We start from the raw sequence: 111,601 nt of genomic DNA, 5'->3' as shown, positions 1-111,601 counted from the left end.
GTCGCAAACCGACTTTGACTTCGTGCGCACCCTGATTGAAGACAACCACATCCCCGAGGACACCACCATTCAGGTGCTGACCCAGGGCCGTGAAGACTTGATCGCGCGCACCTTCGAATCCCTGCGCGGCGCCAAAAAAGCCATCGTGCACCTGTACAACGCCACGTCGCCGTCGTTTCGCCGCATCGTGTTCAATCAGGACAAGGACGGCATCAAGGCTATCGCGGTCAACGCAGCCAAGCTGTTCGTCAAATACGCCGCTCAGCAACCAGAAACCCAGTGGACCTTCGAATACTCCCCGGAGACGTTCAGCGCCACTGAGCTGGAGTTCGCCAAGGAAGTGTGTGACGCGGTGATCGAGGTGTGGAACCCGTCGCCTTCGCACAAGATGATCCTCAACCTGCCGGCCACTGTTGAGTGCGCTACACCGAACATCTACGCCGACCAGATTGAGTGGTTCGGTCGTCATATCAACCGCCGTGACAGCGTGATCATCAGCCTGCACACCCACAACGACCGTGGCACTGGCGTGGCCGCTACCGAGCTGGGCCTGATGGCCGGCGCCGACCGTGTCGAAGGCTGCCTGTTCGGCAACGGCGAGCGCACCGGCAACGTCGACCTGGTCACCGTGGCACTCAACATGTACACCCAGGGCCTCGATCCGCAGCTGGACTTCTCCGACATCGACGGCGTGCGCAAAGTCGTCGAGGAGTGCAACCAGATTCAGGTGCACCCACGTCACCCGTACGTCGGCGACCTGGTGCACACCGCGTTCTCTGGCTCCCACCAGGACGCGATCCGCAAGGGTTTCTCTCAGCAGAAGGACGACACCCTGTGGGAAGTGCCGTACTTGCCGATCGACCCGGCCGACATCGGCCGCAGCTACGAGGCGGTGATTCGAGTGAACAGCCAGTCGGGCAAAGGCGGCATCGCCTACCTGCTGGAGCAGGAATACGACATCAGCTTGCCGCGCCGCATGCAGATCGAGTTCAGCCAAGTGGTGCAGGCCGAAACCGACCGCGTCGGCCTGGAAATGACCGCACCGCAGATTTACGCCTTGTTGCAGCGTGAATACTTGCAAGCCAACACCCCGTACGCGCTGGTCAGCCATCGCCTGCAGGAAGAAAACGGTAACAGTTTTGTAGAAGTGGAAGTCTCGGGCAAAGGCCAGGGCGAAACCAACCTGCACTGGAAAGGCAAAGGCAACGGCGCCCTCGAAGCGCTGGTGGCTGGCCTGCCGATTGGTGTGGAGATCATGGACTACAACGAGCACGCGATTGGTGCAGGTACGAATGCCAAGGCGGCGGCGTACATTGAGCTGCGCGTGAACGGCGAGCGTCCGGTGCATGGTGTGGGCATTGATGAAAACATCACCACGGCCAGCTTCAAGGCACTGTTCAGTGCGCTGAACCGTTCGTTGAGCCAGCTGGAAGCAAAAGCGGCGTAACTGACTGCTGAAGTGCAGAAGGCCCCTGGGTGAGAACTCAGGGGCCTTTTTGTTTATTTCAGAGGTGTGTTGTTTGTGTGGGCCTCATCGCGGGCAAGCCCGGCTTCCACAGTTGGAGTGCACTCCCCTGTGGGAGCGGGCTTGCCCGCGATGGCGGCCTATCAGACAAACTGAAAACTATCGGCATCCAGGTTCGCAGGGAACCGCGTGCGATACGCCGCCAATTCCGCCGCATTCAGGCTCACTTGAAACACACCATCCGCCTCCCCCGCACTCAGCAAAGTCTCGCCCTGGAAATCCAGTACCTGGCTATCGCCGGTGTAGGCAAAGCCTTTGCCGTCCGTCCCTACCCGATTCACCGCCGCCACGTAACACAGGTTTTCGATGGCCCGCGCTGGCAACAAGCGGTTCCAATGCAGACGCCGCGCACCTGGCCAATTGGCGGTGTACAGCAGCAGGTCTGTGTCTTGTGCATCGCGGCTCCACACCGGGAAGCGCAGGTCGTAGCAAATCAGTGGACGAATGCGCCAGCCTTTCAACTCAAACTGCACCTGGCGCTCGCCGGGGGTGTAGTGATCGTGCTCGCCCGCCATGCGGAACAGGTGGCGTTTGTCGTAATGCCATACCTCGCCGTCCGGCCGCGCCCACAGCAGGCGGTTACGGTGGCTGCCGTCGGCGGCCCGGATGATCACGCTGCCGGTGATCACCGCGTCGTACTGTACCGCCTGAGCCTGAAGCCAATGATAGGTCGGGCCACGCTCCGGCTCGGCGAGGGTCTCAGAATCCATCGAGAAGCCGGTGGTGAACATCTCCGGCAACACGATCAGGTCGGCGCCTTTGGCCTGCTCCAGCAGCAGTTCGAAATGCTCAAGATTGGCCTGACGGTCATGCCACGCCAGGCTGGTCTGGACCAGGGCGATGTTGAGGTCGGGCAGTTGACTCAGATCACGCATAGTTTCTCCGCCGCGTGTTGCAGCGTCTCCTCGCGTTTGGCAAAGCACAGGCGCACCAGGCGCTGGCCTTGGGGTGGGTGCTGATAGAACACCGAGACCGGAATGGTCGCCACGCCGTGCTCGCGGGTCATCCATAGCGACATGGCGACGTCATCCAGGTCCGGGCGAATCTGTGAGTAATCCACCAGCTGGAAATAAGTGCCGGTCACGCGGGTAAAGCTGAAACGCGACGGCGCCAACAGGTCGCAGAACAGGTCGCGCTTGGCCTGATAGAAGGCTGGCAGTTGCTCGACGTGTTCCGGGTGGTCGGCCATGAAGTCGGCCAATGCGAACTGCAACGGGGTCACGCCGCAGAAGTTAACGTACTGATGCACTTTGCGCAGCTCGGCGGTCAGGGCTGGTGGCGCGACCACGTAGCCGGGTTTCCAGCCGGTGACGTGGTAAGTCTTGCCAAACGAGCTGACCACGAATGCGCGCTGATACAGCTCTTCGTGGGCCAGCACGCTGACGTGGGGCACTGCGTCGAACACCAAGTGTTCGTAGACCTCGTCGCTGACCAGGTAGATATCACGGTCGCGGATCAGTTCGGCCAACCCGTCCAGCTCGGCGCGGCTGATCAGCGCGCCGGTGGGGTTATGCGGGGTGTTGAGGATGATCATGCGCGTGCGTGGCGACAGCGCGGCCTTGATCTGCTCAAAGTCCAGCGCGAAGCCATTCAAGCTCAGTTGCACATGCACGCAACGACCACCGGCCAGTTCGACGGAGGGCTCATAGCTGTCGTAGCAGGGGTCGAACACGATGACTTCATCGCCGTTACGAATCACCGCCTGAATCGCGCAGAAGATCGCGGCGGTGGCACCCGGGGTGATCGTCACTTCGCTGTCGGGATTCACCGTGGCGCTGTAGCTGCGGGCGATCTTGGCCGCCACTTGCTGACGCAACGCCGGCAGGCCGGTCATCGGCGAATATTGGTTGTGCCCGCTGGCCACATGTTTGCCGACCGCATCGAGCAGGCCTTGGGGGCCATTGAAATCCGGAAAGCCCTGAGACAGGTTAAGCGCTCCCGTTTCAGCGGCGAGTTGCGACATGGTAGTGAAAATGGTCGTGCCGACATTCGGCAGCTTGCTGGTGATCATCGGTGGCCCCTGCAAATGAGCCCCAAGTTTTAAGCTGCCCGCTGCATCGGGTCAAGGCACAAACTGACGCGCACAAAAAAGGGCTCGTAAAGAGCCCTTTTTTGCGGCGTCGAAATCAGCGCTTGTCGCGGCGCTTTTTGTCGGCTTTCTTGTGGTGCGTCATCATCCGGCGCTTTTTGTTTACCTGGCGGTCGGTGAGGCTGTTCTTGTTACCTTCGTACGGGTTCTCGCCACCTTTGAACTCGATGCGGATCGGCGTACCGACCAGCTTCAAGACACGGCGGTAAGTGTTTTCCAGGTAACGCACGTAAGACTTTGGCACCTTCTCGATCTGGTTACCGTGGATCACGATAATCGGCGGGTTGGCACCACCCAAGTGGGCGTAACGCAGCTTGATCCGGCGGTTGTTGACCATCGGCGGTGCGTGATCGCCAACTGCGTCTTCCAGGATTTGGGTCAGACGGTTGGTCGGCCAGCGGGTGACCGCAGACTTGAACGAGTTCTGTACGGACGCGTAGAGGTTGCCCACGCCGGTACCGTGCAGTGCCGAGATGAAGTGGATATCGGCAAACTCAACAAAGAACAGGCGACGCTGCAGCTCGATCTTGACGAAATCGCGCTCGCTCGGCGTCATGCCGTCCCACTTGTTGATCGCGATAACCAATGCACGACCGGCTTCCAGGGCAAAGCCCAGCAGGTTGAGGTCGTGGTCGACCACGCCTTCGCGGGCGTCCATCACAAAGATCACCACGTTGGCGTCTTTGATCGCTTGCAGGGTTTTGACCACCGAGAACTTTTCAACTTCCTCGTGGATCTTGCCGCGCTTGCGCACACCGGCGGTGTCGATCAGCGTGTACTTTTCCTCGTTACGTTCGAACGGGATGTAAATGCTGTCGCGGGTAGTGCCGGGCTCGTCGTACACGATGACCCGGTCTTCACCGAGCATGCGGTTAACCAGCGTCGACTTGCCGACGTTCGGGCGGCCGATGATAGCGATCTTGATACCGTCTTTTTCACTCGGGCCAGGAATGCGCTTGGCTTCCTCACCTTCAGCAACGATCTCTTCTTCGCCGTCTTCCGGCTCTTCTTCATCCTTAGGGAAATCGCTCAGGGCGATTTCCAGCATCTGGGTGATACCACGGCCGTGAGCACCGGCGATTGGAATCGCGTGCCCCATGCCCAACGGCGCGAATTCGGCGCGGGCCATTTCCGGGTCGATGTTATCGACCTTGTTGGCGACTACGTAGGAGCGCTTGTTACGCTTGCGCAAGTGCTCCGCGATCATCTGGTCAGCCGCAGTGAAACCGGCTTTGGCGTCTACCAGGAACAGAACCACATCGGCTTCTTCAATGGCCAGCAGCGACTGCTCGGCCATTTTTTCGTCCATGCCATGTTCGTCACCGGAAATACCACCGGTGTCGACCAGAATATAGGAGCGCCCTTGCCACTTTGCCTCACCGTATTGGCGATCACGGGTCAGACCGGACAAGTCGCCGACGATGGCGTCGCGAGTCCTGGTCAGGCGGTTGAACAAGGTGGACTTGCCGACGTTAGGTCGGCCCACCAGGGCGATTACGGGAACCATGCGGCTCTCCACTTCGTTATTTCAGAAAATACAAAAGCCGCTGCAAGGCAGCGGCTGGTGCTCGGGGCAGCATAATAAATGCCGCATGCCCCGCCGAAGCGGGGCCGCCTGGGTGTTACCCCAAGCATAGTGCTTACTTGATGGTCAGGGCTTCCAGCTTGCCGCTGTTGCCAAACACATAAAGCATGTTACCCACGACCAGCGGACGAGTACGCAGGCCGTCGCTGTCGATACGCTCGCGACCCACGAAGCGACCGTCTACCTGGCTCAGCAGGTGCAGGTAACCTTCGAAGTCACCTACCGCTACATAGCTGGAGAACACTTCCGGGGCCGACAGTTGACGACGGGCCAGGGAGTCGTTGCTCCACAGTGCAGTGGTGGAACGCTCGTCGACACTTTCAACGGTGCCGGAAGCGAGGCTTACGTAGACGCTGCCAAACCCTTGGGCGACACCGGCATAGCTGGAAGCATCACGCTGCCAGTTAATGCGGCCGGTTTGCAGGTCCAGCGCGGCAACGCGGCCCTGATAGGTGGCGACGTAGATGGTTTCACCCGACAGCAGCAAGCCGCCGTCGATGTCCACTACGCGGTCCAGTTCGGAACGACCTTGCGGGATGGCCACACGGGTTTCCCAGGCCGGCACGCCGTTCTGGGTGTCCAGGGCGACTACTTTACCGGTCGACAGACCTGCAACGGCCAGATTATTGGTCACAATCGGACCACTGGTGCCGCGCAAGGTCAGTACCGCAGGGGTGCTGTCATACAACCAGCGCTGGTTGCCGGTAGCGGCATCCAGAGCGATCACACGGTCATCCTGGGTCTGAACCACAACGATGTCGCCATTGGTGGCAGGCGCTGCGAGTACTTCACTGGTCACGCGAGCGCGCCATTTCTCTTCACCGGTGGCCGAATCCAGAGCGACCACGTCGCCTTTCAACGTACCGACCAGCACCATGCCGTAGCCGACACCCACACCGCCGGACACCGGCAGGTCGAGGTCTTTCTTCCACTTCACGTCGCCGTTCATGCGATCCATGGCCATAACGACGCCAGTGGAGTCAGTGGCCACGATGTTGTCGCCGTCGATTGCCGGCTGCAACAGGTTGTAGAGATCGCCCTGGCCGTCACCGACGGAGCGGCTCCATTGCTTTTGCAGGACCACTTCTTCCTTGAAAGCGGTCAGCTCGGCCGGAGGCAGTTCTTTTTTGCTGTTGCTGCTGCAACCCGCGGCCAAAACGGCCAGAGCCAGCAATGCTGCATGTTTCCAACGGATCACGTCACGCATCCCCTTTGGCCAAGTCGTCGAGCTTGATTTGTAAGCCACCGACCGCCGCTTCATCAGACAGCGCCGCCTTGGCTTTTTGGTACGCAGCATGGGCTTCATCGGTACGACCCAATTGGACCAACAGGTCGCCCTTGAGCTCTTCACGAGTGGCCACAAATGCCTTGTCAGCATCGCCGTCGAGCAGTTTGAGTGCTTCGTCAGCCTTGTTCTGTGCCGCCAATACCTGCGCCAGGCGCTGACGTGCGATTTCACCCAGGGTCGGGTTGGTCGGCTTGTCGGCGATGGCCTTCAGCTCGGTGGCTGCGTCATCCAGCTTGCCGGTGTCGACCGCGACTTTCGCGACGAACAGGCTGCCGTACTGGGCGTAGGTGCTACCGCCGAATTCATTTTTCAGCTTGCCCGCCAGGTCTGCAACCTGAGCAGGGTCAGGCTTGCCATCGGGCGTCAGCGTGGTTTCCAGCAATTGCTGATAGAGGATCGAGGCGCCCTGAGACTGGTTGGCCTGATACTTGTGCCAGGCTTGCCAGCCGAACACCACCACTAAAGCCAGCAGACCGCCAGTAACCAGAGGCTTGCCGTTACGCTGCCACCAGTCCTTGAACTCGGCCAGTTGATCATCATCAGTACTCGACACCCCAATACTCCTTAATCGCTAAATTCGGCTGTTCGACAGCTTCAACCCTGCACGACGCAGGTGGCCAAGTGCGCGGCGAGCGCATCAAAGGCAATGTTCTGTTGCTCGCCCTGGCCACGCAGGGGTTTGAAACCTATCACTTGCTGGGCCAACTCGTCATCGCCGAGGATCAGCGCATACAGCGCACCGCTCTTGTCGGCCTTCTTGAACTGGCTCTTGAAGCTGCCGGCGCCGGCATTGACTTGCAGGCGCAGGTTTGGCAGTTGGTCGCGCACCTGTTCGCTCAAGGCCAGGGCAGCCAATTCGGCGGCCTCGCCAAAGGCGCACAGGTAAACATCCACCTGACGGGAAATTTCTTCGGGGACTTTCTCCAGGGTCTCGAGCAGCAAAATAAGGCGCTCGATGCCCATGGCAAAGCCCACGCCCGTGGTCGGCTTGCCGCCCATTTGCTCAACCAGGCCGTCGTACCGGCCACCGGCGCACACGGTGCCCTGGGCGCCGAGTTTGTCGGTGACCCACTCGAACACGGTCTTGCTGTAGTAGTCGAGGCCGCGCACCAGCTTCGTGTTGATCACGAACGGAATACCCGCTGCTTCCAGGCGAGCCTTGAGGCCCTCGAAGTGCGTGCGGGATTCGTCGTCCAGGTAGTCGGCCATTTTCGGCGCGTCGACCAGTACGGCTTGGGTGTCGGCGTTCTTGGTGTCCAGCACGCGCAACGGGTTGGTTTTCAGACGGCGCTGGCTGTCTTCGTCCAGCTTGTCGAGGTGGGCAGACAGATACTCGACCAGTGCCACCTTGTAGCGGCCACGGGATTCGCTGGTGCCCAGGCTGTTGAGTTCGAGCTTGACGGCGTCGCGGATGCCCAGCAGGCCCCACAGGCGCCAGGTCAGCACGATCAGCTCGGCGTCAATGTCCGGCCCTTCGATGTTGAAGACTTCCAGGCCGATCTGGTGGAACTGACGATAACGGCCTTTCTGTGGGCGCTCGTGGCGGAACATCGGGCCGATGTACCACAGCTTCTGTGGCTGGCCAGCACCGGTGAGGCCATGCTCAAGCACAGCGCGCACGCATGCAGCAGTACCCTCCGGACGCAGGGTCAGGGAGTCGCCGTTGCGGTCTTCAAAGGTGTACATCTCTTTTTCGACGATGTCGGTCACTTCACCGATGGAGCGCTTGAACAGCTCGGTAAACTCGACAATCGGCATGCGAATCTGCTTGTAACCGTAGTTATCCAGCAGGCGCGCGACCGTGTTCTCGAAGTAGCGCCACAGTGGCGTCTGCTCCGGCAGGATGTCGTTCATGCCACGAATGGCTTGCAGAGACTTGCTCACATCTAATCCTTAAATTCGTTCAATCAGCCGCGCGCGATCAGCGCTGCGTCAGCTGCGACCTTTTCGGCCGCTTTCTGGCGAATCAGCCTTTCGAGCTCATCCACCAGATTCTCATTCGTTAACTTCTGCGCTGGCTTGCCGTCGATGTAAATCAGGTTCGGTGTACCGCCGGTCAGGCCTACATGGGCCTCTTTGGCTTCACCCGGCCCGTTGACCACGCAACCAATCACCGCAACATCCAGCGGCACCAGCAGGTCTTCGAGGCGCAATTCCAGATCGTTCATGGTTTTCACCACGTCGAAGTTCTGCCGCGAGCAGCTCGGGCAGGCAATGAAATTGATGCCACGGGAACGCAAACGCAGGGATTTGAGAATGTCGTAACCGACCTTCACTTCCTCTACGGGGTCTGCCGCCAGGGAGATACGGATAGTATCGCCAATCCCTTCGGCGAGCAGCATACCGAGACCCACCGCAGATTTCACTGTGCCTGAGCGCAAACCGCCCGCTTCAGTGATACCCAGGTGCAACGGTTGCACGATTTCCTTGGCCAACAGGCGGTAGGCTTCTACCGCCATGAACACGTCGGAGGCCTTTACGCTGACCTTGAAGTCCTGGAAATTCAGGCGTTCAAGGTGTTCAACGTGGCGCAGCGCCGATTCAACCAGCGCCGCCGGGGTCGGCTCGCCGTACTTCTTTTGCAGGTCTTTTTCCAGGGAACCGGCGTTAACGCCGATGCGGATGGGGATGCCACGGTCACGGGCCGCGTCAACCACAGCGCGCACGCGGTCTTCGCGACCGATATTGCCCGGGTTGATACGCAGGCAATCCACGCCGAGTTCGGCTACACGCAGCGCGATCTTGTAATCGAAGTGAATGTCGGCAACCAACGGCACCTTGACCAGTTGCTTGATGCGCCCGAAGGCTTCGGCAGCGTCCATGTCTGGCACGGAGACGCGCACGATGTCCACACCGGCAGCTTCCAGACGGTTGATCTGGGCTACGGTGGCGGCCACGTCATTGGTGTCGCTGTTGGTCATACTTTGTACAGCGATGGGGGCGTCGCCACCCACCGGCACCGAGCCGACCCAAATTTTGCGCGATACGCGACGTTTGATTGGAGATTCGCCGTGCATGACTATTGTCCCAACTTCAGGCGAGCGGTCTCGCCACTGGTGAACGGCGCCACGTCCACAGGCTGGCCGTTGTAGGCCACTTGCGCGCCTCGGGCATAGCCCAGACGCAGCGTCAAAGGAGGCTTGCCGCCCTGGTCAAGCGTATCTCCCTTACGCTTGAGACCGCTAAACAGCACTTTGCCGTTGCCGTCGCTGACTTGCGTCCAGCAGTCGGCAACGAAGGTAATCTGAAGGTGCCCGTCACCTGCGATCAATGCAGGCGTGGTAGGCGGCGACATCGCTGGCGCTGCCGGGGCAGCCGGCGCGGCAGTCACAGGAGACACTGGCGTATGGGCCGGGGCCACGGGCGTAGTCGGGGTGGCAGCGACGGCCGGGGCCGGAACCACGGCAGTCGCAGCAGGCGCAGTGCCCTCTGGCGTTGCTGGCTGCTCGGCGGTGACTGGCGCTTGGGGCGCCGCCTGCCCTTCGACAACAGCCTGGTCTTCCGGCTCATCCAGTGGATGAATCTGGGTGGTGCCGTCGGCGCTTTCGACTTCGACGTGCTCCATGGCGTTGCTGGTCAAGTCCTTGCTGCGCTGGGACGCCTGGTCTTGCCACCAGACGAAACCGCCGCCAATCACGGCAATCAGCAGCAACAGGCTTACAATTCGCAAAATCGTGTGGGAAACCCGCACAGGCTCTTCGATACGACCCAGGCCGTGCACATTGCTGCCCTGGGAGTCGGTGCCGGTGAACTGGTCAAATTGCTGAACCAGTACAGCCTGATCGATGCCCAGCAATTTGGCGTAGGCGCGGATATACCCGCGGGCAAAGGTATGCCCAGGCAGCTTATCGAACGCGCCGGTTTCCAAATTGCCCAGGGACGTCGTGGTCAAATTGAGCTTGAGGGCCACTTCTGCCAGCGACCAACCATTGCTTTCGCGGGCCTGACGCAAGGTCTCGCCTGGGTTTACGCGATTAGCTGCTACAACTTCCGGGTGCGCCGCTTTCATCATTGCTCCGACAGGTATTGCTGATATTCCGGCGTACCGGGATAGAGTCGTTCGAGTTGCTGGCCAAAACGTGCGGCCGTGTCGCGTTCTTCATGAACCGTGGCCAGGCGCACGCCGAGCAATAGACTACGTGCATTTTGCCCGCTGAGCAGGCTAAAACGCTCGTAATAGTCACGTGCCGGCACATAATGCCTGTCTTCGTAAGACATCTCAGCCATTTCGAGCAATGCCCGAGGCTGACGACCATTCAAATGCAGGGCTTTTTCCAGTTGCTGGCGAGCGCTGTCGCGCTGGCCGAGGCGCATCGAGGTGACCCCAAGGTTCTCGAACACCCGCGACCGCTCCGGGTAGAGGGTATCGCTGGAGGCTTGCTGGAAATAAGCGGCGGCCTGGTCATAACGTTTCTGCGAGAACAGGAAGCTGCCGTAGTTGTTCAGCAGCCGCGGGTCGGCAGGACGTGAAGCCAGGGCCTTCAGAAAATAGTGTTCGGCGAGTTCAGGCTCGGCCTGGGCCTGGAACACCAGGGCCAGCGCGGCATTGGCGTCAGCATCGTCGCCGTCCAGCGCCAGGGCCTTTTTCAGCGGCACCTTGGCCTGTTCGCTCAGGCCTTGTCGCAGGTAGCCCAACCCCAGTTGCACATAGGCACCTCGCGCCTCGTCACGGCCTTTATCGGTGTGCAAAGGGCTGTCATAACCCGATGAAACACAACCGGCCACGAGGCCGGTAACCAGTAAAAGCAGCGCAAGGCGCAAGGGCATAGAGATCCTCTCTCAGATTCGATTCACAGCAATTTGCGGCAAATCTTCAGCAGCGTTAAGTTCGCGCACGGCGATATAACGTTCGCTGCGGCGGGTGCGGTCCATCACCTGCCCTACCAATTGGCCACAAGCGGCGTCGATGTCTTCACCACGAGTGGTGCGCACGGTCACGTTGTAGCCAGCCTGGTGCAGTTGATCCTGGAAACGGCGAATGGCGTTGTTGCTCGGCCGCTCGTAGCCAGAATGGGGAAACGGGTTAAACGGGATCAGGTTGATCTTGCACGGGGTGTTCTTGAGCAGCTCGATCATCTCGACCGCGTGCTCGACCTTGTCGTTGATGTCCTTGAGCATGGTGTACTCAATGGTCAGCACACGTTTCTCGCCCAAGGTCGCCATGTAACGCTGGCAAGATTCGAGCAGCATCTTAAGCGGATACTTCTTGTTGATTGGCACCAATTGGTTACGCAATGCGTCATTTGGTGCGTGCAGCGACAACGCCAGGGAGACGTCGATGTGCTTGGCGAGCTCATCGATCATCGGCACCACGCCGGAGGTCGACAGGGTCACACGGCGCTTGGAAATGCCGTAGCCCAGGTCGTCCATCATCAGGTGCATGGCTGCGATGACGTTATCGAAGTTCAGCAGCGGCTCACCCATGCCCATCATCACCACGTTGGTGATGGCACGGTCGACGGTTGCCGGGACGCTGCCAAAGGATTTGTTGGCAATCCACACCTGGCCGATCACTTCGGCGGCGGTGAGGTTGCTGTTGAAGCCTTGCTTGCCGGTGGAGCAGAAACTGCAATCCAGGGCACAGCCTGCCTGGGACGAAACGCACAATGTGCCGCGTTTGCCCTGGGGAATGTACACGGTCTCGACGCAACTGCCGGACGCCACGCGCATCACCCACTTGCGGGTGCCGTCGGTGGAGATGTCCTCGCTGACAACTTCGGGACCACGGACCTCAGCAATAACCTTGAGCTTGTCGCGCAAGGCTTTGCTGACGTTCGTCATGGCGTCGAAATCGTCGACGCCAAAGTGGTGAATCCACTTCATTACCTGACCGGCACGGAAACGCTTCTCCCCGATTGAGTCGAAGAATTTCTCCATTTCCGGCTGAGTCAGACCCAGCAGGTTGGTTTTAACAGTCGATGTAGTCATGGATTCACCCTCACTCTTTAAGCCAATGCTTAGCGAGCGGTTACTTCAGTAGCAGCGAAAAAGTACGAAATTTCGCGAGCAGCAGCGGCTTCGGAATCCGAACCGTGTACAGCGTTGGCGTCGATGGATTCAGCGAAGTCAGCACGGATGGTGCCGGCAGCAGCTTCTTTAGGGTTGGTAGCGCCCATCAGCTCACGGTTCAGAGCGATAGCGTTTTCGCCTTCCAGAACCTGAACAACAACAGGGCCGGAGATCATGAAGGAGACCAGGTCGCCGAAGAAACCACGAGCGCTGTGCTCAGCGTAGAAGCCTTCAGCTTCAGCTTTGGACAGTTGCTTGAGTTTCGAAGCTACAACCTTCAGGCCGGCTTTTTCGAAACGAGTGGTGATCTCGCCGATGACGTTTTTTGCAACAGCGTCAGGCTTGATGATGGAGAAAGTACGTTGAACAGCCATGGTGTAACTCCAGAAACGGTAATTTACGAAAAATTAAACCCGCGAATTATACGCGGGTTATTGGGTATTGCCTAACTGCGTAAAAGGCGGCTCAGTCTGCTTCTTCGATCCACAGGCCCTGAATCGCCTCCAGAACCTTTTCGCCACCCCGGTCAGGGATGTCGTCAAAGTCCGGCAGCGCCATTACCAGGTTGCGCAGCTTGACGAAGTTCACAGTCAGAGGATTGACCTCAGGGTGAGCTTGCGCAAGTTGTATAGCGATTTCTTGTACATCAACCCATTTCAGGCTCATGACATTTCCTTGAATCAATGCGGCGCTTCGGCCGCATGGTTGAGCGAATATTTCGGAATTTCGACGGTGATGTCTTCGGTCCCAACCTTGGCCTGACAGCTTAGACGCGATTGCGCCTCAAGGCCCCACGCGCGGTCCAGAAAGTCCTCCTCCAGCTCATCGGCTTCTTCCAGAGAGTTGAAACCCTCGCGGATGATGCAGTGGCAGGTGGTGCAGGCGCAGACACCGCCGCAGGCACTTTCAATTTCGATGTGGTGGTCATGGGCAACTTCGAGGATGGACTTGCCGGTCTCAGCCTCCACAACCATACCGTCCGGGCAATGCTCGGCGTGTGGCAGAAAAATGACCTGCGGCATTAATTATTCCTCGATTTCATTCAGGTTGCGTCCCGCCAGGGCGGCTTTTACCGACTGGTCCATACGACGGGCGGCAAAAGCATCGGTCACTTGCGACAGACGTTTGGTCTGCTGCTCGATGGCATAACCATCGGTGCCTTTCATCAATTCGGCCAGTTCCTGCATTTGCAGGTCGATGACCATGCGTTCTTCGGCGTCCAGCAGGCGCTCGCCATCGGCGTCAAGGGCACCCTGCACGGCTTCGAGCAGGCGCTGGGCGTCGACTTGCTGTTCACGCAGCACGCGAGCGACTTTGTCATCACCGGCGTATTGGAACGAGTCCTTTAGCATCTTGGCGATTTCGCCGTCGGTCAGGCCGTAAGACGGCTTGACCTGAATGCTCGCTTCAACGCCCGACGCCAACTCACGTGCGGCCACGCTGAGCAGGCCGTCGGCATCCACCTGGTACGTCACGCGAATTTTTGCTGCACCCGCGACCATGGCCGGGATACCGCGCAATTCAAACCGCGCCAGGGAGCGGCAGTCGCTGATCAGCTCCCGCTCGCCTTGCAGCACATGAATCATCATGGCTGTCTGACCATCTTTGTACGTGGTGAAGTCCTGAGCGCGGGCGACGGGGATGGTGGTGTTGCGTGGAATCACCTTCTCCATCAGGCCGCCCATGGTTTCGAGCCCCAGGGACAACGGAATCACGTCGAGCAGAAGCAGTTCACCACCATCGCGCTTGTTGCCCGCAAGGGTGTCGGCCTGGATCGCAGCGCCAATGGCGACCACTTGGTCCGGGTCGATTTCAGTCAGCGGCTGGCGACCGAAGGCTTCGGCCACGGCGTCACGCACACGTGGCACGCGGGTGGAACCGCCGACCATGACCACAGCCGCAACATCTTCCAGCTCGATGCCGGAGTCGCGTACGGCGCGGCGGCAGGCCTTGAGGCTGCGGGCGACCATCGGCTCGATCAACGAATCGAAGGCTTCGCGGGTCAGCTGGGCCGACCAGGAACCGTAGGAAACTTCAACACTTGCGGCGTCAGTCAGCGCTTCTTTAGCGGCGCAGGCGGTTTGCAGCAGGCTGCGCTGCTCGCCCGGGTCGAGGTCGGCAGACAAGCCGGCGCCGCTGATGATCCAGCCAGCAATGGCGTGATCGAAGTCATCGCCGCCAAGGGCTGTATCACCACCGGTGGCCAGTACTTCAAAAACACCGCCAGTCAGGCGCAGAATCGAAATATCAAAAGTGCCGCCGCCCAAGTCGTAAATGGCGACCAAGCCTTCAGCATGCTGATCCAGACCATAGGCCACGGCCGCCGCGGTCGGCTCGTTGAGCAGGCGCAACACGTTCAAACCGGCGAGTTTTGCCGCGTCTTTGGTGGCTTGCCGCTGAGCGTCATCGAAATATGCCGGAACCGTGATCACCGCGCCGACCAGTTCGCCGCCCAAGGTGGTTTCCGCACGCTGGCGCAGCACCTTGAGAATGTCCGCAGACACTTCCACCGGGCTTTTCGGGCCTTGAACGGTGTCGATGAACGGCATATGGGATTCGCCGCCGACAAAGCGGTACGGCAGCTGGTCGCCCAATTGCTTGACGTCGGACAGACCACGGCCCATCAAGCGTTTGACCGACAGCACAGTATTCAACGGATCGGTAGACGCGGCCAGCTTGGCCGACTCGCCAACTTCGGTGCGATCGGCGTGATAGCGCACGGCGGACGGCAGGATGACCTGGCCATCGGCGTCGGGCAGCGGCTCGGACAGGCCGCTGCGCAAGGCAGCAACCAGGGAATTGGTGGTGCCCAGGTCAATCCCGACCGCCAAGCGACGCTGGTGCGGTTGAGGGCTTTGGCCGGGTTCGGCGATTTGCAGTAGAGCCATGGTAATCAGGTCTTATCTGTCTATCAGGCGTGCATCACGGGCAGCACTGGGTTAATCGTCGAGGCGCTCTTCTAGCTGGCGCACTTCGTAGGTGAGCTTGTCGAGGAACTGCATGCGCCGCATCAGGCGTTCGGCCTGTTCACGTTGCGCTGCATCATCCCAACAGGCTGCGAAGCTTTCATTGAGCTCATCCTGGGCCACTTTCAGACGGCGCTTGAAGACTGCGACGCCAGCCACATCGGCCTCGTCCTGCAACTCTTCGAGTTCTTCGCGCCATTGCATCTGCTGCATCAGGAAGTCGGGATCGTGCACCGTGACTTCCATTGGCAACTCGCCACCCTTCATCGCGAGCAGGTAGCGCGCGCGTTTGGGCGGGTTTTTCAGCGTCTGATAAGCCTCGTTGAGGCTGGCCGATTGCTCCAGCGCCAAGCGTTGTTCACGCTCGGAAGCGTCAGCAAAACGGTCCGGATGCACTCCACGCGCCAACTCTCGGTAGCGCGTGGCAAGCTGCTCAAGGTCCAGCCGAAAGCTCGGCTGCAGCTCGAATAAAGCGAAATGACAAGGAGTACCCACGAATAGCCTCAGATGTTGAAGCTTTCGCCGCAGCCACATTCACCGCGTACGTTGGGGTTGTTGAACTTGAAGCCTTCGTTCAACCCTTCCTTGACGAAATCGAGCTCGGTGCCGTCCAGGTAGGTCAGGCTTTTAGGGTCGATGATCACTTTTTCGCCGTGACTTTCGAACACCTGGTCTTCCGCAACCACCTCGTCGACGAACTCCAGCACATAGGCAAGGCCGGAACAGCCTGTGGTGCGAACACCCAGACGAATCCCCTCACCTTTACCGCGCCCATTCAGGGAGCGGCGAATGTGCTGCGCAGCCGCTTCTGTCATGCTGATAGCCATCGTTGACTCCTTACTCGTCGCCAAATGCTTAGATCAAGCCTTTCTTCTGCTTGTAGTCGCGAACGGCCGCCTTGATGGCGTCTTCTGCGAGTACGGAGCAGTGGATTTTCACTGGCGGCAGTGCCAGTTCTTCGGCCAGCTGGGTGTTGCTGATAGTCACAGCCTCATCCAGGGTCTTGCCTTTCATCCACTCGGTGGCGAGGGAGCTGGAGGCGATGGCCGAACCGCAACCGTAGGTTTTGAATTTGGCGTCTTCGATAACGCCAGCCTCGTTGACCTTGATCTGCAGGCGCATTACATCGCCGCACGCCGGAGCGCCGACCATGCCGGTGCCGACATCAGGGTCTTCCGCGTTCATCTTGCCGACGTTGCGCGGGTTTTCGTAGTGGTCGATGACCTTTTCGCTGTAAGCCATGGTACTGAATCCTCACTCATCAGGGCCGCTATGGAACCCTGTAAAAACGCCTGCGTTTTCCGCCACGTTCCTACAGAGCTGGGGTGGCGGCTTCTATAGTTAGTGTGCCGCCCACTCGATCTTGGAAATGTCGACACCGTCTTTGAACATGTCCCACAGCGGCGACAGAACGCGCAGCTTGTTGACCGCTTCGCAGACTTTCTGCGCGGCGTAGTCGACTTGCTCTTCAGTGGTGAAGCGGCCGAATGTAAAGCGGATCGAGCTGTGTGCCAGTTCGTCGTTGCGGCCCAGGGCGCGCAGCACGTAAGACGGCTCAAGGGAGGCCGAGGTACAGGCCGAACCGGACGAAACCGCCAGGTCCTTGAGCGCCATGATCAGCGACTCGCCTTCGACGTAGTTGAAGCTCAAATTCAGGTTGTGCGGTACACGGGCAGTCATGCTGCCGTTGATGTACAGCTCTTCAAGGTTCTCGACCTGCTTATAGAAGCGATCGCTCAAGGCCTTGATGCGCACGTTTTCGGCAGCCATGTCTTCCTTGGCTACGCGGAAAGCTTCGCCCATGCCGACGATCTGGTGGGTTGCCAGGGTGCCGGAACGCATGCCGCGCTCGTGACCGCCGCCGTGCATGGCAGCTTCGATACGTACGCGCGGCTTGCGGCTCACGTACAGAGCGCCGATGCCTTTAGGGCCGTAGGTTTTGTGGGCAGAGAACGACATCAGGTCGACTTTCAGCTTCGACAGGTCGATATCGACCTTGCCAGTGGACTGAGCAGCGTCGACGTGCAGCAGGATGCCCTTGGAACGGGTCAACTCGCCGATGGCCTCGATGTCGTTGATGGTGCCGATTTCGTTGTTCACGTGGATCACGGAAACCAGGATGGTGTCTTCACGCAGGGCCGCTTCGATCATGGCCGGGGTGACGATACCGTCGGTGGTTGGCTCAAGGTAAGTCACCTCGAAACCCTCACGCTCCAGTTGGCGCATAGTGTCGAGGACAGCCTTGTGCTCAATCTTGGTGGTGATCAGGTGCTTGCCTTTGGTCGCGTAGAAATGCGCCGCGCCCTTGATTGCCAGGTTGTCAGACTCGGTGGCACCGGAGGTCCAGACGATTTCGCGCGGGTCGGCGTTAACCAGATCGGCGACCTGGCGACGAGCGTTCTCGACCGCCTCCTCGGCTTTCCAGCCGAATACATGGGAACGGGAGGCCGGGTTGCCGAAGTTTCCGTCAACCAGCAGGCATTCGCTCATTTTTTGCGCGACACGCGGATCAACCGGGGTGGTCGCTGAGTAATCAAGGTAAATCGGCAATTTCATGGACTTTCTCCTAAATCAGGCTGGCTGGCGTGCCGTTAGCTCTTCGGCTGTCACTCGACGGCGGACGCTTCAATCTTGTCCAGACGCGGCGCCTTGGTGTTGCATCGGCGCTGGTCCTGACGCTGGGCTACTTCTTGCACCTCACGGCGAGTCACAAGATCAGCCAAGCTGATACCACTCAAAAACTCATGGATCTGCAGGCTCAAGTCACACCACAAGTGGTGCGTCAGGCAGGTGTCGCCGGCGTGGCAATCACCCAGGCCCTGGCATTTGGTGGCATCGACGGATTCGTTAACGGCGTCGATTACCTGAGCTACCTGAATTCCCTGCATGTCGCGGGACAACTGATAGCCACCACCCGGCCCACGCACGCTGGACACCAAATTGCTGCGGCGCAATTTGGCGAACAGTTGCTCGAGGTAGGACAGGGAAATGCCTTGGCGCTCGGAGATATCGGCCAGGGACACCGGCCCAGTTTGCGCGTGCAAGGCCAGATCCAGCATGGCGGTTACCGCGTATCGGCCTTTTGTAGTCAGTCTCATGGACAAGTACCAAGGTGTTTCAGAATGGGAGCAAGTATGCGATTCCCGAGTATTTAAGTCAACTATAAGACCTAGTACTTTAGTCAGGATTACCCGTAAAAAGGGCGCGCGAATCATAGCAGGATGGGGTGGGATGGAACAGCGGGAACCGGATCGGAGCCCTGTCTCAAGACCAATGAAGATCAAATGTGGGAGCTGGCTTGCCTGCGATCGCGGTGGATCAGTGGCTCAAGGGGTGGCTGGCAGACCGCTATCGCAGGCAAGCCAGCTCCCACAGGAGTTTGTTTCGACCTGAAGATCTAGCCAGCCTTGGTGGTGGCGGCTTCGTCCTTGATCTCGGCGAAGTCTTCTTCGCGCAACTCAGGCAGATCTTTCGCACAGTACGTGCTGCCCAAATCCTTCAGCGCGCCGCACATGCCGTCCAGCTTACCGTCGACGGCTTGCAGATGATCCAGCAACTGGCCAATCGCACGAGCCACAGGGTCAGGCATGTCCTCGCTGACGCCGTAGGCATCAAAGCCAATCTTCTCAGCCATAGCCTTGCGCTTGGCTTCCTGCTCGTCACCGACTTCCGGCTTGACGATGATGCGACCAGGAATGCCGACCACGGTGGCGCCAGGCGGCACGGCCTTGGTGACCACCGCGTTAGAGCCGACTTTGGCGCCGGCGCCGACGGTAAACGGACCAAGCACCTTGGCGCCCGCCCCCACCACAACACCATCACCCAAGGTCGGGTGACGCTTGCCTTTGTTCCAACTGGTACCGCCCAACGTCACACCTTGATACAGCGTCACATCGTCACCGATTTCGGCGGTCTCGCCGATCACGATGCCCATGCCGTGATCAATAAAGAAGCGACGCCCCACCTTGGCCCCCGGATGAATCTCGATCCCGGTCAACCAGCGACCGAAGTTCGACACCAGCCGCGCCAGCCATTTCCAGCCCATGCCCCACAAGGCGCCGGACAGGCGGTGAATCCAGATCGCGTGCATGCCCGGGTAGCAGGTCAGCACTTCAAAGGCATTGCGCGCCGCCGGGTCACGGTGGAAAACGCTCTGGATATCTTCTCGCAAACGCTCGAACATGTTTAATCCTTCCGCTTAAGAAGCTCACCACGGGCCGCTTTTTGGGTTTCCGTGAGGATGCCACGCAATATATTCATTTCCGCTCGGCTGACCGAGCTGCGCCCGTACAGGCGACGCAGGCGCGCCATCAAATGCCGTGGTTTTTCAGGGTCGAGAAATTCGATGGCGACCAGGGTTTGCTCAAGGTGCCCATAGAACCGCTCCAGTTCGTCCATCGTGGCCAATTCGCCACTTTTGGTCGACGCTACCTCGTCCTTTTCCACTTTGCTCGGCTGACCTTGTGCGGCCAGCCAGGCCATGCGCACTTCATAACTCAACACCTGCACCGCTGCCCCGAGGTTCAGCGAGCTGAACTCAGGGTCTGATGGAATGTGCACGTGGTAATGACATCGCTGCAGCTCTTCATTGGTCAGGCCGGAATCTTCACGGCCAAACACCAAGGCAATTTCGGCGCCGCCGGCGGCCTCTTCGACCACTTTGGTGCCGCATTCACGCGGGTCCAGCAATGGCCAGGGGATGCGCCGGTCGCGGGCGCTGGTGCCAAGCACCAGGTTGCAGCCAACCAAGGCATCTTCCAGGGTGGCGACAACCTGGGCGTTTTCCAGCAGGTCATTGGCGCCGGATGCGCGGGCATCGGCCTCGTGGTGTGGGAACACGCGCGGGTCGACCAGCACCAGGCGCGTCAGCCCCATGTTTTTCATGGCTCGCGCCACCCCGCCGATGTTGCCGGGATGACTGGTATTGACCAAGACGACACGAATGTTTTGCAGCAAGGGAGGCGCTCTCGGACACAGGAAAGGGGAGCAAATCTTACAGAACAGCCTAAGGTTATGCCATGAAAGCTAACGTCGTCCTTCACCTGAAGAAAGTTTCTGCTAAACTGCCCGGCTTTCTTTAACAACCTTAGGTGACCTATCCATGCAGCCCATGCTGAATATCGCGCTGCGCGCCGCCCGCAGCGCCAGTGAATTGATCTTCCGCTCCATCGAGCGCCTGGATACCATCAAGGTCGACGAAAAAGACGCCAAGGATTACGTATCCGAGGTGGATCGCGCCGCCGAACAGAAAATCATCGACGCGCTGCGCAAGGCCTACCCTACCCACGGCATCCTCGGTGAAGAAACCGGCATGCACAAAGGCAGCGGCGAAGGCGAAGACTACCTGTGGATCATCGACCCACTGGATGGCACCACCAACTTCCTGCGCGGCATCCCACACTTTGCCGTGAGCATCGCCTGTAAATACCGTGGCCGCCTGGAACACGCTGTTGTGCTGGACCCGGTTCGCCAGGAAGAATTTACCGCCAGCCGTGGCCGTGGCGCCCAACTGAATGGTCGTCGCCTGCGCGTCAGCGGTCGCACCAGCCTGGACGGCGCCCTGCTGGGCACCGGCTTCCCGTTCCGTGACGACCAAATGGACAACCTGGAAAACTACCTGGGCATGTTCCGCGCCCTGGTTGGCCAGACCGCCGGCATCCGCCGTGCCGGCGCAGCCAGCCTCGATTTGGCTTATGTAGCTGCCGGTCGTTTTGATGCATTCTGGGAGTCGGGCCTGTCCGAGTGGGACATGGCTGCAGGTGCGCTGCTGATTCAGGAAGCAGGCGGCTTGGTGAGCGACTTCACTGGCGGTCACGACTTCCTTGAAAAAGGCCACGTGGTAGCGGGCAACACCAAATGCTTCAAGGCAGTACTGACGGCGATTCAGCCGCACCTGCCGGCTTCGCTGAAGCGCTAAGCGAGCGAGCACAAAAAAGCACCCCGAGGGGTGCTTTTTTTATGCCTTGGATTTGGATAAACCCAATTACAACTGACCTGAACACAATCCAATGTGGGAGCTGGCTTGCCTGCGATAGCGGACTGTCAGCCAACATATTGGTTGCTAACCCACCGCCATCGCAGGCAAGCCAGCTCCCACATTTTAGATCCAAGCCAGGAAACAGTATTACTGCTGGTTCTGACCCAGCACCAAGCGGCCTTCCTTATCTACTGGAATCTGGCCACCTGGGTCACGATCCATGCGCACCGAACCTTCCTTGCCGTCCAAGGTGTATCGCACGTCATAGCCGACAACCTTGTCGCTGATGTCGTTAACGGTGTTACAGCGAGTCTGCGTCGTGGTGTAGGTATCGCGGTTCTGCATGCCTTCCTGAACCTTGTTACCGGCGTAACCACCACCTACCGCACCGGCGACAGTCGCCAGCTTCTTGCCGTTACCACCACCGACCTGGTTACCCAACAGGCCACCGGCCAGGGCACCCACCACGGTACCGACGATTTGATGCTGATCTTCCACCGGCTTCTGCCGAGTGACCGCCACGTCCTTGCAGACTTCGCGCGGGGTTTTGATCTGGGTTTTCACCGGCTGCACTGCCAGCACTTGCGCATACTCAGGGCCGCTTTTTACCAGGCTGTAGGTGGCAACAGCACCCCCGGCAGTCACACCGACAGCACCCAATACCGCACCAACCAGTAACGACTTGTTCACGTGAACCTCCTGACCATCACAAGCGGACTGAGACGTCCGCGCTATACCCAGCCTTGGAGCAAAAAAAAAGGCACGAGTTCAATACTCGTGCCTTTTTTGTAACAGCAATCAACAACCCTCCATCAAGGACGGTCGTCGACCTCCTTGCCGGTAGCAGCAGGAGGAATCAAGTCTTCGCTGTTGAGGTTCAGCCAGATCAGCACCACGTTGGCGATGTAGATCGACGAGTAGGTGCCCGCCAGTACGCCGATGAACAGCGACAGCGAGAAGCCCCACAGGTTGTCGCCACCGAAGATCATCAGGGCCGCAATCGCCAGCAGCGTGGAGATCGACGTCGCCATGGTCCGCAGCAGGGTCTGGGTGGTGGAGATGTTGATGTTCTCGATCAACGTGGCCTTGCGCAGTACGCGGAAGTTCTCACGAACCCGGTCGAATACCACGATGGTGTCGTTGAGCGAGTAACCAATGATCGCCAATACCGCCGCCAGCACCGTCAGGTCGAAGGTGATCTGGAAGTAGGCCAGGATACCCACGGTCACTACCACGTCGTGGATCAGCGAAACGATCGCGCCGACGCCGAACTTCCACTGAAAGCGGAAGGCCAGGTAGATCATGATGCCGACCAGCGCCATCAGCATGCCGAGGCCGCCCTGGTCGCGCAGTTCTTCACCGACTTGCGGGCCCACGAACTCGACGCGTTTGACCGACGCCGGGTTGTCGCCGCCGACCTTCTGCAAGGCCTCGGCTACCTGGTGACCCAGTTGCGGGTCTTCGCCCGGCATACGCACCAGCAAGTCGGTGGTTGCACCAAAGCTCTGCACGATGGCTTCGTGATAGCCGGCCTTGACCAGCTCGTTGCGCACCAGGGTAACGTCGGCCGGCTTCTCGTAGGTCAGCTCGATGAGCGTACCGCCGGTGAAGTCCAGACCGTAGTTCAGGCCCTTATGGAACCAGCTGAACAACGCCAGAACGGTAAGGAGCACGGTGACGCCGAACGCAATGTTGCGAACGCCCATGAAGTTGATTGTACGTAACATGGCAGCCCCTTAAATCCACAACTTCTTGAAGTCACGCCCGCCAAAGATCAGGTTGACCATTGCGCGGGTCACCATGATGGCCGTGAACATCGAGGTAAAGATACCGAGGGACATGGTCACCGCAAAACCTTTGACGGGGCCGGTGCCCATGGCAAAGAGAATCCCGCCGACCAACAGAGTGGTCAGGTTGGAGTCGAGAATTGCGGTAAATGCCCGGCCGAAGCCTTCGTTGATTGCACGCTGTACCGTCATGCCGTTGGCGATCTCTTCACGAATACGCGAGAAGATCAGCACGTTGGCGTCTACCGCCATACCCATGGTGAGTACGATACCGGCGATACCTGGCAGGGTCAGCGTAGCGCCCAGCAGCGACATCAAGGCCAGCAGCATCACCATGTTGCCCGCCAGGGCCACAGTGGCGATCACGCCGAAGAAGCGGTAGATGGCGATGATGAACAGAGACACAAACAGCATGCCCCACAAGGCCGCGTCGACACCCTTGGTGATGTTGTCAGCACCCAGGCTCGGACCAATGGTGCGTTCTTCAGCAAAGTACATCGGCGCCGCCAGGCCACCGGCACGCAACAGCAGCGCCAGCTCGGACGACTCGCCCTGGCCGTTCAGGCCAGTGATACGGAATTGAGCACCCAGCGGCGACTGGATGGTCGCCAGGCTGATGATCTTCTTCTCTTCCTTAAAGGTCTGCACCGGCACGTCTTTCTCAACACCGTTCACCATTTGCTTGGTGTAGGTGGTGACCGGACGCTGCTCGATGAAGATCACCGCCATGCTGCGACCCACATTGCTGCGCGTGGCGCGGCTCATCAGTTCGCCGCCGTGGCCATCCAGACGGATGTTCACTTCAGGCGTGCCGTGCTCGCCGAAACCGGCTTTAGCGTCGGTTACCTGGTCACCGGTGATGATCAAGCCACGCTCGATCAACGCAGGAGGACGGTTGCCTTCACGGAACTCAAACTCTTCGGACGTGGCGCGGGTAGCACCCGGATCAGCCGCCAGGCGGAATTCCAGGTTGGCGGTTTTACCCAGGATACGCTTGGCTTCAGCGGTGTCCTGAACACCCGGCAGTTCAACCACGATGCGGTTGGCACCCTGACGCTGAACGATCGGTTCGGCCACACCCAGTTCGTTGACGCGGTTACGCACCGTGGTCAAGTTCTGCTTGATGGAGTATTCGCGGATTTCCGCCAGCTTGGCTGGGGTCATCGCCAGACGCAGCACAGGTTGGCCGTTGAGGTCAGCCGGTACGATGTCGAAATCGTTGAAGTTCTTGCGGATCAGCGCACGGGCCTGTTCGCGGGACGCTTCATCAGAGAAGCCCAGCTGGATGGCACCGTTGAGCTGCGGCAGGCTGCGATAACGCAACTTCTCTTTGCGCAACAGGCTCTTCACGTCGCCTTCGTAGACTTTCAGGCGTGCGTCGAGGGCTTTGTCCATGTCGACTTCCAGAAGGAAGTGAACACCACCGGACAAGTCCAGACCCAGCTTCATCGGGTGCGCGCCAATGCTGCGCAGCCATTTTGGCGTGGTCTGTGCCAGGTTCAGCGCAACAACGTAGTCGTCACCCATGGCCTTGCGCACAACGTCTTTGGCCGGCAATTGGTCTTCTGCCTTGGTCAGGCGCAACAAGCCGCCCTTCGCATCAGCCGCCAACGTTGCCGCTTTTACCTGGATACCTGCGTCGGTCAGCGCTTTGCTCGCGCGTTCCAGGTCAGCCTGATTGACTTGCAGCGAGGTGCTGGCGCCAGTGATCTGGATCGCAGGGTCATCAGGGTAAAGATTGGGAGCGGAATAAATAAAACCGATCGCCAGCACCGCCAGGATCAGTACGTATTTCCACAGAGGGTATTTGTTCAGCATCACGCCGCCCGCTTATAACGCGGGGCGCCTTGCGCGCCCCGTCGATTGGTAAAGGTTGTTACTCAGATCGCTTTCAGCGTGCCTTTTGGCAGCGTGGCGGCAATGGCGCCCTTCTGGAACTTCATTTCTACGGTGTCGGAAACTTCCAGAACCACGAAAGCATCGGAAACCTTGGTGATCTTGCCAGCGATACCGCCGGTGGTCACAACTTCGTCGCCTTTCTGCAGGCTGCCCAGCAGGTTTTTCTGCTCTTTGGCGCGCTTGGCCTGTGGACGCCAGATCATCAGGTAGAAGATGACCAGGAAGCCGACCAGGAAAATCCACTCAAAACCACCGCCCATTGGGCCGGCAGCGGCAGGCGCAGCGGCGTCAGCCATGGCGTTAGAGATAAAAAAGCTCATTTAGCACTCCAGTTGCAAATAGTGAATCTTAGGGTCGGAAAACTCAGTCCAAGGGCGGCACAGGGAGCCCGCGCTTGGCATAGAAGGCATCGACGAAGGCGGCCAATGTACTCTGTTGAATAGCCTCGCGCAAACCAGCCATCAGGACTTGGTAGTGACGCAAATTGTGGATGGTATTCAACATGCTACCCAGCATTTCCCCGCATTTGTCCAGATGGTGCAGATAAGCACGGGAGAAGTTCTGGCAGGTGTAGCAGTCACAGGTTGGATCCAGCGGCGAATCATCATGGCGATGGAACGCGTTACGGATCTTCAGCACGCCTGTATCAATGAACAGATGCCCATTGCGGGCATTACGGGTTGGCATCACGCAATCGAACATGTCCACACCGCGGCGCACACCCTCAACGAGATCTTCCGGTTTGCCAACACCCATAAGGTAACGAGGTTTTTCAGCAGGCATCAGGCCTGGCAGGTAATCCAGCACCTTGATCATCTCGTGCTTGGGCTCGCCCACCGACAAACCGCCGATGGCCAGGCCGTCGAAGCCGATTTTGTCGAGGCCTTCCAGCGAGCGTTTGCGCAAGCTTTCATGCATGCCGCCCTGAACAATACCGAACAGCGCGGCGGTGTTGTCGCCGTGGGCGTTTTTCGAACGCTGGGCCCAACGCAGCGACAACTCCATGGAAATGCGCGCGACGTCTTCGTCCGCCGGGTACGGCGTGCACTCGTCGAAAATCATCACGATGTCGGAGCCCAGATCGCGCTGTACCTGCATCGACTCTTCCGGGCCCATGAACACCTTGGAACCGTCGACCGGCGAGGCGAAGGTCACGCCCTCCTCCTTGATCTTGCGCATGGCGCCCAGGCTGAACACCTGGAAACCACCGGAGTCGGTGAGGATCGGGCCTTGCCACTTCATGAAGTCATGCAAGTCGCCGTGCTTCTTGATCACTTCCGTGCCTGGTCGCAGCCACAGGTGGAAAGTGTTGCCGAGAATGATCTCGGCGCCGGTGGCAACGATGTCGCGGGGCATCATGCCTTTAACGGTGCCGTAGGTACCGACCGGCATGAACGCCGGTGTCTCGACGGTGCCGCGCGGGAACGTGAGGCGACCACGACGAGCCTTGCCATCCGTGGCCAATAATTCAAACGACATACGACTCATAGTGGTTCCTCAAGGCCCGCTTCTTTGGGAGCAGTCGGCGCAGGGTTACGGGTGATAAACATCGCATCACCGTAGCTGAAAAAACGGTATCCATTGTCGATGGCGGCCCTGTAGGCGGCCATGGTTTCCGGATAACCGGCAAATGCCGACACCAGCATCAACAGCGTGGATTCCGGCAAATGGAAGTTGGTCACCAGGCAATCGACCACATGGAACGGCCGGCCCGGAAAAATAAAGATATCGGTGTCACCACTGAACGGCTTGAGCACGCCGTCGCGCGCCGCACTCTCCAGCGAGCGCACGCTGGTAGTGCCCACGGCAACCACTCGACCGCCGCGCGCCTTGCACGCGTTAACCGCGTCCACCACTTCCTGACTGACTTCCAGCCACTCGCTGTGCATATGGTGGTCTTCGATGTTATCCACACGCACCGGCTGAAACGTGCCGGCCCCCACGTGCAGGGTCACATAGGCGCTCTCGACGCCCTTGGCGGCAATCGCATCCAGCAGCGGCTGGTCAAAATGCAGCCCGGCCGTGGGCGCGGCCACCGCGCCGGGGCGCTGGGAGTACACCGTTTGATAGCGCTCGCGGTCCGCGTCTTCGTCGGGGCGGTCTATATAAGGAGGCAACGGCATATGGCCGACGCGCTCCAGCAACGGCAACACCTCTTCGGCAAACTTGAGTTCGAACAACGCATCATGGCGCGCGACCATCTCGGCCTCGCCACCGCCATCGATGAGGATGCTCGAACCCGGTTTTGGCGACTTGCTGGAGCGCACATGGGCCAGCACGCGATGGCTGTCCAGCACCCGCTCCACCAGAATTTCCAGCTTGCCGCCGGACGCTTTCTGGCCAAACAGCCGTGCCGGAATCACCCGGGTATTGTTAAACACCATCAAATCGCCTGGGCGCAAATGCTCAAGCAAATCAGTGAATTGACGGTGTGCGAGGGCACCGCTCACCCCGTCCAGGGTCAGCAGTCGACTGGCGCGACGCTCGGCCAAAGGGTGGCGAGCGATCAGCGAATCAGGGAGCTCAAAAGTAAAGTCAGCAACGCGCATGATGGGGTTCGTCTAGCAGGGGCGGGAAGTCTAGCGGAAATAGTGAAAATAGACCATGAAACGTGATTGACCAACGGTAATCTCATCTCTATACTTCGCCGCCATTGAGCCCTGATGGCGGAATTGGTAGACGCGGCGGATTCAAAATCCGTTTTCGAAAGAAGTGGGAGTTCGATTCTCCCTCGGGGCACCATCTTAAAGAAAGACCTTGAAATTCAAGGTCTTTTTTTTCGTCTGTAGAAAAGTGGGTGGCCAGCGCATTCACTGCTCACCACCCACTGTCCACCCGAAACACGATCTACTGTGGGAGCTGGCTTGTCGAATCGTCGCACCGCTGCGAAGACGCCAGCCCCAACACTTCAAATCCCCTGCCTACACACCAACCCCCTCCCCCTCCTCCACCCCATTCGGCAACATTTCATTCGCCAAATCATCCACCACCGCCTTCGCCATCTCACCCAAATAATGTGCGGCCCAGGCATAGCGATCCGCGCTGTTGTCCATGGCTGCATCCAATGCCAGCATTTTTGAACACTGGAGAAGCTCGGAGGCGTGCTCGAGAGCATCGCGAATGGGTACGCCGGAATTGACGCGGAATAGGTGGTGGAGGTTGGGCTGTTTACAGCAGGTGGAGAAGGTGATGATGCCGAGGGTTTTGTTGAGGGGTGGGTTGATCATTGGGCACCTCCAAGATGGGTGGAGGTTTGGATTGAGGAATTGCGTGGGTACGACCTATCAGAAACGCTCATTGCTTAAGCTCCTAATTAAGTGAGCCTATTGTTTCTCGGATTATCAGGTCCGGTCGCCGGATTGGAAGCGACGGTGGAAGTTAGCGCAGGAGCGGCCGGGACTGGAAGGCAGGTTCTGTGGCGAAAGGTTTCCGGCAGGAAGACCAGGATCAGGCGAGGGTCGGAGGAAATAAAATCGTGGCCGCTCCTTATTTACGCCTCACCAGGTAAGGGATACCCCGACAGGCTGCACTCGGCCAGAAGCGGTCATCTAGGCGGGGCGTCATCCAGATTGATTTTGTCTTCCACGTCAAATCTACTCAGCAATGCGGCTCCATCCGAAACACCAAGAATTTGATCAATTACGGCTATTTTCTGGGTCGCACAGTCGAGTTGAAAATCAGCGTTGCTGTATGCAGCCTCCGCCTCATTGTGGAGCGCATAGGCCATATGGGCCGCGACACGGACGCTCATTGGAGCATCTATATCACTGCCCAGATAATCAGCAAGCAACGTCCTGATCTCTATCAGTGCAAGCGCGAGTAGCCTGGTTTGAGCAGTCTGCATAAAGATATCCTGGGTATTACAACGAATGTGCGAACGGATTTCGCGAGGTTACGTAAACTTTCAGACTGTCAAAAGCGAAAGACCGCTATGGGTCGATAGCTGCCGGTCGCCAATGAGCGCAACGAAATTGTCCGAGCTGCACCGAAGTCTTATTATCACCGCATACCCACCGATGGAGTCTAAGACCATAATGATCAGCTCGGCACATATCTGCTACAACTCCAAACAGCTGGATCTGTCTCTGCCATTGCTGGCTGAATACCTGCGTGAGAACCTCTCTTGGCGTGTATCAATAACTCAATGGAGCGGCTATGGAGTTGTGCTGCCACAGTTGCTAGTGCATACCCCCATTCCTTTTCTGATTCAGATAGAAAATGATCCTGACTGGGTGCCTGAGGAAATTCGAGAAATTATCGAGTGGGAGAGTCTTGACCCAGAATCTGAAATCGCAAAAAAAATTATCGAATGTGACGCTAGACTGGCTATCCAGACAACGGCTCCCGATCAAGTGATCAGTGATGGGATTTCGATAACTGTATCCACGTTGGGCATGGCAGTTGATCCGTCCGACCCAAATATTTTTGAAGTGCTGACCTTGTTGGGTCGCAAGGTGAATGGCGTCATTCAAGACACTGTAAACGGCGGAGTAACGCTTTCCTAGCCAGTTTCAACCGTTGTGCTGAGCTGGCCCGCCATTTGTCGAGTGGTACGCCGAGCACCTCTAACGATGAGAGGCTGACAGCTGTCAGCCAAGAGCCGCCAGTCGAGCTCCCTGTAAGCGCTAAGCACGGTAGGTTTCGCGATGAAAAGCTGGATAGCTAATACGAAAATTAATGCACTGTTAGAGACTAGCTCTAAAAAATTCGATGGAGTGAACGTCAGGCGAGCCCTTATAGGGTACTGCGACAGATATCAAAAAAATTATCCTTTTGAAATTCTGAAAGAGCCACTTGAGTTCCTGAAAAACAACGTAAATTCAGATGGCGAATATAGGGAAATGCGAGCACTGCTTAGGATTGCTGCTGAAGAATACTGCATTAGTTTAAACGAGATAGCCGATGCCCTTCTTGACCTGATAGACACGCGCATCCTTTCTACGGACCAAGCAAAGAAAATTATCAACCACGTTTTCGAAGCATTTTACTGCAATGAAAATCCTGAAGATTTTATTCCAAGAGAGGATGCCTATTTGTGCAAAAATCTATTTGCGATTACCTCTAGCTAGTAAATGGTTCAAACCACTCACCTTGTTCACTACGATGGGTCCGAGGGGCGGTGACTAGATACTTACTTCGGGCCAGCTTTCAGCCTCTGGTAACCGGCAGCTTTTGGCCGAAAGCGGACAAGCACGTCCTTAAAAGTGATCGTCCCCCACCCTCACCAACTTGCAGGATCGTTCAAGCCCTCCCATCCCTTCCCTCGCTAACCTGACCCCCTCACCCACCCGAGTCCCCGTCATGGTCCAGCCAAAGCCCCCAACAAAACCCATAAACCTCACCCAAAAAGCCTCCCTAATCGACCAACAATGGAGCCCACGCGTCGTCGCCGAGATGAACGACTACCAATTCAAAGTAGTACGCATCGAAGGCGAATTCATCTGGCACTCCCACCCCGAAACCGACGAGGCGTTCCTGGTACTCGAAGGAACCCTGCGCATCGACCTCCCAGACGGCCCGGTGTATGTGGCACCCGGTGAACTCTACGTAGTCCCTCGCGGCATAGAGCACCGAACCGCCGCCGAAGGCGAAGCCAAGCTGATGATGATTGAGCCTCGGGGCATCTTGAACACTGGGCATGAAGGTGGGGACCATACCGCCGTGAATGATCAGTGGATCTGAGGGTTGGCACTTCCTTGAGGTCGCCGGCCCTTTCAAACCGTTATGATCTAGCGCTGTCCCTCAAGGAAGATCCCGATCATGCCGATTTTCGAGCTGGCGACACCCCAAGGCACGTCGAGCCAAAGTACGGCTGACAGTCGCCCGGTGCAGTTATGAGTCAGCCGCAAAGCCTTCGGGCTCGCCTCAAAAAGTACCTGGGCTGGGCCGTGTTAATTGGCCTTGCAGCGCTGTTCATCTACGCATTCGCGAACAAGCCGGCGCTGCCGTCAGAGATCGTCCTGAAGCAAGACTTCATTCCGGGGCAGTCGATCTACATCGTTCAAGACGCCAGGAACCCCGATGAGCCCAAAAGCCTGAGGTTCTACGTCAACAACGGCGGCGGCAATGATGAGACGATGAAAGTGCGCCTCGGCAAGACCCCGCCCTTCCTGGTCTCGGACACCGACTTGAAAGACGTGGTCATCCAGCGTGTCGCCAACGGCCTGCACATCACCCTCAAAGGCGCAGTCATGCGTTACCACAGCGACCTCTACCTGGAAGACGGCGACACTTACACCACCTACCGTGTAAGCCTCGAACAACTCGATACCCGACCGCCCTTGCCGAGCGGTCGGTAAGCTTATTTCAGCAAGGCAATCAATGCGCAGACTACCGCTATCGCCAGCGCCGGCCACTGCATAGGCATGAAAAAGAAGTGGTGGCGCACACCATCGGCGTGAACCCGGCGATTCAACACAAAGCCCAGCACCACGTTGATGGCTGAACCCATACCCGCACCCATCAAAAATTGCATAAGCGATGTATCACCGGGCTTTACGCTGGGATCCGGCCACAGCCACATCAATAACAGCACCATGGCTACCGGTGTGAACAAGGTCAGCCAGCCTGCGCCGCGATAGATCATTTGGTGTTCATCTCAAACGTTTCCGCTGCTGGCGCGCGTGCCTGCTCTTCAACTGCCAACACGACATCGAGCGTATTGAGGAACAGGTCATGGCTCAGGATGCCGGTGGCGATGGTCGACAATACGGGCTTGCCGTTCTCGTCCTTGATCACCACTTTTTCGGTCCAGGCGTTGAGGTCTACCGTGCGCAGCGACGACATCGGTACTTTGTTGCCCTGGTACTCGAGGAAATCCCGGTGCACAACGATTGGCGACGTGGTGACTTTGAGGAAGTTGCCGGTCATTCGCTTGCCCCAGACCTGCTTTGAATTGATGCAGTTGAACGTTACGCCGCCGCCCGATTCCAGCGTTTGCGCAACAGCCGGCAGGCGCGCGCGTACGTGCAACTCACGAACCAGTTCCTGAAACTTCTGAAAGCCTTTGAGGGTTTCGAGCACCCGATGAAACGGCTCTGCGGCATTACGACGATAGGCCAGGTTTGTGATCAGGCCGGTCAATACGGTTTGCCCGGAGCTGAACAAGTACAGGTCGTCAATTTCAGCAAACGGCGTGTAGTCGCGTTGCTCTTTGGTGATGCGCAGCAGACCGTTTTCATACACTTCGTAGTGGGTATTACGCAGCTTCTTTTGCCTAAAGTAGGTACCCACTATGAACAGCCCCACAACGGCCAACAAACCGGTCGTGAAATAAAACACGGAGTGTTGGCTGGCGAAATTGAGGGTCATGCCTCGGGACGTCTGAATACTGACCGGGCCATCATTGCCCATCGGCACAATCGTGCTCAGATAGAAAACGAACACGGCAAGCCCCAAAAATACAGCGGCCAATATCAGGCTGAAAATCAAAAAGGCTTTGCCCTGACGAAACGTCGCGACCAGTTCGCCGGTAGCGGAAGGAGCATGAGTAGAAGATGACTGCATGAATGTGTGCGTCCTTGTCATTGAGTAGAAAGCGCTGCGGGCTGCGCGGCGCAGCTTGAGCTTTGCGCCCTGTCCATCCGGTATGCGGGTAAGCTTGGCACGCCGTTTGGAGCATGGCTAATTAATATCGTTCCTCGAAAAATGGGCAGTGGTTCAGGCTTTTTTTTCACCCGCAGAACAGTAATCATCGCGCACCGCCCACATCACCGAGGAACCCGAAACATGGAATTGACGCTGGAAGCTGTTGCGCTCTTTGCACTCAAACTGGTGCACGAGACCGAAGGCGCAAGCCCGATTCTGCGGGATGATTGGGTGATGGATGGGTATCAGCGGGAGGTGTTTGGGTTGTTGGTGCGTCAGGGGGATTTGGTTGGGATTCAGGTGAAGCTGGATGAGTGCCTGACATTGGCGCTCGGATCCTTGGGCGGCGCCAGTACCGTGATGGGTCGCGAGCTGCAACGGCTTGCGGTGGAGGTTTGCCAAGCATCGACACTGGAAGAACTCAACGCCCCACTCAACGCACTCAAGGATTACCTGAAAGCCATCCTTTAACGCCGCCCTTCCACCGCCATCCGCACCGCCAGCCCCATCAGCACCGACCCCATCAGCCAGCGCTGCACCACCTGCCAACCCGGCCGAGTGACGAAAAACACCGCGATGGAACCCGCCATAATGGCGATCACCGAATTAACGCTCACGCTGATTGCGATCTGTGTAAAGCCCAATATCAAAGACTGCGTCAGCACACTGCCATGGCCGTTCGGTTCGATGAACTGCGGCAGCAACGACACATACATCACCGCCACCTTGGGGTTCAGCAGGTTGGTCACAAAGCCCATCATGAACAGCTTGCGCGGGCTGTCTTTGGGCAAATCCCGCACCTGGAACGGCGAGCGCCCACCCGGCTTGACCGCCTGCCACGCCAGATAAACCAGATACAACGCGCCGCCGAGCCGCAGCGCGTCATACGCAAAGGGCACCGCCATCACCAACGCGGTAATCCCCAGCGCCGCACACAGCATGTAAACCACAAAACCCAACGCCACGCCGCCCAGCGAAATCAAACCGGCCGTGCGCCCCTGGCAAATCGAGCGCGAAATGAGGTAAATCATATTCGGCCCAGGCGTCAGCACCATGCCGAGAGAGATCAGGCCGTAGGCAAGCAAGCTGGACAGTTCGGGCATGGTGGCGCTCCTTATTTTTTTGTCGGGCGCCATGGTAGTGCGTCGAATAGGCCACCGTTAGATACAGATCCGCCAGCAAAACGTCATACACAAGCGCAAGTGTTCACCACACCAATTACCCAGGGACAGGCACATGATCGACTTCAACAACAAAGGCTTTTTCAAGCTCAAACAAAACAACGAATACGCCGAACGCGTCTCGGCCCTGCTGCTCGACGGCGAAGAAGTGATCGACGCCTACAAAGCCATGCGCGACGGCGTGGTCTTCACCACCAAGCGCATCATCGCCGTGAACGTGCAGGGGATTACCGGCAGCAAGAAGGACTTCACTTCGCTGCCATACAAAAATATCGTGGCGTACTCGGTGGAAACCTCCGGAACGTTTGACCTGGACTCGGAGCTGGAGATTTACTTTTCGTCGCTGGGGAAAGTGAAGTTTGAATTCACCGGCAAGACCTCAATCGTTGAAATCTCCCGGATCATTTCCAAGCACCTGCTGAGCTGATCAGCAGGCAAAAAAAGACCTTGGCGCTCCAAGGTCTCTTTCACTGCCTACACGGTGTAGCGGGTGCACGCCGATCAAATATGTGGGAGCTGGCCTCTTAAAACACCCAATGAATTCCGCCCGCAATCACTAGAAAACTTTCACCTGCTTCCTGCGGAAATACCTGCAAAACCAAACCGCCCCACTCACCAACGCACCCAAAACAACAACCCCATTCCCCACCAACCAAATCCCAAAATTCCGACTCTGCTCCGCATCTCCTTCATAAAACGGACTGAAGTAAATCGATACCGCCACATAAGCCCCGTTAAACACCGCAACCGCTACCACGGTCACCAAAACCACGAACGCGACGCCCTTAAGCACCTTCAAATAACTTTCCAAAACCATATCTCCCTGGACTCGTGATAATCCGAGAACGTCCCCTCAATCGAAAATCCCAACTGAATACGCGGGTAGCTCATCCAATCCGTCAACCGCTGGCCATTCCACAGGTCGATGTGGTCACCACTGCGAAGGAGGAATGCGGTGAGTCAGGCACGCTTCGGCTGCTGTTGGGGCTGCTTCGCAGCCCAACGCGAGCGGTGCGACGAGCCCGCTCGCCACAGGCATCGTGTTCGCCCTATCAGACAGATTTCCAAAGACCTTGAAAGGGCTGACATTTAGCATGAAACCGTAGCAAACGCGGTGATGCTGAAGATAGCCTCTGGTGGAAATTAGAACGGTCCTACTCGCTGCCAGGTTACGGGGCGCAGGGCAGAACGTACGCAGTGAATGCGCAGATGAACGAGCGCAACTACCCGCTCTAGAAATCGCCAGGAATAAGACACCTTTTCCCACAACCACCATCGAACAAAGCCGACATCACCTTCCAATCCGCCCTCGTAGGCTCACTCCCTCGCACAAGGAAGTGAGCCTGTCATGTCAGAGCGCTTTTACCCTCTCACCGAAGAAGAACAACTCAGACGGCGAATCCTGTCCCGGCAGCCGGCGCGTGCGCCCTATTCGCCATCGATTGATGTGTTAGTCCCGAAACCCACCCAAACACCTGCGCCCGACAAGCTTCCTGGCTGCACCTTTACCAAACCCTGCCAATTGCCAGACGGCATCACTCGCTACACCGACCCCACCGGTTATGTACCGCTGGAGCTGATCTGGACGCCTGCAGTTGATCCGGAAGACACCCTTGGCATTCCGGCATTGGAGGCTGCGCCGCAAGCGCCGGTGATATGGATTTACCCACCCACGGAGAAGGCGGCGCAGATTCTGGTGAACCCGATTTATCCGCCGGAGTACCGGGATTTTATTTTGGTGTTTCCGGTGGAGTCGGGGGTTCGGCCGCTGTATGTGGTGGTGAGTGTTCGGCCAGGGGACCACAAGTATCAACCGAGTCCACGGTTTTTAACTGCGTTTCCTGAGGCTGTACGCGCGCCGTCCAAAACCGGAGTTACGGGCGGAGGCCATCTTAGGCCCCGCTGGAAGGATCCCCATGGCTTTATCTACGAGTGGGACTTCGAACGAGGCAAGGTCGAGAAGTACAACAAGCGAGGGAAGCATTTGGGCGAATTCGACCCTATAACAGGTGAACGAACCAAAGACGCAAAAAACACGAGAAGGATAGACCCATGAAACACCTGATCTACGTCGTCCCGGCGGGAAGCGAGAATATTTCGACTGAAATTCCTCTCAACCTGAAAGCTGCCGATTTGCTGCCAGTTATGGGTTGGGAGAACGAACACGAATGTGTCTATGACTACTTGCTTACCGCCCAGCAAATTGAAGGCATTGAAAAACTTACATCAATAGTTCTTCCAAAAAACGCATCGCTGTATTTGGCGTGCGACGCCTAGTAGTTCCAGGAATCGGAAAACCCAAATTGTCGATTTCAGCGACAGAAAGGTGTGCAAAAAAATGGCCGTGAGAATCAGATTGCGCTCTTTCGAAGCACTAGACTTGAGCGATGAGACTGCGATATATGCCGACGTTTTCAATGCTCTTGCGATTTGGATAGCAATCCTCCAACCCCATTTCCAGCACGTAATAGCGCCCAACCTTTTCGACTATCAAATTTCTTTCCACTACCAGGGCACCTGGCCCCCACCGCCCAAAAAAACCAGAAAGGAGTACTGATGCCATGAGGCCCACAATCAAAAAGCCCCTCCTCTACCGCTCAGTCAACACCCGAACCCACGGTGTGCGCCACGGTAGCTATTGCGCATACCGTTATGAACGGCACACAAAAAGCGAAAAGAGCTGAGTGTCCACCCGAGGTTCAATGCATAGCCACCAACGACACGGTTATGACTACCCGCCGCTATTCCGATTTCTCCTGTCCAAAGTGGGTCAGTCATGGGACACAGTGTTCAGCGAGGCCAACGCCCGCCTGGATCGGCCGGAGCCTGTGTTCTGGATGGTTGCGCTGCATGAAAGCGACAAGAAAGAGTATATGTGTACAGGCGAATCCACTATTTCAGCGGCTTATGGGTCGACGAAACAGGCCTGCTGCAAAAGGTGAACCCCCACCTGACGCCCGAACAAATGAAGCCATCTTGCGACTGCTGCACTCACACGTTCAACGGTGTGGTATTTCCGTCGTGTTGAGCACCCGGTCGTTGAACACTGACCAAGCCTGATTATTTGGGCTGAAACGTCTCCAGGTACGCCAGAATATTCTCGATCTTCTCCTGATCACTAATCCCCCAAAAAATCATGCGCGTACCACTGACGACTTTCTTCGGTGCCTCGATATAGGCCGCGAGCTTGTCCCGCGTCCACACCACGCCGGAGTTCTTCATCGCATCCGAATATTGATAGTCGGAGGTCGTCCCCGCAGGTCGCCCGATAATCCCGTTAAGTTCCGGCCCGAAACCGCCGCGCGCGCCTTCACCGACGCTGTGGCAGCCGCCGCAGGTTTTGCTGAAGAGTTTGCCGCCGGCCTCGGCATCACCCGCAGCGAAGGCCGGGGCTGTGTTGAGGATCAGAACAAGGGTGAGTAAGGCGTACTTCATGGGGGGCTCCACTTTCAACGGTCGGGCAATTATGCCTGCAAGGCAGCGCACGACACTAAACCGCAGGACAAAATGACCATCCATCGGCAAAAAATTTTCATATCGAAACTCTTGCAATCGCGCCCCACTCCACCTCTATGAACCCCTGATGGAGGAGTAAGGATCATGGCTCAGCCATCGATTTTGGTTTTGGAAGACGACGAAATCATTCGTGCGTTAATGGTGGATGTACTCGAAGATTTTGGGGCGGTCGTCACTTCTTTTCCTTCGGCGGATGAAGGGATGATTTACCTGGAGCGTGAAGACGACCCGGTTGACCTGATTGTCAGTGATATTCAAATGCCGGGTTTGCTCAACGGCTATGACCTGAGCCGCGTGGTTGCCCATCGCTGGCCTTCAGTGCCGGTGGTGTTGACATCCGGAAATACAAAGATAGCTGCGCAGTTGGGCGGTTCGGTGCGTTTTTTGCCCAAACCGTGGAGCACTGAGCACCTGATTGAGTGTGTGCAAACGGCGCTGACCCAACAGGGCATTTCCATGCATTGATAGCGTCGCGATATCACTTTTTCCGAACTTCGGCGCAGGCCCTGTGGTCTTTGAGAATGCAAGGAGCGACTTTTCTGATCATCCGGTCAACCTTTTCGCCTTGTGCGTTCAGTTGACGGCATTGAGTTGTGTAGAATCGTCGCCCATTTACGCGTCATTCATGGCCTAGAGGCCCACAGTTCGAGCGCATTGAATGCATTCACAGGCCCATGACGTTGGTGTGCCCTCACTGCTGGAAGCGTTGCGCACAGGCACCGGCCTGCTGCATGTAGCGCTGGAAAAACGCTTGCCGTTTTTCTCCGAGCGCCTGGATACCCTTTGGTATCAGCGTTTGCTCCAGGCGTATTACGGGTTTTATGGGCCGATGGAAGCGGCGCTGTACGACAGCGGCTTGATCCCCGATGGATTCGATCAAGTGCTGCGTGTGAAGACGCCAACCCTGGTGAATGACCTCTACGCCCTCGGCCTGGACGACGACGCCATTGGCGCCCTGCCGGTTTGCGCCACGCTCCCGAATTTCGATACCCCCGCCGCCTGCCTCGGCGCCCTGTATGTGCTCGAAGGCGCGACCCTGGGCGGCCAAGTGCTGCGCCGAGAAATGGCCCAGCGTCTGAACGTGGACGCGAACAACGGCGGCGCTTTTCTCAATGTGTATGGCGCCGAGACCGGTCGGCGCTGGAAAGATTTTCTCGATTACCTGGGCAGCCTGCCCCTGGACGCTCCCGCCAAACAACGCGCGGTGGAGGCAGCCTGTTCAACATTCAGCGGCTTTGAGCATTGGCTCGAACGCCGGGAGGTATTGCTATGAAACCCGACGTTCTTGAAGAGCTGCTTGCCAACTGTGCCGACGAACCCATTCGCTTCCCGGGAGCCATTCAGCCTCACGGCGTGCTGATGACCTTGTCGGAGCCCGAGCTGAACATCGTGCAGATCAGCGCGAACGTCGCCACGCTGTTTAACCGTGCGCCTGAAGCATTGCTGGGCCAGCCGTTGTACACGCTGATTGGCGTCGAGCCGGCCAAGGCCGTGCAGTCGATGGCTGAAAACAACGTGTTTTTTGATGCGCCGCCATTGCATGTCACGCTCAACGGCGCCGATTTCGAAGGCCTGCTGCATCGCCATCAGAACGTGCTGGTGTTGGAGTTCGAGCCGCGCCTTGACGATTTCAAACCCCGCGCGCTGAACGGTCGCACCAGTGACCTGGGCAAAATGCTGCAACGCCTGCAGTCGGCGAAAACCCTGCAGGCGCTGTATGAAATCAGCGTGAATGAAATCCAGGCCATCACCGGTTACGACCGCGTGCTGATTTACCGTTTTGAAGACGAGGGCCACGGGCAAGTGATCGCCGAAGCCTCGGCGCCTTCCATGGAGCTGTTCAACGGGCTGTTTTTTCCTGCGTCGGATATTCCGGAGCAGGCCCGCGAGCTGTACCGCACCAACTGGCTGCGCATTATCCCGAATGCGGCCTATGAGCCGGTGCCACTGCTGCCCAAAATGCGCCCCGACACCGACCAGCCGCTGGATTTGAGCTTCGCCACCCTGCGCAGTGTGTCGCCGATTCACTGCCAATACATGCAGAACATGGGCGTGCTGTCGTCCATGAGCATTTCGCTGATGAAGGGCGACAAGCTCTGGGGCCTGATCAGTTGCGGCAACCGCGAGCCGCTGCTGGTACCGAGTGAATTGCGCAGCACCTGCCAGACCATTGGCCAAGTACTGTCGTTGCAGATCAGCGCCATGGAAGCCCTGGAGCTGAGCCGCCAGCGCGATGAGAAAGTCGAGACGCTGGCCTTGCTCGATCAGGCGATGAAAGCCTGCGATGAAAACGTATTTGAAGGCCTGGCCCAGCACCCGCAGTGGCTGATGGACCTGGCCGTGTCGGGCGGCGTGGCGATCATCGAAGACAAACAACTGCACCGCTACGGCAACTGCCCGGAACCGGCGCAGATTCGTGCGCTGCACAAGTGGTTGATGCAGACCGGCGAGCCGGTGTTTTCCAGCCATAACCTGGCGTCGGTGTACCCACCCGCCGCCGAGTATCAGCAGGTCGCAAGTGGCGTATTGGCCATGAGTTTGCCCAAGCCGGTGGACAACGGTGTGCTGTGGTTCCGCCCGGAAGTGAAAGAGAACATCAACTGGAGCGGCAACCCCAACAAGCCTCTGGACCTGGAAAACTTCGACGCCGGCATGCGCCTTCGCCCGCGCACTTCGTTTGAAATCTGGAAAGTCGAGATGGCCGGTATCTCCACCAAGTGGAGCCACGGCGACCTGTTTGCCGCCAATGACCTGCGCCGCTCGGCCCTGGAAAATGACCTGGCGCGCCAAGTGCTGCGCGAGCAACAGGCCGTGCGTGCGCGTGATGAGCTGGTGGCGGTGGTGTCCCACGACTTGCGCAACCCGATGACCGTGATTTCGATGCTCTGCGGCATGATGCAAAAGGCCTTCAGCTCTGAAGGCCCACACACATCGCGGCGGATTTCTTCGGCCATCGACACCATGCAGCAGGCCGCCGGGCGCATGAATGTGTTGCTGGAAGACTTGCTCGACACCTCGAAAATCGAGGCCGGGCGCTATGTGGTCAAGCCGGTGCAATTGGATGTGAGCCAGATGTTCGAAGAGGCTTACTCGCTGTTGACGCCGCTGGCCATGGAGAAAGGCATCGACCTGTCGTTCAACGCCGAACCCGGCCTGAAGATCAATGCCGACCCGGAGCGCCTGTTCCAGGTGTTGTCGAACCTGATCGGCAACGCCATCAAGTTCACCCCGCGCCAGGGCAATATCGGGATCAGCGCCATGAGCAACGCTGAGGAAATCGTGTTTTCGGTGCGCGATTCCGGCGAAGGTATCGCGCCGGAACACCTGCCGCATGTGTTTGATCGCTATTGGACTCAGAACGAAAACAACCCCACCGGCAGCGGGCTGGGGCTGTATATCACGCAAGGCATCGTCCAGGCCCACGGTGGACGGATTGAAGCGCAAAGTGAGGTGGGCCGAGGCAGCGAGTTCAGGTTTACCGTACCCAAGTCGAACTGAAGCGTCTGGTGCAACACATGCGGATACGCGTGGCCGGGAACGTTCATCCCGGCCACTGCCACTGAGTCAGGGCGCACTCAAAAGGAGTCTTGATGCGACAGCCCTTTCCTTCAATTGAGTCAGAGGTTTTCCCATGATCGGTACCACGCTCCACACCTACACCCTCAACCAGGCTATAACCGCCACTCAACCTCCCGCCAAACCCGTGGAAAAACCGGTGACGACCACCGGCACTCAAGCGGCAGAAAACAAGCAGTCGTACACATCGTCTTTGGACTCACTGGGGCAGGGTCGGCTGCTTTGACACGGTCAGGTCGGCGAACTGTTTGATGAGCGCCTGGCGCTGCACTGCGTTAACAAAACACTGACATCCCTCGCGTTATCCTGCTCTGCTCTACTTGTGTGAGCCGCTTCTTTGATGTCACAGCCAGACACACTGCCCGACGTGCTTGCGGGCCCCCTGCTACGGCGCCTTGAACCGCAGCGCCTGACCCTGTGGATCGCAGCAAGTCGTGCTGTGGAAATGACCCTGAGGCTGTATGTGCCTCAGGGCCCCACGCGCACTGTCGACCTTGGCGCAGAGCACTGCCAAATCGTCGCCGTTGGGCGCCACGCCTATATTCACCTGATCGATGTAGCGCTGAGCGATGCACTGCCCCAGGACGTGGCCATTGCCTATGACCTGCTGATTGACGGCGTCGGCATAGCCGAGTGGGCGCCGCACTTGCTGTACAGCGATGCACGCCTTCCGAATTTCGTTCTGCACAGCCGCATCCACCAGTTGGTCCACGGTTCCTGTCGCAAACCCCACCACCGCGCCGACGAAGGCTTGCTGTGTGTCGACCGCCTGCTGGCAGCTGCACCTGCCCCCGCCGAACGCCCGGCGTTGCTGATGATGAGCGGCGACCAGATTTACGCCGACGATGTCGCAGGCCCCATGCTGCGAGCAATTCATGCGTTGATCGCGCGCCTGGGGTTGTTTGACGAATACCTGGAAGGCGCCGTGGTCGACGACAGCGTCAGCCTCTATGGGCATCGCGCCAGCTATTACCATCGCGCCGACCTGCTACCGGCGCTGGACAGCAATGAAACCCTGCGCGAACGGTTTTTTGGCGGCGTGAAGAAGCCGATTTTTACCAGCAGCACGGCCGACAATCACCTGGTGACCTTCGCCGAAGTAATCGCGATGTACTTGCTCGTGTGGTCACCGACGCCCTGGACGCTGATCACTCCCGAACTGCCGCACCTGAAAGCCGACGAGCATGAACGCTATGCCCTTGAGCAGGTGCAGATTGATCGGTTTCGCGAAGGGTTGCCGGGTGCCGCGCGGGTCTTCGCGCACCTGTCCACCTTGATGATCTTTGACGACCACGACATCACCGACGACTGGAACCTCAGCGCCCAGTGGGAACAAACCGCCTACGGGCATCCCTTCTCCAAACGCATCATCGGCAATGCCCTGCTCGCCTATCTGCTGTGCCAGGGCTGGGGCAACCAGCCGGATGTGTTTGGCGAGCTGATAGGCCAAACCCAGGCGCTGACCTCCCACACGCAAAGCAATCATCTCAACGCCACCGCGCAGGATGAGCTGCTCCAAACACTGCTCAAATTCCAGCATTGGCATTACGTGCTGCCCACCACGCCCGCGCTGGTGGTGCTCGACACCCGCACCCGGCGTTGGCGCAGCGAGTTCACCCTCAAGCAACCGTCCGGCCTGCTGGACTGGGAAGCCTTGAGCGAACTGCAACAGGAGCTGCTGGACCACCCCTCGGCGATCATCGTCTCACCGGCGCCGATCTTTGGCGTCAAGCTGATCGAAACTGTGCAAAAGGTCTTCAGCTGGTGCGGCTTCCCTCTGCTGGTGGACGCCGAAAACTGGATGGCCCACCGCGGCGCGGCCCAGGTGATCCTCAACATTTTCCGTCACTCGCGCACGCCGGGTAACTACGTCATCCTCTCGGGCGACGTGCATTACTCGTTCGTCTACGAAGTGCTGATCCGCCACCGCAACGCCGGCCCCAGGATCTGGCAGATCACCAGCAGCGGCATCAAGAATGAATTCCCCCCGCGATTGCTGGAGTGGTTCGACCGCCTCAACCGCTGGCTCTACTCACCGCGCTCACCGCTCAACTGGTTCACCCGGCGCCGCCCCATGCAGGTGGTGCCGCATATTCCCGAGCATGCCGAAGCCGGTGAACAGTTATGGAACTCGGCGGGAATGGGCCAGGTGTTTTTTAATGAACAGGGCCAGCCGGAGAAGATTTACCAGCACAACGCGGATGGGAGGCCGAGCACGAGAATGGTGGCGCCCAAGTAATAGCTCATCGCCACCTCACTAAAGCAGCACGAACCTTCTGTTCTTTACTTACCGCCCCCGTTGTACAGTAGTGCCAGCCACGGAGTATCGGCGTCAACGAAGACTGGTTTAAGAGCCAGCGCACGCAGGGAAGCGAGAAGATGGACGATACATCCGACAATAAGCCGTTGAGGAACGATTTCTCCGACCTCAACGCTGACATGCTGCATGCCGTCATGGAATTGGTCAGCGACGGAATCTGGGACTGGAACGCCAACACCGGTTTTGTGTACCGCAACCCGGGCTGGTACGAAATGCTCGGCTACCCCCGTCACTCCCTGGAAAACAGCGTGTTCACCTGGGAGAGCCTGATTCACCCCGATGACTATCAACGAGTCATGACGGTGTTTGACGACTACATCTGCCAACGCGCGAGCCATTATCAAGTCGAATACCGTTGCCGCAAGGAAGACGGATCTTACCTGTGGGTAGAAGACCGTGGTTACGTGATTGCGCGTAACCCCGACGGCGCGGTGGCGCGCATGGTCGGTGCCCATCGCGATATTCATCTGCGCAAATCCTCCTTCGAACAGCTTGAGCAGCGCAACCAGTCCCTCGAGGCGCTGGTGGCGGAGCGCACGCGCGAACTGTCGCGGGTCAATCAGCGATTGCAGGCGCAGCTGGATGAAAACCGCTCCCTGGCCGAGCGCGATACGCTGACCCACATTGCCAACCGCTATCGCCTGGACAACGTGCTGCTCGAAGCGTGTGACCGCGCCGAACGCTTCCAGAAAATACTGGCGCTGGTTGCCATGGATATCGATGACTTCAAGCCGATCAATGACCGGTACGGTCATGCGGTCGGTGACCAAACACTGATACGCGTGGTGCGGGCTATTGAGGCGTGTGTGCGCCCGGGCGACCTGCTGGCGCGTTGGGGCGGCGATGAGTTTGTGGTGGTCTTGCCCGACAGCAGCCTGGCCGACGCAAGGGCGCTGGCCGAAAGGATTCGTCAACGAGTCACCCAAGTGCCCGCCATAGGCGGCTTCAAAGTCACCCTGAGCCTGGGCGTCGTGGAGCGATGTAGTGGTGAAACCCCTGCTGCCCTGATGGCGCGTGCCGATCAAGCGCTGTATCGGTCCAAGGCAGCGGGGAAGGACGTTGTGTCGGAGTAACTAGCGCACCGGCGGCGCGTACTGGATACCGCCGTTGCTCCACAGTGCATTAAGCCCGCGCTTGATTTTCAGCACACTGCCCTGGCCGATGTTGCGCTCGAACACTTCGTCGTAGTTGCCCACTTGCTTGACGATCTGCACCACCCAATCCTTGCGCAGCTTCAGGTCTTTGCCGTATTCGCCATCGGTACCCAGCAGCCGTGCGATGTCCGGGTTTTTGGTGGTTTTGGCCAGCTCTTCGACATTCTTTGAGGTGATGCCCATTTCTTCGGCATTGAGCATGGCAAACAGCGTCCATTTGACGATGCTGAACCACTCGTCATCGCCCTTGCGCACCAGCGGCCCGAGGGGTTCCTTGGAGATCACTTCCGGCAACACCACGAACTCATCCGGGTGGGCCATCTTGATGCGTTGCGCGTAAAGCCCCGACTGGTCGGTGGTCAGCACGTCGCAGCGCCCGGACTCCAGGCCTTTGGCGCTTTCGTCAGCGGTATCAAAGGTGATGGGGGTGTACTTCATGCCATGGGTGCGAAAATAGTCCGAGACGTTGAGCTCGGTGGTAGTGCCGGCTTGCAGGCACACGGTCGCGCCGTCGAGTTGTTTGGCGGCGGTAACACCCAGCTTGTTGTTTACCAGAAAACCGATGCCGTCGTAGTAGGTGACGCCGGTGAACACCAGGCCCATGCCCGCGTCGCGAGAACTGGTCCACGTGGTGTTGCGCGAGATCACATCGACTTCACCCGATTGCAGCGCGGTGAAACGCTCCTTGGCGGTCAACTGGCTGAACTTCACTTTTGATGCGTCGCCAAACACGGCCGCCGCAACTGCGTGGCACACGTCCACATCGATGCCGGTCATTTTGCCGGTGCTGTCCGGCACGCCGAAACCTGGCAGGCCGTCGCTGACGCCGCACTGGATAAACCCCTTCTTCTGAATTGCATCCAGGGTCACGCCCGCGTGGGCACTGGCGGCCAGGCCCACGGCCGCAGCGGCAGTGAGGGCGGCTAAAGTGGTCTTGAGTTTTTTCATGCGAGGCACTCCCTGTCATTCCTTATTATTCGGCGCCGCACCGCCCGCGCCGGTTTATAGTGTCGCCGGGCAGTATCGACGGCTTTACACGCCTGCCACAAACGACCTTTAGGCAAAGGCTCCTTCCTGTTTGGAATGAACTGCATGATCTCAAAACGCTTGACCCCTTCGATGACTGCCTTGCAATGCTTCGAAGCCGCCGCCCGCCACCTGAGTTTTACCCGCGCCGCCGAAGAGCTGCACCTGACCCAGAGTGCCGTGAGCAAACAGGTCGCGCAGCTTGAAGAAATGCTGTGCCATAACTTGTTCGAACGCGTGCGCCAGCGTTTGTACCTGTCGCCGGCGGGCTCGCTGTACCTCGCCGAAGTGCGCAAAATTCTGAATCAGGTGGATATCTCCAGCCGCTACATCCTCACCTACGGTGGCGAAACCGAAGTGCTGCGCATCGCCACCCAGCCGACGTTCGGCGACCGTTGGCTGGTGCCCAAGCTCAAGGATTTTGCGGCCAAACACCCGACTGTCCACCTGGATGTGCGCAACGAACTGGAACCGTTCGATGTGCTGCAAGCCAAGGCCGATATCGCGTTCTTCTTCGGCCAGGGCTCGTGGCCGGGGGCGACGTGCATCGAGTTGTTTCGCGAAGCCGTGGTGCCGGTGTGCGCGCCGGGGTTTGTCGCCAAGGGCAGCGATGCTTCCTCGCGTCACACCTTGCTGCAATGCACCTCGCGCCCGGAAGCCTGGCATGAGTGGTTCCTGGAACAGGGCCTGCACTCGCAAAACAGCTACCACGGGCCGCGTTTCGACACGTTTTACATGTGCATTCGCGCCGCGCAATCGGGCTACGGCGTGGCGTTGGTGCCGCAGTACCTGGTGGCCGAGGAATTGGCTAACGGCAGCCTGACCATCCCGTGGAATTACACGATGCCCAGCGCCGGTGCGCACTTTATCGCCCATGCAGAACACGCCGGTCACATTCCCAAAGTGAAAGCCTTCCTGAACTGGATGGTGAGCTATGTAAAGGCACATCCCGACTTTTAATAATGACCCGGCGACTTTATTTCGTTTGCGGCAGGGCCCGTGGCGCAGCTTAGATAAAAAGATGCCCGCCATTGCCGAGTCCGAGATTCATGAGCCGCGAAACCATCAGCCAGTCGATTTCCATCGTTCACCCCATCAGCCTCAGCCACGGCAAGAACGCCGAGGTGTGGGACACCTCGGGCAAACGTTATATCGATTTTGTCGGCGGCATCGGTGTGCTCAACCTGGGGCATTGCCACCCCGGTGTGGTGGAGGCGATTCGTGAGCAGGCGACAAAACTTACGCACTACGCGTTTAACGCCGCGCCGCATGCGCCCTACATTGAACTGATGGATCGCCTGACAGCTTTTATTCCGGTGGACTACGCCGTCAGCGGCATGCTCACCAACAGCGGCGCAGAAGCCGCCGAAAACGCCATGAAGATCGTGCGCGGCGCCACCGGCCGCACTGCCGTTATCGCGTTTGACGGCGCCTTTCACGGGCGCACGTTGGCCACGCTCAACCTCAACGGCAAGGTCGCGCCCTACAAGCAAAAAGTCGGCGTACTGCCCGGCCCGGTGTACCACCTGCCCTACCCCAGCGCAGACAACGGCGTGATCTGCGCCGAAGCCCTGAAGGCCATGGACCGCCTGTTCAGCGTGGAAATCGACGTTGAAGACGTCGCCTGTTTCATCATCGAACCGGTGCAGGGCGAAGGCGGCTTCCTCGCCCTGGACATAGCGTTTGCCCAGGCCCTGCGACGCTTGTGCGATGAAAAAAACATCGTGTTGATCGCCGATGAAATCCAGTCGGGTTTTGGCCGTACCGGCCAGCGCTTTGCGTTCTCGCGTCTGGGGGTTGAGCCAGACCTGATCCTGCTCGGCAAAAGCATCGCCGGCGGCGTGCCGTTGGGCGCAGTGGTCGGGCGCAAAACCTTGCTCGACACCCTGCCCAAAGGCGGCCTGGGCGGCACCTATTCCGGAAATCCAATCGCTTGCGCGGCCGCCCTGGCCACACTGGACGCGATGACCGACGAACACCTGCGCAACTGGGGCGCGCAGCACGAAGAGGCCATCGTCAGCCGCTATGAAGCCTGGCGCGCGCAAGGCCTGTCGCCCTACTTGGGGCGCCTGACCGGTGTCGGTGCCATGCGCGGCATTGAACTGGCAGACGCCCACGGCACGCCAGCCCCCAAACAACTGACCCAACTGCTGAGCCTGGCGCGCGACGCCGGCCTGCTGCTGATGCCGAGCGGCAAGTCGCGGCACATCATCCGCTTGCTGGCACCGCTGACCATTGAGCCGGCGGTGATGGAGGAAGGCCTGGACATCCTTGAGGCTTGCTTTAAGCAGTTGGCTTGATAACGCGCGTCGGTCGCTGTGAGGCGCTGATGTGCGTCAGCGCCAAACCGATGGACAAACCGCTGACGCCTCAACGACTATCAGCGCTCATCCACGACCGCACGGAAGCCTCCCATGCTCGACATCCTCCACGGCACGCCCCTGTGGGTGTACGCCGTTTACCTGCTGATTTGTTTCTACGGCATCAAGGCCTGCCTGGGCGGTCGTGAGAATCGCCGGTCGCTGATGATCCTGCCGGTGGTGCTGGTGGTGTGGTCGCTGATGTCGCTGGCGCCTTCACTGTTATCGAGCAGTGCCTGGGTGGGCGGCGCGGTGGTGGGCAGCGTGCTGGGGATGCTGGTGTTCAACGCCGACGGCGCCCGGCTGGATACCAATGGCGAAACCCTGCTGCTGCCGGGCACATGGAAAACCCTGCTGATCTCGCAGCTGTTTTTTGCGGTGAAGTACTACTTCGGCTACCAGCAGGCGGTGCACCCCCTGCTGCTGAGCACACCAGAGATGCTGATGGCCGTGGGCGGTGCGTCGGGGTTTACCGTTGGTCTGTTCTGCGGGCGGGCTGTGCGGCTGCAGCGGGCGCTGAGCGCTCTGCGCCGTGATAAGGGCAGTGTGTTGCCTTGACCTGATCCACCTCGCCGCTGAAAATGCGCGACGCTTTTTGTCTCCCGTTTACTGAAGTAGTGAAATTTTAATGTCCGATTCCTACACTGAAAAATCCGCCGAAGAAGCCGTAGTCGCTTCTCACGCCAAAGCCGAATACGAAAACGCCATCAATCTTTCACAGCATGTGCCAGCCGCCAAGATCATCAGCGAGATGGTGCTGGACGCATTTCACACCTCCAAGGAAAGCGACCAGATCCGCGAGTTGCGCGTCGCCATCCGCCAGGCTCACGACGCCTTCGACGACGACAAAGCCTACGACCTGATGGGCGAGCTCAAGCAACTGAAAGACGCCGAAGCCGCCGACAGCGCTGCCCTTGAAGACCTCAGCAGCAAATTCTCGATCAGCCGTATCTTGTCAGCGTTCAAGGACGACCCCGAGTTCCAGGAACTGGTTTATGCCTTGGCCCTCAAGGTGCTGAACCAGAGCCACCAGGCCATCAGCAACCCAAGCGCCGGCAAGGGCAAAGCTGCACGCCCGAAGAAAGAAGCCGAAGTGTTTGTGATCAGCAAGGATGGCATCAGCGTCACCCTGCCGCTGCGCACGCCGCGCTCGAAGTTGAACGTTGACCGCGAGGCGTTTGAGTTCCTCGGTTTCAGCTTTGTTGGTGAAGGCGATGAAGCCGAGCTGGAGGTTGAAAGCTTTGTGGACAACGCGGGCACCGAGCAGCCGCTGAACCGCAAGAATGTGATTACTGCGCTGCAACAGCACACTGCGTTTGAGGGTTACAGCATCGCGCAGCAGTAAGCCACTGCGTGCAATACGGTTGGACAACCTGTGGGAGCTGGCTTGCCTGCGATGGCCGTAGGTATCTACACAATATTTAGAGGCTGTCGACACTCCCCCGTGGCGAGCGGGCTTGCCCCGCGTTGGGCTGCGCAGCAGCCCCAAAACCAGCCTCCACGGTGTGTCCAAGACATCGCATGCTTCTTCACTGGGGCTGCTTCGCAGCCCAACGCGGGCGGTGCGACGATTCGACAAGCCCGCTCGCCACAACGGCATCCCGGTGTAGCCGATGCACCGAGGTGCCTGCATCGCAGGCAAGCCAGCTCCCACATTTTTTGCGCTGTATCAAACAACGCGCGCCGCAAACACCTCGCGAAAACGCGCCATCTCCTGCGGGTTTCCCACTGTCACGCGCACCCATTGCGGCCAGTCTTTCCACACCCGCCCAATCATTACGTTCTGCGCCGCCAGCCGCGCCACGACCTGCTCGGCGGGTTGTTTCACGTCGATCATGAAGCAGTTGCTGTGCGACACCGTGCAGGTAAACCCTCGGGACTTGAGCCACGCCACTGTCTCTTCGCGCAACTGCGTATTGAGCGCCTTGCGCTGGGGCAACAGCTTGACGTCTTCCAGGCTCGCCCGGGCGCCGAGCAACGTGGCGGCGGCCGGTACGTTGTCGCCACCAAACACTGCCAAGCGCTCCAGCAATGCGGGGTGGCCGATCGCCAGGCCCAGCCGCGCGCCGGCCATGCCGTAGATTTTCGAAAAGGTGCGCAGCACCAGCAGGTCGTCGTGGTCCTTGACCCAACTCACACAGCTGGGGGCGTCGGCGAAGTCGATATAAGCCTCGTCCACCACCAGCACGCTGCCGTGGGGTTTGTTCGCCAATGCGTGGCGGATCGCCTCGGTTGGCGTCAGGGTGCCCGTCGGGTTGTTGGGGTTGCACAGGTACAGCATGCCCGCCTGGGAGTCGGCGGCGAGCATCGCCGGGATGTCGTGAGCGTGCGCAGTATCCAGTCTCACCTCGCGCACCGGCGCCCTTCGCGACTCGGCCGCCTGGCGCGGTACTTCGTAGGACGGTGTGGCCATCACCAGGCCTCGCGTTTCACTGGTGAACGCCAGCACGGCGTAGCGCAGCGCCGCCATGGAGCCGGCAAACACCGCCACCTGTTCCTCTGCGATGCCTTGCTGCTCGGCAAACAAGGCGGCCAAAGCGTACATGTCCGGGTAGGGATAGCGCCCGGACGTCGTAATCCCCCGGCTCATTGCCTCACGGGCGGCGCCTGAGGGGCCGTAGGGGCTTTCGTTGTAGTTGAGCAACACCTTGTCAGACTTTGCCGCCGGCTCGCTGGCAGCTGCCCAGTCCAGGCGCCCCAGTACCGGCAGCGCTGCACCAAAGGCGAGAAGAGAACGACGCGTTACGCTGACCATGGTGACAATTCCCTGTTGGCGAGTGGTGAACTCGCATGGCTCTTACAGGGGAGTATGACGAAGAAAATCTCGGCTAATTTAGCCAAGCGCCGCAGAACAACGCCTAGCTCAACTGCAACTTGCCCTTCAGGCTCTGCATGACTGCCGTCTTGTTCTGCAGGTAATCATTCAAACCGCGTGCACGCAGGTTGCACGCGTCGCAGTTGCCGCAGCCCGTGCCAATGATGCCGTTGTAGCACGTCAGGGTTTGCTGGCGTACCAGGTCCAGGCTGTTGTGGTAGTCGGCCAGTGCCCAGGTCTCGGCCTTGTTCAGCCACATCAACGGGGTGTCCAGGCGTACGGGGTATTCCATGCCCAGTTGCAGCGCCTTGTTCAACGCTTTGACAAATTCGTCGCGGCAATCGGGGTAGCCCGAGAAGTCGGTTTCGCACACGCCGGTGATGACGGTTTCAGCCTTTACCTGGTAGGCGTAGATCGACGCCAGGGTCAGGAACAGGATGTTGCGCCCCGGCACGAAGGTGCTTGGCAGGCTGTCGCCCGAGCTGTCCACGGTCGGTACCGGGATGTTGTCGCGGGTCAAACTGCTGATCGCAAGCTCGTTGAGCAAGGACACATCCATCACTTTGTGTACGGTGGCACCCAGCTGTTTGGCGAGCGCCTGGGCCACTTCAACTTCGGCGACATGGCGCTGGCCATAGTCGAAGGTGATGCAGTGCACTTCGTCATACTGCGCCAGTGCCTGGATCAGGCAGGTCGTCGAGTCCTGCCCGCCACTGAACACCATCACGGCTTTCTTGGTCATTACGTTGCTTCCTGCAGTTGCAAAATGTGCGAACAGTTTAAAGGCCCGGCCATAAAAAACCCCGCGCTTCTTTCGAAGGCGGGGTTTTTCAGTCGGTACTGCCTCAGTGTGCGTAGGTCAGCAACAGCTCTTTCGGTGCCTGGAAATCCAGAGACATCATCACGCTGAGCGCGGTGATGGTGAAGATCGAGAACACGAACAGCTTGCGCGCCCAAACGGTGTCATCCACCGCTTTGTAGCCGGTCCAGGCCATGTACAACCAGTACATGCCCATGGCCGCCGCGACGGCGAGGTAGCTCATGCCGGCGTAGCCACTGAAGGTCAACATCAAGGTCGCCACGAGGAAGGCCAGGATGTAGAGCAGGATGTGTTTCTTGGCAACCTGGATACCGCGTTTAACCGGCAATACCGGAATCGACGCAGCCAGGTAGTCATTGAAGCGGAAAATCGCGATGGCATACGAATGCGGCATCTGCCACAGGCTGAACATCACCAGCAGCACCAGCGCGGCCATGTCGAAGCTATTGGTCACAGCCACATAACCAATCACCGGCGGCATCGCCCCCGACAGACTGCCCACCAGCGTGCCGTGAACCGACTTGCGCTTGAGGTACATGCTGTAGAGGCCCACGTAGATGACAAAACCGATCACGGCAAACAGCGCCGCCAGCGGGTTGGCCACCTTGTACAACAGCACCACACCGGCAATACCCAGGACGGTCGCGAACAGCAGTGCCAGCTTCAGGGAGATAAGGCCCTGCACCAGCACGCGGTTCTTGGTGCGCTCCATCTTGATGTCGATGTCACGGTCGATGCAGTTGTTGAAGACACAACCGGAAGCTACCACCAGGGACGTACCGATCATCGCAGCCAGGAAAATGGCCAGATCGACATGTCCCTTGGAGGCCAGGAAGAAACCGCCTGCCACAGAAAGCACGTTACCGAAAATGATCCCCGGTTTGGTGATTTGGATAAAGTGCTTAAGCGACATCGGGTCTTACCTCACTTCGCCATCATGAACGTATGGATGCTGAACATGATCCATACCGACAGGCCAACCAGCAGCAGGATTACGAGGCCTGCGAACACGAACGCAATCACGTTATCGCGTTGAGCCTTCGAACGGTCCAGGTGCAGGAAGTACACCAGGTGGACCAGCACCTGAATCACCGCGAATGCCAACACGATCATCATGGTGATCGACTTCGGCAGGGTTGGGTACATCACTAGACCGAACGGGATCAGCGTCAGGATTACCGACAGGATGAAGCCGATGGCGTACGACTTGACGCTGCCGTGGCTCGCATCATGGCTGTCATGGTCATGGGAGTGTGCATTAGCCATTACAGAGTCCCCATCAGGTAAACAACGGTGAAGACGCAGATCCAGACCACGTCCAGGAAGTGCCAGAACAGGCTCAGGCAGCTCAGGCGAGTCTTGTTGGTGTTGGTCAGGCCGTGCTTATTGACCTGATACATCATCACCGCCATCCACAGCAGGCCGGCAGATACGTGCAGACCGTGGGTGCCTACCAGCGTGAAGAACGCAGACAGGAAGCCGGAACGGTGCGGGCCGTAGCCTTCGGAGATCAGCAGGTGGAACTCGTTGATCTCCATGCCGATGAAGCCCAGGCCGAACAGGAAGGTCAGTGCCAACCAGCTCAGCACGCCCTTCTTGTTGCCCTTGTAGAAGGCCAACATGGCGAAGCCGTAGGTGATCGAGCTGAACAACAGCAAGGCGGTTTCGCCGAGCACGTAAGGCAGTTCGAAGATGTCGTGGCCCGACGGGCCACCCGCTACGTTGTTTACCAGTACCGCGTACACCGCGAAGATCGACGCAAACAAAATGCAGTCGGTCATCAGGTAGAGCCAGAAACCGAAAACGGTCATCGGCCCCGAGTCGTGGTGATGGTCATCGTGCCCATGATCATCGACATGGGCGTGTCCAGCATTGGTCACTAAGTTCGACATGGTTTAAGCCTGTTCCAACGAGGTTTCTACACGGTTGGCCGGGATCTTCTTCTCGGCTACCAGGCGAGCGTGTTGCTCGGCTTCGATGCGTTCGATGGTCTCGACCGGCACCATGTAGCCTTGATCATCACGCGCAGCGTGGATGATGAAGTAACCGATGGTGCCAACCAGGCCCACGATTGCCAGCCACCAGATGTGCCAGATCATCGCGAAACCGAACACGGTCAACAGCGCGCCCATCACCACGCCAGTGGCGGTGTTGTTCGGCATGTGGATCGGCTCGTAACGCGCAGGCTTCTGGTACGCAGTACCGTCTTCCTTGGCTTCGGTGAAGGCATCGATCGTGTTCGCAGTAGGAATCACAGCGAAGTTGTAGAACGGCGGAGGCGACGAAGTCGACCATTCCAGGGTGTGGCCATTCCATGGGTCACCGGAGTCGCAAGCGTTCTGCTTACGGTCACGGATACTCACGTACAGCTGGATCAACTGGCAGGCGATACCGACAGCGATCATCAACGCACCGACCATGGCAACGTACAGGTACGGCACCCACTCAGGGTTGGTGGTGGCGTTCAGACGACGGGTCATGCCCATGAAGCCCAGTGCATAGAGCGGCATGAACGCGACGAAGAAGCCCGAGATCCAGAACCAGAATGCAGCCTTGCCCCAGCCTTCGTGCAGCTTGAAGCCGAACGCTTTCGGGAAGTAGAAGCTGAAACCAGCGATGTAACCGAATACCGCGCCGCCGATGATCACGTTGTGGAAGTGAGCGATCACGAACAGGCTGTTGTGCAGCACGAAGTCAGCACCCGGGATGGCCAGCAGTACGCCAGTCATGCCGCCGATGGCGAAGGTCACCATGAAGCCCAGGGTCCAGAGAACCTGGCTGGTGATGCGCAAACGGCCGTGGTAGATGGTGAATAGCCAGTTGAATAGCTTCACCCCCGTCGGGATGGAAATCAGCATCGTCGCCAGCCCGAAGAAGGCGTTGACGCTGGCCCCCGAGCCCATGGTGAAGAAGTGGTGCAGCCAAACCATGAAGCCCAGTACGGAGATCGCGCCAGAGGCGTAGACCATCGAGTGGTGACCGAACAGGCGCTTGCCGGTAAAGGTCGAGATCACTTCAGAGAAGATACCGAACGCTGGCAGTATCAGGATGTACACCTCAGGGTGACCCCATGCCCAGAACAGGTTCACGTACATCATTGGATTGCCACCAAGTTCATTGGTGAAAATGTGGAAATCCAGGTAACGGTCAAGCGACAGCAGCGCCATGGTAGCGGCCAGGATCGGGAACGAAGCCACGATCAGGACGTTGGCCCAGGTGCAGGTCCAGGTGAAGATCGGCATGTCCATCAGTTTCATGCCAGGGGCGCGCATTTTCAGGACGGTGGCCAGGAAGTTGACCCCCGTCAGTGTCGTCCCGAGCCCTGATAACTGTAGCGCCCAGATGTAGTAGTCCACACCTACGCCAGGGCTGTACTGGATACCCGACAACGGCGGATACGCAACCCAACCGGTCTTGGCGAATTCGCCGACGCCCAGGGACAGGTTGATCAGCACAACGCCGGACACCAGCAGCCAGAAGCTCAGGGAGTTCAGGAACGGGTAGGCAACGTCACGCGCACCGATCTGCAGCGGCAAGGCAAGGTTCATCAGGCCGGTGAAGAATGGCATCGCCATGAAGATGATCATGATCACACCGTGAGCGGTGAAGATCTGGTCATAGTGTTCAGGCGGCAGGTAGCCAGGCGAACCCTCGGTGGCCATGGCCAACTGGGTACGCATCATGATGGCGTCGGCAAAACCACGCAGCAGCATGACCATGGCAACGATGACGTACATGACACCGATTTTCTTGTGGTCGACAGAGGTCAACCACTCGGTCCACAAGTAGGTCCATTTCTTGAAATACGTAATTGCAGCAAACAGTGCCAGACCACCCAGCGCGATCATGGCGATGGTCACCATTACGATCGGCTCGTGGAACGGGACCGCATCCCAACTTAATTTACCAAACATCGTTTACTCCTCTGCCCCAGCAGTTGAATGCGAGCCCGTGTCAGAACCTTCAACCGCGGCCACTTCTTTCTTCTCGTGCTTGACCGGCTTGCCTGGCTTCATACCTTCGTACTTGTCGACGATTTTCTGAAACAGGTCCGGCTCATACGCGGAGTACAGAGCGACTGGGTTGTTCTGGCTTGGTTTGGTCAGGGCATCGTATTCAGCTTGATCAAGCTGTTTAGGTGCGGCCTTGACTCCGGCGACCCAGGCGTTGAAGTCTTCCTGGCTCGTCGAGATCGCTTTGAATTTCATGCCGGTGAAGCCAGCGCCGCTGTAGTTAGCGGAGATGCCTTCCATTTCAGCTTTTTCGTTGGCGATCAGGTGCAGGCGAGTTTGCATGCCTGCCATCGCGTAGATCTGACCGCCCAGAGCTGGGATGAAGAACGAGTTCATCACGGCGTCGGAGGTGATCCGGAAGTTAAGCGGAGTGTTTTCCGGGAAACGGATTTCGTTGACCGTGGCAATACCCAGGTCCGGGTAGATGAACAGCCACTTCCAGTCCAGCGCGACCACTTCGATGTTGATCGGCTTGACGTTGGACTCAAGCGGACGATACGGGTCCAGCTCGTGGGTCGACTTATAGGTGATGTAACCCAGGGCGATGATGATGAGGATCGGAACCAGCCACACCGCGATTTCGATCTTGGTGGAGTGCGACCACTTCGGCGCGTACGTAGCGCTGGTGTTCGACGCGCGGTATTTCCAGGCGAAGGCGAAGGTCATGATGATCACAGGCACCACGACCAACAACATCAGCAGGGTAGCGGTGATGATCAGGTTTCGTTGATCCAGACCGACCTGACCTTTAGGGTCGAGCAAGGTCCACTTGCAGCCTCCCAGCATTAACATCATGCCGAGCAGCGGCAAAAAGCCTAGTAATCGGGGGTACCTGTTTTTACTCATCTCACGACCTCTAAAGCAGCTTGCGCAATGCAGTTGGGTTTTGATCGCCAACACTTCACCCTGCCAAGGGTTGGCATTTCTCTTCGATTGAATAAGAGCCTGCCCGTCACGCCATATCTGTACGTTTCACGGACCTGCGGTGAGTTCTTATTCGATTTCGTGGCTAAAGGCCCTGTTACAGACCAATTCCATTTGGTGCGGAAAGTTGAAAGGCTACCGGAACCTGGGGTCGCACAGAGCCATCCATCTGCCCCTCGACCGCGCCAATGCTCAAAGATTGAACAGCATTGGTCATTCAGTGCGGGCGATTGTAGTTAGCTGGCGATGTATAAACCATGTCTTATAAAGAAATAATTTTTATCGATTCCAGCAACAATCCTTCACCAATGTTGCAAAGATTCGGGATCTTATCGTGTTCGATTCGATACAAAAACCACAAAAAATGCCGTGCTATTGGGCAAAGCGCCACTTCCCTTACACATTGTAAGGGTATGCAAAACTGATCCAACCCCCCAGAAAACAAGGCATTTGGACAGCAGCCCATGGCTAAGAAGACGCGATGCTCGGGGCAGCGCTGAAAGCTCAAATTGACAGCACAACTTGGCTGCACGGCGCAACTTTATGGGATCGTCGGGCGTGTCAGAAACCTCATGTGACAGCTTCCGTGTGACAACATGTCGCACACTGCGCGCACCTTAAGTTGCCACTCGTCACAGCCCTTTCACAAAACCCTACAACCAAAAACGCCCCGGCCTGCCTTAAAGGCGGACGGGGCGTTTCGGTGAAAGGCTCAAGCGTTGCGTTGGCGATTGCGGTAAATGCCCAGCGGCACGAGGATTACTGTCAGCACGAACGCCACCAGCGCCCATTGCGCCAGAGACAGGCCGAGGACTGGCGGGTACGGCGTGCTGCAGAAGCCATCGACCTGGAAGCCCAGCGGGAACACCTTCGCCAGTGGCAAGTCGTCGACGATTGGCTGCAGCACGTCGATGCCGCAGCTGACCTCGGGGAAGAACTGGGTATACACGTGATGGCCCGCCGCAGCTACGCCACCCAGAGCGCTCAGCACCACCAGCCCCTCGAACAGGGTGACCGCGCCTTTTTTGCGCATGGCGGCGCCGATGAAGGCGAAGATCGCGATCAGCAGCAGGGCATAGCGTTGCAGGATGCACAGCGGGCACGGCGCCTCGCCCAACACCACTTGCATGTACAGCGCGCCGCCGATCAGCGCCAGGCAGATGATGCCCAGTAACACCAGAAAGCGCCGCTCCCTGCCCAACCGCAATTCGTCACTCATCCCCGTTTCCCTTTGTCGTTGTGCCTGATGGCCGCAAGTTTACACACAGAGTGTGGTTAAAACAGAGGGGGGTTAAGTGCGGATTAATCAGGGGAAATGTTGTGGCTGTGCGGACGCCATCGCGGGCAAACCCCGCGCCCACCAAGGGATGACACACCACGTGGGAGCCCGGCGATGCCCCCCAGGCGCCCACCCCGGAACCCACTTTTTTCCCCCCCCGCGGGGGGGGGGGGGGGCTTGCCCGCGATGGCGCCGACTCGGTATGCCGGTGAAAGCGTTATTCCAGGGCCGAAGCCGGGCCGAAGAATTCATAGCGCGCCTGCTTGTCCGGCACGCCCAGGGCTTTGAGGTGACGCTTGATCGCCGCCATGAAGCCTTTAGGGCCAAGGAAGTAGGCGTCGAGGTCACGTTGCTCGGGCAGCCACTCGGCCAGTTGCGCCTGGCTGAGCAGGCCGACCTTGTCTGCCGCAGGGCTCACGCCGTCATCTTCGGCGTAGCAGTAAAAGCGTTTGAGCTGCGGGTGCCTGGCCGCCAACGCATCCACCCAATCCCGGAATGCATGCACCCCGCCATTACGCGCGCAGTGGATAAAGTACACCGGGCGGTGTGTCGCCAGCGCGGCTTCGAGCATCGGCAGGGTTGGCGTAATACCCACGCCGCCGCTGATCAGCACCAGCGGTTTATCGCTGGCGGCCAGCGTGAACTCACCCGATGGCGGGAACAGGTCGAGGGTCGCGCCGACGTGCATCTGGTCATGCAGGTAGTTGGACACTCGCCCACCGGCTTCGCGCTTGACGCTGATGCGGTACAGGCCCGCATCGCTCAGGGCCGACAGCGAATAGTTGCGGCGCACTTCTTCGCCCTCCAGCAGCAGCTTCATGCCGATGTACTGGCCCGGCGCGGCGGCCAGGATCGGGCCGTTGTCCACCGGGGCAAAATAGAAGGAGATGATCTCGTCGCTTTCTTGCACCCGCTTGACCAGCACGAACGACCGCGCACCGCGCCAGCCACCCGGGGCCTGGGCTTTTTCGTCGTAGATGGCGGTTTCGGCGCCGATCAGGATGTCGGCCAATTGGCCATACGCAGCGCCCCAGGCACTCATCACCTCGGGCGTAGCAATCTCGTCGCCCAGCACTTCAGAGATGGCGCGCAGCAGGCAAGCGCCGACAATCGGGTAGTGCTCCGGCAGGATCTGCAAGGCCACGTGCTTGTTGATGATCTTCGCCACCAGGTCGCCCAGTTGGTCCAACTGATCGATGTGCCGCGCATACATCAGCACGCCGTTGGCCAATGCGCGGGGCTGGTCGCCACTGGCCTGGTGCGCCTGATTGAACAGCGGACGCACATGCGGGTACTCGGAAAGCATCATCTGGTAGAAATGAGTGATCAGCGCTTCACCGCCGCTTTCCAGCAGCGGCACAGTGGATTTGACGATGGCACGGTCTTGGGCACTAAGCATGGCGGACTCCTGAGTCTTTTTAACTGATTACCTTGTGTTACTCAGTAAACGTGCCAACTTATAAATCGTTATTTTTCAATAGTTTAAATATTATGTAGTCAATATGACGCCCTGCGCTTTATAGTCATAAGGACTACAAGGAGTCATTATGACTGCGCAATCGCTGCTCACAACCCTGCTGCCTCTGGTCGCCGACCTGTCCCGCGAGCTGCCTGAAGGCGAGCGTTACCGCCGCTTGTTGCACGCCATGCGCGCCCTGCTGCCGTGCGACGCCGCCGCATTGTTGCGCCTGGAGGGAGAATGGCTGGTGCCGCTGGCCGTAGACGGCTTGAGCGCCGACACCCTTGGGCGGCGCTTCAAGGTCAGCGAACACCCACGCTTTGAGGTGCTGCTGCAAGGCTGCGGCCCTACCCGCTTCGACAGCGACAGCGAATTGCCCGACCCCTACGATGGCTTGGTCGATGGCCTGCATGGCCACCTGGAAGTGCACGACTGCATGGGCTGCCCGCTGTTTATCGATGACAAACCCTGGGGCCTGCTGACCCTCGACGCGCTCGACACCGAACGCTTCGAGCGCGTCGAACTGGCCGCCCTGCAAGCCTTCGCCAGCCTCGCGGCGGCCACGGTCAACGTTGCTGAACGCATCGAACGCCTGGCGTTGCGCGCCGAAGACGAACATCAGCGCGCCGAGATTTACCGCCAGGCCAGCGGCCAGCAGCACAAGGAAATGATCGGCCAGAGCAAGGCGCACAAACGCCTGGTCGAGGAAATCAATCTGGTGGGCGGCAGTGACCTGACCGTGCTGATTACCGGGGAAACCGGGGTGGGCAAGGAGCTGGTCGCCCAAGCCATTCACGCGGCGTCATCGCGCGCGAACAAACCGCTGATCAGCCTCAACTGCGCCGCCCTCCCGGAAACCCTGGTGGAAAGCGAGCTGTTCGGCCATGTGCGCGGCGCTTTTACCGGCGCGGTGAATGAGCGCCGGGGCAAGTTCGAGCTGGCCAATGGCGGCACCTTGTTTCTGGATGAGGTCGGCGAGTTGTCGTTGACCGTGCAAGCCAAGCTGCTGCGCGTGCTGCAAAGCGGCCAATTACAACGCCTGGGCTCGGACAAGGAACATCAGGTGGACGTGCGCTTGATCGCCGCCACTAACCGCGACCTTGCTGAAGAAGTGCGCAGCGGTCGCTACCGCGCCGACTTTTATCACCGCCTGAGCGTGTACCCGCTGCAAGTGCCGGCGCTGCGCGAGCGCGGTCGCGATGTGTTGCTGCTGGCGGGGTTTTTCCTCGAACAGAACCGCTCGCGCATGGGCCTGGGCAGCTTGCGCCTGACAAGCGATGCGCAAGCGGCGCTGCTGGCCTACAACTGGCCCGGCAATGTGCGAGAGCTGGAACATTTGATCGGACGCAGCGCGCTGAAAGCCCTGGGTAACTGTCGCGAACGACCGAAGATCTTGAGCCTGAATGCCAGGGACCTGGACCTGCCCGATGTGAGTGCGCCGCCGGTGCTTGAGGCGCCGGCCGAGCCGGTCCCGACCATCACGGGCGACCTGCGCCAGGCCACCGAACACTATCAACGCCAGATCATCAGCGCCTGCCTTGAACGCCACCAGCACAACTGGGCCAGCGCCGCCCGCGAACTCGGCCTGGACCGCGCCAACCTCGGCCGCATGGCCAAACGCCTGGGCCTCAAATAACCCAAACACCTCGGTCAAATGTGGGAGCTGGCTTGCCTGCGATAGCGTTGGGTCAGTGAAAGACGAGCTGGCAGACACACTGCCATCGCAGGCAAGCCAGCTCCCACATTAGATAGCCTTCGCCTTGAAGATCGCAGCCACAGCCTTCGGCTTACGAAACACCAACACATTCCCCAGCATCACCAGCACCAACCCCATCAACGCCGGTGCCGTCCACTGATACCCCTCGGCATACGCCGACACATTCAGTGCCACCACCGGAAACAACACCGTGCAATACGCCGCCCGCTCCGGCCCCATACGCCCTACCAGCGTGAGATACGCCGTAAAGCCGATCACCGACCCCGGAATCACCAGGTACCACAGCGCCCCGACATACCGTGCGCTCCAGTCCATCTCAAACGGAATCCCGCGCACTGCGCAGTAGGTCGCCAGCATCGCCGCCCCATAGGCCATTCCCCACGCATTGGTGGTCAATGGCCGCAGCCCGGCCTTCTGCTGCAAGCTCGAGAGCATATTGCCCGCCGAAAAACACATCGTCCCGAGCAACGCCAACCCCAACCCCAATAATGTCTGCGGGCTGGCCGTATGCCCCGCCAACTCCGGCCAGAACAAAAAGCCCAACCCCAGTAACCCCAGCGCGCCGCCCATCAACACGTTACGCGCCACGCGCTGGCCGAAGAACACCCGCGCATTCAACGCGTTCCACAGCGTGGCAGTAGAAAACACCACCGCCACCAATCCGCTGGGAATCCATTGGCTGGCCGTGAGGAAACACATGAAGTTCACGCAAAACAGGCACAACCCCTGCGCCAGGCAGATCAAGTGCCCGCGCCGGTTCATCACCTGCAACTTGCGGCTGAGCAACAACAGCGCAAACAGCACCAGTGCCGCCAGGCCAAAGCGATAGACGATCGACACGGGAATCGCCACCACGCCCAGCTGCCATTTCAGCGCGATCCAGGTGGTGCCCCAGATCAGCACGGTGAGTAAATACAGGAAAAGGTTCATAGCGGGCTCCGTCGGTTGAGCCACAGTCTCCCCCGCCGCCCCGTCGGCGTTCTTGCACATTCTTGCGCTTTTGTCGGGCGGCGGGATCACAGCGCACACGGCGCGGAGTAGGATGCAAGGCGTCGGAGAGTACACGCCATGTCAGCTATGGAATCACTGCAAGTCTTTCAAGCCCTTAACCGCTCGCCCAATGCACGCCTTGAGGCCTGCGCCGAGCTCGGTGACGGCTTGTCTGTGGCCTTGTGGAGCAACCACCACGATGCCCAGGAGTATCAGGCGACAACCCATCACACGTTGTCGTGCTACATCAGCGGTGGTACTGGCACCTTTCACCGTGACAGGCCCGGCACCAAAGGCGGCCCCGACAAGCTGTGCATCATGCCCGCCGAACACCAGTCAGCCTGGGTGATCAACGGCGAAATTCGTCTGGCCCACGTGTATTTCAGCCCGGAGCAATTTGCCCTCGGCTGCGTCACCCTGCTCGACCGCGAACCGCGCGAATTGCAACTGCGCGAAAGCACCTTCCTTGAAGACGCCAGCCAGGCTCAGCGTTTTCACCAGTTGATCGCCCTCAACTGGCACGAGCCCGCCGAGCGTATGCTGACCAGCAGCCTGGCCCATGAAATGCTCAGCCACACCCTGCTCAGCCAAGTCGGCGCACGCGAAGGCCTGCGTTTGAAAGGCGGGCTGGCGGCGCACCAGCGACGGCTGTTGGTGGACTACATCGATCACCACCTGGAAGAGCCGATCAGCCTTGGCCAATTGGCCGGCCTGTGCGCACTGTCGGAATACCATTTCGCGCGGATGTTCCGCCAAAGCTTCGGCTTGCCGCCCCACCAATACCTGTTGGCACGGCGCCTGGCCCGCGCGCAAACCCTGCTGCGCAGCGGCGCCCTGCCCCTCGGTGAAATCGCCTGGAAGTGCGGTTTCTCCAGCGCCAGCCACTTCACCCACCGCTTCCGCCAAGCCATGGGCGCCACACCCGGTGAATACCGCCAGGCGTTCTCCACTATCTGAAGTGGCGAGCGAGATTCTGTAGTGAATGAGCTTGTGTGGCGAGCGAGCTTGCTCGCGCTGGGGTGCGAAGCAGCGCCAAAATCAGGCGCTGAGGAGTATCTGATACACGGCATTCATCCTCATTGGGGCCGCTTCGCGGCCCAACGCGGGGCAAGCCCGCTCGCCACAGGGATGTCGGGGTGGGGGCGTTGCCTTTGGGGAGGTAGGTAGGGGCTTAAACCATCAACCCCAACGTCTTGGCCTTGGCCACCGCTTGAGTTCTTCGCTCCACACCGAGTTTGCTGTGGATACGCCGCGCGTGGGTCTTGACGGTGTGCAGGGAAATAAACAGCCGGTCAGCGATTTCCAGGTTGGAATTACCAGACGCGATCAACTGCAGCACTTCCAGCTCCCGATGGCTCAAGGGGTTTTGCGCCACGCCCGTGGGCGACGCCTGGGGTTCCAGGCCCAGCTCACTCAATAGCCCCGGCGAGCGCAAACGCAATTCACGAACGGCTTGCTGAACCTGGCAACGCGCCGCCAGTTCCAGGCCGGTTTGCAGAGAGCGACGCGCCAACCCCATATCCCCCAATTGCCAGGCGACTTCCCCCAGCACCAACTGCAACTCGGTTTCCAGGCACAGCATGCCGCGCTGTTGCGTGGCCTCAAGCAAGGCAGTGAGCCGTGCGATGGGCTGATCGGCGCAGCCCAGTTTTACTTCGGCCAATACCAGCAGGTATTCCAGACGCGGGATCAATTCCAGGGTGGCGGGCGGCGCCTGCCGCGCCTGCGGCCCGCGAAAGTGACGCAGCACCCGGCGCACCGCTTCCACGGTCAGCTCGGCGCGACCTTGTTGCAGCCAGAAATGCCCACTGATCAACAGCAACACCGCGCGGTACACCGTGTCGGGCACATGGCGTTGCTGCATCAGTCGCTCGGCTTCGCGCAGTTGGATAAACGCCTGCGCATAGTCGCCGTGGTTGGCGGCCAACAGCGCCAGCCCAAGAAAACCGTACAGCACGCGTTTGTCCTGGCTATGCAGGCACATCTTCAAGCCCGCATCGAAGCATTCGGCGGCCAGCGTGTCCTGCCCCTGACGCAACGCCAGGTGCCCGCGCCGCAGGGCGATCCGCCCCATCAACGGCCCGGCCTTGAGGCGCTGTTGATCGAGCATCGCCTGCAGGTTTTCCAACAGGCTTTGCGCGCGATACGGCGCACCGCGTTGCTCCAGCAATTGTGCGTGGTCCAGCTCAAGCAGCGCTTCCAGCACCAGCGAGCCATGGGCACGGGCCAGGCACAGGGCTTCGCGGTTTAAAGCCTGGGCCACGTCCAACTCGCCGCGCAGCAAGGCTTGCTGGGTCAAGCCCGACAGGCACATCAGCCGCGACGTCCAGGCGCTGCCGGGCAAGGCTTGCAACGCCTCCAGAAAATGCGCGCGGGAGCGTTCGGCATCGCCGCCCAAATGCAGCAACCAGCCCCACAACGCCTGCCAGCGCGCCAACAGATGCCGCTGTTGCGCCGCCGTCGGTTGCGGGGCAAACCGGGCCAACTGATCGATACACACCGCCGCTTGCTCGAAACGCCCGGCAAACAACAAGGCCGCCGTCACCAGCCCAACCAGTTGCGCCGAGCCAAGCATCAATTCGTCGCCGTGTTCCTCGTGCAGGCGCAACAACAGCACGGCGTTTTGCTGGCGAAACACATCCTCGAAACTGAAGTGCTGCAACAGGCTCACCGCCACTTCGTACTCTTCGGCGAGCAGCGCCTGCTCAAACGCTGCCTGCCAGTCACGCTCGGCGGTGAACCACTGGCATGCACGCCGATGCCACGACCGTTTGGCCGGCCAGGGTTCATCGCGCAGCAACCGCGCCAGCGGTGGGAAAACCTGCAACCACTCGCTGGTGTCTTCCCACGGCTGAATAAACGCGCCGAGCGCCTGTAAATCGCGCAGGTATTGATCACCGTCGCCAGCCCCAAACAGGTGCTCACACAGGCTCACGTTGAAACGCGGCAGGTGGGCCAGCACGCGCCAGGCGTCGGCCAGTTCCGCCGGCAAGGTACCGAGCAGCTCGTGTTGCAGATAATCGAGCAAGGTCTTGTCGGGGTGGCCGTCGCCGAGCATCGCGATGCGCACACCCGCGCACCAACCGGCGCTGAACTGCATGACGCTGTCGACGGTTTGCCCTGGGCTCAACAGCTGTTGAATGTGCGCCGGGCTGAATGACAATTCGCTGCACTCCAGCAACTCATCGTCGAGCAACAGGCGCGGCCAATTGCACAGCGGTCGTCGTCGCGCGCCCAGCCACCAGGTCAGCGCGGGACTGGCGGTGGTGAGCAAACGGTCGAGCAAGGCGTCCAGCTCGGGGGCGGGCTGGCGGCAGAAATCATCGAGAAACACCCAGGCCGTGGCTTGCCAGCGGCTAAGGTCGAGCAGCAATGTGGCTTCATCCACAAAGGGCAGGCTCAGGTGGTGCGCCAGGCGCTGGCAGAGATCAGCCGGGCTGAGCGTACCGCCGTTGAGGGGCAGCCAATACACCTGGCACCCCGCCGGCGCCTGCAACGCGCACTCGGCGAGCAAGGCGCTCTTGCCACTGCCGCCCGGCGCACACAGCAACCTCACCCTGGCGGGCGCGGCGAGCAACGGCTCGGTCAGATGGGGGCGCAACACATGGTGGGCGGACAGCCGAGGCATGAATCCAGGACGGTCCAGGAGGCGTGTCATGGCGGTCATTGCTGCATCCTGCTTTTTTATTGTTATGCAACCTGACGCCTACCCTAGTCCTGTGGTTGGCGGTTGTTGAAGAAGTATTCAGCACAATGATTGAAAGGCATGCACAAAACTAAATGTGGGAGCCAGCTCCCACACAAGCCAGCTCCCACAGGTTGATTGCATTTCAGATGAGCATCAGCGAACGCCCTCGGACCTCAGCGCCGCCGGGGTGTAATCCGCCGCCTTTGCCGCAAAGCCAAACACGAAACTGTGCTTCTCCTCGTTCTTCATCCCCAGCGCGATGTAGCGCCCGGCAATGATGTCGTACAGCGTTTCCACGGTGTACGCCGGCACTTGATGGTCGTAGTAAAACTGCGCATGGCCCTCAGCGATGCGCCACAGTTGGCCACGGCCGTCGTAGTGATCCACCAGCGCAACCTGCCAGCTGTCTTCGTCGATGTACATGTGGCGCTTGGCGTAGATATGCCGCTCGCTCGGCTTCACGGTGCCTACCACTTCCCACACGCGGTGCAGCTCATAGCGGGTGAGGTCCTGGTTGATATGCCCGGCCTTGATGATGTCGTCGTATTTGAGCGTCGGCGAGTCGAGCTTGTAGCTGTTGTAGGGGATGTACATCTCTTTCTTGCCCACCAGTTTCCAGTCGTAACGGTCGGGGGCGCCGGAGAACATGTCGAAGTTATCGGTGGTGCGCAGGCCGTCCGAGGCGGTGCCCGGCCCGTCATACGACACTTGCGGCGCGCGGCGCACACGGCGCTGGCCGGCGTTGTAGATCCAGGCCAGGCGCGGTTCCTTCACCTGGTCCAGGGTTTCGTGCACCAGCAGCACGTTGCCCGCCAAGCGTGCCGGCGCGGTGACCGATTGCTTGAAGTAACTCAGCACGTTAGCCGCCTTGGCCGGGTCGATATCCGGGATGGCCTGGGGCACCGCCACTTCTTCCTCGAAGCGAATCGGCGTGTAGCTGCCGTTGGTCTGCGGAGTCGCCTGGATGATGATGCGGCGCAGGTTGCCGCCGTGGTAGCGGGTGATGTGGTTCCACAGCACCTCCACGCCAGTCTTCGGAATCGGAAATGCGTAATAACGGTTGCCGGTGAAGTTTTCCAGGCCGTTACCGTCGTTGATGGTTTTGACGTTCAGCGCGCTGCGCTTGATCGACTCATAGATGTCCGGCGGCAGGTTGACCGTGCGGTGGCTCGGGTACACCGGGATCTTGTAGGTTTCGGGGTAGCGTTTGAACATCGCCACCTGGCCGTCGGAGAGTTTGTCCTTGTACTTGTCGACCGTGGCGGCGGTGATTACGAACAGCGGTTTTTCACTGGCGAACGGGTCGGCGAGGAAACCCTTGCTGTCCACCGCGCCAGCGTTTTTGGGGATGCCGCCGGTCCAGGCCGGGATCGAGCCGTCGGCGTTGCCGGCTTTTTCGGCGCCGACCGGGGTCAAGGTGGTACCGAGCTTGGCAGCCTCTTCGGGTGAGACCGCCGCCATTACCTGAGCGGCGAGCAAGCTCAGGGCCATCACTGCAAATAGCTTACGCATAGATTCTTGTCCTTCTTTAAGCCAGATCAGAAGTTCACGCCGAAGCTGAGGGCGAGGAAGTCGCGGTCGGTCAGGGTGTTGTAGTCGCCGCCAAAAAAGTCGGTGTAGCTCAGGCTCGCGGTGTAGGTGTTGCGGTAGTCCGCGTCCACGCCGACGCTGATGGCCTTGGAGCCTTCGTTGAAAATGCCGTTGGGGCCATAGCCGCTGACGTCATGGGACCAGGACAGGTTGGGCTTGAGGTTCACCCCGGCAAACACGTTGTTGTAGTCAAGGATGGCCCGGGCGCGATAACCCCAGGAGTTGGCCGTGACGAAACCGTCGGTATCGCCCTGAAACCCGTAGGCGCCGTACACCGAGTCGCGGCCGTAGCGCAGTTGGGATTTGTCTTCCAGCCCACCGACGTGCACGAACGCCGCCTCGCCCACCAACGTCAGGCGTGAGGCGCCCAGTACCTGGTCGAAGAATTGGGTCATGGTGCTCTGGATCTGGGTGATTTCCTTGCGGCGGTAACCGGCGTTGTCCGAGCCGAACGAACTGCGGATTGGCGAGGCGGTGTTGCCGGAGATCGGGTTGACCAGCGCCAGGGTCAGGTCGGTGGTGTTGAGCTGCACCGGCGCATTCGGCCGGTAACTGATTTCGCCGGTCCATGCCGTGCCGGTAGGCAAGGTGGTGGAGAAGCTCGCGCCATACAGGCGGATGTCTTCCGGGTAATCGAGGTAGTACTGGCCACGCCCGAGCATGGTGCTTTGAGCCAGGCCTGCGCCGGAGCCGGGTGCGATGGCATTGGCAGTGGCGGCAATACGCCCGATGGTGGCCAGGCTGGTGTTAGCGGTGAGGGTACCCACGGTGGGCGTGCGGCTGTGGTAATTCATGAAGTACAGGCCGTACTCGGTGTCATCGCCGAGCCAGCGCAAGGCCGCGCCGAACTGGCCGCCATCGCGCGCCTCGCGGTCCTTGGCACGCTGCACCACCACGCCTTCACGGGTGACCTGAAAGCCCTGGCCGAAGGCCGCCGCCACCGGTTGCAGCGGCGCAATCGCCGGGCTGCCGACGGTGTAGTTGTTGTTGCAGCCGTGGGCAGCCACATCGCCACCAAAAAAGGTGCCGCAGTTATCCAGTACGGTGTTTTCCCAGTTCAGTTGGTAGAACCCTTCAACGGATAACTGGTTGGTCAGACTTTGGGAAGCGAACAGCATGTTGACCGGAATCAGGCCTTCCTTGATTTCGGCGCCCGGACGGCGAAACGCGGAGACGTCGATGGGGTTGATGCTGTTGATCGAGTTACCGATAAACGTACTCTCACCCCAGCTCACCACCTGCTTGCCCACGCGCACGTTGCCCGGCTGGTCGCCGATGGAATAGTTGTGATAGACGAAGGCGTCGAGCAGCTCGTAGCCGGACGAGCGCGCTCCCTCGTCGCGGTGGTTATTGCTGATTTGTTTGAATTCGCGGTCTTCGTCCTGCAACTCGAAGTCGTACCAGTACTTGCCGCGCACAAACACGCCGCTGTCGCCGTACTTGAGCTCCAGGTCGTGAATGCCTTTGAAGATTTTCGAGAAGGTCTCGCCTTTCTTGAAGTTCAACCGCCCGTCATCCCCGGTGGACGCCTGCCCGGTGCCGCCGTTGGGAGTGCCCACCAGCTTCTTGTCGGCGTCGCGCATGCCCCAACTGGCGCCGACCGACAGCGAAGAATCGAATTGCCCTTCGATCTCGCCAATGTTGAACGACACAGCCTGCGCCTGGGCACAGCACCCCAGCGCAACCGCCGCAGCGAGCGCCTGTGGCGTGAAGATGGCGCGCATTGTTGTTTTTGTCATGCGTCTTCCCCGGTGAGTGACAGAAGGCCCCACCCTACTGCCGCCTTTCGGGAGGGATAAGCGCACCAAGGAGGTATTCGTGTTGTCGCTCGAAAGGATTAACAGGCCCTCTGGCCGGGGTTTGGGCGGGGCCATGGACCGGATAGATGAACCGGTATCAGGAGAATGGATAGCGCGTGCTTGAACGCGCATTGCCACGCGGTGCACGGGAACGATCGTTACGGATTATGCAACAGTCCTTGTCCTGAACTGCTATTACTCATTTTGTTACAAGCGGCTATTCTTGCCGGGCTTTCAGGGCAAATGGCCCGCTGGCACAACTGCCGGAAAAGTCTGATTCCAATAGATTGATCCATTTTTCAATCTATTACCGCTGTTCACTGACGTTGATTTGTCGCTCCTTGATCCAACGTCTTACTTCGGCCGCTGCCTTTGCAGCGGCCTTTTTTATGCCTGAAATAAAACGGGGCGCCATCAGCGCCCCGCAGGATTCAACACCGTTCAAGCAACGATCAGAGGCTGAATTTCTGCAAGTTGGCCATCATCTCCTTCAACGCTTCGATGGTGTCCTTGGGGTGAGCCGCGCCTTCAAAATCGCAGATCTGCGCCCAATGCGCCGCCACGTCATCCGGCGAGAAACCCGCCTCAGGGTCAAACCCCACACCGAGGCTGCGTTCCCAGCGAGTCTTGCCGATCCAGCCACCGCCCACTTCAAACAGCCCTGAAGTTTCCTGGCAGGCTTCGCTGCCCAGGAACACCACCAGCGGGCTGACCAGTTCCGGCTTGAGGCGTTCGAACACCTGCGGCGGGATCAGGCCTTCGGTCATGCGCGTGCCGCCAGTGGGGGCGATGGCGTTGACCAGGATGTTGTTCTTGCGCCCTTCCAACGCCAGGGTGCGGGTTAAACCATACAGGCCAAGCTTGGCCATGCCGTAGTTGGACTGGCCGAAGTTGCCGTAGATGCCCGAGGTGGACGCGGTAAAAATCACCCGGCCATAACCCTGCTCGCGCAGGTGTGGCCAGGCAGCGCGGGTGACTTTGTACGCGCCTTCGACATGCACCCGGTAAACCAGGTCCCAGTCGCCGTCTTCCATTTTGTGGAAGGTCTTGTCGCGCAGGATGCCGGCGTTGTTGACCACAACGTCGATGCGACCGAACACGTCGAGGGCGTTCTGCACGATCTTGTCACCGTCGGTGACGGAATCGTGGTTGGCTTCGGCAATGCCGCCTGCCTCACGGATTTCAGCCACTACGCGGTCAGCCGCCGAGGCATTGGCGCCCTCGCCCTGGGTGGAACCGCCAAGGTCGTTGACCAGCACTTTGGCCCCGTGCCTGGCGAACAGCAGCGCATGGGCACGGCCCAACCCGCCGCCGGCACCGGTGACGATCACGACCTTATCCTTGAACTGCACTGACTCACTCATACCGAACTCCGCTGGCGACAATGGGAATGGGGTGAGTGTCAGGCACACAGGCGTTGGTCACAATAAAGTCGGCCGAGGCTGAATGGTGCTTGATAAGGCAGCGGGATGATTGGGTGGGAGCCGCAATCAGGCATCACAAACACGCCAACTCCCTCACAGGCCCCGCGATCCGCTCGCGAAACGCCAGGTAATGCTTGAGCACCAGCACCGGCGCTTCAATCTGCGGGTAGTGGCCGATGTTCGCCAGCAACACTGTATCGGGATGCGGCACCAGCTCGTGATAACGCTCAACCATGTGCGCACCGGAGATGGGATCAACCTCGCCATCGATCACCCGCAACGGCACTTCGCCGCGCTGCATGGCGGCCACCCAACGCTCACGCATCCGCCGGCGCTGCGGGATGTAGTTGATAAGTTTATGCAGGATGCGCGTCCCGTCGTTGCAGTTGATCAAACTCCAGAAATCATCCAGCGCGCTCTCGCTGGGCCGCGTATTCGGGCCGAAAATCTGGCTGAAGCTGTCCGATAACGCAGTACGCCTGAAGGCGCGTCCGATCATCCAGCCCAGCGGGCTGAGCAACAGTTTTTGCACCAGCACCGAACGATGGGTTTCAGGAAACAGCCCCCCATTCAGGAACACACAGCTGGCCATCTGAAAGCGACCCTCGTAATGGCGCGCCAACAACTCCTGAGCCACGCTGTCGCCGTAGTCATGGGCCAACACATGCACCGGCTGCTCCACGCGCAGGTGCTCGAGCAGCGCCTGTTGCAGGTCGGCCTGTTCCAGCAGGCAATAGTCGTGATCCACCGGCTTGGCCGACGCGCCGAAACCGAGCATGTCGCAGGCGATCACCAGGTTGCGCTGGGCCAGGGGTTGCCACAGGTAATGCCAGTCCCAACTGGCCGTGGGGAAGCCATGGATCAACAGCAGCGGCTCGCCCTGCCCGGCCACCCAGTAGCGAATGGTGCGACCACGAAAGACGAACGCCTGGCTGCGTTTGCGCCAGGCTCTGAGCGGGATTTCGGCGAGTGGCATCAGCTTTTATACCCGGGGTCTTGGCTGTCCAATTTACGCAGCAACGCCGGCCAGGCCAGCGCGCCTCCCATACCTTGAGTACTCTTTGTGACAGCTGCCACCATTGCTCTGGCGCCGGCAAGAATCTGCGGCTCGATGGCGATCAACGCTGCCCCACCGTTCTGCGCCAGCACCTGGATATCGCAGGTGCGCTGGAAGGTGAACATCATCAGGAAGGTATCGGCGATGGTGCCGCCGCAGGTCAACAGCCCGTGGTTGTGCAGCATCAGGAAATTGTTGTCGCCAAGGTCCGCCTGCAGGCGCGCCTTTTCTTCAGGGTTCAGCGCCACGCCTTCGTAGGCGTGATACGCCAGGCTCGACAAGACAAAAATGGATTGCTGGCTGATGGGCAGCACGCCCTGCTTCTGCGCGGAAACGGCGACGCCGGACGCCGTGTGGGTGTGGATCACGCACGTCACGTCGTGGCGCACTTCATGGATAGCGCTGTGGATGGTGTAGCCCGCCGGGTTGATCTCGTAGGGGCTGTCCATCAGTTTGTTGCCGGCCTGATCGACCTTGACCAGGCTCGATGCGGTGATCTCGTGAAACATCAGCCCGTAGGGGTTGATCAGGAAATCATCGGTGCCCGGCACCTTGGCCGAGATGTGCGTGAAGATCAGGTCGTCCCAACCGTGCAACGCCACCAGGCGATAGCACGCGGCAAGGTCGACACGCGCCTGCCACTCGGCTGCGCTGACCTGATCTTTGACATTCTGTGACGACAGGATGGGGGCTAGACTCACGGCAACGACCTCCTTGGTGCTCGTTCTTATTGTTTTTTTGAGTGAGAGGTCAGTCTAGACAGGCGCCGTCACGCAAAGTAGTCGCCTTCGCAGCCAGCTTGATGACTGAGCGAGTCATCCATGAGCGTAGTCCATATAACGTCAGAGAAGCGCCGCCAATAAAGGCGCGGCGAACAGGTTGAGCAAGCCCGTCAACACCATCACCAAGCCCGCGACCGAGCCCTCTTCGCTGCCCACTTCCCGCGCGCGGCTGACACCCGCGCCGTGTGCGCCCACGCCAAACAACGCGCCGCGTGCCAGCGGCGTACGCAAGGGCAGCCACTTGAGCAACACGCCGCCCAGCATGGCGCCAAACACACCGGTGAACATCACGAACACGGCCGTGAGTTCCGGCACGCCGCCGAGGTCGGACGACACCGGCATGGCAAATGGCGTGGTGATCGAGCGCGGCACCAGCGACATCGTCACCGAACTGTCCAGCGCCAACGCCTTGGCCAGGCCGAACGAGGTGGCGATGGACACCGCGCTGCCGGCAATCATGCCCAGCAGCAAGGCTGACCAGTGGCGCGCCAGCAAGCGTCGTTGTTGCCAGATCGGCACGGCAAACGCCACGGTGACAGGGCCCAGTACCAGCATCAGCCAGTGGGTGTCGGTGGCGTATTCGGCGTAGGCGGTTTTCATCGGCACGGCGACGGCCAGCAACAGCGCCGGGACCAGAATCAGCGGCGAGAGCAGGTAGCGCCCGGTACGCAGGTAGATCCAGCGGCTGAAGAGGTAAGCGCCCAGGGTCAGGGCGAGCCAGAACACCGGCATCAGCTCAAGCTTCATGGCGCAGCTTCCAGCGGCAGACGAGTTCCACGGTGAACGCCGTGACCAGCATCACCGAGAGCGTGCTGAGGCCGATCACCAGCATGATGCGCCAGCCCTCAGTGCGCACCAGGCCACCGTAATCGAGCAGGCTCATCAGCGCCGGGATAAAAAACAACAGCATCTCGGCCATCAATACGCCTGCGCCCAACTCCAGTGCCGCAGGCTTGACCAGACCGCTGGCGAACGCCGCCAACAACATGCCCAGCCCCACCACGCCACCAGGTATCGGCCAGGCCAGCCAGGCGGCCAGTTGGCAGCCGAGTAGATAAATAGCCAGCAGCACGACCAGTTCCATCAGCAGGCGGCCAAGGTGTTGGAGGGTGAGACGTTTCATAAGCTATGGCTCCTCGCAGGCGCCCAGTTTAAAGAGGCCGCCCCCATACCCACAGCGAATTGTTAGACTGCCAGCTATTCCAAACTGGAATCATGTCGATGGAATTCAAACAGCTGCGCAGCTTTGTCGAAGTCATCCACCGTGGTGGTTTTACCCAAGCGGGCAAAACCCTGCACATCAGCCAGTCCGCCGTCAGCAAACAGGTGGCGCAACTGGAGCAAAGCCTGGGCACGCCCTTGCTGGAGCGCGCGGGCTCACAGATTCGCCTGACCGCCGCCGGTGAGGTGGTGTTGCAGCGCGCTGAGGCCATGCTGCGGCTGCAGACCGAGTTGCTCAGCGAGTTGGATGACATGAGGCAACTCACCCGTGGCGAGCTGCGCCTGGGCTTGCCGTTGCTGGCCGGCGATACGCTGTTCGCCGGGCTGTACGCCGAGTACCGCAGGCGTTACCCCAATGTGACTATCCAACTGCTGGAAGGCGGCAGCCGCAATATTGAGCAGGCGATTTTGAGCGGTGAGCTGGAGGTGGGCGGCAGCCTGATGCCCAATAATCCGGCCTTCGCCTGGCAAGCCTTCTGCGATGAGCCGCTGGATGCCTTGCTGCCGATGGACCATCCCCTGGCGCAAAACGCACAGGTACGCCTGGAGGAATTGGCGGACACGCCGTTCCTGATGTACCAGCGCAGTTTTGTGCTCAACGACCGCTTGATGCAGGCCTGTCAGCAATTGGGCTTCACGCCGAAGGAAATCGGGCGCAGCGGCCAGGCGGATTTTCTGGTCGCGCTGGTCGCCGCCGGGCAAGGCGTGGTGCTGCTGCCCAGCGTGGTCGCGCGGGGTTTGATGCGCCCCGGTGTGGTACGCCTCACGCTCAAGGCACCGGAATACTTGCGCTGGGACATTGCCTTTATCTGGCGCGAGGGCGCCTATCTGTCGAAAGCCGCCCAAGCCTGGCTGGCATTGCTGCGCGAGTTTCCGGTCAACCGCGCAGTGCAGTAACCAGGTCAGCCAGCCACGGCTCGGCATCGGACTCCGGGGTGACGCTTTCGCTGGCGTCCAGGCGCAGCATCGGCAGCACTTCACGCACGCCCAGCTCACCGAACAATTCGCGCATCTGTTCGCCACCGCCGCAGAAGGTGTCGCCGTAGCTCGCATCGCCCAGGCCGATCACGGCGCCCGGCAGGCCACGCCAGGCGGCGGGCAACTGGTCGCGAATCATCGAATAAAGCGGTTGCAGGTTGTCAGGCAGCTCGCCCATGCCGGTGGTCGACGTCACCGCCAGAAACGCCTCCGGGGCGAAGGCCTGCACGTCAGCCAGGGTAGCGCGCGGGTTGTGCCAGGCTTCAAAACCGGCCGCGTTGAGGATACCGGCGGCGTGGCGGGCGACTTCTTCAGCCGTGCCGTACACCGAGCCGGAAAGGATGGCGACTTTCATCAATCTGATCCTGTGGTTGAGCGAAAGCGTGGGATATTAGCAGCTGACGCAAATATTTCAGCGCGCTCGGCGCAACATTCAATAGTTGCCATACACTCCAAGCGCCGACACATGCCATGGACCGCTTTATGATTAACGCCACGCTGATGCAAATCGTCATCAACGCTTCCAACGACGGCATCGTCGTTGCCGAACGAGAAGGCCGGGACAAGCCGGTGATCTACGTCAACCCAGCCTTCGAGCGAATGACCGGTTACACCTTGGACGACATCTTGTATCAGGACTGCCGTTTTCTGCAGTCCGGTGATCGCGACCAGGTCGCGTTGGCCGCCATTCGTGAAGCCCTCGACAAGGGCGGTTCCTGCCGGCAAACCCTGCGTAATTACCGCAAGGACGGCACGCACTTCTGGAACGAACTGTCGCTTTCGACGGTTTATAACGAGGCGGACAAGCAGACGTACTTCGTCGGCGTGCAAAAAGACGTCACCACACAGGTGAAGGCTCAACAACGCGTGGCCCAGCTGGAAGCCCAGGTGGCAGAGCTGCAAGAGCAACTGGCAGCCCTGCAAGCGGCGAGTGCAATTAACAAGTTGTAGAAAATTCGGCCTTTACAGCGATAATGGCTTTTTAATGCCCCAGCCTTGAGCTACGTCAATGCACCGCGACACTCTCTTGACACAGGACGAACTGGATTTCATCCAGGACATGCAGCACAACCCGCAGCTTAACGTGCGGGATGCGTGGTCGAGCCTGACCGTCAACGGCGGTGCACAGATTCGCGATTTGCTCACCCGGCTCGCCGCTCACGACCACGTCACCATTCAAGCCCAGTTCGATAACCAGCAGCTCACCTTCCCGCTGCATTTGGTGGAAGACGAGTTTCATGCGGTGCATTTGCGGTTGGGCGTGCCGAGCATTTTCGAAGACGGGCCGATGATTCGGCCCTGGCGCCTGGCGCTGGAAACGCCGGTGGCCCTGGAGAACGTCAGGGGCAACCCGGCGGCGCTGTGGGTGCATGAGGTGTCATTCAAGGGCGTGCTGATCGAGATTCGCGGCCGGATCAAGGCGCCAAAAACCTTTTCCCTGTGGTTCAGCCCGTCCGGCTACGAGCGTATTGCACTGCGCGGCACGCTGGAGCGGGAAACTGCGCGGGGCTTGTTTGCCTACCGCCTGAGCCAGAGTGACTCCGATGAAATCGAGCGGCTGCGCCAGTTCATCCTGCACCAGCATCGTTTGGTGCACCCGCACGTCCATGCCTGAAATCAGGTATCCAGTTAGCCATTCAGACACTGCTGCAAACGGCGCTGCATTAACCGTGCGTCGTTGCCCAGGCAGCCAATCGACGAACCCGCCAGGCTGTCTTCTGCCAGGTCCGACGCATCCCCGGCCAGCAGTAACGGGCAATCCAGTGTCATTGCCAGGCGTTTAAGCCGCGTCGGCAACTCGCTGACAGGGGCTCGATTGGAAAACAGCACAAGCGCTTGCGGCCGGGTCTTTTCACAGACCAGCGTCAACTCATCGAACGGCTGGCCAACCCCCAACACTTTGACGGCGAGCTTTTCGCTGCCGATCAATAAACCCGCAACCAGTAATTCCAGCTCACGGCACTCCCCGACGATGGCAGCCAACAACACCCGCGGTGTCGCCGAAGCGCAGGCCATTTGCAGACGATAGGCGGTACGCGAGCGCAGAAAGTTGTCGAAGAACAGCCACTCGCTGGCCTGGCCGAAGCCGCCGTGATGGCGCAACAGTTGCTGCCACAGCGGCATCAGGATGTCTTGAAACACCACGGCCGTTGAGTACGCAGAGAAAATCTGGCCGTACAACCGGTCCAGTTGGCGGTCATCAAATGCGTTGATCGCCAGGCGCAATCGCGTTTGCCACTGCTGCCACTCCAGTTCGGTATCAATACGCGATGCCGTTGGCGATTCGCTGTGCAATTCATCACGTGCGAGGATCTTGCCCACCTTGCTCACCGACACGCCGCGTTCGATCCAGTCGAGAATACGGTGCACGGTGTCGATATCGGCGCTTGAATACAGCCGATGCCCACTTTCGGTGCGCGTGGGCTGAATGAGTCCATAACGGCGCTCCCAGGCACGCAATGTGACGGGGTTTACGCCGGTCAGACGGGAAACCTCGCGAATCGGAAAGAGCTGTTCAGCGTCGATGACACTGTCATGCGTCTTTTCACGCCGGGGAGCAATAATTTCGGGCATCAGAGATCGGATACGCTGGAGTCGGATTGGGTGCTATTTAGCGCAGTTTCCGGCCCTCCATTCAAGGTCCAACGCCAATCGACGGATGCCGCTGGCGTAATTTCTCAAAACAGGAATAATCCTTGCCTGTTTTTTCCACGTCGCTGCAACACCCCGCAGCGTCGTTCGTGCGCCACCTATCCGGTTCAGCGCACCCGTCTTATATGGAGATACACAATGTCTACCTCCCCCGTCACTTTGATGGTTGCGCGCCGCGTGGCAAAAGGGCGCTACGAAGAGCTGATGGCCTGGCTGCGCGAAGGCGAGCAATTGGCCACTGACTTCCCCGGCTATTTGGGTTCCGGTGTGCTGGCTCCGCCGCCCCATGACGATGAATTTCAGATTATCTTCCGCTTCGCCGACGAAAAAACCCTGCATGCCTGGGAGTTCTCTGCCTCGCGCAGTGCCTGGTTGAGCCGTGGCAGCGAGTTGTTTGCCGACCCGTCCGAGCACCGCGTCAGTGGCATCGATGGCTGGTTTGGCGCAGCAGGCGTACGCCCGCCGCGCTGGAAACAGGCGGTGGCAATCTGGCTGGCGTTTTTCCCGGTGTCGCTGCTGTTTAACTTCGGTCTGGGTTCATTGCTTAACGAACTGGACCTGTTCAGCCGCGTACTGGTGAGCACCCTGGCACTCACGCCGCTGATGGTTTACTGCTTCATCCCGCTGTCCACTCACCTGTTGGCGAGCTGGCTGCACCCTGCGCCACCACCGGCCAAGGTTGCCGAAGCCGCCGCTTGAGTACAGGGCCGCATGTCGCTGGTATAGTTTCCACCTGCCAGCGACGTGAGCCTCCCATGACTGCAACAGACGCCCCGATCCTGATCACCGGTGCCGGCCAGCGTGTCGGCCTGCACTGCGCCGAGCGCTTGCTCGACGAGGGCTACGCGGTGATTTTCAGCTACCGCAGCGAGCGCCCAGGCGTTGAAGCCCTGCGCAAGCGCGGCGCGGTCGGTGTGTTTGCCGACTTCTCCAGCGAAGCAGGAATTCTCGCGTTCATTGCGACGCTTAACACCCGGACCGACAGCCTGCGCGCGATCATCCACAATGCCTCGGCGTGGGTCGCAGAAACGCCGGGCGACGAAAGCCGTGCGTTCTGTGACATGTTCAGCGTGCATATGCTTGCGCCTTACCTGATCAACCTGCATTGTTCACCCTTGCTGAAACGCTCAACACCCGCCGATATCGTGCATATCAGCGACGACGTGGTGCGCAAGGGCAGCCGCCAGCACATTGCCTACTGCGCCACCAAGGCCGGGCTCGACAGCCTCACGTTATCGTTTGCTGCGCAATTCGCGCCGCTGATCAAGGTCAACGGCATTGCCCCGGCGATGGTGATGTTTAATGAAGGCGATGACGCGGCTTACCGCGCCAACGTCCTGGCCAAGGCGGCACTGGGCATCGAGCCAGGGCCCGAAGTGATCTACCAGAGCGTGCGTTACCTGCTGGACAACCCCTATGTCACCGGTACCACCCTGACCGTCAACGGCGGGCGGCATATCAAGTAAGCCGTTTGTGAGGATGTTGTATGACCTTGTCCCTGCCCCAACACTACCGCGAAATCCTCAAGGGCCTGGGCGAAGACCCGGAACGCGAAGGCCTGCTCGACACCCCCAAGCGTGCTGCCAAAGCCATGCAGTACCTGTGTCATGGCTACGAGCAAAACCTGGATGAAATCGTCAACGGCGCGCTGTTTGCGTCCGACAATGACGAGATGGTGATCCTCAAGGACATCGAACTGTATTCGCTGTGCGAGCACCACCTGCTGCCCTTTATCGGCAAGGCCCACGTGGCCTATATTCCGACCGGCAAAGTGCTGGGCCTGTCGAAGCTGGCGCGCATTGTCGACATGTACGCACGGCGCCTGCAGATCCAGGAAAACCTCACGCGGCAGATCGCCGACGCGATCCAGCAGGTCACCCAGGCCGATGGCGTCGCGGTGGTGATCGAAGCCAGGCACATGTGCATGATGATGCGCGGTGTGGAAAAACAGAATTCAACCATGAACACCTCGGTGATGCTCGGCGCGTTCCGCGAGTCGAACACCACGCGCATGGAGTTCCTGCAACTGATCGGACGGAGCAAGTAGCAATGCCACAACTTCAACCAGGCATGGCGCGCATCCGGGTCAAGGACCTTTGCCTGCGCACCTTTATCGGCATCAACGAGGACGAGATCCTCAACAAGCAGGATGTGCTGATCAACCTGACCATCCTGTATGCCGCCCAGGAAGCCGTGCGCGACAACGATATCGACCACGCGCTGAACTACCGCACCATCACCAAGGCGATCATTGCTCACGTCGAAGGCAATCGCTTCGCCCTGCTGGAGCGCCTGACCCAGGAATTGCTCGACCTGGTGATGAGCAACGAGTCGGTGCTGTACGCCGAAGTCGAAGTGGACAAACCCCACGCGCTGCGCTTTGCCGAATCAGTTTCAATTACCCTGGCGGCCAGCCGCTAACCCCGAATTTTCAGTGAGCCTTATGAACGATCAACAACGCCTCGAACTCGAAGCCGCCGCCTTCCGCCGACTGGTGGCGCACCTGGACAGCCGCAAGGACGTGCAGAACATTGACCTGATGAACCTCTCCGGTTTCTGCCGTAACTGCCTATCCAAGTGGTACAAGGCCGAGGCCGACGAACGCCAGATCGAGCTGAGCCTCGATGACGCCCGTGAAGTGGTGTACGGCATGCCGTACGCCGAGTGGAAAGCTCAATACCAGAGAGAAGCCAGCGCCGACCAACAGGCCGCGTTCGCCAAAGGAAAAACCCATGACTGACCTGAACACCCTGCGCGCCAGCCTCAACAGCGGCGAACACGCGTTTGCCGAGACCTTGGCTTTTGTGGCTGCTGGTTACGCGTATCAGCCGCAAGCTTTCACTAACGGCGATGTAGAGAATGCTGCCGGGCAAAACGAAGGCTCGTGCAAGACGCTGGGCCTGGCGTTGCTGGAAGGGTTGAGTGACCAGGAAGCGTTGCTGGCGTTTGGTGAGCATTACCGCTCTGTCGTGGCAACGCCGGAAGGCACAGACCACGCCAATATCCGCGCGCTGATTGCGCATGGTTTGGCCGGTGTGAAATTCACCGCACAGCCCCTGACCCGCCGCTGATTCAATTTGCAATACGGTCACTGTGGTTCCGGGCTTGCCTGCGTGGGGGTTGTTCCTGTTCCACCGCTATCGCAGGCAAGCCAGCTCCCACATTTGAACTGCGGCGCTGATTAAATTGTGGACATAAAAAAACCGGCCTCTCAGCCGGTTTTTTTTTTTCAACGGTTTAGAACGAAGCGTCCTTCAACCCGTCGAGGTAACGCTCGGCATCCAGGGCCGCCATGCAACCGGCGCCGGCCGAGGTGATGGCCTGGCGGTACACGTGGTCAGCCACGTCACCGGCAGCAAAAATGCCTTCGATGTTGGTCGCAGTCGCGTTGCCTTCACGGCCGCCCTGCACCACCAGATAACCGTCTTTGGCTTCCAGCACGCCTTCGAACAGCGAGGTGTTCGGGGTGTGGCCGATGGCGATGAATACGCCGTCAACGGTCAGCTCGTCGAAGCTGCCATCGTTGTTTTTCAGGCGAGCACCGGTCACGCCCATGTTGTCACCCAGGACTTCGTCCAGGGTGGCGTTGAGCTTGAGGATGATCTTGCCTTCAGCGACACGGGCGTGCAGCTTGTCGATCAGGATTTTCTCGGCGCGGAAGGTTTCGCGGCGGTGAACCAGGGTCACGGTGCTGGCGATGTTGGCCAGGTACAGCGCCTCTTCCACGGCCGTGTTGCCGCCACCGACTACAGCGACGGGCTTGTTGCGATAGAAGAAACCGTCGCAGGTCGCGCAGGCGGAAACGCCTTTGCCCATGAACGCTTCTTCCGACGGCAGGCCCAGGTAACGGGCGCTGGCGCCAGTGGCGATGATCAGCGCGTCACAGGTGTAGACGCCGCTGTCGCCGGTCAGGCTGTAAGGCTTCTTGGAGAAATCGACCTTGTTGATGTGGTCAAAGACGATCTCGGTCTCAAAGCGCTCGGCGTGTTCTTTCATGCGTTCCATCAGCACCGGGCCGGTCAGGCCGTGGACGTCGCCCGGCCAGTTGTCGACTTCGGTGGTGGTGGTCAATTGACCGCCCGCCTGCATGCCAGTGATCAGCAGCGGCTTGAGGTTGGCCCGGGCAGCGTAGACGGCAGCGCTGTAACCGGCAGGGCCGGAACCGAGAATAATCACTCGCGAATGACGGGTATCAGACATGACTCACTCCTATCGACCGCCCGGACAACAAGGCGGCTGGAATAAAAAAGGACCGCGAAACACTTGGGGAAGTGCTTGAACTCGCAGGCCCTGAAAAATAATGGGTGCAGCGTATCGAGGGGGGCAAGATTAAGGAAATACGCAATAACAATCCAGCTCATAGGCGGTCTCTATGCCGTCGGCCTCATTAATCGAAGCCATTGTTACCGTTGATGTCGCCGCTTCCACCGCCAAGGCAAAGCCGGTAAGGTCTGCGCGTTCGCCCATTGCTCGGAGTTTTCCATGCCTGCCCCTGCTCTTTCCGGCCCGCAATACCTGCGCGAAGGTCTCAAACTGGTGTTGAGCCCTGGCCTGCGCGCGTTTGTGCTGCTGCCGCTGGCGATCAACCTGATGCTGTTCGTCGGCTTGATCTATTTCGCCGGCCACCAGTTCAGCCTGTGGGTCGACCACTTGATGCCGACGCTGCCGAGTTGGCTGAGCTTTTTGAATTACCTGCTGTGGCCATTGTTTGTGGTGCTGGTGGTGCTGATGGTGTTTTTTACCTTCACCATGCTGGCCAATATCATCGCGGCGCCGTTCAACGGCTTTCTCTCGGAGAAAGTTGAAGTGGTGGTGCGTGGCACCGACGACTTCCCGGCGTTCAGCTGGGGCGAATTGATCGCCATGGTGCCGCGTACTTTGTCCCGGGAAATGCGCAAGCTGGGCTACTTCCTGCCACGGGCCATCGGCCTGTTTATCCTGTCGTTCATTCCAGTGGTCAACCTGATCGCGGCGCCGCTGTGGCTGCTGTTTGGCGTGTGGATGATGGCGATCCAGTACATCGACTACCCGGCGGACAACCACAAGCTGGGCTGGAACGAAATGCTCGCCTGGCTGCGCCAGAAGCGCTGGCAAAGCATGAGCTTTGGCGGCATCGTTTACCTGGTGTTGCTGGTGCCGGTGGTGAACCTGCTGATGATGCCGGCGGCCGTTGCTGGCGCCACCTTGTTCTGGGTGCGTGAGCAAGGGGCCGAGGCGATGACACGGCAGGCTATCGCCAAGTCATAAATCCATCATCCCGATGACACAATGACGACATGGCCCACAGTGACACTGTGGGTCATGACGACAGCCTCGCTCCACATCACCCTGATCACCGAAACCTTCCCGCCAGAGATCAACGGGGTGGCCAATACCCTTGGCCGCCTGTGTGACGGCTTGCGCGCACGCGGCCATCAGGTCGAACTGGTGCGCCCGCGACAGGGTGTCGATCAGAGCCGCCCCAGCGATGACGGCTTGCTGCTGTGCCGCGGCTGGCCGCTACCGGGTTACCCGGGCCTGCAATGGGGCCAGTCGTCGATGCACAAATTAATGCGACGCTGGACCCGTCAGCGCCCGGACGTGCTGTATATCGCCACGGAAGGGCCGCTGGGCTTGTCCGCCTTGCGCGCGGCACGGCGCCTGGGAATAGGCGTGGTCAGTGGGTTTCACACCAACTTTCAGCAGTATTCGAACCAATACGGCTTGAGCATGCTGAGCCGTCTGGTGACCCACTATTTGCGTTGGTTCCACAACCGCTCGACCTTGACCCTGGTGCCGAGCACGAGCCAGCGCCTGGAGCTGGAGCGGCGCAGTTTCGAGCGTCTGGGCATGTTGTCCCGCGGGGTCGACAGCCAATTGTTTCACCCGGCCAAGCGCGATCACGCGCTGCGTGAAAGCTGGGCGTTGAACAGTGAGCAAATCGCTGTGCTGCATGTGGGAAGACTGGCCCAGGAAAAGAACCTGGGGCTGCTTAAACGCTGCTTCGAGACCTTGCAACACACCTATCCCCAGCGCCAGATGAAACTGATCATCGTCGGCGATGGCCCGCAGCGATCGATGCTGGAGAAGGAGTTGCCGGAGGCGATTTTCTGCGGCACGTTGCGCGGTGAAGAGCTGGCACGGCATTACGCCTCGGGCGACGTGTTCCTGTTCCCCAGCCTGACTGAAACCTTCGGCAACGTGGTGCTGGAAGCCATGGCTTCGGGTTTGGGTGTGGTCGCCTACGACCAGGCGGCTGCGACCCAGCATATTCGCCATGGCTACAACGGCGTGCTGGCGATGCCGGGGGATGAGGGGGCTTTTTGCGATGCGGCCAACTGGCTGCTGGAAGACGCGGAAGGCTTGCGCCGCATGCGCTTGAATGCTCGCCAACATGCGAGCCGCCAGGGTTGGCCGGCGATTATCGAGCAGTTTGAACGGCAGTTGCGTGGAGTGTGCAAGGACGGGCACCCGGTGCCCGTCCTGTCGCCCCTTACACCAGGGTCGTCAACGCCTCACGACTGAAGGGCAGGATGTCGCCTTCACGCCCTTCACGCACTTTCACCGCCCAATCCGGATCTACCAGCAGGGCACGGCCCACGGCAACCAGGTCGAACTCGTCGTTGTTCAGGCGCTCCAGCAGTTTTTCCAGGCTGGCCGGTTGCGCGACCTTGTCGGTATTGACCATGAACTGCAGGAACTCGCCGTCCAGGCCGACGCTGCCGACGGTGATGGTCGGCTTGCCAGTGAGCTGACGGGCCCAGCCGGCCAGGTTGAGGTCGGAACCTTCGAATTCAGGCTCCCAGAAACGGCGGGTGGAGCAGTGGAAAATATCCACACCGGCGTCAGACAAAGGCTTGAGGAATTCACCCAAGGCTTGCGGGGTTTGCACCAGGCGCGCGGTGTAGTCTTGCTGCTTCCATTGGGAGAATCGGAAAATGATCGGGAAGTCCGGGCCGACAGCGGCGCGGGTGGCCTGGATCAGCTCGATGGCAAAACGCGAACGGTTGGCCAGGCTGCCGCCGTATTCGTCGGTGCGCTGGTTAGTGCCTTCCCAGAAAAACTGATCGACCAGGTAGCCGTGGGCGCCGTGAATCTCGACGCCGTCCATGCCAATGCTTTGGGCATCCTTGGCAGCTTGGGCGAAGGCGTTGATCACGTCTTTGATGTCTTGGGTGGTCATGCCGTGGACGACAACAGTGCCGTCCTTGAGTTTTTCCATCGGGCCGTAGGCCGGCACGCTGGCGTCCGGTTCAGTGCCGATACGGCGCACACTGCCCACGTGCCACAGCTGCGGGACGATCTTGCCGCCTTCGGCGTGCACCGCGTCGACCACTTTCTTCCAGCCGGCCAGCGCGGCCTCACCGTAGAAATGCGGAACATTCGGGTAACCGTTGGACGCCGGATGGCCCACTACGGTGCCTTCGGTGATGATCAGGCCCACGCCCGCCGCGGCGCGGCGGCGGTAGTACTCAATGACCTTGGAGTTGGGCACGCCACCTGGGGAGAACGAGCGGGTCATCGGCGCCATGACCACGCGGGTCGACAGTTGCAGTGCGCCGAGCTGGAAGGGTTTGAACAAAGCTTGGACAGACATGGGGGCACTCCACGGAAGAGGGTTTATGATGCGGATAATATGGTGTGCGCAGCGTGCTTGATAGCACTATTGATCTGGGTGATTAAGGGGTAAAAGCAGGAAAGCCCGGTTGGCACTGACTTGTGGAGAGCGGGCTAATTGTGGCGAGCGGGCTTGCCCCGCGTTGGGGCGCGAAGCGGCCCCGAAAGCATGCACCTTGGAGTGTCTGAAGAACCGTGGTGGGTTTATTGGGGCTGCTTCGCAGCCCAACGCGGGGCAAGCCCGCTCGCCACAACAAGCCAGATTGCCACAGCAGGCTCGCTTGCCAAAGCAGGCCCGCTGCCGCGGCAAATCCGCGAATCAGGCCAGGGCTTTTTCGATGGCCTGGATGATGGTGGGATCATCCGGGGCAGTGCGGGGTGAGAAACGCGCCAGCACCCGGCCGTCCTTGCCCAGCAGGAATTTCTCGAAGTTCCAGGTGATGTCTCCGGGAAACTCGGCGCCCTCGCCCGCCAGCAGGCGGTAGAGCTGGTGGCGATCAGGGCCATTCACGTCGAGCTTGCTGCCCAGCGGGAACGTTACGCCATAATTCAGGCTGCAAAACGCCTGGATCTCTTCCTCGGTGCCCGGCTCCTGGCCGGCAAACTGGTTGCACGGCAGGCCCAGCACGGTAAAGCCCTTGTTCTTGTATTGCTGGTAGAGGGTTTCCAGCGCCGCGTATTGCGGGGTCAAGCCACATTTGGAGGCCACGTTGACCACCAGCATAACTTGCCCCTTGAAGGGCGCCAGCGGCAGCTCATGACCGTCTAAAGCTTTGAGTTTCAGGTCGTGGAAAGCACTCATGACGAACTCCAGATATCCCATGTTCTTCGCATTGCGGCCTGTCGAGATTACAGACCACAAGCCTGCAATCATAGACGCCGAGTGAAAAACTCGCCCACCGGTTACTGCGCGGTTGGCCAAGGCAAAATAGGAATTGCAGTCACGGCGTTCTGTGGGCTGCCTTCGATCAAACGGTCGCTGTAGACCAGGTAAACCAAAGTGTTGCGCTTCTTGTCGAGGAAACGCACCACCTGCATGGTCTTGAACACCAGCGACGTGCGCTCCTTGAACACTTCGTCGCCGTCCTTGAGTTCGCCCTTGAAGTGGATCGGACCTACCTGACGGCAGGCAATCGAGGCTTCAGCGCGGTCTTCAGCCAACCCAAGGCCGCCTTTAACGCCGCCGGTCTTGGCGCGCGACAGGTAGCAGGTCACGCCGTCAACCTTGGGGTCATCAAACGCTTCGACCACAATCCGGTCGTTGGGGCCGACAAACTTGAACACGGTCGACACCTGGGCAATCTCTTCAGCCGACGCCAGCACGGGCATCGCTAACAGCAGTCCGAGCACTAACTTCAATGAACGCATGGTTTATTCCCTTTGTTTTCAGACCAGGATCAGGTTGTCGCGATGAACCAGTTCCGGTTCCGCCATATAACCCAATAGTCCGACAATCGCTTCTGAGGATTGTCCAATGATTTTCTGCGCTTCAAGGGCGCTGTAGTTGGCCAGGCCACGGGCAATTTCACGGCCGTCGGGCGCTACGCACACCACCATTTCGCCACGGCGGAAGCTGCCCTGCACCAACTTGACGCCCACCGGCAGCAGGCTCTTGTGGCCCTGAGACAGCGCAGACACAGCGCCGGCGTCCAGCACCAGAGTGCCGCGGGTTTGCAGATGACCGGCCAGCCATTGTTTGCGCGCCGCGAGCATGCCGCGTTCCGGCGACAGCAGCGTTCCGATGCGTTCACCCGCCTTGAGGCGATCCAGCACGCGCTCGAGGCGCCCGCCGACGATGATGGTGTGCGCACCGGAGCGGGCCGCCAAACGTGCTGCACGCAGCTTGGTCTGCATACCGCCACGGCCCAGGGCGCCGCCCACACTGCCGGCCACGGCGTCCAGCGCCGGGTCATCGGCGCGCGCCTCATAAATAAGCTGGGCTTGGGGGTTATTGCGCGGGTCGGCGTCGAACATGCCGTCGCGGTCGGTGAGGATCACCAACAGGTCGGCTTCGACCAGGTTGGCCACCAGCGCTGCGAGGGTGTCGTTGTCGCCGAAACGGATTTCGTCGGTGACCACCGTGTCGTTTTCGTTGATCACCGGGATGACCTTCAGCTCCACCAATGCGCGCAAGGTACTGCGGGCGTTAAGGTAGCGCTTGCGGTCGGACAAGTCGTCGTGGGTCAGCAGAATCTGCGCAGTGTGGCGGCCGTGCTCGGCAAAGCTGGATTCCCAGGCTTGCACCAGGCCCATCTGGCCGATGGCGGCGGCGGCTTGCAGCTCGTGCATCGCGCTGGGTCGCGCGGTCCAGCCGAGGCGGCTCATGCCGGCCGCAACAGCCCCGGACGATACCAGCACCAATTCCACACCGGCCTCATGCAAAGCCACCATCTGCTCAACCCAGACGCTCATGGCTGCGCGATCCAGACCTTTGCCATCCGCCGTCAACAGCGCACTTCCGATCTTTACGACCCAGCGCTGCGCACCTGTCACTTTGCTCCGCATCATCTTCAACCTTAGAGTGAGGGCTGCGCGACCCAGCGCCACCCAAAACGTTATTCGTGGCTACCGAATCCCAGATACCAAAACGCCGCTCCAGAGAGCGGCGCTTAAGTTTACTGCAACGAATCAGTCGCGCACGTAAATGATTTCCGGACCGTCTTCGTCATCTACGTCTTCTTCGTCCCAATCGTCGTCACCGATGTCATGGACCGACTTCACGCCGCTGCGACGCAGGGCACGCTGGTCGTCCAGCGCCTGCAACTGGGCGCGGGCTTCGTCTTCGATCTGCTGATCGAGCTCAGCCAGTTCAGCCTTGAATACCGGGTCAGCCGCCAGGCGGTCAGCACGGTCTTCGAGGTAGCGCATGATGTCGCGGGTCAGGCGCTCGGTGCCTTCTTTGGCGATGGCCGAGATCACGTAGACCGGGCCAGTCCATTCCAGGCGGTCGACGATTTCCTTGACGCGCGCGTCGTGCTCTTCTTCAAGAATCTGGTCGCACTTGTTCAGCACCAACCAACGATCACGCTCGGCCAGGGCCGGGCTGAACTTGGTCAGCTCGCTGACGATCACTTCGGCGGCATCCGGTGCGCTGGTGTCATCCAGCGGCGCCATGTCGACGAGGTGCAGCAGCAAACGGGTACGCGACAAGTGCTTGAGGAAGCGAATGCCCAGGCCTGCGCCGTCGGAAGCCCCTTCGATCAGGCCAGGAATATCGGCGATCACAAAGCTTTTCCAGCGGTCTACGCTGACCACGCCCAGGTTTGGCACCAGGGTAGTAAACGGGTAGTCGGCTACTTTCGGCTTGGCGGCCGAGACCGAGCGAATGAAGGTACTTTTGCCGGCATTTGGCAGGCCCAGCAGACCTACGTCGGCGAGTACTTTCATTTCCAGCTTCAAGTCACGCTGCTCGCCCGGCTTGCCTGGCGTGGTCTGGCGTGGTGCACGGTTGGTACTGGACTTGAATCGGGTGTTACCCAGACCGTGCCAGCCGCCCTGCACAACCATCAGCTTCTGGCCAGCCTTGGTCAGGTCGCCAATGACTTCCTGGGTAGCGGAGTCGATGATCGTGGTGCCAACCGGTACGCGCAGTACCAGGTCTTCGCCTTTTTTACCGGTGCAGTCGGTGCTGCCGCCGTTGGAGCCACGCTCGGCATCGAAGTGCCGGGTGTAACGGTAGTCGACCAGGGTGTTGAGGTTTTCGTCGGCCATCATGTAGATGGAACCGCCGTCACCGCCGTCACCGCCGTTGGGGCCACCGTTTTCGATGAATTTTTCGCGGCGGAAACTCATGCAACCGTTACCGCCGTCGCCTGCTTTTACTCGGATGGAAACTTCATCAACGAACTTCATAACAAAACGCCTCTCGTCGCACGGACGAGCTTAAAAAAACCAAGACATAAGACTCTTGCAAAAATGAGCGCAGCGACCTCAGAAAACGACCGCCTATCCAGCGCCTGAGCCCATCACAAACAGCTTTGCAAGAGACTCACTCCACAAACGAAAAAGCCCCGTCGCGAGACAGGGCTTTTCCAGCGATCGCGCAATTAAGCGGCGACAACGCTCACGTAACGGCGGTTGAAAGCGCCCTTTACTTCAAACTTGATCACGCCTTCGATTTTAGCGAAGAGGGTGTGATCTTTACCCATGCCAACACCGTAACCGGCGTGGAATTGGGTGCCGCGCTGACGCACGATGATGTTGCCCGGAATGATTTTCTGGCCGCCATACATCTTAACGCCAAGGCGTTTGGCTTCTGAGTCGCGACCGTTACGGGTACTACCACCAGCTTTTTTGTGTGCCATGAGTCAATTCTCCTAGTGAGGAATTAGGCTGAAATTAAGCCTGAATACCGGTGATTTTGATCTCGGTGTACCACTGGCGGTGGCCCATACGCTTCATGTGGTGCTTACGACGACGGAACTTGATGATGCGGACTTTATCGTGACGACCTTGGGAGATCACTTCAGCCACAACGGTAGCGCCAGCAACGACTGGAGCGCCGATGTTCACGTCATCGCCATTGGCGACCAACAGAACGCGATCAAAGGTAACGGATTCGCCGGTAGCGATTTCCAGTTTTTCGATCTTCAGGTATTCACCTGGGGCGACCTTGTATTGCTTGCCACCAGTAACAATTACTGCGTACGACATGGTATTTCTCCGATAATCCTGCTCACCCAGCTCTTTATAAGAAGAGGTATTGGCTGGCATGGCTGCATGGGATGGACGTCCCTAATGCAATTGCGTAAGGCAGGTGCTGCCCAGGAAGTTCAGGGTGCGCGATTGTACGCAAGGTAAGGAAGCCTTGCAAGGGGCCGTCCATCGCGCCTTGACAGTGCCGGGCGTGGGTCCTAGCATGCCGCGCAACCCTTCTGGAGCGACTGTCGCTGATGCAACCCCAAGCCTTCTACCGCGCGGTCGCGGACGATTTTAGCGCCGTCGACGTCATCATCAAGAAGCAGCTGACTTCTAAAGTGCCGCTGGTCTCCAAAATTGGCGACTACATTACGTCGGCCGGCGGCAAACGCCTGCGTCCTTTATTAGTGTTGCTGTGCGGCAAGGCCCTGGGCCGCGAAGGCGATGACCTGCGCCTGCTCGCCGCCACCATTGAATTCCTGCACACCGCCACCTTGCTGCATGACGACGTGGTCGACATGTCGGGCATGCGCCGTGGCCGCGAGACTGCCAACGCGATGTGGGGCAATGCGCCCAGTGTTCTGGTCGGCGATTTCCTGTACTCGCGCTCGTTCGAAATGATGGTCGAACTGGGCTCGATGCCGGTGATGAAAATTCTTTCACAGGCCACGCGCATCATCGCTGAAGGCGAAGTGTTACAGCTGTCGAAGGTGCGCGACGCCAGCACCACCGAAGAAACCTACATGGAAGTGATCCGCGGCAAAACCGCGATGCTCTTCGAAGCTTCGACCCACAGCGCCGCGGCCCTGTGCAAAGCGACGCCAGAGCAACTCGAAGCGCTGCGTACGTTCGGCGATCACTTGGGTGTTGCGTTCCAGCTGGTGGACGACCTGCTCGACTACAAAGGCGACGCCGAGACCCTGGGCAAGAACGTCGGTGACGACCTGGCCGAGGGCAAACCGACCCTGCCGCTGATCTACACCATGCGCGAAGGCACGCCGGAACAGGCTGCCCTGGTGCGCAAGGCGATTCAGAAAGGCGGGATCGAAGACCTGGAGGCCATCCGCGCTGCGGTGGAAGCCTCGGGTTCCCTGGAATACACCGCACAATTGGCGCGTGACTATGTAGCGCGTGCCATCAAGTGCCTGGACGCCCTGCCTGCCAGCGAATACCGGGATGCGCTGGTTGAGCTGAGTGAGTTTGCAGTCGCGCGTACTCACTGATTTGCGCCGATTCATGTGGGAGCTGGCTTGCCTGCGATGACTTCAGTGGATTCACTGCCGCTGTCACAGGCAAGCCAGCTTCCACATTTGACCGCGTCTCACCCCGCCCGAATCTAAAACCCTATATAATGTGCGACTTTTAGCCATCCTGACTCTCAAGGAGCTTTAGTGAGCACGTTGCCACCCTGCCCGAAATGCAATTCCGAATACACCTACGAAGACGGCGCCCAGCTGATCTGCCCGGAATGCGCCCATGAGTGGTCCGCCAATGGCGAGGCCGAAGCAGCCAGCGATGAAACCGTGAAGAAAGACTCTGTGGGCAACGTCCTGCAGGACGGCGACACCATCACCGTGATCAAAGACCTCAAGGTCAAAGGCACCTCGCTCGTTGTGAAGGTCGGCACCAAGGTCAAAAACATCCGCCTGTGCGATGGCGACCACGACATCGATTGCAAGATCGACGGTATCGGCCCGATGAAACTCAAGTCCGAATTCGTGCGAAAAGTCTGAATCTGCTGCCTCCATCCCGCGCCCGCCGCGGGATGGCGTTTCGCCCTCTGCCTTGATCGAACGCAATATCCACACAGAAAACTCAGGAAACCGCCAATAGGCACTTGCTATTCCACGAATAAGAATTATTCTCATTGAAACCCATCAAGGAGAATGCACCATGACGTATTTGATAGATGCCTGGCTGGACCGCCCACACCCTTACCTTCGAATCCTGCATCGGGAAACCGGTGAAGTCTGTGCGGTGCTGGAGGAAGAGGCGCTGAATGAGCTGCAGGATCAGGGCGACCTGGATGTGAATGGCCTGAGTTCCAGCGAGCCTGGAGTGCTGAAGGAAGTGGTACGTAACCTGTTTCTGTTCTGCTATGCCCGAGCGTTGCGCCCGGCGACGGAGCTTAATGGCAAGTTTCATCCATGAGCGACCGCGCAAAACCTGAATGCACCGGCTCCCACAGGGAGCCAGGTGCAATTGTCAGCAGGTCTTACAGAACGTCGAGCAGCTCGACGTCGAACACCAGAACGCTGTGCGGCGGGATGCTGCCAACGCCTTGAGCGCCGTAAGCCAACTCGCTCGGCACGTACAGGCGCCATTTGCTGCCGGCATTCATCAGTTGCAGGGCTTCGGTCCAGCCGGCGATCACGCCACCCACCGGGAATTCTGCAGGCTGGCCGCGCTCGTAGGAGCTGTCGAACACAGTGCCGTCGATCAGGGTGCCGTGGTAGTGAGTGCGCACCTGATCTTCGCGGGATGGCTTGGCGCCGTCACCGGCAGTCAGCACTTCAAATTGCAGGCCGGAAGCCAACGTGGTGATGCCGTCACGCTTGGCGTTTTCAGCCAGGAAGGCCAGGCCTTCGCCAGCAGCCGCTTCAGCTTTGGCAGCCGCTTCGGCTTGCATGATTTCGCGGATAACCTTGAAGCTGGCAGCCATTTGCTCTTGATCAACACGGCTTGGCTTACCGGCGAAAGCGTCGGTCAGGCCAGCCAGGATCGCGTCGATGCTGACGCCTGGTGGCGGGTTGTCGCGCAGTTGGTCGCCCAGTTGACGGCCAATGCCGTAGCTGACGCGGGTTTCGTCGGTGGACAGATTAACGTCGGACATGAAGGTGCTCCGCTGTAGGAAGGCATTCAAACCGCGCACAAGTGCCGCGCGTTGCGTGCCATCCAGAACTAAAAGGGCCAGCAGACTAGCACACAACACCGGGCGTTGATGAGCACCCGGGCATACCTATCTACTGCCAGCCCCTGCCCGCACCTCTCCATGCTGGTGATTCAACTCATCACCCTTGGGGCTGTGCCAATGAGTACGCCGAACACCCTTCAATCTGCACCCACGCTTGATCAGATTCATGCCCACTTGATGGAAATTGACCCCAGCCTGCGCGCGCTCGGCAAGCAGACTGTCGCCTTGCCAGAAGAGCGCTTGGCGCTGGAGCAGATCAACACCACCTTGAAGCGCATCAACGGCGCATTCAAGAACAAGGCCCGCGACCTGTATCGAGACCTCGACGGGGCAGACCTCACCCAGCCTGCGGGTCAGCAATACCTTGCCCAACTAAAAACCAACCTGAACAAAAACCTTGAGGCCCTGGATGAAACAAGCGCCGTCGATGGCCAGAGCCGTAAGACGTACCTGACCTTCAGCGCCGGCATCAGCGCCCTGGAGCAGGAGACCCGACTCAACGTCAGTGACTACCTGCTCTCCCCCGCCGACCTGCAGATGCTTGAAGACTGCTCCCGCGGGCCAGGTTTCCGGCCGGGCATGTACGCGCTCACGTTCAGCTACCAGGCGCACACCGTGGCATTCGCGGGGGCCTTCGTGCTGACGCGCAAAGCCAGCCCGACCGTCGACAGCCTGAGCGCCACCGAGCCCGTCGGCCCGGTGTTGCTGTTCACGCCGTCACGCGGCCTGGAGGCTTTCGACTCGCTGCACGAACTTGAGAGAGGCTTGCAGTCAACGCTGGCGACGCGCGCCGGCCTGGCAGAATTCAGCACTCACCTGCCCGTGCAGTATCAGCACCTCGACGCCATTGGCATTTTCCCGCTGGAACTGCTGCCCATTGAGGGCGAACCGCTGTTCGAATACACCTATCAGGCTCTGCTCGACAAACGCGCGAAAGACATCGAGTTCGCCCTGAGCCTTGCAGAAGACAATCTGTGCAACGCGGCTCAACTCAAGCAACACTTGGACAACGCCATCGACGCCGCCTTGCCCGACCTGACCCAACGCCTGGAATTCAGAGCTCAGCAGTTACTTGAGCGTCATTTATTCAACGCATTGCCCGACTGGTACCGCAGCGCGAGCAGCGTCCAACGAACCACGCTCGACCAACACCTGGTCCGCTATAACAGCGCCCGACAAACATTCCTTGACCTGTTTGGTCCTGCCGCAACGCCCCAGGCCCTCGCCCGCCATCAGTGGGCTGAGCAACTGGCCGATGAAATGGACATTCACGACCTGGACCCTGACCTGCTACACATCACGACCCGTCGCACAGTGCCCCACGTTGGCACGTATGAGCAGAAACGCTCACTGGTGGAGCTTTCCCTGCGCGGCCTGCACACAAATGACAGCACGCCGGGCTCGGCCTTCCTCGAACACAGCACGCTGAGTTATGCCGACGCGCCGCTCAAGGCTGAACACGCCGAACTGACTGCGCAGAATGTGGTGACTCACGTACAAGCGCTGCAACCTCGCCTGGACTTCGCCACTGGCCAAAAAACCGCCCTGGCAACCCCGCAAATCAAACAGGCCGCGCGCGATTTTTTTGACCAGCGCCTGGTAACCCTCGCTTATGTCGCCACACTCAAAGGCCATCTGAGCCAGACTGATTTCGAACTGTTTGAACACCTGCGAGAAAAACCTGGCCCGCAGCTGTGCGCCCAAACCGTGCTACTGCACGGTGCACAGTTCAAAGACCTGTGGCTGTTGCGCGAGAACGACGCCAGCGGCAAGGTCAAACGCCTGTTACTGTGCGCGCCGAACGCGCCGGGCACACAAGAGTTCTTCGCGTTCAACACCCTGCACGCCTGCCAAACGCACATCATCGGCTGGCTCGACAACACGCCCCACAGCAGCAAACCGACGATGCGCGATTACCTGCTGGAGCAATTGCCCCTGCGCTTTCGCCCAAAGATGCGCGCGTTCATGCAAGGCATCAGTTTGCGGCCCGATGCCGAGGAGCATCAGGAAGTCACCTTCGGCAAACCTCGCACTCACGCGGACTGCCTGGACGCTCTGGCTGCGCACCAGTTGGCGGTGCAGGGTGACGACTACGAGCAAAGCTCGCCAGCCTGGTATCGCGCGGCTTCCACGGCAGACCGCGCGCGTCTGGTGACCCTCGCGGATGATGCCGCCGGGGCGCTGCGCACCTACGATGCCAGGCCGGATGCCGAGGCTAACTTTCCGACATTCGAACGTTACCTGCACGAACAGGCCACGCTCAGCCTGAATAAATTGTTGGGCCGCTCCCGGAACGATATCGACCCGGACAGCGTCTTCGCCTACTCACCCAAGCCCTTGGTCGGAACCTCTGCGCTCCCCGTCTCCTACACCACCCTGTACCGCGATGGGTACGAAGACGGTATCGGGTTTCTCAACGAAAAATTCTCCGCAGCGGCCACCTTTCGCGGCCCGCCGGAAGTCGACCTGACACCCTTGACCCCACAGAACGTCGCGCGCTCCGTTACCGGCGTCTGGATCGGCCGGCGCTATACCGACGAAGTGCGCCAGCGCCTGCAAAGCAGTACCAGCCCGGGGTACGCCGAACGTCGCGACGCCGTGCTGGCGATCCAGCAACTGCAGATGAAAAGCGCCGCATTGGAGTCGCGCCTGCAAGGGCATATCGCCAGCGGGGACCTGGCCTGGCTTGAACTGGCCATCGACAGCCTGGCAGCAACCGACGGCACTACGCGCACCCTGTATAAAGTCCATCGGCTGGTGATTGATGGCGACTGGGTGCTTGGCAATTACCTGTTCAGCCACGCCGACAAACCGGTGTTGCTGTACACACCCGATGCGCCGGATGGCGTGTGCTTTCGCGAGGCCAGGTTGTTCAACTACCTGTTGAAACAGGTTGAAGGCATGATCGGCTACTGGGCTGCACGGATGCCACAGCAGGCCATTTCGCGCGTCAGCAGTTTTCTCCAAACCGCCAAAAAGAGCCTGCCGGAGGATATCAATCGCACCACACCGAGCCCCGCCCGGCATGACGGGATCAGCCACATCAAGCCTCTGAGCGATTTGCGGCATGAGTTCTACAACATGCGCCTGCAACGCAAGATTGATGACGTGCACGCCACCACGGTCAATCGCACCCAAATGATTACCGGCATCCTGTGGACCTGCATTGAATGGGTAACCGCCGTGGCAACCATGCCATTTCCTGTACTGAGCCTGGCCCTCGGCGGGCTACTGGCCTTCAAGGACGCCATGCTCGCGCTGAATGCCTACCATCAGAACGACAAAGGCGCCGCCCTGGACCACTACATTGGCTATTTGGCCAACTTCGGGGGCGGCTTGTTATTTGATCTTCGCCCCGCATTTAAAAGCACCTTGAAGGCACTGCGTCCGACGATTCGCACCGGCCCCCAGGCGGCAAAAAACGCATTTATCAGCCAACTCGACACGCTCGACCCCGAAGGCATGCAGCATGTGCTGTTTGATGGGCAATCGTTATGGGCGCCACAACAGCCCGATGCCTTGGGCCGCTACGTGCTGTATCGCCACGATCCACTGACCGGTCAGTTGCATTCAACCGCACGCCTGGCTAATCGCAACGCTCGCGGCGAGTGGGTGCGCACCGGAATGGCCGGTGGCGGGCGCAAGAAATATGAACAATTATTGGCCGATGACAACAGCCCACTGGACGCCTTTGACGTGGCGCCGGATGACGCCAAAACATTCCGCGCGTTGCTTGCTCCTGAGTTCAAAAACAACCTGGTGGACATCAACGATGTCGTTGAGGCCGCCGCTCAAACCACGGCGAGAGCCGAGGTAGAACCACTGCGCCTGGCTTACACTCAGAAAGTCGAGCAACTGCGCCTTAGCGCCGACGCCTTCTTCCAGACCCAGCCAGTCCCTGGGCCTAAAGCGCACCTGCCGATGCTCGCCACCGATGCGGCTCACGGCGATATCCTCAAGACGCTGTTCAGTCGGGATAAACGCTTGATCATCGGGGCCGCCAACAACTCCATCGCCAGCAAGCAGCTGCTGATAGAGCAACTGCCATTAATGGTCGAACAGGGACTCAAGCGGGTATATATCGAAAACCTGCCCCGCGACCTGTTCCACCGCAAGCTGAAAATCCTCAATAACCAACTTGAGGGTGATAAGGCCCAAGCGCTGAAGCAGATCAGCAATCATCTGAAATGGATCGACGAGACCTTGGGGCTCACCGAAGAGGCGCCCTTTACCTACCGCAAGCTGCTGTACGAAACCCAGCGCTTGAATATCGCAATCGACGGCCTGGATGCTGCCGCCTCCTACCATATGGAACACGTACTGGCCCTGGGAGATGGACCGCGCTTCATCCCCCGCAGCAGCAAACTGCGCAACTTTTACTCACACACAGTCATTCAGCACAGGCTGAGAGACAACCCGGGTGAAGGCTGGATAGCCCTGGTGGAATCGAATCGCCTGGGTTCGTATGAGCGGATTTCAGGGCTCGCCGACCTGCAAAATGCCCCGGCCCTGCGCATCAAGGATGCAGCGCCGGGACAGCCCACAGGGCTGCATCCCGACAGCGCCTCCAGCGGGCAATCCCGAGGGGATTACGCGTTATCGATATCGGCGCACACCGTGACGTTGCCAACACCGCGTACCGTTTCGCCTGCAAGCGTTGCCGCGTCGCACTTCGCCGAGTTCGACATACCCCACGCCATTTACGCCCCCATTGAGGAGATGACGCAAATCCGTCGCGGGCTGGATACGCGCTACACGCCGACCAAACCCGACCATATCGGCGCACAACGCCAATTCTTCGAAATACGGCAACGCTTGGCGACGGCTGCACAAAACGCCTTTGCCGACGTCACCCTGGCCCCGCGCGCACCTCTGACTCAACTCTCGACCCAGAGCGAGCAGGTCTTTATCGAGCAGCTGTATCGGCACAAAAACGGATTGATCATCGGCGAAATCCACATCCAGCAATCCGCCAAGCAGTTGTTGATCGGCGCCATGAAGCACCTGAAAAAACAGGGGGTGAAAACGTTGTACATGGAGCACCTGCTCACCGACCTGCATCAGGCAGCACTGGACACCTTTCACCGCACCTCGAAAATGCCGCCAGGCTTGAGAAACTACCTGATGGCCCTCGATGCCGGACAAATGCCGGGGTACAAGGGCGCCCACACGTTTACCAACGTGGTCAAAACAGCGAATAAATACGGGATTCGCGTCAGGGCACTGGACTGCACGGCCAGCTATCACCTCAAAGGCCTCATCGGTGATATGAGCCGTAGTGAGTTATTCAACTATTTCGCCAATGAAGTGATCAAGGCCGACCAACTGGCAGAAGGCGCCCATAAGTGGGTGGCTTTCATGGGCAATTCCCATACCGATATGCACCGCGGAGTACCAGGAGTTGCGCAGTTGCAGGATGCGGTCAGCCTGCATGTGCGCGATACCTACCCGGAGCAGGCCAAGAAGCTGCGCATCGGCGGCTGGCAATCACTCGGTGAACACTCGATTGTGGCCGTGCGCAGTGATTTCAGAATTGACGTGGGCAACCTCAAACAGCCGGTGCCACGACGCGCGCCGCTGCCCGACCGTACTCGGCTGACCGAAGCGGGCCTGTTCTTCATCGAGCGCCCCAGTGAGTTCGAAGTCAACCTGGTTCACCGCTCACGCAGCAATGACATCATCGCCACGCCGATTCAGATCAATGACAAAGGCCAGTACTTTATCGAACGCTGGGATGCACTCAAAAATGAGCGTTTCTTTGACCTTTCGCAGCTTATCAACATCCTCAAAGCCGACCCTCCTGCAGGCATCGGGCTACGAGCAATAACCTGACCCACACCGCCTAACAACCCCGCCCGGCAATCGGGCGGGGTTCACCGTTCATCAGTCCGCTTAAAAATAATTTCAGATCCACGCCTTGCCGCCGATACCGACCTACATACTTTGGCTGGCTCAAACAACAACACCGTCCAGCAGACAGACATCACCTTATGGAGCTTTCGATGAATAGCTGGTTCGGCAACATTAGCGTCAACCTCAAACTGGGCCTGGGCTTTGGCCTGGTACTCGTCCTCACCTCGATCCTGGCCCTCACCGGCTGGACCAGCCTGGGCGGCTTGATCGATCGCAGCAACTGGATGAGCGACATCACTCAGCTCAACGCCTCATTGACCAAGCTGCGCATCGTGCGCCTGCAATACATGCTGGCCAACGGCGACGAAGCCGTGGCGCAAAACGTACAGACCAGCCTCGACGCCTTCGCCGCTCAGCAGCAAAAGCTGCTGGACAGCTTCAAGAGCCCGGAAAACCTCAAGCTGCTCAACCAGCAGAAGGCGGTGATTACGGCGTATCAGCAGTCATTGAACAAAATGCGCGAGGCCTACCGTAACGGCGCCAGCGCTCGCCAGGTAATGGGCGACAAGGCCGACATTGCCAATGCCCAAATCAATGCACTGGAAGACAGCGTGGAGCAAATGCCCGAGAGTCCTGAGCGCTTCGCCCAGTACCAGGCCGTAAGCAATGCCAAGGAAGACTTCCAGTTGGCGCGCTACGAAGTGCGTGGCTACACCAATAACGTCAACGCCGAAACCGAAGCCCGCGCCGCCGCGCAAATCGACAAAGCCATCGCTAGCTTGAAAGGCCTCAACGCCACGTTTGGCAGCAGTCAACAAAGCGCGCTGGCCTCGCTGGACACCGCGCTCAGCGTCTATCGCAGCGCCGTGCAAAGCTACAAGGCAGCCAACGCCAACATTGTCACCGCCCGTGCCGAAATGACCACCCAGGGTGGCGATATCGTGACGATCAGCGAAAAACTCTACGACATTCAACTGGACCGCCGTGACGTCGAAAGCGCCCAGGCCCGCAGCCTGCAATTGATCAGCACGTTGCTCGCCCTGCTGGTCGGCATCATCGCAGCGTGGGTAATTACCCGCCAGATCACTCGCCCGATCAGGGAAACCCTGGCCGTGGTCGAGCGCATTGCCTCCGGCGACCTGAGCCACACCATCCAGGTCACCCGCCGTGATGAACTGGGCGTGTTGCAACAAGGTATCCAGCGCATGGGCACCACCTTGCGTGAGCTGATCAGCGGTATTCGCGACGGTGTGACGCAAATCGCCAGCGCCGCCGAAGAGCTGTCTGCCGTCACCGAGCAAACCAGTGCCGGTGTGAACAGCCAGAAGATCGAGACCGATCAAGTCGCCACCGCGATGCATGAAATGACCGCCACCGTGCAGGAAGTCGCACGCAACGCCGAACAAGCCTCCCTCGCCGCCGCTGACGCCGATAGCCAAGCCCGTGCAGGCGACAAAGTGGTGGCCGAGGCCATCGCCCAGATCGAACGCCTGGCCGCCGAAGTGGCGCGCTCTACCGACGCGATGACCCATCTGCAACAAGAGAGCAACAAGATCGGCAGCGTGATGGACGTGATCAAGGCCGTGGCCGAACAGACCAACCTGCTCGCGCTCAACGCTGCGATTGAAGCGGCACGTGCCGGTGAAGCCGGTCGCGGCTTTGCCGTGGTAGCGGACGAAGTGCGCGGCCTGGCCCAGCGCACGCAAAAATCCACCGAAGAAATCGAAGGCCTGGTCGCCGGTTTGCAGAACGGCACCCAGCAAGTGGCAGCGGTGATGAACAACAGCCGCAGCCTCACCGACAGCAGTGTCGAGCTGACGCGCAAGGCGGGCGTGTCGCTGGAAAACATCACCCGTACGGTGTCGAATATCCAGTCGATGAACCAGCAAATTGCAGCGGCGGCGGAGCAGCAAAGTGCCGTAGCGGAAGAGATCAGCCGCAGCATCGTGAATGTGCGTGATGTGTCGGAACAGACTGCTACGGCGAGTGATGAGACGGCTAAATCGAGTGTGGAGCTGGCGCGGTTGGGTAGCCAGTTGCAGCAGATGGTCAGCCATTTCCGAGTGTAAGAACACACTCTTTCAGGGTCTTTGAAAGCCGACGGTATTTCTAACCCGATCAGTCAAGTCCAGACACTGTCACTGTCACTGTCACTGTCACTGTGGCGAGCGGGCTTGTCCCGCGTTGGGTTGCGTAGCGACCCCAAAAAATGGGACTGCTGCGCAGTCCAACGCGGGACAAGCCCGCTCGCCACAGGTGCAAACTTAGACATACTCGGCCCTCCGTGAGTTGGGCCTTACCACTCAGCCCTCGCCTTCTTCAACAAACACCAGCCGATTCCCAAATGGATCGTTGATGCTCATCTCCCGCGAGCCCCAAGGCGTTTGCTCAACCCCGGGCTTGGCATATCGGTAACCCTTGCCCAGCAATTGCTGCTGATACGCGTCCACGCCCTGCGCCTGAATCCGCACCGCCGAACCCGGCGACGCATCGCCGTGATGCTCGGACAAATGCAGCACGCACTCACCCAGCGATACCTGCAGATACAGCGGGAAATTCGCTTCAAAGCGATGCTGCCAATCCACCTTGAACCCCAGAAACTCCACATAGAATTCCAACGCCTTGGCCTCGTCGAAAATCCGCAGAATGGGGACTACTTTTCCTAAGTGCATGTATCCGCCTCCTTGTCTGAAAACCCAACTATAGAGGGTTTCCCGTGTTAAATGGCAGATCGCAATCGCAGGCAAGCCAGCTCCCACAGTTAACTGCATTCCAACGCTGAAACTTGGTCAACTGTGGGAGCTGGCTTGCCTGCGATGAACGATAACCCGGTCTACCGTCCAGCCACGAATCCACGACGCAAATCGCCACTGCGCGCCAGAAACCGGCCCGGCCGCTGACCGTTCGCCTGGCCGTCGCTGTAGCTCAACACCCCGTTGATCCACACGCCATCAATCCCCTGCGCCGCACACTGCGGCTGGTTGAAGTCGGCCACATCGCGCACCAGCAGCGGGTCGAACAACACCAGGTCGGCCCAGTGCCCCTCGCGAATTTCGCCACGCTCGGCCAAGCCAAAACGAGCGGCCGACAACCCTGTCATTTTGTGCACGGCGGTGTGCAGCGGGAACAAGCCAACATCCCGGCTGAAATGCCCCAGCACCCGCGGGAACGCGCCCCACAAACGCGGGTGCGGAAACGGGTCTTCGGGCAACCCGTCCGAACCCACCATCGACAGCGGATGCGCCAGGATACGTCGCACATCCGCCTCATCCATGCCGTAATACACCGCCCCCGCCGGTTGCAGACGACGCGCTGCGTCCATCAGCGAAACATTCCACTGGGCAGCGATATCCTGCAAGTCACGCCCGCCCACTTCCGGGTGCGGCGTCGACCAGGTAATGGTGATGCGAAACGCATCGGTCACCTGCTTCAAATCCAGCGTCGAAGAGCTGGCCGCATAGGGATAACAATCACACCCCACCAGATGGGTCTTCGCCGCCCGTTCCAGCGACGCCAACAACTGCGGGCTGCGCCCCCAGTTGCCTGCGCCCGCACATTTGAGGTGGGAAATGATCACCGGTACCTGCGCATGCCGGCCAATCTGATACGCCTCATCCATCGCCTCCAGCACCGGTTCGAATTCACTGCGCAAATGGGTGGTGTACACCGCGCCGAACGCCGTCAATTCTTCACTGAGTTGCAGCACCTCGTCAGTCTCGGCATTGAACGCGCTGGCGTAGGCCAGGCCTGTGGATAAACCGAGGGCGCCGGCTTCGAGGCTCTCTTGCAGCTGCACGCGCATGGCAGCGATTTCATCCGGCGTGGCGGTGCGGTGCAGGTCGTCCATATGGTTGCTGCGCAGCGCCGTATGGCCGATCAGCGCGGCGACGTTGACTGTTGGATGGGCGCTTTCCACCGCCGCGCGATAGTCGGCAAAACGCGGATAAGTGAACGCCTCACGCTTGCCCAGCAGGTTCATCGGGTCCGGCGGATCGCCGCGCAGCGTCACCGGCGATGCGCTGATGCCACAGTTGCCGACGATCACCGTGGTCACACCCTGGCTCAGCTTGGGCAGCATCTGCGGATGGCGGATCACCACCGTGTCGTCGTGGGTGTGCACGTCGATAAAGCCCGGCGCCAGCACGCGGCCGCTGGCCTCGATTTCATGCTCGGCTACGGCTGTCGACAAGTCCCCGATGGTCTCGATGCGCCCGGCAAGAAGCCCCACATCGGCCACATACCCAGGCGTGTTGCTGCCATCAATGATCAGCGCCTGGCGAATCAACGTGTCGTACTTCATGTCAGTCTCCAAGCGGCAGGCTGTCAGGGCCGCCGCGATAATCATCCAGGGCCAGCTTGATCCGGCGCAGGCGTTCCTGGTTGTCGTCCGGCAGGGCCAGTGCCAGCTCGGTGGCGAGCAGGTCGATGGCCAGCAGCATTCCATAGCGCGCCGCAGTGGGCTTGTAGATAAAACTGGTTTCGGCCGGTTGCAGCGCCAGCACGACGTCCGCCAATTGGGCCAGGGGCGAGTCGGCCAAGGTGATGGCGATGATGCGCGCGTCGTAGTTGCGCGCCAGCGTCACCACGTCCAGCAATTCAGGCGTGAGGCCGGTGAGCGAACACACGATCAGCGCATGCTCCGGGCCCAGCGTCGCAGCCGTGACACGCATCATCACCGGGTCATGGCTGGCGGCAATTGGATAGCCCAGACGCACCAGGCGCACCTGCAACTCATCGCTGCACAGGCTCGACGGGCCACCCATGCCGAACGCATGGATCATCCGCGCCTTGCCCAGCAGGCTCACCGCGTCGGCGAAACGTGCCTGGTTAAACCCCGACAGGTGCTGGCGCAACGTCGCCTCGATATCGCCGAGAATCTGCCGATGAAACGCCGATTGCTCCGGCAACCCCGCAGGGTCCAAAAAGCGGCTGCCAACGCCGCTGGCCTGAGCCAGTTGCAGCCGCAAGTCACGCAAATCCCGGCAACCCACGCTGCGTGCAAAGCGCGACAACGTGGCGGTGCTGACCTCGGCCCGGTGTGACAGCGCTTCCAGACTGGCCGACGCGGCAAAGCCCACGTCATCAAGCATCAGCTTGGCGATACGCCCTTCACCGGCGCTGAAGGAGCCCTGGCGGGCGCGGATCTGGTAGAGGATGTCCATGGGAGCTCCGGGTTACAAAATGCAGGACAAACCATAAGTGAGACCGAAAGCGACCACCGAAATGAGGGTCTCCAGCACGGTCCAGGTCTTGAAGGTCTGGATCACCGTCATATTGAAGTATTCCTTGATCAGCCAGAAGCCGCCGTCGTTCACGTGGGAAAAGATCACCGAGCCTGCGCCAGTGGCCAGCACCAGCAATTCAGGGTGTGGATAACCCAGGCCCAGGGCGACCGGCGCCACCACACCCGACGCGGTGGTCATGGCCACGGTGGCCGAGCCGGTGGCGATGCGCATCAGCGCAGCAAACAACCAACCCATCACCAGTGGCGACAAATGGAAGGCGTGGGCCAACCCGAGAATTTCATTGGTCACGCCGGCGTCCACCAGAATGCGGTTCAACCCGCCGCCCGCGCCCACCAGCAAGGTGATGCTGGCGGTCGGCGCCAGGCATTCGTTGGTGAACTTGAGGATCGACTCGCGGTTGAAACCTTGCGCCAGGCCCAGGGTGTAGAAGCTCACCAGGGTCGCCACCAGCAGCGCGATCACCGAGTTGCCGATAAACAACAGAAACTGGTTAAAACCAGTGCCCGGCGTGGAAATCACATTGGCCCAACCGCCGATCATCATCAGCACCACCGGCAACAGAATGGTGCCCATGGTCAGCGCAAAGCTGGGCAAACGGGTGCGCGGCTCGCGGTCGATAAACTGGCGTTCCAGCGGGTTCTCCGCCGGCAACTGGATGCGCGGCACGATGAATTTGGCGTACAGGGGGCCGGCGATGATTGCCGTGGGAATCCCCACCACAATGGCATACAGCACGGTCTGACCGACCGACGCGTTATACGCCAGCACCGCCATCATCGCCGCCGGGTGCGGCGGCACCAGCGCATGCACCACCGATAACCCGGCGACCATCGGCAAGCCGACCATCAGGATCGACACGCCTACACGCCGCGCCACGGTAAAGGCGATGGGCACCAGCAACACAAAACCGACCTCGAAAAACAGCGGCAGCCCCACCAGGAAAGCGATGCACACCATCGCCCAATGCGCGTTGCGCTCGCCGAACCGGTTGATCAGCGTGCGCGCCACCTGCTCGGCGCCTCCCGACTCGGCCATCATCTTGCCGAGCATGGTGCCCAGCGCGACCACCAGGGCGATGTGCCCCAGGGTTTTACCCACGCCCGCCTCGTACGACCCCATGATGGTGTCCGCCGGCATACCGGCCATCAGCGCCAGGCCGATGGAGACCAGCGTGATGACGATGAATGGGTTGAGTCGGTAACGTGCAATCAGCACAATCAAAGCAATGATGGCGATGGCAGCGTATGCCAATAGCCCGAAGCCCGGTGATGCGGCCATGCGGTACTCCTCGGAAAGGGTCACGTCGAGTTGGTTGTGAAACTCATAAATCATTACCGAGGGCTACTTTCAATTTTTATGAAAGTAATTTTCGCGCACAGACAAGCGCTGTCGCCTGGGGATATGTCTGGCGCCAGCCCATGAAAATTCGGGGGGTGTTCTTACATGCAATTCAAGCGACGCGGAACCCGGAAACGACAGGTCCAGTCATAGAAGACGGATGCACTGTCACCTGCCCATCAATAAGGAAACCCCACAATGACTCGTCAAGCCCTGCTCGCTCCTTTCATCGCCAGCGCCCTTTTTCTCGGGCTGAGCGGTACAGCGTCTGCCGAAGACAGCCCGGCACTGACCAAATGCATGAATGGCGCCAATAGCGACTCCTCGATGGTCGCGTGTCAGGCCCAGGAACTGAAGGTGCAGGACGCTCGACTGAACAAGGCTTACCAAGCCGTGATGAACTTTGAGCAAGGCGAGAAAAAGCAGCAACTGCAGGACGTTCAGCACTTGTGGATCAAATACCGTGACGCCAACTGCGGCTTTATGGACAGTGCCAGCGGCGGCACTATCGATCGGGTCAACGGCGCCGCCTGCAGGGTGGACATGACCCAAACCCGCGCCGCTGAACTGGAGAGCCTGTTGCCGTTGTAATCAATCGTGCTGCACGCGGGCGCGCTTGAGCAACTTCTTGCAGCGCTCCGACAAATGCAGCACCCGCACATGCTTGCCAGCCTTGGCATAGCGCTCGCGCAGGGTCATCAGCGCAGCAATCGCCGAGTAGTCGACAAAGCTCAGGTGACGGCAATCGAGCGTCACGTGGGCTGGGTCATTGGCCGGGTCGAATTGATTTAAAAACGGCGTGGTCGAGGCGAAGAACAAGGTGCCGTGCAGGCGATACAACTTGCTGCCGTCGGCTTCCAGATGCTCGTCCGCGTACAGCTCACGGGCCTGTTGCCAGGCGAAGTTCAGCGCCGCAATCACGATGCCGCACAGCACTGCCGTGGCGAGGTCGGTGAACACCGTGATCACGGTGACCGCCACAATTACCAGCACATCGTTGAGCGGCACCTTGTTCATCACCCGCAACGAGGCCCAGGCGAAGGTCTGCTGGGATACCACGAACATAACGCCCACCAGCGCCGCCAGCGGAATGCGCTCGATCAGCGGCGACAAGAACAGAATGAACAACAGGATCATCACCCCGGCAAACACCCCGGAGAAACGCCCGCGCCCGCCGGAGCTGAGGTTGATCACGGTTTGCCCGATCATCGCGCAACCGCCCATGCCGCCGAACAGGCCCGAGACCATATTCGCCGCGCCCAGCGCCACGCTCTCGCGGTCGGGGTAGCCACGGGTTTCAGTGATTTCGTCGGTGAGGTTGAGGGTCAGCAGGGTTTCCAGCAGGCCGACCATCGCCATCAAAAACGCGTAGGGCGCGATGATACCGAGGGTTTCCAGGGTCCACGGAATCTGCGGCAAAGCGAACGTCGGCAGGCCGCCGGCGATGTGAGCCATGTCGCCCAGGGTGCGCGTCGGCAGGCCGAGCAGGTACACCGCCAGGCCCACGCCCAAAATCGCCACCAACGCAGGCGGTACCGCCCGCGTCAGGCGCGGCAGCAGGTAGACGATGGCCATGGTCAACGCCACCAACCCGGTCATCACGTAAAGCGGCGTGCCGCTGAGCCAGGTGTCACCGCTTTTGAAATGCTCCAGTTGCGCCAGCGCAATGATGATCGCCAGGCCGTTGACGAAGCCCAGCATCACCGAGTGCGGCACCATGCGCACCAGCTTGCCCAGGCGCAGCACGCCGAAGGCGATCATGATCAGCCCGCCCAGCAGCACCGTCGCCAGTAAATAGTCGACGCCGTGCTGCACCACCAGCGCGACGATCACCACCGCCATCGACCCGGCGGCGCCGGAGACCATGCCCGGCCGCCCGCCAAACAATGCGGTGAGCGTACAAATGATGAACGCGCCGTAAAGGCCCATCAGCGGGTTGAGGTGGGCCACCAGGGCAAAGGCAATGCATTCAGGCAACAGGGCAAAAGAGGTGGTGAGGCCAGCCAAGGCATCGGCGCGCAGACGGGTGAGCTTCATGAGGTACCGGGGTAATGCGGGGGATAAGGCTGGGGATGGTACGGAATTGCGGTAGATGGGGCTAGCCTGGAGAACCGAGGTGCAGCCATCGCAGGCAAGCCAGCTCCCACAATTAACCGCGTTCCACAGCTGGGAATGCAATCAAATGTGGGAGCTGGCTTGCCTGCGATGCAGACGACGCGGTGCTAAGTGAACATCACACCATTTCGTTGCGAATCCACTCGACTACCGAGGTCCGCTTCGGCGCCCAGCCCAGCAACTCACGGGCATGCTTGCCACGCACCCGGCTGTTGGAGCCCAGGCCATAGTTGGCCATTTCATAGCCCCACTCGGCTTCAGCCTCGGCCAACGGCCAATCCTGTGGTTTGCCCAGCTTCAGCGCTTGGGCGATGGCAGTGGTCATGTCGACAAACGCCGCTTCGCCGCTTTCCACGAAGTAAAAAGTACCCGGTACGTTCTTCTCAAGCGCCAGCAGGTACAGCGCCACCACGTCTTCAATATGCACGTTGGACCAAATGTTCTGCCCCGTGCCCACATGGCGTACCACGCCACTTTTGCGCGCCTGCTTGAGCAAGCGCGGCAATTGCACGCTGTCACGCTTCACGCCCAGGCTGTGGCCGTAGATCAGCGTGTTGCAGATCACCGCCGAATTCACGCCGTCGTTGGCGGCAGCAAGGATCAGGTTATCGATAGCCACGCGCGCCGCCTTGTCGACAGTCGGTTCCGGCAGGTTGCCTTCGACGTAGATAACGTCACTGGATTGACCGCCCGACGCATCACCGACAATGCTCGAACCGCTGGTGTGCAGAAACGGCTTGTTCGACCCTTTCAAGGCGGCCAGCAAGGTTTGCACCGCAACCCGATGGTCGCTGCTGGCGGCGTTGATCACCGCATCGGCCTTCGAAGCCTGCTCGCTCAACAGGGCCGCGTCGTCCAGGGTGCCGATCACTGGGGTGATGCCCAGGGCGGTCATTTCAGCGGCTTGCTCGGCGCTGCGCACCAAGCCGGTAACGGTGTGGCCAGCCTTGACCAGGCCAGTGGCGATGGAACCGCCGATAAATCCTGCTGCGCCGGTAACGAATACGTTCATGGAGTGTGCTCCTGACTGGGTAAGTGATGGGCCCAGTATCGAGGACTCATCCCTGTCGAATAAGACCGTATTGCCCAATTCAATCTTGCGCCCAGCTCACGAATCAGCAGGCGTAGCGCGCGAGCTTGGTTTGAATGAAGTCCAGAAAGCACTGGATGCGCAGGGCCAGTTGCGAGTTGCGGTAGAACACCGCGTGAATCGGCTGGCGATAGCCGCTGTTGAACGCTTCCAGCACCGGTACCAAGCGCCCGGCGTTGATGTCTTCGACGGTCATGAAGTTCGACAGGCAGCAAATGCCCTGCCCCTCCAGCGCCAATTGGCGCACGGTTTCGCCGCTGGAGGCGGCGATACTCGGCTGGATCAGCCAGCGATCGCCTTCCACATGGCGCAGCGGCCAGTGGTTGAGGGTTTCAGTTTGGGTAAAACCCATCAAGGTGTGCGCCGCCAACTCCGCCACCGTCGTCGGTGTACCGTGTTTTTTGAGGTAGTCGGGGCTGGCGAGGATATGCAGCGGCGTGCAACCGAGCGACCGCGCATGCAGGGTCGAGTCGGCCAGCACACCGATACGAATCGCAATGTCGGTGCTCTGCTCCAGCAGGTCGATGATCAAGTCATCGCTGTTCAGCTCCAGCTGGATCTCGGGGTAGAGGCTGCGAAACTCGGCAATGTACGGCACGATCCCGTGCAGCATGAACGGCACGGCGGCGTTGATGCGCAAACGCCCGGCGGGTTTTTTCTGGCGCGACGACAGGCGCTCTTCCAGGTCGTCCATCTGCGCCAGGATCACCTTGGCCTGCTCGAAGAAGTATTTGCCCTCCTCGGTCAGGTCCATGCGCCGCGTGGTGCGGTTGATCAGCGTCGTGTCGAGCTTGGCTTCCAGGCGCGACAGCGTGCGGCTGACCGCCGACGGCGTCTGCCCGACCTGCTCCGCCGCGGCGGAAATCGAGCCGCACTCAATCACGCTGACGAAGATCTGTAGCTCATCGGATCGGGCTTTCACGGGCGGTCCTCGTTATCGGTTGCTGGCAGCTTACACCGAGAATTTGAACACCTGCGCCAGATGCGCTTCGTAACGCGCCACGTCGGCTTCGATGGCCGGGCGTTTCATCACGTCCACGCAGAGGAAGGTCGGCAGGCCAGTCATGCCAAGAAATTCGTTGGCCTTGTGGAACGGGAAGTACACAGCGTCGACACCCTTGGCTTCAAAGAAATCCGTGGGGTCGTCGAAGGCTTGCTGCGGCGCGTTCCAGGTCAGCGAGAGCATGTACTGCTTGCCCTGAATCAGGCCGCCGCTGCCGTACTTTTGCGACGCATCGGAACGAGTGCGGCCATCGCTGGCGTACAGGCTGCCGTGGCCTTCGGTGAAGACTTCGTCGATGTACTTCTTGACGATCCACGGCGCGCCCATCCACCAGCCGGGCATCTGGTAGATGATCACATCGGCCCAGAGGTATTTCGCCACTTCCTCGGCCACCTCGTAGCCTTCGTCGATATGGGTGACTTTGACGTCGATGCCCGCGCGGTCCAGCACGGCCACGGCGGCGTCGTGCAGGGTGGTGTTGTAACGACCGTCGGAGTGAGCGAATTTCTTGCCGCCGTTGAGCAGGAGGACTTTTTTCATGGGAAGGATCCAGAGGGTTGGGAATGTCTGCCGGCAGGCTATCGACATCTGCCCCAAGGAATAAGCGGCGGCGCGGCAAAATACATTTGACCAAAACGCACGAATAAACCAGCACTCTTGATTTAACCGCCGATCAGCAAGTGGCCGCCCAACAGCGCCACGCCAATAAAAAACACCCGCTTGAACAGCACGGCACTGATGCGTTCACGCAGCGCCTGGCCCAGCCACATGCCCAGCAACGCGGGAGCCAGCGCCAACACGGACGCATTGAGTTCGCCGCTGCCCAGGGTGCCGCGCCAGGCCAAGCCAGCAGCCAGCGCCAGGGTAGAAGCCGTGAACGACAACCCCAGTGCCTGCACCAACTGATCACGATTCAAGCCCAGCGCCTGCAGATACGGCACCGCCGGAATCACGAACACGCCGGTGGCCGAGGTGATCACGCCGGTAATCACGCCACACAACGGGCCAAGCCAGTGTTCGGTGGCAGGCTTGACCTGAAACGTGGGCAAGAACAAACCGCTCAACGCGTACATCAGCAATGCCCCGCCCAGGGCGCGCACCACCCAGTGCTCGCCGCCCATGCCCAGCCCCAGCGTGCCGAGCCCGGTGCCGAGGAAGATCAGCAGCAGCATCGGCCACAGGCGTTTGACCAATGCGCTCAGGTGACCGCCGAAGGCCAGTTGCCAGAGGTTGGTGACGGTGGAAGGAATGATCAGCAATGCGGCAGCCTGCGCCGGCAGCATAGCCAGGCCGAGCAGGCCCACGGCGACGGTGGGCAGGCCCAGGCCGATGATGCCTTTGACGGTACCGGCCAGCAGGAAGGTGCCGAACACCAGCAGGGTCAGGGCGGGGCCGATGTCTGTGTAGAACGCGAGGAAGGTATTCATGGGCGGAGTGTGGAGGTTTTCGATGATCTCGAAAATTCGCCATATACTGAGGCTGCCTCTTGTTTTGCGTGAGGCTGATGCCGCCATCGCAGGCAAGCCAGCTCCCACACTTGAAGGTATTCACACATCCAATGTGGGAGCGGGCTTGCCCGCGATGAGGCCAGCCCAGCCACCCGAGAACCCCAGCCATGCACTTTGACCTGATCGACCTGCGCCTCTACCTGCATATCCTCGACACCGGCAACATCACCGCCGGCGCCAGCCGCAGCCATTTATCCCTGGCCGCCGCCAGTGCGCGCATCCGCGCAATGGAAGCCTCATTGGGCATCGAGTTTCTCGAGCGCAACCGCCGAGGCGTCACGCCAACCCCCGCCGGCAAGGCCCTGGCCCGGCACGCGCGCCTGCTGCTGCAACAGGCGGAGCACCTGCAACAGGACCTCGCGGAATACGCCAACGGCGTCAAAGGCCAGGTGCGCCTGCTGTGCAATACCACGGCGCTCAGTGAATACCTGCCGGAATTGCTCGCGGACTTCCTGCGCAAACACCCCAACCTCGACATCGACCTGCAGGAACTGCCCAGCCTGCGCATCACTCACGCATTGCGCCAAGGCACGGCAGACTTGGGCATCATCTCCGACGCCGTAGACACCCACGGCTTGCAAACCCTGCGCTTTCGCGCCGACCCGCTGGTGCTGATCGCGCCGCTGGATCATCCGTTCAGCCAGGGGAGTTTTATCGACAGCCTGCAACACGACTTTGTGGGCCTGACCGCCAACAGTGCCCTGACGGTTTACCTCGAAGAGCAAGCGTTGCACGCGGGTTTCCGCCTGCAAACACGCATCCGCGCCGAGGGTTTTGACGGGTTGATTCGCATGGTCGCCGGCGGCGCAGGGCTGGGGATTGTTCCCCAGGCCGCGCTGGCGCGTTGGCCGCTGGAACCCAACTTCAAAACCCTGGCGCTGCAAGAAGACTGGGCCTGCCGAACACTGCTGCTGTGCGCGCGCTCGTTCGACCAATTGCCCGGCTACGCCCAAGCCTTGCTTGACGCCCTGGCCCTGCCCTTGCGGAAAAACCCGTAATACACCGCCGACAGAATCAACAGGAACGGCACGCCGAACACCTCGGCGAAGTACGTTGTGATCATCACCGCGCCTATCAGCACCAGCCCCAACAGCGTGGTGTGCCGCTTTATTATTGTGATGATTGTTGCTGACGCTGAACCCTGTGGGAGCTGGCTTGCCTGCGATAGCGGTGGGGAATTCACGGCCGCGATAGCAGGCAAGCCCACGCCCAACATTGATGTGGGTGGTGGTTAAGTTTCGCGGTTG

Annotated in this window: 113 protein-coding genes, 1 tRNA gene and 2 pseudogenes (1 of these 116 only partly in view); 42 read left to right on the top strand and 74 right to left on the bottom strand. The window is 59.6% G+C overall.

Going from position 1 to position 111,601, the window contains the following annotated elements:
* A protein-coding gene (gene leuA / locus ACP7A2_RS07305) for a 2-isopropylmalate synthase (RefSeq protein ID WP_426133664.1) crosses the window boundary here: on the top strand, positions 1-1,447 show its 3' portion. It extends 233 nt beyond the left edge of the window; only the last 1,447 of its 1,680 coding nucleotides appear in the window; the start codon falls outside the window, past its left edge; the stop codon is at positions 1,445-1,447.
* Positions 1,448-1,608: 161 nt separating this feature from the next.
* On the opposite strand, the gene ACP7A2_RS07300 is transcribed toward leuA, so the two are convergent.
* The 21 genes from ACP7A2_RS07300 to trmJ all read right to left on the bottom strand — a co-directional run bounded on the left by ACP7A2_RS07300 (position 1,609) and on the right by trmJ (position 20,418).
* Positions 1,609-2,400 carry an amidohydrolase gene (locus ACP7A2_RS07300; protein WP_426133663.1) on the bottom strand — a complete coding sequence of 264 codons (792 nt, stop codon included), beginning with the start codon at positions 2,398-2,400 and terminating at the stop codon, positions 1,609-1,611.
* Positions 2,388-3,536, bottom strand: a complete 1,149-nt coding sequence (locus ACP7A2_RS07295; RefSeq protein ID WP_426133662.1) for a pyridoxal phosphate-dependent aminotransferase — start codon at positions 3,534-3,536, stop codon at positions 2,388-2,390. The genes ACP7A2_RS07300 and ACP7A2_RS07295 overlap by 13 nt, the downstream gene beginning before the upstream one ends.
* A 115-nt stretch (positions 3,537-3,651) precedes the next feature.
* Positions 3,652-5,121, bottom strand: coding sequence for a ribosome biogenesis GTPase Der (der, locus tag ACP7A2_RS07290; RefSeq protein ID WP_348062052.1), 1,470 nt, complete (start codon positions 5,119-5,121; stop codon positions 3,652-3,654).
* A gap of 133 nt (positions 5,122-5,254) precedes the next feature.
* Positions 5,255-6,406: an outer membrane protein assembly factor BamB gene (bamB, locus tag ACP7A2_RS07285; RefSeq protein WP_426133661.1), complete on the bottom strand. Its 1,152-nt coding sequence runs from the start codon at positions 6,404-6,406 to the stop codon at positions 5,255-5,257.
* Positions 6,399-7,040 carry a YfgM family protein gene (locus ACP7A2_RS07280; RefSeq protein ID WP_375068349.1) on the bottom strand — a complete coding sequence of 214 codons (642 nt, stop codon included), beginning with the start codon at positions 7,038-7,040 and terminating at the stop codon, positions 6,399-6,401. The genes bamB and ACP7A2_RS07280 overlap by 8 nt, the downstream gene beginning before the upstream one ends.
* Positions 7,041-7,081: 41 nt before the next feature.
* Positions 7,082-8,371: a histidine--tRNA ligase gene (gene hisS / locus ACP7A2_RS07275; RefSeq protein ID WP_426133660.1), complete on the bottom strand. Its 1,290-nt coding sequence runs from the start codon at positions 8,369-8,371 to the stop codon at positions 7,082-7,084.
* 23 nt (positions 8,372-8,394) lie between these two features.
* Positions 8,395-9,504, bottom strand: coding sequence for a flavodoxin-dependent (E)-4-hydroxy-3-methylbut-2-enyl-diphosphate synthase (gene ispG, locus ACP7A2_RS07270; RefSeq protein ID WP_426133659.1), 1,110 nt, complete (start codon positions 9,502-9,504; stop codon positions 8,395-8,397).
* A 2-nt stretch (positions 9,505-9,506) separates the two neighbouring features.
* Positions 9,507-10,496 carry a RodZ domain-containing protein gene (locus tag ACP7A2_RS07265; RefSeq protein WP_426133658.1) on the bottom strand — a complete coding sequence of 330 codons (990 nt, stop codon included), beginning with the start codon at positions 10,494-10,496 and terminating at the stop codon, positions 9,507-9,509.
* Complete coding sequence (gene pilW, locus ACP7A2_RS07260) at positions 10,496-11,254, bottom strand: type IV pilus biogenesis/stability protein PilW (protein WP_426133657.1); 759 nt, start codon at positions 11,252-11,254, stop codon at positions 10,496-10,498. The genes ACP7A2_RS07265 and pilW overlap by 1 nt, the downstream gene beginning before the upstream one ends.
* A 12-nt stretch (positions 11,255-11,266) precedes the next feature.
* Positions 11,267-12,415, bottom strand: coding sequence for a 23S rRNA (adenine(2503)-C(2))-methyltransferase RlmN (gene rlmN, locus ACP7A2_RS07255; RefSeq protein WP_426133656.1), 1,149 nt, complete (start codon positions 12,413-12,415; stop codon positions 11,267-11,269).
* Positions 12,416-12,444: 29 nt separating this feature from the next.
* Entirely contained in the window at positions 12,445-12,870 is a 426-nt protein-coding gene (ndk, locus tag ACP7A2_RS07250; RefSeq protein ID WP_083356869.1) for a nucleoside-diphosphate kinase, read from the bottom strand.
* A 91-nt stretch (positions 12,871-12,961) separates the two neighbouring features.
* Positions 12,962-13,162: a Fe-S cluster assembly protein IscX gene (gene iscX, locus ACP7A2_RS07245; protein ID WP_424083456.1), complete on the bottom strand. Its 201-nt coding sequence runs from the start codon at positions 13,160-13,162 to the stop codon at positions 12,962-12,964.
* Between the two features lie 14 nt (positions 13,163-13,176).
* Entirely contained in the window at positions 13,177-13,518 is a 342-nt protein-coding gene (gene fdx, locus ACP7A2_RS07240; RefSeq protein ID WP_348056555.1) for an ISC system 2Fe-2S type ferredoxin, read from the bottom strand.
* Positions 13,519-13,521: 3 nt separating this feature from the next.
* Positions 13,522-15,384: a Fe-S protein assembly chaperone HscA gene (hscA, locus tag ACP7A2_RS07235; RefSeq protein ID WP_426133655.1), complete on the bottom strand. Its 1,863-nt coding sequence runs from the start codon at positions 15,382-15,384 to the stop codon at positions 13,522-13,524.
* Between the two features lie 51 nt (positions 15,385-15,435).
* Positions 15,436-15,957, bottom strand: coding sequence for a co-chaperone HscB (gene hscB, locus ACP7A2_RS07230; RefSeq protein ID WP_078738989.1), 522 nt, complete (start codon positions 15,955-15,957; stop codon positions 15,436-15,438).
* Positions 15,958-15,965: 8 nt separating this feature from the next.
* Positions 15,966-16,289 (bottom strand): iron-sulfur cluster assembly protein IscA, encoded by a 324-nt coding sequence (iscA, locus tag ACP7A2_RS07225; RefSeq protein ID WP_003175963.1) that lies wholly within the window; start codon positions 16,287-16,289, stop codon positions 15,966-15,968.
* A 28-nt stretch (positions 16,290-16,317) separates the two neighbouring features.
* On the bottom strand, positions 16,318-16,704 hold the full coding sequence (gene iscU / locus ACP7A2_RS07220) for a Fe-S cluster assembly scaffold IscU (RefSeq protein ID WP_003209682.1): 387 nt from the start codon (positions 16,702-16,704) through the stop codon (positions 16,318-16,320).
* Between the two features lie 99 nt (positions 16,705-16,803).
* On the bottom strand, positions 16,804-18,018 hold the full coding sequence (locus ACP7A2_RS07215; protein ID WP_426133654.1) for an IscS subfamily cysteine desulfurase: 1,215 nt from the start codon (positions 18,016-18,018) through the stop codon (positions 16,804-16,806).
* Positions 18,019-18,068: 50 nt separating this feature from the next.
* Positions 18,069-18,560, bottom strand: coding sequence for a Fe-S cluster assembly transcriptional regulator IscR (gene iscR, locus ACP7A2_RS07210; protein ID WP_003194020.1), 492 nt, complete (start codon positions 18,558-18,560; stop codon positions 18,069-18,071).
* A gap of 299 nt (positions 18,561-18,859) precedes the next feature.
* Positions 18,860-19,645, bottom strand: a complete 786-nt coding sequence (cysE, locus tag ACP7A2_RS07205; RefSeq protein WP_426133653.1) for a serine O-acetyltransferase — start codon at positions 19,643-19,645, stop codon at positions 18,860-18,862.
* A gap of 2 nt (positions 19,646-19,647) precedes the next feature.
* Positions 19,648-20,418, bottom strand: a complete 771-nt coding sequence (trmJ, locus tag ACP7A2_RS07200; protein WP_426133652.1) for a tRNA (cytosine(32)/uridine(32)-2'-O)-methyltransferase TrmJ — start codon at positions 20,416-20,418, stop codon at positions 19,648-19,650.
* Between the two features lie 145 nt (positions 20,419-20,563).
* On the opposite strand from trmJ, the gene suhB reads away from it, so the two are divergent.
* Positions 20,564-21,379, top strand: a complete 816-nt coding sequence (gene suhB, locus ACP7A2_RS07195; RefSeq protein ID WP_015885749.1) for an inositol-phosphate phosphatase — start codon at positions 20,564-20,566, stop codon at positions 21,377-21,379.
* Positions 21,380-21,586: 207 nt separating this feature from the next.
* Here suhB and ACP7A2_RS07190 read toward each other — a convergent pair whose 3' ends face one another.
* The 6 genes from ACP7A2_RS07190 to queA all read right to left on the bottom strand — a co-directional run bounded on the left by ACP7A2_RS07190 (position 21,587) and on the right by queA (position 27,674).
* The gene (locus tag ACP7A2_RS07190; protein WP_348056570.1) at positions 21,587-22,129 is read right to left on the bottom strand and encodes a glycine zipper 2TM domain-containing protein; all 543 of its coding nucleotides are present in this window, start codon (positions 22,127-22,129) and stop codon (positions 21,587-21,589) included.
* Between the two features lie 122 nt (positions 22,130-22,251).
* Positions 22,252-23,166, bottom strand: a complete 915-nt coding sequence (gene secF, locus ACP7A2_RS07185; RefSeq protein WP_078738993.1) for a protein translocase subunit SecF — start codon at positions 23,164-23,166, stop codon at positions 22,252-22,254.
* A 9-nt stretch (positions 23,167-23,175) separates the two neighbouring features.
* Positions 23,176-25,044 carry a protein translocase subunit SecD gene (gene secD / locus ACP7A2_RS07180; RefSeq protein WP_426133651.1) on the bottom strand — a complete coding sequence of 623 codons (1,869 nt, stop codon included), beginning with the start codon at positions 25,042-25,044 and terminating at the stop codon, positions 23,176-23,178.
* Between the two features lie 62 nt (positions 25,045-25,106).
* A complete protein-coding gene (gene yajC, locus ACP7A2_RS07175) occupies positions 25,107-25,445 on the bottom strand; it encodes a preprotein translocase subunit YajC (RefSeq protein ID WP_003175975.1) in 339 nt (112 codons plus the stop codon).
* A 43-nt stretch (positions 25,446-25,488) separates the two neighbouring features.
* On the bottom strand, positions 25,489-26,604 hold the full coding sequence (gene tgt, locus ACP7A2_RS07170) for a tRNA guanosine(34) transglycosylase Tgt (RefSeq protein ID WP_375068404.1): 1,116 nt from the start codon (positions 26,602-26,604) through the stop codon (positions 25,489-25,491).
* A 5-nt stretch (positions 26,605-26,609) separates the two neighbouring features.
* Complete coding sequence (queA, locus tag ACP7A2_RS07165) at positions 26,610-27,674, bottom strand: tRNA preQ1(34) S-adenosylmethionine ribosyltransferase-isomerase QueA (protein ID WP_426133650.1); 1,065 nt, start codon at positions 27,672-27,674, stop codon at positions 26,610-26,612.
* A 108-nt stretch (positions 27,675-27,782) separates the two neighbouring features.
* On the opposite strand from queA, the gene ACP7A2_RS07160 reads away from it, so the two are divergent.
* Positions 27,783-27,867, top strand: a tRNA-Leu gene (locus ACP7A2_RS07160).
* Positions 27,868-28,046: 179 nt separating this feature from the next.
* On the opposite strand, the gene ACP7A2_RS07155 is transcribed toward ACP7A2_RS07160, so the two are convergent.
* Positions 28,047-28,352 (bottom strand): DUF3077 domain-containing protein, encoded by a 306-nt coding sequence (locus ACP7A2_RS07155; protein ID WP_426133649.1) that lies wholly within the window; start codon positions 28,350-28,352, stop codon positions 28,047-28,049.
* A gap of 317 nt (positions 28,353-28,669) precedes the next feature.
* Complete coding sequence (locus ACP7A2_RS07150; protein ID WP_426133648.1) at positions 28,670-28,969, bottom strand: hypothetical protein; 300 nt, start codon at positions 28,967-28,969, stop codon at positions 28,670-28,672.
* A 190-nt stretch (positions 28,970-29,159) separates the two neighbouring features.
* Here ACP7A2_RS07150 and ACP7A2_RS07145 point away from each other — a divergent pair, with 190 nt between their 5' ends.
* The 4 genes from ACP7A2_RS07145 (at position 29,160) to ACP7A2_RS07130 (ending at position 31,424) form a co-directional block, all read left to right on the top strand.
* Positions 29,160-29,630 (top strand): hypothetical protein, encoded by a 471-nt coding sequence (locus ACP7A2_RS07145; protein ID WP_426133647.1) that lies wholly within the window; start codon positions 29,160-29,162, stop codon positions 29,628-29,630.
* Between the two features lie 141 nt (positions 29,631-29,771).
* Positions 29,772-30,194, top strand: coding sequence for a hypothetical protein (locus tag ACP7A2_RS07140; RefSeq protein WP_426133646.1), 423 nt, complete (start codon positions 29,772-29,774; stop codon positions 30,192-30,194).
* Between the two features lie 232 nt (positions 30,195-30,426).
* Entirely contained in the window at positions 30,427-30,807 is a 381-nt protein-coding gene (locus ACP7A2_RS07135) for a cupin domain-containing protein (RefSeq protein ID WP_426133645.1), read from the top strand.
* 152 nt (positions 30,808-30,959) lie between these two features.
* Entirely contained in the window at positions 30,960-31,424 is a 465-nt protein-coding gene (locus tag ACP7A2_RS07130; protein WP_426133644.1) for a hypothetical protein, read from the top strand.
* A 2-nt stretch (positions 31,425-31,426) separates the two neighbouring features.
* Here ACP7A2_RS07130 and ACP7A2_RS07125 read toward each other — a convergent pair whose 3' ends face one another.
* Complete coding sequence (locus ACP7A2_RS07125) at positions 31,427-31,711, bottom strand: hypothetical protein (RefSeq protein WP_426133643.1); 285 nt, start codon at positions 31,709-31,711, stop codon at positions 31,427-31,429.
* Positions 31,708-32,631, bottom strand: coding sequence for a hypothetical protein (locus tag ACP7A2_RS07120; RefSeq protein WP_426133642.1), 924 nt, complete (start codon positions 32,629-32,631; stop codon positions 31,708-31,710). Before ACP7A2_RS07120 ends, ACP7A2_RS07125 begins: the two co-directional genes overlap by 4 nt.
* A 222-nt stretch (positions 32,632-32,853) precedes the next feature.
* On the opposite strand from ACP7A2_RS07120, the gene ACP7A2_RS07115 reads away from it, so the two are divergent.
* Entirely contained in the window at positions 32,854-33,183 is a 330-nt protein-coding gene (locus ACP7A2_RS07115) for a hypothetical protein (RefSeq protein ID WP_426133641.1), read from the top strand.
* On the opposite strand, the gene ACP7A2_RS07110 is transcribed toward ACP7A2_RS07115, so the two are convergent.
* Positions 33,180-33,815, bottom strand: a complete 636-nt coding sequence (locus tag ACP7A2_RS07110) for a LysE family translocator (protein ID WP_426133640.1) — start codon at positions 33,813-33,815, stop codon at positions 33,180-33,182. The genes ACP7A2_RS07115 and ACP7A2_RS07110 overlap by 4 nt on opposite strands.
* A gap of 133 nt (positions 33,816-33,948) precedes the next feature.
* On the opposite strand from ACP7A2_RS07110, the gene ACP7A2_RS07105 reads away from it, so the two are divergent.
* Complete coding sequence (locus ACP7A2_RS07105) at positions 33,949-34,320, top strand: PH domain-containing protein (RefSeq protein ID WP_053257892.1); 372 nt, start codon at positions 33,949-33,951, stop codon at positions 34,318-34,320.
* A 129-nt stretch (positions 34,321-34,449) separates the two neighbouring features.
* Here the strand turns inward: ACP7A2_RS07105 and ACP7A2_RS07100 are convergent, their stop codons facing one another.
* Complete coding sequence (locus tag ACP7A2_RS07100) at positions 34,450-34,704, bottom strand: hypothetical protein (RefSeq protein WP_426133639.1); 255 nt, start codon at positions 34,702-34,704, stop codon at positions 34,450-34,452.
* Positions 34,705-35,241: 537 nt separating this feature from the next.
* On the opposite strand from ACP7A2_RS07100, the gene ACP7A2_RS07095 reads away from it, so the two are divergent.
* The 3 genes from ACP7A2_RS07095 (at position 35,242) to ACP7A2_RS07085 (ending at position 36,450) form a co-directional block, all read left to right on the top strand.
* On the top strand, positions 35,242-35,949 hold the full coding sequence (locus tag ACP7A2_RS07095) for a colicin E3/pyocin S6 family cytotoxin (protein ID WP_426133638.1): 708 nt from the start codon (positions 35,242-35,244) through the stop codon (positions 35,947-35,949).
* Positions 35,946-36,170, top strand: a complete 225-nt coding sequence (locus tag ACP7A2_RS07090) for a DUF7683 domain-containing protein (RefSeq protein WP_426133637.1) — start codon at positions 35,946-35,948, stop codon at positions 36,168-36,170. The genes ACP7A2_RS07095 and ACP7A2_RS07090 overlap by 4 nt, the downstream gene beginning before the upstream one ends.
* Before the next feature lie 61 nt (positions 36,171-36,231).
* A complete protein-coding gene (locus ACP7A2_RS07085; protein WP_426133636.1) occupies positions 36,232-36,450 on the top strand; it encodes a colicin E3-like toxin immunity protein in 219 nt (72 codons plus the stop codon).
* A gap of 503 nt (positions 36,451-36,953) precedes the next feature.
* Here the strand turns inward: ACP7A2_RS07085 and ACP7A2_RS07080 are convergent.
* Positions 36,954-37,328, bottom strand: a complete 375-nt coding sequence (locus ACP7A2_RS07080) for a c-type cytochrome (RefSeq protein WP_426133635.1) — start codon at positions 37,326-37,328, stop codon at positions 36,954-36,956.
* Positions 37,329-37,493: 165 nt separating this feature from the next.
* Here ACP7A2_RS07080 and ACP7A2_RS07075 point away from each other — a divergent pair, with 165 nt between their 5' ends.
* The 5 genes from ACP7A2_RS07075 (at position 37,494) to ACP7A2_RS07055 (ending at position 44,378) form a co-directional block, all read left to right on the top strand.
* Entirely contained in the window at positions 37,494-37,874 is a 381-nt protein-coding gene (locus ACP7A2_RS07075) for a response regulator (protein WP_426133634.1), read from the top strand.
* Positions 37,875-38,067: 193 nt separating this feature from the next.
* Positions 38,068-38,682 carry a biliverdin-producing heme oxygenase gene (locus tag ACP7A2_RS07070; protein ID WP_426133633.1) on the top strand — a complete coding sequence of 205 codons (615 nt, stop codon included), beginning with the start codon at positions 38,068-38,070 and terminating at the stop codon, positions 38,680-38,682.
* A complete protein-coding gene (locus tag ACP7A2_RS07065; RefSeq protein ID WP_426133632.1) occupies positions 38,679-40,907 on the top strand; it encodes an ATP-binding protein in 2,229 nt (742 codons plus the stop codon). Before ACP7A2_RS07070 ends, ACP7A2_RS07065 begins: the two co-directional genes overlap by 4 nt.
* 418 nt (positions 40,908-41,325) lie before the next feature.
* Positions 41,326-43,224 (top strand): alkaline phosphatase family protein, encoded by a 1,899-nt coding sequence (locus tag ACP7A2_RS07060; protein WP_426133631.1) that lies wholly within the window; start codon positions 41,326-41,328, stop codon positions 43,222-43,224.
* Between the two features lie 140 nt (positions 43,225-43,364).
* Positions 43,365-44,378 (top strand): diguanylate cyclase domain-containing protein, encoded by a 1,014-nt coding sequence (locus tag ACP7A2_RS07055; RefSeq protein ID WP_426133630.1) that lies wholly within the window; start codon positions 43,365-43,367, stop codon positions 44,376-44,378.
* Here ACP7A2_RS07055 and ACP7A2_RS07050 read toward each other — a convergent pair whose 3' ends face one another.
* Complete coding sequence (locus tag ACP7A2_RS07050; protein ID WP_375070321.1) at positions 44,379-45,407, bottom strand: amino acid ABC transporter substrate-binding protein; 1,029 nt, start codon at positions 45,405-45,407, stop codon at positions 44,379-44,381.
* 144 nt (positions 45,408-45,551) lie between these two features.
* On the opposite strand from ACP7A2_RS07050, the gene ACP7A2_RS07045 reads away from it, so the two are divergent.
* The 4 genes from ACP7A2_RS07045 (at position 45,552) to ACP7A2_RS07030 (ending at position 49,190) form a co-directional block, all read left to right on the top strand.
* Positions 45,552-46,445, top strand: a complete 894-nt coding sequence (locus ACP7A2_RS07045; protein WP_348056614.1) for a LysR substrate-binding domain-containing protein — start codon at positions 45,552-45,554, stop codon at positions 46,443-46,445.
* Between the two features lie 89 nt (positions 46,446-46,534).
* Positions 46,535-47,785, top strand: coding sequence for a 2-aminoadipate transaminase (locus ACP7A2_RS07040; RefSeq protein WP_426133629.1), 1,251 nt, complete (start codon positions 46,535-46,537; stop codon positions 47,783-47,785).
* A 114-nt stretch (positions 47,786-47,899) separates the two neighbouring features.
* Complete coding sequence (locus tag ACP7A2_RS07035) at positions 47,900-48,403, top strand: hypothetical protein (RefSeq protein WP_426133628.1); 504 nt, start codon at positions 47,900-47,902, stop codon at positions 48,401-48,403.
* A 70-nt stretch (positions 48,404-48,473) separates the two neighbouring features.
* Positions 48,474-49,190: a hypothetical protein gene (locus ACP7A2_RS07030; protein ID WP_426133627.1), complete on the top strand. Its 717-nt coding sequence runs from the start codon at positions 48,474-48,476 to the stop codon at positions 49,188-49,190.
* A 324-nt stretch (positions 49,191-49,514) separates the two neighbouring features.
* Here the strand turns inward: ACP7A2_RS07030 and ACP7A2_RS07025 are convergent, their stop codons facing one another.
* The 9 genes from ACP7A2_RS07025 to hmpA all read right to left on the bottom strand — a co-directional run bounded on the left by ACP7A2_RS07025 (position 49,515) and on the right by hmpA (position 59,095).
* Entirely contained in the window at positions 49,515-50,600 is a 1,086-nt protein-coding gene (locus ACP7A2_RS07025) for a pyridoxal phosphate-dependent aminotransferase (protein ID WP_426133626.1), read from the bottom strand.
* Between the two features lie 103 nt (positions 50,601-50,703).
* On the bottom strand, positions 50,704-51,402 hold the full coding sequence (queC, locus tag ACP7A2_RS07020) for a 7-cyano-7-deazaguanine synthase QueC (RefSeq protein ID WP_426133625.1): 699 nt from the start codon (positions 51,400-51,402) through the stop codon (positions 50,704-50,706).
* A 103-nt stretch (positions 51,403-51,505) separates the two neighbouring features.
* The gene (cyoE, locus tag ACP7A2_RS07015) at positions 51,506-52,393 is read right to left on the bottom strand and encodes a heme o synthase (RefSeq protein WP_375070310.1); all 888 of its coding nucleotides are present in this window, start codon (positions 52,391-52,393) and stop codon (positions 51,506-51,508) included.
* 11 nt (positions 52,394-52,404) lie between these two features.
* Positions 52,405-52,746, bottom strand: a complete 342-nt coding sequence (gene cyoD, locus ACP7A2_RS07010; protein WP_078739038.1) for a cytochrome o ubiquinol oxidase subunit IV — start codon at positions 52,744-52,746, stop codon at positions 52,405-52,407.
* Positions 52,746-53,372 carry a cytochrome o ubiquinol oxidase subunit III gene (locus ACP7A2_RS07005; RefSeq protein ID WP_024077337.1) on the bottom strand — a complete coding sequence of 209 codons (627 nt, stop codon included), beginning with the start codon at positions 53,370-53,372 and terminating at the stop codon, positions 52,746-52,748. The genes cyoD and ACP7A2_RS07005 overlap by 1 nt, the downstream gene beginning before the upstream one ends.
* 3 nt (positions 53,373-53,375) lie before the next feature.
* Entirely contained in the window at positions 53,376-55,394 is a 2,019-nt protein-coding gene (cyoB, locus tag ACP7A2_RS07000) for a cytochrome o ubiquinol oxidase subunit I (protein WP_426133624.1), read from the bottom strand.
* A gap of 3 nt (positions 55,395-55,397) precedes the next feature.
* Complete coding sequence (cyoA, locus tag ACP7A2_RS06995; RefSeq protein WP_375070306.1) at positions 55,398-56,339, bottom strand: ubiquinol oxidase subunit II; 942 nt, start codon at positions 56,337-56,339, stop codon at positions 55,398-55,400.
* A 790-nt stretch (positions 56,340-57,129) separates the two neighbouring features.
* Positions 57,130-57,636, bottom strand: coding sequence for a disulfide bond formation protein B (locus ACP7A2_RS06990; protein ID WP_348056629.1), 507 nt, complete (start codon positions 57,634-57,636; stop codon positions 57,130-57,132).
* A 277-nt stretch (positions 57,637-57,913) separates the two neighbouring features.
* Entirely contained in the window at positions 57,914-59,095 is a 1,182-nt protein-coding gene (gene hmpA / locus ACP7A2_RS06985; protein WP_426133623.1) for an NO-inducible flavohemoprotein, read from the bottom strand.
* A gap of 148 nt (positions 59,096-59,243) precedes the next feature.
* On the opposite strand from hmpA, the gene norR reads away from it, so the two are divergent.
* Positions 59,244-60,791, top strand: a complete 1,548-nt coding sequence (gene norR / locus ACP7A2_RS06980; protein WP_426133622.1) for a nitric oxide reductase transcriptional regulator NorR — start codon at positions 59,244-59,246, stop codon at positions 60,789-60,791.
* Between the two features lie 108 nt (positions 60,792-60,899).
* On the opposite strand, the gene ACP7A2_RS06975 is transcribed toward norR, so the two are convergent.
* Positions 60,900-61,802 carry a DMT family transporter gene (locus tag ACP7A2_RS06975; protein ID WP_426133621.1) on the bottom strand — a complete coding sequence of 301 codons (903 nt, stop codon included), beginning with the start codon at positions 61,800-61,802 and terminating at the stop codon, positions 60,900-60,902.
* 138 nt (positions 61,803-61,940) lie between these two features.
* On the opposite strand from ACP7A2_RS06975, the gene ACP7A2_RS06970 reads away from it, so the two are divergent.
* Complete coding sequence (locus tag ACP7A2_RS06970) at positions 61,941-62,819, top strand: helix-turn-helix domain-containing protein (protein WP_426133620.1); 879 nt, start codon at positions 61,941-61,943, stop codon at positions 62,817-62,819.
* 214 nt (positions 62,820-63,033) lie between these two features.
* Here ACP7A2_RS06970 and ACP7A2_RS06965 read toward each other — a convergent pair whose 3' ends face one another.
* From ACP7A2_RS06965 to ACP7A2_RS06930, 8 genes are all read right to left on the bottom strand, one after another.
* A complete protein-coding gene (locus ACP7A2_RS06965) occupies positions 63,034-65,529 on the bottom strand; it encodes a LuxR C-terminal-related transcriptional regulator (protein WP_426133619.1) in 2,496 nt (831 codons plus the stop codon).
* 174 nt (positions 65,530-65,703) lie between these two features.
* Positions 65,704-67,062 carry a DUF1329 domain-containing protein gene (locus tag ACP7A2_RS06960; protein WP_426133618.1) on the bottom strand — a complete coding sequence of 453 codons (1,359 nt, stop codon included), beginning with the start codon at positions 67,060-67,062 and terminating at the stop codon, positions 65,704-65,706.
* A 26-nt stretch (positions 67,063-67,088) separates the two neighbouring features.
* A complete protein-coding gene (locus ACP7A2_RS06955; protein ID WP_426133700.1) occupies positions 67,089-68,864 on the bottom strand; it encodes a DUF1302 domain-containing protein in 1,776 nt (591 codons plus the stop codon).
* A gap of 527 nt (positions 68,865-69,391) precedes the next feature.
* Positions 69,392-70,303 (bottom strand): SDR family oxidoreductase, encoded by a 912-nt coding sequence (locus tag ACP7A2_RS06950; protein WP_348060021.1) that lies wholly within the window; start codon positions 70,301-70,303, stop codon positions 69,392-69,394.
* Between the two features lie 133 nt (positions 70,304-70,436).
* Positions 70,437-71,339, bottom strand: coding sequence for an alpha/beta fold hydrolase (locus ACP7A2_RS06945; protein WP_426133617.1), 903 nt, complete (start codon positions 71,337-71,339; stop codon positions 70,437-70,439).
* Positions 71,339-72,121: a class II aldolase/adducin family protein gene (locus ACP7A2_RS06940; protein WP_426133616.1), complete on the bottom strand. Its 783-nt coding sequence runs from the start codon at positions 72,119-72,121 to the stop codon at positions 71,339-71,341. Before ACP7A2_RS06940 ends, ACP7A2_RS06945 begins: the two co-directional genes overlap by 1 nt.
* A 141-nt stretch (positions 72,122-72,262) precedes the next feature.
* Positions 72,263-72,949 (bottom strand): LrgB family protein, encoded by a 687-nt coding sequence (locus ACP7A2_RS06935; RefSeq protein ID WP_426133615.1) that lies wholly within the window; start codon positions 72,947-72,949, stop codon positions 72,263-72,265.
* Positions 72,939-73,325 carry a CidA/LrgA family protein gene (locus ACP7A2_RS06930; RefSeq protein WP_426133614.1) on the bottom strand — a complete coding sequence of 129 codons (387 nt, stop codon included), beginning with the start codon at positions 73,323-73,325 and terminating at the stop codon, positions 72,939-72,941. The genes ACP7A2_RS06935 and ACP7A2_RS06930 overlap by 11 nt, the downstream gene beginning before the upstream one ends.
* A 98-nt stretch (positions 73,326-73,423) precedes the next feature.
* Between ACP7A2_RS06930 and ACP7A2_RS06925 the strand changes: the two genes are divergently transcribed.
* Complete coding sequence (locus ACP7A2_RS06925) at positions 73,424-74,320, top strand: LysR family transcriptional regulator (RefSeq protein WP_426133613.1); 897 nt, start codon at positions 73,424-73,426, stop codon at positions 74,318-74,320.
* On the opposite strand, the gene ACP7A2_RS06920 is transcribed toward ACP7A2_RS06925, so the two are convergent.
* Entirely contained in the window at positions 74,301-74,756 is a 456-nt protein-coding gene (locus tag ACP7A2_RS06920) for a flavodoxin (protein ID WP_426133612.1), read from the bottom strand. The two genes, ACP7A2_RS06925 and ACP7A2_RS06920, sit on opposite strands and share 20 nt — an antisense overlap.
* A gap of 128 nt (positions 74,757-74,884) precedes the next feature.
* Between ACP7A2_RS06920 and ACP7A2_RS06915 the strand changes: the two genes are divergently transcribed.
* A complete protein-coding gene (locus tag ACP7A2_RS06915; RefSeq protein WP_426133611.1) occupies positions 74,885-75,352 on the top strand; it encodes a PAS domain-containing protein in 468 nt (155 codons plus the stop codon).
* 58 nt (positions 75,353-75,410) lie between these two features.
* On the top strand, positions 75,411-76,016 hold the full coding sequence (locus ACP7A2_RS06910) for a hypothetical protein (RefSeq protein WP_426133610.1): 606 nt from the start codon (positions 75,411-75,413) through the stop codon (positions 76,014-76,016).
* A 14-nt stretch (positions 76,017-76,030) separates the two neighbouring features.
* On the opposite strand, the gene ACP7A2_RS06905 is transcribed toward ACP7A2_RS06910, so the two are convergent.
* Complete coding sequence (locus ACP7A2_RS06905; protein ID WP_426133609.1) at positions 76,031-76,975, bottom strand: MerR family transcriptional regulator; 945 nt, start codon at positions 76,973-76,975, stop codon at positions 76,031-76,033.
* Between the two features lie 216 nt (positions 76,976-77,191).
* Between ACP7A2_RS06905 and ACP7A2_RS06900 the strand changes: the two genes are divergently transcribed.
* Genes ACP7A2_RS06900 through ACP7A2_RS06875 form a run of 6 tightly spaced genes read left to right on the top strand, consistent with a single transcriptional unit; the run spans position 77,192 to position 80,124 of the window.
* Positions 77,192-77,752 carry an antibiotic biosynthesis monooxygenase gene (locus ACP7A2_RS06900; RefSeq protein ID WP_426133608.1) on the top strand — a complete coding sequence of 187 codons (561 nt, stop codon included), beginning with the start codon at positions 77,192-77,194 and terminating at the stop codon, positions 77,750-77,752.
* 56 nt (positions 77,753-77,808) lie between these two features.
* A complete protein-coding gene (gene folM / locus ACP7A2_RS06895) occupies positions 77,809-78,519 on the top strand; it encodes a dihydromonapterin reductase (RefSeq protein ID WP_426133607.1) in 711 nt (236 codons plus the stop codon).
* A gap of 20 nt (positions 78,520-78,539) precedes the next feature.
* Complete coding sequence (gene folE / locus ACP7A2_RS06890) at positions 78,540-79,100, top strand: GTP cyclohydrolase I FolE (protein WP_426133606.1); 561 nt, start codon at positions 78,540-78,542, stop codon at positions 79,098-79,100.
* A gap of 2 nt (positions 79,101-79,102) precedes the next feature.
* The gene (gene folX, locus ACP7A2_RS06885) at positions 79,103-79,474 is read left to right on the top strand and encodes a dihydroneopterin triphosphate 2'-epimerase (protein ID WP_003194073.1); all 372 of its coding nucleotides are present in this window, start codon (positions 79,103-79,105) and stop codon (positions 79,472-79,474) included.
* Between the two features lie 22 nt (positions 79,475-79,496).
* Positions 79,497-79,793 (top strand): DUF1244 domain-containing protein, encoded by a 297-nt coding sequence (locus ACP7A2_RS06880; RefSeq protein WP_426133605.1) that lies wholly within the window; start codon positions 79,497-79,499, stop codon positions 79,791-79,793.
* The gene (locus ACP7A2_RS06875; RefSeq protein WP_426133604.1) at positions 79,786-80,124 is read left to right on the top strand and encodes a HopJ type III effector protein; all 339 of its coding nucleotides are present in this window, start codon (positions 79,786-79,788) and stop codon (positions 80,122-80,124) included. The genes ACP7A2_RS06880 and ACP7A2_RS06875 overlap by 8 nt, the downstream gene beginning before the upstream one ends.
* A 166-nt stretch (positions 80,125-80,290) precedes the next feature.
* Here ACP7A2_RS06875 and trxB read toward each other — a convergent pair whose 3' ends face one another.
* Positions 80,291-81,253 carry a thioredoxin-disulfide reductase gene (gene trxB, locus ACP7A2_RS06870; protein ID WP_065885058.1) on the bottom strand — a complete coding sequence of 321 codons (963 nt, stop codon included), beginning with the start codon at positions 81,251-81,253 and terminating at the stop codon, positions 80,291-80,293.
* A 282-nt stretch (positions 81,254-81,535) separates the two neighbouring features.
* Between trxB and cysZ the strand changes: the two genes are divergently transcribed.
* Together cysZ and ACP7A2_RS06860 are read left to right on the top strand one after the other, a co-directional pair.
* The gene (cysZ, locus tag ACP7A2_RS06865) at positions 81,536-82,300 is read left to right on the top strand and encodes a sulfate transporter CysZ (RefSeq protein WP_426133603.1); all 765 of its coding nucleotides are present in this window, start codon (positions 81,536-81,538) and stop codon (positions 82,298-82,300) included.
* A 54-nt stretch (positions 82,301-82,354) separates the two neighbouring features.
* Positions 82,355-83,557, top strand: coding sequence for a glycosyltransferase family 4 protein (locus ACP7A2_RS06860; protein ID WP_426133602.1), 1,203 nt, complete (start codon positions 82,355-82,357; stop codon positions 83,555-83,557).
* Here ACP7A2_RS06860 and ACP7A2_RS06855 read toward each other — a convergent pair.
* From ACP7A2_RS06855 to rplU, 7 genes are all read right to left on the bottom strand, one after another.
* A complete protein-coding gene (locus ACP7A2_RS06855; RefSeq protein ID WP_426133601.1) occupies positions 83,526-84,629 on the bottom strand; it encodes an NADH:flavin oxidoreductase in 1,104 nt (367 codons plus the stop codon). The two genes, ACP7A2_RS06860 and ACP7A2_RS06855, sit on opposite strands and share 32 nt — an antisense overlap.
* Positions 84,630-84,968: 339 nt before the next feature.
* Complete coding sequence (locus ACP7A2_RS06850) at positions 84,969-85,451, bottom strand: glutathione peroxidase (RefSeq protein ID WP_426133600.1); 483 nt, start codon at positions 85,449-85,451, stop codon at positions 84,969-84,971.
* Positions 85,452-85,552: 101 nt separating this feature from the next.
* A complete protein-coding gene (locus tag ACP7A2_RS06845; protein ID WP_426133599.1) occupies positions 85,553-86,017 on the bottom strand; it encodes a CreA family protein in 465 nt (154 codons plus the stop codon).
* A gap of 18 nt (positions 86,018-86,035) precedes the next feature.
* The gene (proB, locus tag ACP7A2_RS06840) at positions 86,036-87,154 is read right to left on the bottom strand and encodes a glutamate 5-kinase (RefSeq protein WP_426133598.1); all 1,119 of its coding nucleotides are present in this window, start codon (positions 87,152-87,154) and stop codon (positions 86,036-86,038) included.
* A gap of 123 nt (positions 87,155-87,277) precedes the next feature.
* Complete coding sequence (gene cgtA / locus ACP7A2_RS06835; RefSeq protein WP_426133597.1) at positions 87,278-88,501, bottom strand: Obg family GTPase CgtA; 1,224 nt, start codon at positions 88,499-88,501, stop codon at positions 87,278-87,280.
* A 194-nt stretch (positions 88,502-88,695) separates the two neighbouring features.
* The gene (rpmA, locus tag ACP7A2_RS06830) at positions 88,696-88,953 is read right to left on the bottom strand and encodes a 50S ribosomal protein L27 (RefSeq protein ID WP_003176049.1); all 258 of its coding nucleotides are present in this window, start codon (positions 88,951-88,953) and stop codon (positions 88,696-88,698) included.
* Positions 88,954-88,987: 34 nt separating this feature from the next.
* The gene (gene rplU / locus ACP7A2_RS06825) at positions 88,988-89,302 is read right to left on the bottom strand and encodes a 50S ribosomal protein L21 (protein ID WP_003176051.1); all 315 of its coding nucleotides are present in this window, start codon (positions 89,300-89,302) and stop codon (positions 88,988-88,990) included.
* A gap of 239 nt (positions 89,303-89,541) precedes the next feature.
* Between rplU and ACP7A2_RS06820 the strand changes: the two genes are divergently transcribed.
* The 3 genes from ACP7A2_RS06820 to ACP7A2_RS06810 all read left to right on the top strand — a co-directional run bounded on the left by ACP7A2_RS06820 (position 89,542) and on the right by ACP7A2_RS06810 (position 91,438).
* Entirely contained in the window at positions 89,542-90,510 is a 969-nt protein-coding gene (locus tag ACP7A2_RS06820; protein ID WP_426133596.1) for a polyprenyl synthetase family protein, read from the top strand.
* Between the two features lie 168 nt (positions 90,511-90,678).
* A complete protein-coding gene (locus ACP7A2_RS06815; RefSeq protein WP_027617845.1) occupies positions 90,679-91,020 on the top strand; it encodes a zinc ribbon domain-containing protein YjdM in 342 nt (113 codons plus the stop codon).
* Positions 91,021-91,180: 160 nt separating this feature from the next.
* Positions 91,181-91,438, top strand: a complete 258-nt coding sequence (locus ACP7A2_RS06810) for a hypothetical protein (RefSeq protein WP_003194088.1) — start codon at positions 91,181-91,183, stop codon at positions 91,436-91,438.
* Positions 91,439-91,502: 64 nt separating this feature from the next.
* Here the strand turns inward: ACP7A2_RS06810 and ACP7A2_RS06805 are convergent, their stop codons facing one another.
* Positions 91,503-92,120, bottom strand: coding sequence for an FKBP-type peptidyl-prolyl cis-trans isomerase (locus tag ACP7A2_RS06805; protein ID WP_348060379.1), 618 nt, complete (start codon positions 92,118-92,120; stop codon positions 91,503-91,505).
* 198 nt (positions 92,121-92,318) lie between these two features.
* Between ACP7A2_RS06805 and ACP7A2_RS06800 the strand changes: the two genes are divergently transcribed.
* The 3 genes and pseudogenes from ACP7A2_RS06800 to ACP7A2_RS06790 all read left to right on the top strand — a co-directional run bounded on the left by ACP7A2_RS06800 (position 92,319) and on the right by ACP7A2_RS06790 (position 100,123).
* Positions 92,319-98,033, top strand: coding sequence for a membrane-targeted effector domain-containing toxin (locus ACP7A2_RS06800; RefSeq protein WP_426133595.1), 5,715 nt, complete (start codon positions 92,319-92,321; stop codon positions 98,031-98,033).
* A 158-nt stretch (positions 98,034-98,191) separates the two neighbouring features.
* A pseudogene (locus ACP7A2_RS06795) lies at positions 98,192-99,220 on the top strand (methyl-accepting chemotaxis protein); the annotation flags it as partial.
* 39 nt (positions 99,221-99,259) lie between these two features.
* Positions 99,260-100,123 carry a methyl-accepting chemotaxis protein gene (locus ACP7A2_RS06790; protein ID WP_375070064.1) on the top strand — a complete coding sequence of 288 codons (864 nt, stop codon included), beginning with the start codon at positions 99,260-99,262 and terminating at the stop codon, positions 100,121-100,123.
* 234 nt (positions 100,124-100,357) lie between these two features.
* On the opposite strand, the gene ACP7A2_RS06785 is transcribed toward ACP7A2_RS06790, so the two are convergent.
* The 4 genes from ACP7A2_RS06785 to ACP7A2_RS06770 all read right to left on the bottom strand — a co-directional run bounded on the left by ACP7A2_RS06785 (position 100,358) and on the right by ACP7A2_RS06770 (position 104,632).
* Complete coding sequence (locus tag ACP7A2_RS06785; RefSeq protein WP_348060373.1) at positions 100,358-100,726, bottom strand: glyoxalase superfamily protein; 369 nt, start codon at positions 100,724-100,726, stop codon at positions 100,358-100,360.
* 161 nt (positions 100,727-100,887) lie between these two features.
* Positions 100,888-102,354, bottom strand: coding sequence for an N-acyl-D-amino-acid deacylase family protein (locus tag ACP7A2_RS06780; protein ID WP_426133594.1), 1,467 nt, complete (start codon positions 102,352-102,354; stop codon positions 100,888-100,890).
* 1 nt (position 102,355) lies between these two features.
* Complete coding sequence (locus ACP7A2_RS06775; protein WP_426133593.1) at positions 102,356-103,216, bottom strand: MurR/RpiR family transcriptional regulator; 861 nt, start codon at positions 103,214-103,216, stop codon at positions 102,356-102,358.
* Positions 103,217-103,228: 12 nt separating this feature from the next.
* Positions 103,229-104,632 (bottom strand): gluconate:H+ symporter, encoded by a 1,404-nt coding sequence (locus ACP7A2_RS06770; protein WP_426133592.1) that lies wholly within the window; start codon positions 104,630-104,632, stop codon positions 103,229-103,231.
* A gap of 204 nt (positions 104,633-104,836) precedes the next feature.
* Here ACP7A2_RS06770 and ACP7A2_RS06765 point away from each other — a divergent pair, with 204 nt between their 5' ends.
* Positions 104,837-105,229 carry a lysozyme inhibitor LprI family protein gene (locus ACP7A2_RS06765; protein WP_426133591.1) on the top strand — a complete coding sequence of 131 codons (393 nt, stop codon included), beginning with the start codon at positions 104,837-104,839 and terminating at the stop codon, positions 105,227-105,229.
* On the opposite strand, the gene ACP7A2_RS06760 is transcribed toward ACP7A2_RS06765, so the two are convergent.
* From ACP7A2_RS06760 to ACP7A2_RS06740, 5 genes are all read right to left on the bottom strand, one after another.
* The gene (locus tag ACP7A2_RS06760; protein WP_426133590.1) at positions 105,230-106,675 is read right to left on the bottom strand and encodes a SulP family inorganic anion transporter; all 1,446 of its coding nucleotides are present in this window, start codon (positions 106,673-106,675) and stop codon (positions 105,230-105,232) included. It abuts the gene before it with no gap.
* A 196-nt stretch (positions 106,676-106,871) separates the two neighbouring features.
* Positions 106,872-107,765, bottom strand: a complete 894-nt coding sequence (locus ACP7A2_RS06755; protein WP_426133589.1) for an NAD-dependent epimerase/dehydratase family protein — start codon at positions 107,763-107,765, stop codon at positions 106,872-106,874.
* 103 nt (positions 107,766-107,868) lie between these two features.
* Positions 107,869-108,765, bottom strand: a complete 897-nt coding sequence (locus ACP7A2_RS06750) for a LysR substrate-binding domain-containing protein (RefSeq protein ID WP_375070020.1) — start codon at positions 108,763-108,765, stop codon at positions 107,869-107,871.
* A 30-nt stretch (positions 108,766-108,795) separates the two neighbouring features.
* Positions 108,796-109,386 (bottom strand): NAD(P)H-dependent oxidoreductase, encoded by a 591-nt coding sequence (locus ACP7A2_RS06745; RefSeq protein ID WP_426133588.1) that lies wholly within the window; start codon positions 109,384-109,386, stop codon positions 108,796-108,798.
* A gap of 122 nt (positions 109,387-109,508) precedes the next feature.
* Positions 109,509-110,273, bottom strand: a complete 765-nt coding sequence (locus ACP7A2_RS06740; RefSeq protein WP_426133587.1) for a sulfite exporter TauE/SafE family protein — start codon at positions 110,271-110,273, stop codon at positions 109,509-109,511.
* Between the two features lie 188 nt (positions 110,274-110,461).
* Here ACP7A2_RS06740 and ACP7A2_RS06735 point away from each other — a divergent pair, with 188 nt between their 5' ends.
* Complete coding sequence (locus tag ACP7A2_RS06735) at positions 110,462-111,352, top strand: LysR substrate-binding domain-containing protein (RefSeq protein ID WP_426133586.1); 891 nt, start codon at positions 110,462-110,464, stop codon at positions 111,350-111,352.
* Here the strand turns inward: ACP7A2_RS06735 and ACP7A2_RS06730 are convergent.
* A pseudogene (locus tag ACP7A2_RS06730) lies at positions 111,298-111,456 on the bottom strand (amino acid permease); the annotation flags it as partial. The gene ACP7A2_RS06735 and the pseudogene ACP7A2_RS06730 overlap by 55 nt on opposite strands.
* Positions 111,457-111,601 lie beyond the last annotated feature (145 nt).

This window comes from Pseudomonas sp. PWP3-1b2 (assembly GCF_049896045.1).
GTDB lineage: Bacteria > Pseudomonadota > Gammaproteobacteria > Pseudomonadales > Pseudomonadaceae > Aquipseudomonas > Aquipseudomonas antarctica_B.
This window is presented reverse-complemented; position numbering and strand designations above follow the sequence as displayed.

Excerpts from the sequence above, each read along its gene's own strand:
- ACP7A2_RS06770 (WP_426133592.1), bottom strand. The coding sequence starts at position 104,632 with ATGATTTATGAGTTTCACAACCAACTCGACGTGACCCTTTCCGAGGAG.
- bamB (WP_426133661.1), bottom strand. The coding sequence starts at position 6,406 with ATGCGTGACGTGATCCGTTGGAAACATGCAGCATTGCTGGCTCTGGCC.
- ACP7A2_RS07050 (WP_375070321.1), bottom strand. The coding sequence starts at position 45,407 with ATGAAAAAACTCAAGACCACTTTAGCCGCCCTCACTGCCGCTGCGGCC.
- ACP7A2_RS06740 (WP_426133587.1), bottom strand. The coding sequence starts at position 110,273 with ATGAATACCTTCCTCGCGTTCTACACAGACATCGGCCCCGCCCTGACC.
- cgtA (WP_426133597.1), bottom strand. The coding sequence starts at position 88,501 with ATGAAGTTCGTTGATGAAGTTTCCATCCGAGTAAAAGCAGGCGACGGC.
- ACP7A2_RS07110 (WP_426133640.1), bottom strand. The coding sequence starts at position 33,815 with ATGCCCGAACTGTCCAGCTTGCTTGCCTACGGCCTGATCTCTCTCGGC.
- tgt (WP_375068404.1), bottom strand. The coding sequence starts at position 26,604 with ATGTCGTTTGAATTATTGGCCACGGATGGCAAGGCTCGTCGTGGTCGC.
- ACP7A2_RS07145 (WP_426133647.1), top strand. The coding sequence starts at position 29,160 with ATGATCAGCTCGGCACATATCTGCTACAACTCCAAACAGCTGGATCTG.
- ACP7A2_RS06780 (WP_426133594.1), bottom strand. The coding sequence starts at position 102,354 with ATGAAGTACGACACGTTGATTCGCCAGGCGCTGATCATTGATGGCAGC.
- ndk (WP_083356869.1), bottom strand. The coding sequence starts at position 12,870 with ATGGCTGTTCAACGTACTTTCTCCATCATCAAGCCTGACGCTGTTGCA.
- ACP7A2_RS07155 (WP_426133649.1), bottom strand. The coding sequence starts at position 28,352 with ATGATCAACCCACCCCTCAACAAAACCCTCGGCATCATCACCTTCTCC.
- ACP7A2_RS07135 (WP_426133645.1), top strand. The coding sequence starts at position 30,427 with ATGGTCCAGCCAAAGCCCCCAACAAAACCCATAAACCTCACCCAAAAA.
- hmpA (WP_426133623.1), bottom strand. The coding sequence starts at position 59,095 with ATGCTTAGTGCCCAAGACCGTGCCATCGTCAAATCCACTGTGCCGCTG.
- ACP7A2_RS06785 (WP_348060373.1), bottom strand. The coding sequence starts at position 100,726 with ATGCACTTAGGAAAAGTAGTCCCCATTCTGCGGATTTTCGACGAGGCC.
- iscU (WP_003209682.1), bottom strand. The coding sequence starts at position 16,704 with ATGGCTTACAGCGAAAAGGTCATCGACCACTACGAAAACCCGCGCAAC.
- iscA (WP_003175963.1), bottom strand. The coding sequence starts at position 16,289 with ATGGCTATCAGCATGACAGAAGCGGCTGCGCAGCACATTCGCCGCTCC.
- rplU (WP_003176051.1), bottom strand. The coding sequence starts at position 89,302 with ATGTCGTACGCAGTAATTGTTACTGGTGGCAAGCAATACAAGGTCGCC.
- cysZ (WP_426133603.1), top strand. The coding sequence starts at position 81,536 with ATGCCTGCCCCTGCTCTTTCCGGCCCGCAATACCTGCGCGAAGGTCTC.
- yajC (WP_003175975.1), bottom strand. The coding sequence starts at position 25,445 with ATGAGCTTTTTTATCTCTAACGCCATGGCTGACGCCGCTGCGCCTGCC.
- ACP7A2_RS07075 (WP_426133634.1), top strand. The coding sequence starts at position 37,494 with ATGGCTCAGCCATCGATTTTGGTTTTGGAAGACGACGAAATCATTCGT.
- ACP7A2_RS07060 (WP_426133631.1), top strand. The coding sequence starts at position 41,326 with ATGTCACAGCCAGACACACTGCCCGACGTGCTTGCGGGCCCCCTGCTA.
- ACP7A2_RS07090 (WP_426133637.1), top strand. The coding sequence starts at position 35,946 with ATGAAACACCTGATCTACGTCGTCCCGGCGGGAAGCGAGAATATTTCG.
- ACP7A2_RS06965 (WP_426133619.1), bottom strand. The coding sequence starts at position 65,529 with ATGACCGCCATGACACGCCTCCTGGACCGTCCTGGATTCATGCCTCGG.
- ACP7A2_RS06935 (WP_426133615.1), bottom strand. The coding sequence starts at position 72,949 with ATGAAGCTTGAGCTGATGCCGGTGTTCTGGCTCGCCCTGACCCTGGGC.
- queC (WP_426133625.1), bottom strand. The coding sequence starts at position 51,402 with ATGACCAAGAAAGCCGTGATGGTGTTCAGTGGCGGGCAGGACTCGACG.
- ACP7A2_RS06805 (WP_348060379.1), bottom strand. The coding sequence starts at position 92,120 with ATGTCCGACGTTAATCTGTCCACCGACGAAACCCGCGTCAGCTACGGC.
- iscX (WP_424083456.1), bottom strand. The coding sequence starts at position 13,162 with ATGAGCCTGAAATGGGTTGATGTACAAGAAATCGCTATACAACTTGCG.
- ACP7A2_RS06790 (WP_375070064.1), top strand. The coding sequence starts at position 99,260 with ATGGGCACCACCTTGCGTGAGCTGATCAGCGGTATTCGCGACGGTGTG.
- ACP7A2_RS07150 (WP_426133648.1), bottom strand. The coding sequence starts at position 28,969 with ATGCAGACTGCTCAAACCAGGCTACTCGCGCTTGCACTGATAGAGATC.
- ACP7A2_RS07125 (WP_426133643.1), bottom strand. The coding sequence starts at position 31,711 with ATGATCTATCGCGGCGCAGGCTGGCTGACCTTGTTCACACCGGTAGCC.
- ACP7A2_RS06910 (WP_426133610.1), top strand. The coding sequence starts at position 75,411 with ATGCACCGCGACACTCTCTTGACACAGGACGAACTGGATTTCATCCAG.
- ACP7A2_RS07065 (WP_426133632.1), top strand. The coding sequence starts at position 38,679 with ATGAAACCCGACGTTCTTGAAGAGCTGCTTGCCAACTGTGCCGACGAA.
- cyoE (WP_375070310.1), bottom strand. The coding sequence starts at position 52,393 with ATGTCGCTTAAGCACTTTATCCAAATCACCAAACCGGGGATCATTTTC.
- hscA (WP_426133655.1), bottom strand. The coding sequence starts at position 15,384 with ATGGCTCTACTGCAAATCGCCGAACCCGGCCAAAGCCCTCAACCGCAC.
- ACP7A2_RS07115 (WP_426133641.1), top strand. The coding sequence starts at position 32,854 with ATGGAATTGACGCTGGAAGCTGTTGCGCTCTTTGCACTCAAACTGGTG.
- folM (WP_426133607.1), top strand. The coding sequence starts at position 77,809 with ATGACTGCAACAGACGCCCCGATCCTGATCACCGGTGCCGGCCAGCGT.
- iscR (WP_003194020.1), bottom strand. The coding sequence starts at position 18,560 with ATGAGACTGACTACAAAAGGCCGATACGCGGTAACCGCCATGCTGGAT.
- ACP7A2_RS06765 (WP_426133591.1), top strand. The coding sequence starts at position 104,837 with ATGACTCGTCAAGCCCTGCTCGCTCCTTTCATCGCCAGCGCCCTTTTT.
- trxB (WP_065885058.1), bottom strand. The coding sequence starts at position 81,253 with ATGTCTGATACCCGTCATTCGCGAGTGATTATTCTCGGTTCCGGCCCT.
- ACP7A2_RS06745 (WP_426133588.1), bottom strand. The coding sequence starts at position 109,386 with ATGAAAAAAGTCCTCCTGCTCAACGGCGGCAAGAAATTCGCTCACTCC.
- cyoD (WP_078739038.1), bottom strand. The coding sequence starts at position 52,746 with ATGGCTAATGCACACTCCCATGACCATGACAGCCATGATGCGAGCCAC.
- ACP7A2_RS06955 (WP_426133700.1), bottom strand. The coding sequence starts at position 68,864 with ATGCGCGCCATCTTCACGCCACAGGCGCTCGCTGCGGCGGTTGCGCTG.
- ACP7A2_RS06855 (WP_426133601.1), bottom strand. The coding sequence starts at position 84,629 with ATGTCTGTCCAAGCTTTGTTCAAACCCTTCCAGCTCGGCGCACTGCAA.
- ACP7A2_RS06760 (WP_426133590.1), bottom strand. The coding sequence starts at position 106,675 with ATGAAGCTCACCCGTCTGCGCGCCGATGCCTTGGCTGGCCTCACCACC.
- ACP7A2_RS07265 (WP_426133658.1), bottom strand. The coding sequence starts at position 10,496 with ATGAAAGCGGCGCACCCGGAAGTTGTAGCAGCTAATCGCGTAAACCCA.
- pilW (WP_426133657.1), bottom strand. The coding sequence starts at position 11,254 with ATGCCCTTGCGCCTTGCGCTGCTTTTACTGGTTACCGGCCTCGTGGCC.
- ACP7A2_RS06810 (WP_003194088.1), top strand. The coding sequence starts at position 91,181 with ATGACGTATTTGATAGATGCCTGGCTGGACCGCCCACACCCTTACCTT.
- rlmN (WP_426133656.1), bottom strand. The coding sequence starts at position 12,415 with ATGACTACATCGACTGTTAAAACCAACCTGCTGGGTCTGACTCAGCCG.
- ACP7A2_RS06970 (WP_426133620.1), top strand. The coding sequence starts at position 61,941 with ATGTCAGCTATGGAATCACTGCAAGTCTTTCAAGCCCTTAACCGCTCG.
- ACP7A2_RS07300 (WP_426133663.1), bottom strand. The coding sequence starts at position 2,400 with ATGCGTGATCTGAGTCAACTGCCCGACCTCAACATCGCCCTGGTCCAG.
- secD (WP_426133651.1), bottom strand. The coding sequence starts at position 25,044 with ATGCTGAACAAATACCCTCTGTGGAAATACGTACTGATCCTGGCGGTG.
- ACP7A2_RS07070 (WP_426133633.1), top strand. The coding sequence starts at position 38,068 with ATGCATTCACAGGCCCATGACGTTGGTGTGCCCTCACTGCTGGAAGCG.
- ACP7A2_RS07095 (WP_426133638.1), top strand. The coding sequence starts at position 35,242 with ATGTCAGAGCGCTTTTACCCTCTCACCGAAGAAGAACAACTCAGACGG.
- ACP7A2_RS06735 (WP_426133586.1), top strand. The coding sequence starts at position 110,462 with ATGCACTTTGACCTGATCGACCTGCGCCTCTACCTGCATATCCTCGAC.
- ACP7A2_RS07030 (WP_426133627.1), top strand. The coding sequence starts at position 48,474 with ATGTCCGATTCCTACACTGAAAAATCCGCCGAAGAAGCCGTAGTCGCT.
- secF (WP_078738993.1), bottom strand. The coding sequence starts at position 23,166 with ATGTTACGTACAATCAACTTCATGGGCGTTCGCAACATTGCGTTCGGC.
- ACP7A2_RS06925 (WP_426133613.1), top strand. The coding sequence starts at position 73,424 with ATGGAATTCAAACAGCTGCGCAGCTTTGTCGAAGTCATCCACCGTGGT.
- ACP7A2_RS06800 (WP_426133595.1), top strand. The coding sequence starts at position 92,319 with ATGAGTACGCCGAACACCCTTCAATCTGCACCCACGCTTGATCAGATT.
- folX (WP_003194073.1), top strand. The coding sequence starts at position 79,103 with ATGCCACAACTTCAACCAGGCATGGCGCGCATCCGGGTCAAGGACCTT.
- cysE (WP_426133653.1), bottom strand. The coding sequence starts at position 19,645 with ATGTTCGAGCGTTTGCGAGAAGATATCCAGAGCGTTTTCCACCGTGAC.
- fdx (WP_348056555.1), bottom strand. The coding sequence starts at position 13,518 with ATGCCGCAGGTCATTTTTCTGCCACACGCCGAGCATTGCCCGGACGGT.
- ACP7A2_RS06820 (WP_426133596.1), top strand. The coding sequence starts at position 89,542 with ATGCAACCCCAAGCCTTCTACCGCGCGGTCGCGGACGATTTTAGCGCC.
- ispG (WP_426133659.1), bottom strand. The coding sequence starts at position 9,504 with ATGCACGGCGAATCTCCAATCAAACGTCGCGTATCGCGCAAAATTTGG.
- ACP7A2_RS07055 (WP_426133630.1), top strand. The coding sequence starts at position 43,365 with ATGGACGATACATCCGACAATAAGCCGTTGAGGAACGATTTCTCCGAC.
- der (WP_348062052.1), bottom strand. The coding sequence starts at position 5,121 with ATGGTTCCCGTAATCGCCCTGGTGGGCCGACCTAACGTCGGCAAGTCC.
- ACP7A2_RS07105 (WP_053257892.1), top strand. The coding sequence starts at position 33,949 with ATGATCGACTTCAACAACAAAGGCTTTTTCAAGCTCAAACAAAACAAC.
- ACP7A2_RS07025 (WP_426133626.1), bottom strand. The coding sequence starts at position 50,600 with ATGGTCAGCGTAACGCGTCGTTCTCTTCTCGCCTTTGGTGCAGCGCTG.
- suhB (WP_015885749.1), top strand. The coding sequence starts at position 20,564 with ATGCAGCCCATGCTGAATATCGCGCTGCGCGCCGCCCGCAGCGCCAGT.
- ACP7A2_RS07140 (WP_426133646.1), top strand. The coding sequence starts at position 29,772 with ATGAAAAGCTGGATAGCTAATACGAAAATTAATGCACTGTTAGAGACT.
- cyoA (WP_375070306.1), bottom strand. The coding sequence starts at position 56,339 with ATGAGTAAAAACAGGTACCCCCGATTACTAGGCTTTTTGCCGCTGCTC.
- ACP7A2_RS07035 (WP_426133628.1), top strand. The coding sequence starts at position 47,900 with ATGCTCGACATCCTCCACGGCACGCCCCTGTGGGTGTACGCCGTTTAC.
- ACP7A2_RS06775 (WP_426133593.1), bottom strand. The coding sequence starts at position 103,216 with ATGGACATCCTCTACCAGATCCGCGCCCGCCAGGGCTCCTTCAGCGCC.
- ACP7A2_RS07130 (WP_426133644.1), top strand. The coding sequence starts at position 30,960 with ATGAGTCAGCCGCAAAGCCTTCGGGCTCGCCTCAAAAAGTACCTGGGC.
- ACP7A2_RS07085 (WP_426133636.1), top strand. The coding sequence starts at position 36,232 with ATGGCCGTGAGAATCAGATTGCGCTCTTTCGAAGCACTAGACTTGAGC.
- norR (WP_426133622.1), top strand. The coding sequence starts at position 59,244 with ATGACTGCGCAATCGCTGCTCACAACCCTGCTGCCTCTGGTCGCCGAC.
- ACP7A2_RS07215 (WP_426133654.1), bottom strand. The coding sequence starts at position 18,018 with ATGAAATTGCCGATTTACCTTGATTACTCAGCGACCACCCCGGTTGAT.
- ACP7A2_RS06900 (WP_426133608.1), top strand. The coding sequence starts at position 77,192 with ATGTCTACCTCCCCCGTCACTTTGATGGTTGCGCGCCGCGTGGCAAAA.
- ACP7A2_RS07040 (WP_426133629.1), top strand. The coding sequence starts at position 46,535 with ATGAGCCGCGAAACCATCAGCCAGTCGATTTCCATCGTTCACCCCATC.
- ACP7A2_RS06945 (WP_426133617.1), bottom strand. The coding sequence starts at position 71,339 with ATGCCACTCGCCGAAATCCCGCTCAGAGCCTGGCGCAAACGCAGCCAG.
- ACP7A2_RS07045 (WP_348056614.1), top strand. The coding sequence starts at position 45,552 with ATGATCTCAAAACGCTTGACCCCTTCGATGACTGCCTTGCAATGCTTC.
- proB (WP_426133598.1), bottom strand. The coding sequence starts at position 87,154 with ATGCGGAGCAAAGTGACAGGTGCGCAGCGCTGGGTCGTAAAGATCGGA.
- ACP7A2_RS06960 (WP_426133618.1), bottom strand. The coding sequence starts at position 67,062 with ATGCGTAAGCTATTTGCAGTGATGGCCCTGAGCTTGCTCGCCGCTCAG.
- ACP7A2_RS06990 (WP_348056629.1), bottom strand. The coding sequence starts at position 57,636 with ATGAGTGACGAATTGCGGTTGGGCAGGGAGCGGCGCTTTCTGGTGTTA.
- ACP7A2_RS06975 (WP_426133621.1), bottom strand. The coding sequence starts at position 61,802 with ATGAACCTTTTCCTGTATTTACTCACCGTGCTGATCTGGGGCACCACC.
- cyoB (WP_426133624.1), bottom strand. The coding sequence starts at position 55,394 with ATGTTTGGTAAATTAAGTTGGGATGCGGTCCCGTTCCACGAGCCGATC.
- ACP7A2_RS06930 (WP_426133614.1), bottom strand. The coding sequence starts at position 73,325 with ATGAAACGTCTCACCCTCCAACACCTTGGCCGCCTGCTGATGGAACTG.
- ACP7A2_RS06860 (WP_426133602.1), top strand. The coding sequence starts at position 82,355 with ATGACGACAGCCTCGCTCCACATCACCCTGATCACCGAAACCTTCCCG.
- ACP7A2_RS06915 (WP_426133611.1), top strand. The coding sequence starts at position 74,885 with ATGATTAACGCCACGCTGATGCAAATCGTCATCAACGCTTCCAACGAC.
- ACP7A2_RS06920 (WP_426133612.1), bottom strand. The coding sequence starts at position 74,756 with ATGAAAGTCGCCATCCTTTCCGGCTCGGTGTACGGCACGGCTGAAGAA.
- rpmA (WP_003176049.1), bottom strand. The coding sequence starts at position 88,953 with ATGGCACACAAAAAAGCTGGTGGTAGTACCCGTAACGGTCGCGACTCA.
- ACP7A2_RS06845 (WP_426133599.1), bottom strand. The coding sequence starts at position 86,017 with ATGCGTTCATTGAAGTTAGTGCTCGGACTGCTGTTAGCGATGCCCGTG.
- ACP7A2_RS06905 (WP_426133609.1), bottom strand. The coding sequence starts at position 76,975 with ATGCCCGAAATTATTGCTCCCCGGCGTGAAAAGACGCATGACAGTGTC.
- ACP7A2_RS06755 (WP_426133589.1), bottom strand. The coding sequence starts at position 107,765 with ATGAACGTATTCGTTACCGGCGCAGCAGGATTTATCGGCGGTTCCATC.
- ACP7A2_RS06850 (WP_426133600.1), bottom strand. The coding sequence starts at position 85,451 with ATGAGTGCTTTCCACGACCTGAAACTCAAAGCTTTAGACGGTCATGAG.
- ACP7A2_RS07080 (WP_426133635.1), bottom strand. The coding sequence starts at position 37,328 with ATGAAGTACGCCTTACTCACCCTTGTTCTGATCCTCAACACAGCCCCG.
- queA (WP_426133650.1), bottom strand. The coding sequence starts at position 27,674 with ATGCGCGTTGCTGACTTTACTTTTGAGCTCCCTGATTCGCTGATCGCT.
- ACP7A2_RS06950 (WP_348060021.1), bottom strand. The coding sequence starts at position 70,303 with ATGAGTGAGTCAGTGCAGTTCAAGGATAAGGTCGTGATCGTCACCGGT.
- folE (WP_426133606.1), top strand. The coding sequence starts at position 78,540 with ATGACCTTGTCCCTGCCCCAACACTACCGCGAAATCCTCAAGGGCCTG.
- ACP7A2_RS07120 (WP_426133642.1), bottom strand. The coding sequence starts at position 32,631 with ATGCAGTCATCTTCTACTCATGCTCCTTCCGCTACCGGCGAACTGGTC.
- ACP7A2_RS07005 (WP_024077337.1), bottom strand. The coding sequence starts at position 53,372 with ATGTCGAACTTAGTGACCAATGCTGGACACGCCCATGTCGATGATCAT.
- ACP7A2_RS07295 (WP_426133662.1), bottom strand. The coding sequence starts at position 3,536 with ATGATCACCAGCAAGCTGCCGAATGTCGGCACGACCATTTTCACTACC.
- ACP7A2_RS06880 (WP_426133605.1), top strand. The coding sequence starts at position 79,497 with ATGAACGATCAACAACGCCTCGAACTCGAAGCCGCCGCCTTCCGCCGA.
- ACP7A2_RS06875 (WP_426133604.1), top strand. The coding sequence starts at position 79,786 with ATGACTGACCTGAACACCCTGCGCGCCAGCCTCAACAGCGGCGAACAC.